Origin of the sequence: Siccirubricoccus phaeus, from assembly GCF_008360935.1 — a bacterium.
Lineage (GTDB): Bacteria > Pseudomonadota > Alphaproteobacteria > Acetobacterales > Acetobacteraceae > Siccirubricoccus > Siccirubricoccus phaeus.
Genome location: NZ_SRXO01000018.1, coordinates 1 through 110,777 on the forward strand (window position 1 = coordinate 1; position 110,777 = coordinate 110,777).

Annotated in this window: 102 protein-coding genes, 2 pseudogenes and 1 riboswitch (1 of these 105 running past the window's edge); of the genes and pseudogenes, 53 read left to right on the forward strand and 51 right to left on the reverse strand. The window is 71.4% G+C overall.

The window, feature by feature from the left end; genetic code table 11:
* Positions 1-166 (forward strand): annotated as a pseudogene (locus tag E5N76_RS30680) (IS630 family transposase); the annotation flags it as partial.
* A gap of 115 nt (positions 167-281) precedes the next feature.
* Here the strand turns inward: E5N76_RS30680 and E5N76_RS21510 are convergent.
* The 6 genes from E5N76_RS21510 to E5N76_RS30685 all read right to left on the reverse strand — a co-directional run bounded on the left by E5N76_RS21510 (position 282) and on the right by E5N76_RS30685 (position 7,546).
* Positions 282-1,781 carry a Ppx/GppA family phosphatase gene (locus E5N76_RS21510; RefSeq protein WP_235907813.1) on the reverse strand — a complete coding sequence of 500 codons (1,500 nt, stop codon included), beginning with the start codon at positions 1,779-1,781 and terminating at the stop codon, positions 282-284.
* A gap of 4 nt (positions 1,782-1,785) precedes the next feature.
* Positions 1,786-3,990 (reverse strand): RNA degradosome polyphosphate kinase, encoded by a 2,205-nt coding sequence (locus E5N76_RS21515; RefSeq protein WP_149539388.1) that lies wholly within the window; start codon positions 3,988-3,990, stop codon positions 1,786-1,788.
* 10 nt (positions 3,991-4,000) lie between these two features.
* Positions 4,001-4,729, reverse strand: a complete 729-nt coding sequence (locus E5N76_RS21520) for a P-loop NTPase family protein (RefSeq protein ID WP_149539389.1) — start codon at positions 4,727-4,729, stop codon at positions 4,001-4,003.
* Between the two features lie 316 nt (positions 4,730-5,045).
* Entirely contained in the window at positions 5,046-6,305 is a 1,260-nt protein-coding gene (locus E5N76_RS21525) for an AI-2E family transporter (RefSeq protein WP_149539390.1), read from the reverse strand.
* Positions 6,306-6,312: 7 nt separating this feature from the next.
* Positions 6,313-6,885 carry a CDP-alcohol phosphatidyltransferase family protein gene (locus tag E5N76_RS21530; RefSeq protein WP_235907814.1) on the reverse strand — a complete coding sequence of 191 codons (573 nt, stop codon included), beginning with the start codon at positions 6,883-6,885 and terminating at the stop codon, positions 6,313-6,315.
* Positions 6,875-7,546 carry a hypothetical protein gene (locus E5N76_RS30685; RefSeq protein ID WP_235907822.1) on the reverse strand — a complete coding sequence of 224 codons (672 nt, stop codon included), beginning with the start codon at positions 7,544-7,546 and terminating at the stop codon, positions 6,875-6,877. Before E5N76_RS30685 ends, E5N76_RS21530 begins: the two co-directional genes overlap by 11 nt.
* 129 nt (positions 7,547-7,675) lie before the next feature.
* Between E5N76_RS30685 and purM the strand changes: the two genes are divergently transcribed.
* The 3 genes from purM to E5N76_RS21545 all read left to right on the forward strand — a co-directional run bounded on the left by purM (position 7,676) and on the right by E5N76_RS21545 (position 9,661).
* Complete coding sequence (purM, locus tag E5N76_RS21535; protein ID WP_149539478.1) at positions 7,676-8,764, forward strand: phosphoribosylformylglycinamidine cyclo-ligase; 1,089 nt, start codon at positions 7,676-7,678, stop codon at positions 8,762-8,764.
* Positions 8,765-8,865: 101 nt separating this feature from the next.
* Complete coding sequence (gene purN / locus E5N76_RS21540; RefSeq protein ID WP_149539479.1) at positions 8,866-9,492, forward strand: phosphoribosylglycinamide formyltransferase; 627 nt, start codon at positions 8,866-8,868, stop codon at positions 9,490-9,492.
* Between the two features lie 10 nt (positions 9,493-9,502).
* A complete protein-coding gene (locus E5N76_RS21545) occupies positions 9,503-9,661 on the forward strand; it encodes a preprotein translocase subunit SecE (RefSeq protein ID WP_149539392.1) in 159 nt (52 codons plus the stop codon).
* A 220-nt stretch (positions 9,662-9,881) separates the two neighbouring features.
* Here E5N76_RS21545 and E5N76_RS21550 read toward each other — a convergent pair whose 3' ends face one another.
* From E5N76_RS21550 to E5N76_RS21585, 8 genes are all read right to left on the reverse strand, one after another.
* On the reverse strand, positions 9,882-10,562 hold the full coding sequence (locus E5N76_RS21550; protein WP_149539393.1) for a Fe2+-dependent dioxygenase: 681 nt from the start codon (positions 10,560-10,562) through the stop codon (positions 9,882-9,884).
* Positions 10,562-11,395 (reverse strand): hypothetical protein, encoded by an 834-nt coding sequence (locus tag E5N76_RS21555; RefSeq protein ID WP_149539394.1) that lies wholly within the window; start codon positions 11,393-11,395, stop codon positions 10,562-10,564. Before E5N76_RS21555 ends, E5N76_RS21550 begins: the two co-directional genes overlap by 1 nt.
* 142 nt (positions 11,396-11,537) lie before the next feature.
* Positions 11,538-12,335, reverse strand: coding sequence for a phytanoyl-CoA dioxygenase family protein (locus E5N76_RS21560; protein WP_149539395.1), 798 nt, complete (start codon positions 12,333-12,335; stop codon positions 11,538-11,540).
* Positions 12,336-12,587: 252 nt separating this feature from the next.
* Positions 12,588-14,429: a phosphoenolpyruvate--protein phosphotransferase gene (ptsP, locus tag E5N76_RS21565; protein ID WP_149539396.1), complete on the reverse strand. Its 1,842-nt coding sequence runs from the start codon at positions 14,427-14,429 to the stop codon at positions 12,588-12,590.
* The gene (locus E5N76_RS21570; protein WP_408021721.1) at positions 14,419-14,664 is read right to left on the reverse strand and encodes an HPr family phosphocarrier protein; all 246 of its coding nucleotides are present in this window, start codon (positions 14,662-14,664) and stop codon (positions 14,419-14,421) included. The genes ptsP and E5N76_RS21570 overlap by 11 nt, the downstream gene beginning before the upstream one ends.
* A gap of 128 nt (positions 14,665-14,792) precedes the next feature.
* Positions 14,793-15,230, reverse strand: a complete 438-nt coding sequence (locus E5N76_RS21575) for a PTS sugar transporter subunit IIA (protein WP_149539397.1) — start codon at positions 15,228-15,230, stop codon at positions 14,793-14,795.
* Entirely contained in the window at positions 15,227-16,183 is a 957-nt protein-coding gene (gene rapZ, locus E5N76_RS21580) for an RNase adapter RapZ (RefSeq protein ID WP_149539398.1), read from the reverse strand. The genes E5N76_RS21575 and rapZ overlap by 4 nt, the downstream gene beginning before the upstream one ends.
* Positions 16,180-16,635, reverse strand: coding sequence for an HPr kinase/phosphorylase (locus tag E5N76_RS21585; protein WP_149539399.1), 456 nt, complete (start codon positions 16,633-16,635; stop codon positions 16,180-16,182). The genes rapZ and E5N76_RS21585 overlap by 4 nt, the downstream gene beginning before the upstream one ends.
* 140 nt (positions 16,636-16,775) lie before the next feature.
* Between E5N76_RS21585 and E5N76_RS21590 the strand changes: the two genes are divergently transcribed.
* Together E5N76_RS21590 and E5N76_RS31110 are read left to right on the forward strand one after the other, a co-directional pair.
* A complete protein-coding gene (locus E5N76_RS21590) occupies positions 16,776-17,723 on the forward strand; it encodes a threonine/serine dehydratase (RefSeq protein ID WP_149539400.1) in 948 nt (315 codons plus the stop codon).
* A gap of 445 nt (positions 17,724-18,168) precedes the next feature.
* Positions 18,169-18,303: a hypothetical protein gene (locus E5N76_RS31110; RefSeq protein WP_268921318.1), complete on the forward strand. Its 135-nt coding sequence runs from the start codon at positions 18,169-18,171 to the stop codon at positions 18,301-18,303.
* Positions 18,304-18,493: 190 nt separating this feature from the next.
* On the opposite strand, the gene E5N76_RS21595 is transcribed toward E5N76_RS31110, so the two are convergent.
* Positions 18,494-19,225, reverse strand: a complete 732-nt coding sequence (locus E5N76_RS21595) for an MlaA family lipoprotein (RefSeq protein ID WP_149539401.1) — start codon at positions 19,223-19,225, stop codon at positions 18,494-18,496.
* Positions 19,226-19,301: 76 nt separating this feature from the next.
* Between E5N76_RS21595 and hpnI the strand changes: the two genes are divergently transcribed.
* A complete protein-coding gene (gene hpnI, locus E5N76_RS21600; RefSeq protein ID WP_149539402.1) occupies positions 19,302-20,429 on the forward strand; it encodes a bacteriohopanetetrol glucosamine biosynthesis glycosyltransferase HpnI in 1,128 nt (375 codons plus the stop codon).
* Complete coding sequence (gene hpnJ, locus E5N76_RS21605) at positions 20,426-21,883, forward strand: hopanoid biosynthesis associated radical SAM protein HpnJ (protein ID WP_207792064.1); 1,458 nt, start codon at positions 20,426-20,428, stop codon at positions 21,881-21,883. Before hpnI ends, hpnJ begins: the two co-directional genes overlap by 4 nt.
* A 51-nt stretch (positions 21,884-21,934) precedes the next feature.
* Here hpnJ and E5N76_RS21610 read toward each other — a convergent pair whose 3' ends face one another.
* Complete coding sequence (locus E5N76_RS21610; protein WP_149539403.1) at positions 21,935-22,345, reverse strand: PIN domain-containing protein; 411 nt, start codon at positions 22,343-22,345, stop codon at positions 21,935-21,937.
* 1 nt (position 22,346) lies between these two features.
* Entirely contained in the window at positions 22,347-22,595 is a 249-nt protein-coding gene (locus tag E5N76_RS21615; RefSeq protein WP_149539404.1) for a type II toxin-antitoxin system Phd/YefM family antitoxin, read from the reverse strand.
* A 76-nt stretch (positions 22,596-22,671) separates the two neighbouring features.
* On the opposite strand from E5N76_RS21615, the gene hpnK reads away from it, so the two are divergent.
* From hpnK to E5N76_RS21645, 6 genes are all read left to right on the forward strand, one after another.
* Positions 22,672-23,490, forward strand: coding sequence for a hopanoid biosynthesis-associated protein HpnK (hpnK, locus tag E5N76_RS21620; protein WP_187830316.1), 819 nt, complete (start codon positions 22,672-22,674; stop codon positions 23,488-23,490).
* Entirely contained in the window at positions 23,487-24,458 is a 972-nt protein-coding gene (locus E5N76_RS21625) for a lysylphosphatidylglycerol synthase domain-containing protein (protein ID WP_149539406.1), read from the forward strand. Before hpnK ends, E5N76_RS21625 begins: the two co-directional genes overlap by 4 nt.
* A 28-nt stretch (positions 24,459-24,486) precedes the next feature.
* Positions 24,487-25,473, forward strand: a complete 987-nt coding sequence (locus E5N76_RS21630; RefSeq protein WP_149539407.1) for a Bug family tripartite tricarboxylate transporter substrate binding protein — start codon at positions 24,487-24,489, stop codon at positions 25,471-25,473.
* Between the two features lie 140 nt (positions 25,474-25,613).
* A complete protein-coding gene (locus E5N76_RS21635) occupies positions 25,614-26,576 on the forward strand; it encodes a Bug family tripartite tricarboxylate transporter substrate binding protein (protein WP_187830317.1) in 963 nt (320 codons plus the stop codon).
* Between the two features lie 407 nt (positions 26,577-26,983).
* On the forward strand, positions 26,984-27,664 hold the full coding sequence (locus tag E5N76_RS31295; protein ID WP_187830318.1) for a cold-shock protein: 681 nt from the start codon (positions 26,984-26,986) through the stop codon (positions 27,662-27,664).
* 254 nt (positions 27,665-27,918) lie between these two features.
* The gene (locus E5N76_RS21645) at positions 27,919-28,368 is read left to right on the forward strand and encodes an RrF2 family transcriptional regulator (RefSeq protein WP_149539409.1); all 450 of its coding nucleotides are present in this window, start codon (positions 27,919-27,921) and stop codon (positions 28,366-28,368) included.
* Between the two features lie 139 nt (positions 28,369-28,507).
* On the opposite strand, the gene E5N76_RS21650 is transcribed toward E5N76_RS21645, so the two are convergent.
* Together E5N76_RS21650 and E5N76_RS21655 are read right to left on the reverse strand one after the other, a co-directional pair.
* Complete coding sequence (locus tag E5N76_RS21650) at positions 28,508-30,787, reverse strand: xanthine dehydrogenase family protein molybdopterin-binding subunit (protein ID WP_187830319.1); 2,280 nt, start codon at positions 30,785-30,787, stop codon at positions 28,508-28,510.
* A complete protein-coding gene (locus E5N76_RS21655; RefSeq protein ID WP_149539411.1) occupies positions 30,784-32,385 on the reverse strand; it encodes a zinc-binding metallopeptidase family protein in 1,602 nt (533 codons plus the stop codon). The genes E5N76_RS21650 and E5N76_RS21655 overlap by 4 nt, the downstream gene beginning before the upstream one ends.
* A 175-nt stretch (positions 32,386-32,560) precedes the next feature.
* Between E5N76_RS21655 and E5N76_RS21660 the strand changes: the two are divergent.
* A pseudogene (locus tag E5N76_RS21660) lies at positions 32,561-34,188 on the forward strand (inorganic phosphate transporter).
* A gap of 41 nt (positions 34,189-34,229) precedes the next feature.
* Here E5N76_RS21660 and E5N76_RS21665 read toward each other — a convergent pair.
* Both E5N76_RS21665 and E5N76_RS21670 read right to left on the reverse strand, forming a co-directional pair.
* On the reverse strand, positions 34,230-34,829 hold the full coding sequence (locus E5N76_RS21665; protein ID WP_149539412.1) for a 2-hydroxychromene-2-carboxylate isomerase: 600 nt from the start codon (positions 34,827-34,829) through the stop codon (positions 34,230-34,232).
* A 188-nt stretch (positions 34,830-35,017) separates the two neighbouring features.
* A complete protein-coding gene (locus E5N76_RS21670) occupies positions 35,018-35,941 on the reverse strand; it encodes a LysR substrate-binding domain-containing protein (RefSeq protein WP_149539413.1) in 924 nt (307 codons plus the stop codon).
* Between the two features lie 143 nt (positions 35,942-36,084).
* On the opposite strand from E5N76_RS21670, the gene E5N76_RS21675 reads away from it, so the two are divergent.
* The 5 genes from E5N76_RS21675 to E5N76_RS21695 all read left to right on the forward strand — a co-directional run bounded on the left by E5N76_RS21675 (position 36,085) and on the right by E5N76_RS21695 (position 40,512).
* A complete protein-coding gene (locus E5N76_RS21675; protein ID WP_149539414.1) occupies positions 36,085-36,504 on the forward strand; it encodes a rubrerythrin family protein in 420 nt (139 codons plus the stop codon).
* A 188-nt stretch (positions 36,505-36,692) separates the two neighbouring features.
* Entirely contained in the window at positions 36,693-38,036 is a 1,344-nt protein-coding gene (locus E5N76_RS21680) for a heterodisulfide reductase-related iron-sulfur binding cluster (protein WP_149539415.1), read from the forward strand.
* A 10-nt stretch (positions 38,037-38,046) separates the two neighbouring features.
* Complete coding sequence (locus E5N76_RS21685; protein ID WP_149539416.1) at positions 38,047-38,637, forward strand: DUF3501 family protein; 591 nt, start codon at positions 38,047-38,049, stop codon at positions 38,635-38,637.
* Positions 38,638-39,215: 578 nt separating this feature from the next.
* Positions 39,216-39,794 (forward strand): peroxiredoxin, encoded by a 579-nt coding sequence (locus E5N76_RS21690; protein ID WP_149539483.1) that lies wholly within the window; start codon positions 39,216-39,218, stop codon positions 39,792-39,794.
* 190 nt (positions 39,795-39,984) lie between these two features.
* Positions 39,985-40,512 (forward strand): carboxymuconolactone decarboxylase family protein, encoded by a 528-nt coding sequence (locus E5N76_RS21695; RefSeq protein WP_149539417.1) that lies wholly within the window; start codon positions 39,985-39,987, stop codon positions 40,510-40,512.
* Between the two features lie 202 nt (positions 40,513-40,714).
* Here the strand turns inward: E5N76_RS21695 and E5N76_RS21700 are convergent, their stop codons facing one another.
* Positions 40,715-41,944, reverse strand: coding sequence for a methyltransferase domain-containing protein (locus E5N76_RS21700; protein ID WP_149539418.1), 1,230 nt, complete (start codon positions 41,942-41,944; stop codon positions 40,715-40,717).
* 186 nt (positions 41,945-42,130) lie between these two features.
* Here E5N76_RS21700 and E5N76_RS21705 point away from each other — a divergent pair, with 186 nt between their 5' ends.
* Positions 42,131-42,391 carry a hypothetical protein gene (locus E5N76_RS21705; protein ID WP_149539419.1) on the forward strand — a complete coding sequence of 87 codons (261 nt, stop codon included), beginning with the start codon at positions 42,131-42,133 and terminating at the stop codon, positions 42,389-42,391.
* Positions 42,392-42,412: 21 nt separating this feature from the next.
* Here the strand turns inward: E5N76_RS21705 and E5N76_RS21710 are convergent, their stop codons facing one another.
* Together E5N76_RS21710 and E5N76_RS21715 are read right to left on the reverse strand one after the other, a co-directional pair.
* On the reverse strand, positions 42,413-42,940 hold the full coding sequence (locus tag E5N76_RS21710; protein WP_149539420.1) for an RNA polymerase sigma factor: 528 nt from the start codon (positions 42,938-42,940) through the stop codon (positions 42,413-42,415).
* Positions 42,941-43,285: 345 nt separating this feature from the next.
* Positions 43,286-44,953 carry a formate--tetrahydrofolate ligase gene (locus tag E5N76_RS21715; RefSeq protein WP_149539421.1) on the reverse strand — a complete coding sequence of 556 codons (1,668 nt, stop codon included), beginning with the start codon at positions 44,951-44,953 and terminating at the stop codon, positions 43,286-43,288.
* 102 nt (positions 44,954-45,055) lie between these two features.
* Here E5N76_RS21715 and E5N76_RS21720 point away from each other — a divergent pair, with 102 nt between their 5' ends.
* Both E5N76_RS21720 and E5N76_RS21725 read left to right on the forward strand, forming a co-directional pair.
* Positions 45,056-45,262, forward strand: a complete 207-nt coding sequence (locus tag E5N76_RS21720; protein WP_149539422.1) for a DUF1289 domain-containing protein — start codon at positions 45,056-45,058, stop codon at positions 45,260-45,262.
* 282 nt (positions 45,263-45,544) lie between these two features.
* Entirely contained in the window at positions 45,545-46,195 is a 651-nt protein-coding gene (locus tag E5N76_RS21725) for an OmpW/AlkL family protein (protein WP_235907815.1), read from the forward strand.
* Positions 46,196-46,545: 350 nt separating this feature from the next.
* On the opposite strand, the gene E5N76_RS21730 is transcribed toward E5N76_RS21725, so the two are convergent.
* From E5N76_RS21730 to E5N76_RS21740, 3 genes are all read right to left on the reverse strand, one after another.
* Complete coding sequence (locus E5N76_RS21730; RefSeq protein ID WP_149539424.1) at positions 46,546-47,298, reverse strand: 3-oxoacyl-ACP reductase family protein; 753 nt, start codon at positions 47,296-47,298, stop codon at positions 46,546-46,548.
* On the reverse strand, positions 47,295-48,653 hold the full coding sequence (locus E5N76_RS21735; protein WP_149539425.1) for a formimidoylglutamate deiminase: 1,359 nt from the start codon (positions 48,651-48,653) through the stop codon (positions 47,295-47,297). Before E5N76_RS21735 ends, E5N76_RS21730 begins: the two co-directional genes overlap by 4 nt.
* A gap of 248 nt (positions 48,654-48,901) precedes the next feature.
* Entirely contained in the window at positions 48,902-49,810 is a 909-nt protein-coding gene (locus tag E5N76_RS21740; protein WP_235907816.1) for a lipid kinase, read from the reverse strand.
* A gap of 32 nt (positions 49,811-49,842) precedes the next feature.
* Between E5N76_RS21740 and E5N76_RS21745 the strand changes: the two genes are divergently transcribed.
* The 4 genes from E5N76_RS21745 to hutH are packed head-to-tail and all read left to right on the forward strand — an operon-like array spanning position 49,843 to position 54,597.
* Positions 49,843-50,550, forward strand: coding sequence for a phosphatase PAP2 family protein (locus E5N76_RS21745; RefSeq protein ID WP_149539426.1), 708 nt, complete (start codon positions 49,843-49,845; stop codon positions 50,548-50,550).
* Positions 50,531-51,412, forward strand: coding sequence for an alpha/beta fold hydrolase (locus tag E5N76_RS21750; RefSeq protein WP_149539427.1), 882 nt, complete (start codon positions 50,531-50,533; stop codon positions 51,410-51,412). The genes E5N76_RS21745 and E5N76_RS21750 overlap by 20 nt, the downstream gene beginning before the upstream one ends.
* A gap of 9 nt (positions 51,413-51,421) precedes the next feature.
* The gene (hutU, locus tag E5N76_RS21755) at positions 51,422-53,089 is read left to right on the forward strand and encodes a urocanate hydratase (RefSeq protein ID WP_149539428.1); all 1,668 of its coding nucleotides are present in this window, start codon (positions 51,422-51,424) and stop codon (positions 53,087-53,089) included.
* Positions 53,086-54,597, forward strand: a complete 1,512-nt coding sequence (gene hutH, locus E5N76_RS21760) for a histidine ammonia-lyase (RefSeq protein ID WP_149539429.1) — start codon at positions 53,086-53,088, stop codon at positions 54,595-54,597. The genes hutU and hutH overlap by 4 nt, the downstream gene beginning before the upstream one ends.
* Positions 54,598-54,603: 6 nt before the next feature.
* Here hutH and E5N76_RS21765 read toward each other — a convergent pair whose 3' ends face one another.
* The gene (locus tag E5N76_RS21765) at positions 54,604-55,002 is read right to left on the reverse strand and encodes a VOC family protein (RefSeq protein WP_149539430.1); all 399 of its coding nucleotides are present in this window, start codon (positions 55,000-55,002) and stop codon (positions 54,604-54,606) included.
* A 377-nt stretch (positions 55,003-55,379) separates the two neighbouring features.
* Between E5N76_RS21765 and hutI the strand changes: the two genes are divergently transcribed.
* Positions 55,380-56,573: an imidazolonepropionase gene (hutI, locus tag E5N76_RS21770; RefSeq protein ID WP_149539431.1), complete on the forward strand. Its 1,194-nt coding sequence runs from the start codon at positions 55,380-55,382 to the stop codon at positions 56,571-56,573.
* Positions 56,566-56,973 carry a PaaI family thioesterase gene (locus E5N76_RS21775; protein ID WP_149539432.1) on the forward strand — a complete coding sequence of 136 codons (408 nt, stop codon included), beginning with the start codon at positions 56,566-56,568 and terminating at the stop codon, positions 56,971-56,973. The genes hutI and E5N76_RS21775 overlap by 8 nt, the downstream gene beginning before the upstream one ends.
* Before the next feature lie 84 nt (positions 56,974-57,057).
* Here E5N76_RS21775 and E5N76_RS21780 read toward each other — a convergent pair whose 3' ends face one another.
* The 7 genes from E5N76_RS21780 to tsaE form a co-directional block, all read right to left on the reverse strand.
* Positions 57,058-58,149, reverse strand: a complete 1,092-nt coding sequence (locus E5N76_RS21780) for a PQQ-dependent sugar dehydrogenase (RefSeq protein ID WP_149539433.1) — start codon at positions 58,147-58,149, stop codon at positions 57,058-57,060.
* Positions 58,150-58,692: 543 nt separating this feature from the next.
* A complete protein-coding gene (gene trxA / locus E5N76_RS21785; protein WP_149539434.1) occupies positions 58,693-59,022 on the reverse strand; it encodes a thioredoxin TrxA in 330 nt (109 codons plus the stop codon).
* Positions 59,023-59,421: 399 nt separating this feature from the next.
* Positions 59,422-63,096 (reverse strand): UvrD-helicase domain-containing protein, encoded by a 3,675-nt coding sequence (locus E5N76_RS21790; protein WP_149539435.1) that lies wholly within the window; start codon positions 63,094-63,096, stop codon positions 59,422-59,424.
* Between the two features lie 171 nt (positions 63,097-63,267).
* Positions 63,268-66,366, reverse strand: coding sequence for a double-strand break repair protein AddB (gene addB / locus E5N76_RS21795; RefSeq protein ID WP_149539436.1), 3,099 nt, complete (start codon positions 66,364-66,366; stop codon positions 63,268-63,270).
* A gap of 145 nt (positions 66,367-66,511) precedes the next feature.
* Complete coding sequence (locus tag E5N76_RS21800; protein WP_149539437.1) at positions 66,512-67,219, reverse strand: nucleotidyltransferase family protein; 708 nt, start codon at positions 67,217-67,219, stop codon at positions 66,512-66,514.
* Between the two features lie 662 nt (positions 67,220-67,881).
* Positions 67,882-68,865 (reverse strand): aminoglycoside phosphotransferase family protein, encoded by a 984-nt coding sequence (locus E5N76_RS21805; RefSeq protein ID WP_149539438.1) that lies wholly within the window; start codon positions 68,863-68,865, stop codon positions 67,882-67,884.
* Positions 68,862-69,350 (reverse strand): tRNA (adenosine(37)-N6)-threonylcarbamoyltransferase complex ATPase subunit type 1 TsaE, encoded by a 489-nt coding sequence (gene tsaE, locus E5N76_RS21810; protein WP_149539439.1) that lies wholly within the window; start codon positions 69,348-69,350, stop codon positions 68,862-68,864. Before tsaE ends, E5N76_RS21805 begins: the two co-directional genes overlap by 4 nt.
* A 170-nt stretch (positions 69,351-69,520) precedes the next feature.
* Here tsaE and E5N76_RS21815 point away from each other — a divergent pair, with 170 nt between their 5' ends.
* A complete protein-coding gene (locus E5N76_RS21815; protein WP_149539440.1) occupies positions 69,521-70,567 on the forward strand; it encodes an NAD(P)/FAD-dependent oxidoreductase in 1,047 nt (348 codons plus the stop codon).
* A gap of 236 nt (positions 70,568-70,803) precedes the next feature.
* Here E5N76_RS21815 and E5N76_RS21820 read toward each other — a convergent pair whose 3' ends face one another.
* Positions 70,804-71,673 carry a TauD/TfdA dioxygenase family protein gene (locus E5N76_RS21820; protein ID WP_187830320.1) on the reverse strand — a complete coding sequence of 290 codons (870 nt, stop codon included), beginning with the start codon at positions 71,671-71,673 and terminating at the stop codon, positions 70,804-70,806.
* A gap of 111 nt (positions 71,674-71,784) precedes the next feature.
* Positions 71,785-71,890: riboswitch (TPP riboswitch) on the forward strand.
* A gap of 45 nt (positions 71,891-71,935) precedes the next feature.
* Between E5N76_RS21820 and E5N76_RS21825 the strand changes: the two genes are divergently transcribed.
* Entirely contained in the window at positions 71,936-73,510 is a 1,575-nt protein-coding gene (locus E5N76_RS21825; protein WP_149539442.1) for an ABC transporter substrate-binding protein, read from the forward strand.
* Positions 73,511-73,870: 360 nt separating this feature from the next.
* Here E5N76_RS21825 and E5N76_RS21830 read toward each other — a convergent pair whose 3' ends face one another.
* Both E5N76_RS21830 and gloB read right to left on the reverse strand, forming a co-directional pair.
* Positions 73,871-74,314: a cupin domain-containing protein gene (locus E5N76_RS21830; RefSeq protein ID WP_149539443.1), complete on the reverse strand. Its 444-nt coding sequence runs from the start codon at positions 74,312-74,314 to the stop codon at positions 73,871-73,873.
* A 91-nt stretch (positions 74,315-74,405) separates the two neighbouring features.
* A complete protein-coding gene (gene gloB / locus E5N76_RS21835) occupies positions 74,406-75,134 on the reverse strand; it encodes a hydroxyacylglutathione hydrolase (RefSeq protein ID WP_149539444.1) in 729 nt (242 codons plus the stop codon).
* 231 nt (positions 75,135-75,365) lie between these two features.
* On the opposite strand from gloB, the gene E5N76_RS21840 reads away from it, so the two are divergent.
* Positions 75,366-76,079 carry a class I SAM-dependent methyltransferase gene (locus E5N76_RS21840; protein WP_149539445.1) on the forward strand — a complete coding sequence of 238 codons (714 nt, stop codon included), beginning with the start codon at positions 75,366-75,368 and terminating at the stop codon, positions 76,077-76,079.
* Between the two features lie 83 nt (positions 76,080-76,162).
* The gene (locus E5N76_RS21845) at positions 76,163-76,516 is read left to right on the forward strand and encodes a hypothetical protein (RefSeq protein WP_149539446.1); all 354 of its coding nucleotides are present in this window, start codon (positions 76,163-76,165) and stop codon (positions 76,514-76,516) included.
* A gap of 259 nt (positions 76,517-76,775) precedes the next feature.
* On the opposite strand, the gene E5N76_RS21850 is transcribed toward E5N76_RS21845, so the two are convergent.
* Together E5N76_RS21850 and E5N76_RS21855 are read right to left on the reverse strand one after the other, a co-directional pair.
* Complete coding sequence (locus E5N76_RS21850; RefSeq protein WP_149539447.1) at positions 76,776-77,609, reverse strand: NADPH-dependent oxidoreductase; 834 nt, start codon at positions 77,607-77,609, stop codon at positions 76,776-76,778.
* Positions 77,610-77,834: 225 nt separating this feature from the next.
* Positions 77,835-78,818 (reverse strand): Bug family tripartite tricarboxylate transporter substrate binding protein, encoded by a 984-nt coding sequence (locus E5N76_RS21855; protein WP_149539448.1) that lies wholly within the window; start codon positions 78,816-78,818, stop codon positions 77,835-77,837.
* Positions 78,819-79,278: 460 nt separating this feature from the next.
* Between E5N76_RS21855 and E5N76_RS21860 the strand changes: the two genes are divergently transcribed.
* The 3 genes from E5N76_RS21860 to E5N76_RS29725 are packed head-to-tail and all read left to right on the forward strand — an operon-like array spanning position 79,279 to position 80,808.
* On the forward strand, positions 79,279-80,037 hold the full coding sequence (locus tag E5N76_RS21860) for a transglycosylase (RefSeq protein ID WP_235907817.1): 759 nt from the start codon (positions 79,279-79,281) through the stop codon (positions 80,035-80,037).
* Between the two features lie 48 nt (positions 80,038-80,085).
* Complete coding sequence (locus tag E5N76_RS21865; protein ID WP_149539449.1) at positions 80,086-80,622, forward strand: response regulator; 537 nt, start codon at positions 80,086-80,088, stop codon at positions 80,620-80,622.
* Positions 80,623-80,646: 24 nt separating this feature from the next.
* Positions 80,647-80,808 carry a hypothetical protein gene (locus tag E5N76_RS29725; protein ID WP_187830322.1) on the forward strand — a complete coding sequence of 54 codons (162 nt, stop codon included), beginning with the start codon at positions 80,647-80,649 and terminating at the stop codon, positions 80,806-80,808.
* A 55-nt stretch (positions 80,809-80,863) separates the two neighbouring features.
* Here the strand turns inward: E5N76_RS29725 and E5N76_RS21870 are convergent, their stop codons facing one another.
* Together E5N76_RS21870 and E5N76_RS21875 are read right to left on the reverse strand one after the other, a co-directional pair.
* The gene (locus tag E5N76_RS21870) at positions 80,864-81,265 is read right to left on the reverse strand and encodes a YciI family protein (protein WP_149539450.1); all 402 of its coding nucleotides are present in this window, start codon (positions 81,263-81,265) and stop codon (positions 80,864-80,866) included.
* 809 nt (positions 81,266-82,074) lie between these two features.
* The gene (locus E5N76_RS21875) at positions 82,075-83,421 is read right to left on the reverse strand and encodes an LLM class flavin-dependent oxidoreductase (protein ID WP_149539451.1); all 1,347 of its coding nucleotides are present in this window, start codon (positions 83,419-83,421) and stop codon (positions 82,075-82,077) included.
* A 318-nt stretch (positions 83,422-83,739) separates the two neighbouring features.
* Here E5N76_RS21875 and E5N76_RS21880 point away from each other — a divergent pair, with 318 nt between their 5' ends.
* The 13 genes from E5N76_RS21880 to phbB all read left to right on the forward strand — a co-directional run bounded on the left by E5N76_RS21880 (position 83,740) and on the right by phbB (position 95,394).
* Positions 83,740-84,546 (forward strand): ABC transporter ATP-binding protein, encoded by an 807-nt coding sequence (locus E5N76_RS21880; RefSeq protein ID WP_149539452.1) that lies wholly within the window; start codon positions 83,740-83,742, stop codon positions 84,544-84,546.
* A complete protein-coding gene (locus tag E5N76_RS21885; protein WP_149539453.1) occupies positions 84,543-85,616 on the forward strand; it encodes an ABC transporter substrate-binding protein in 1,074 nt (357 codons plus the stop codon). Before E5N76_RS21880 ends, E5N76_RS21885 begins: the two co-directional genes overlap by 4 nt.
* On the forward strand, positions 85,616-86,413 hold the full coding sequence (locus E5N76_RS21890) for an ABC transporter permease (protein WP_149539454.1): 798 nt from the start codon (positions 85,616-85,618) through the stop codon (positions 86,411-86,413). The genes E5N76_RS21885 and E5N76_RS21890 overlap by 1 nt, the downstream gene beginning before the upstream one ends.
* Positions 86,410-87,165, forward strand: coding sequence for an ABC transporter permease (locus tag E5N76_RS21895; protein WP_149539455.1), 756 nt, complete (start codon positions 86,410-86,412; stop codon positions 87,163-87,165). The genes E5N76_RS21890 and E5N76_RS21895 overlap by 4 nt, the downstream gene beginning before the upstream one ends.
* Positions 87,166-87,189: 24 nt before the next feature.
* Entirely contained in the window at positions 87,190-88,020 is an 831-nt protein-coding gene (locus E5N76_RS21900; RefSeq protein ID WP_149539456.1) for a TauD/TfdA dioxygenase family protein, read from the forward strand.
* A 4-nt stretch (positions 88,021-88,024) separates the two neighbouring features.
* Positions 88,025-88,246: a hypothetical protein gene (locus E5N76_RS21905; protein ID WP_149539457.1), complete on the forward strand. Its 222-nt coding sequence runs from the start codon at positions 88,025-88,027 to the stop codon at positions 88,244-88,246.
* Positions 88,230-88,376, forward strand: a complete 147-nt coding sequence (locus E5N76_RS29730; RefSeq protein ID WP_187830323.1) for a hypothetical protein — start codon at positions 88,230-88,232, stop codon at positions 88,374-88,376. The genes E5N76_RS21905 and E5N76_RS29730 overlap by 17 nt, the downstream gene beginning before the upstream one ends.
* Positions 88,373-89,347 (forward strand): Bug family tripartite tricarboxylate transporter substrate binding protein, encoded by a 975-nt coding sequence (locus E5N76_RS21910; protein ID WP_149539458.1) that lies wholly within the window; start codon positions 88,373-88,375, stop codon positions 89,345-89,347. Before E5N76_RS29730 ends, E5N76_RS21910 begins: the two co-directional genes overlap by 4 nt.
* Before the next feature lie 84 nt (positions 89,348-89,431).
* Positions 89,432-90,817, forward strand: a complete 1,386-nt coding sequence (locus tag E5N76_RS21915; RefSeq protein WP_149539459.1) for an FAD/NAD(P)-binding protein — start codon at positions 89,432-89,434, stop codon at positions 90,815-90,817.
* A 146-nt stretch (positions 90,818-90,963) separates the two neighbouring features.
* Positions 90,964-91,692 (forward strand): phosphoadenylyl-sulfate reductase, encoded by a 729-nt coding sequence (locus E5N76_RS21920; RefSeq protein WP_149539460.1) that lies wholly within the window; start codon positions 90,964-90,966, stop codon positions 91,690-91,692.
* Between the two features lie 2 nt (positions 91,693-91,694).
* A complete protein-coding gene (gene cysD / locus E5N76_RS21925; RefSeq protein WP_149539461.1) occupies positions 91,695-92,489 on the forward strand; it encodes a sulfate adenylyltransferase subunit CysD in 795 nt (264 codons plus the stop codon).
* A complete protein-coding gene (gene cysC / locus E5N76_RS21930) occupies positions 92,489-94,336 on the forward strand; it encodes an adenylyl-sulfate kinase (protein ID WP_149539462.1) in 1,848 nt (615 codons plus the stop codon). Before cysD ends, cysC begins: the two co-directional genes overlap by 1 nt.
* A 332-nt stretch (positions 94,337-94,668) precedes the next feature.
* Positions 94,669-95,394, forward strand: coding sequence for an acetoacetyl-CoA reductase (gene phbB / locus E5N76_RS21935; RefSeq protein WP_149539463.1), 726 nt, complete (start codon positions 94,669-94,671; stop codon positions 95,392-95,394).
* On the opposite strand, the gene E5N76_RS21940 is transcribed toward phbB, so the two are convergent.
* The 5 genes from E5N76_RS21940 to E5N76_RS21960 form a co-directional block, all read right to left on the reverse strand.
* Positions 95,369-97,801 carry an FAD-dependent oxidoreductase gene (locus E5N76_RS21940; protein WP_149539464.1) on the reverse strand — a complete coding sequence of 811 codons (2,433 nt, stop codon included), beginning with the start codon at positions 97,799-97,801 and terminating at the stop codon, positions 95,369-95,371. The two genes, phbB and E5N76_RS21940, sit on opposite strands and share 26 nt — an antisense overlap.
* A gap of 51 nt (positions 97,802-97,852) precedes the next feature.
* On the reverse strand, positions 97,853-98,965 hold the full coding sequence (locus E5N76_RS21945; protein WP_149539465.1) for an ABC transporter permease: 1,113 nt from the start codon (positions 98,963-98,965) through the stop codon (positions 97,853-97,855).
* Positions 98,966-98,967: 2 nt separating this feature from the next.
* Positions 98,968-101,709 carry a ribosome-associated ATPase/putative transporter RbbA gene (rbbA, locus tag E5N76_RS21950; RefSeq protein ID WP_149539466.1) on the reverse strand — a complete coding sequence of 914 codons (2,742 nt, stop codon included), beginning with the start codon at positions 101,707-101,709 and terminating at the stop codon, positions 98,968-98,970.
* Positions 101,706-102,776, reverse strand: coding sequence for an HlyD family secretion protein (locus E5N76_RS21955; protein ID WP_328593068.1), 1,071 nt, complete (start codon positions 102,774-102,776; stop codon positions 101,706-101,708). Before E5N76_RS21955 ends, rbbA begins: the two co-directional genes overlap by 4 nt.
* A gap of 77 nt (positions 102,777-102,853) precedes the next feature.
* A complete protein-coding gene (locus tag E5N76_RS21960) occupies positions 102,854-103,171 on the reverse strand; it encodes a phasin family protein (RefSeq protein WP_149539467.1) in 318 nt (105 codons plus the stop codon).
* Between the two features lie 631 nt (positions 103,172-103,802).
* On the opposite strand from E5N76_RS21960, the gene E5N76_RS21965 reads away from it, so the two are divergent.
* A complete protein-coding gene (locus E5N76_RS21965; protein ID WP_149539468.1) occupies positions 103,803-105,593 on the forward strand; it encodes a PHA/PHB synthase family protein in 1,791 nt (596 codons plus the stop codon).
* An 83-nt stretch (positions 105,594-105,676) separates the two neighbouring features.
* Here E5N76_RS21965 and E5N76_RS21970 read toward each other — a convergent pair whose 3' ends face one another.
* The 3 genes from E5N76_RS21970 to E5N76_RS21980 all read right to left on the reverse strand — a co-directional run bounded on the left by E5N76_RS21970 (position 105,677) and on the right by E5N76_RS21980 (position 107,428).
* Positions 105,677-106,015 (reverse strand): VOC family protein, encoded by a 339-nt coding sequence (locus E5N76_RS21970; RefSeq protein WP_149539469.1) that lies wholly within the window; start codon positions 106,013-106,015, stop codon positions 105,677-105,679.
* Positions 106,016-106,246: 231 nt separating this feature from the next.
* Positions 106,247-106,990 carry an SDR family NAD(P)-dependent oxidoreductase gene (locus tag E5N76_RS21975; RefSeq protein ID WP_149539470.1) on the reverse strand — a complete coding sequence of 248 codons (744 nt, stop codon included), beginning with the start codon at positions 106,988-106,990 and terminating at the stop codon, positions 106,247-106,249.
* Between the two features lie 36 nt (positions 106,991-107,026).
* On the reverse strand, positions 107,027-107,428 hold the full coding sequence (locus E5N76_RS21980) for a DoxX family protein (RefSeq protein ID WP_149539471.1): 402 nt from the start codon (positions 107,426-107,428) through the stop codon (positions 107,027-107,029).
* A gap of 153 nt (positions 107,429-107,581) precedes the next feature.
* On the opposite strand from E5N76_RS21980, the gene E5N76_RS21985 reads away from it, so the two are divergent.
* Entirely contained in the window at positions 107,582-108,010 is a 429-nt protein-coding gene (locus tag E5N76_RS21985; RefSeq protein ID WP_149539472.1) for a winged helix-turn-helix transcriptional regulator, read from the forward strand.
* Between the two features lie 36 nt (positions 108,011-108,046).
* Here the strand turns inward: E5N76_RS21985 and E5N76_RS21990 are convergent, their stop codons facing one another.
* On the reverse strand, positions 108,047-108,952 hold the full coding sequence (locus E5N76_RS21990) for a LysR family transcriptional regulator (RefSeq protein WP_149539473.1): 906 nt from the start codon (positions 108,950-108,952) through the stop codon (positions 108,047-108,049).
* A 114-nt stretch (positions 108,953-109,066) separates the two neighbouring features.
* On the opposite strand from E5N76_RS21990, the gene E5N76_RS21995 reads away from it, so the two are divergent.
* Both E5N76_RS21995 and E5N76_RS22000 read left to right on the forward strand, forming a co-directional pair.
* Positions 109,067-110,416 (forward strand): amidohydrolase family protein, encoded by a 1,350-nt coding sequence (locus tag E5N76_RS21995; RefSeq protein ID WP_149539474.1) that lies wholly within the window; start codon positions 109,067-109,069, stop codon positions 110,414-110,416.
* A gap of 67 nt (positions 110,417-110,483) precedes the next feature.
* Positions 110,484-110,777, forward strand: partial view of an arabinose transporter gene (locus E5N76_RS22000; protein WP_149539475.1) — the beginning only. 906 nt of this gene lie beyond the right edge of the window; 294 of the gene's 1,200 nt are visible here — the first part of the coding sequence; its start codon is at positions 110,484-110,486; the stop codon falls past the right edge of the window.

Genomic DNA, 110,777 nt, shown 5'->3' on the forward strand with positions numbered 1-110,777 from the left:
CCTGAACCCGATCGAGCAACTCTTCGCCAAGATCAAGCACCTCATGCGCGCCGCCGAGCAGCGAACTATCGGCACCACCTGGCGCAAGGTCGGCGCCATCCTCGACCTCGTCAGCCCAACCGAATGCACCAACTATCTCGCCAACTCAGGATATGCTTCCGCCTAAACACAGCTTGCTCTAGAGCGGGATCGGGTGAGCTGCGCTCACCCGCCCCGCTCTAGCTCTTTGTTCGGTCGCGTGCTTCACGGTTTCGGTCGATTCGACCTCAACCGATCACGCTCTAAGCCTCCACCTCCACCACCGTCTCCAGCCCCAGCGTAGCGCCCAGCGCCTCCACCCGGCGCAGCACGCTCTCCCCGGCGAAGACGCCGCTGCCCTCCTTCAGCCGTAGCACCAGCCGGCTGCCGCGGCGTTCCAGCGCCGTGCCGGCCAGCAGCGCCGGCGTGCCGCCGCACAGCGTATAGGCCAGGCGCAGCGCCGCCCCCAGCGCCTCCGCCCGGCGGATCGTCGCCACGTCCAGCAGCACCCGCGTCGGGGCCAGGAAGGGGCTGTCCGGTTCCGCCTCGTAGCGCAGCGCCGCCACCAGGGCGAGGAAGGCACGGGCATGGTGATCCAGCCCCGCCCCGTGCTGCCGCAGGACCCGCAGGAAAGCCTGCTCCGCCCGGTATTCCGGGTGGTCATGGCTGCCGATGTCGGAAATCCAGCAGGCCGCCTCACGCAGCGCCCTGGCCAGCCCCTCCGGCTCGGGGAAGAGCGGATCGGTCCAGGCGATCAGCGCCGGGGGCAGCCCGGCATCGCGGCCCCAGCCCTGGGCCAGATCCTGCGCCGCGGTCAGCAGCGGGTCCGCCTCCCGCAGCTCGGCCGGCAGCAGGTTGGCATACCAGCCCTCCCGCAAGCCGTTGGCGGAGAACACCACCCGCGCCGCGCCGCTGGCGCGCAGCAGCCGGCGCATCGCGACGGCGGCGAAGGGCAGGTCGGCCAGCCGCTTCAGCGGCGCCCCCGCCATGCGTTCCAGCACCCGCCGCGACGCCGCCATGACGACGCCGGCCAGGTCCCGCGCCTCCTCCCGCCGCAGCACGTAGTGGTGGACGATGGCCAGCGGGTAGCCGGTCTGGGCGATATGCATCCGTGCCAGCGCCCGCCAGGCGCCGCCGACGAGGTAGAGGTCGCGCCCGCCGCCCTCGGCCAGCCAGGGGTGGCGGGCCAGCTCCTGCTCGGCGATCGCCCGGGCCCGGATGGTGTCGCCACCCGAACGCTCCGCCAGGCGGATGGCGCCGATGGGCAGGGAGGCGGCCTGGCGCACCTGCCCGGCATCCAGCCGCACCACCTCCAGGCTGCCGCCGCCGAGATCGCCGAGAATGCCGTCCGCCCCGGGAAAGCCCAGCAGCACGCCGGCGGCGGAAAGCCGCCCCTCCTCCTCCCCGCTCAGGATGCGGATCGGCACCTCCGGCATGCGCTGCCGCAGCGCGGCGACGAATTCCGCGCCGTTGCTGGCATCCCGCACCGCCGCCGTCGCCACCACCTCGATCGGCGCCGCCTGCATCGCCTGCGCCACCGCATGGTAGCGGCCGAGCACGGTCAGCGCCGGCCCGATCGCTTCCTCATTCAGCCTTCCGGTTGCCTGCAACCCGCGGCCGAGGCCGAGCACGGCCTTTTCGTTGAAGATCGCCTGCGGGTTCCGCCCCCGCCCCTCGAAGATGACGAGGCGCACGGAATTGGAGCCGAGATCGACGACGCCGCAGCGCGGCGGCGGGGGTTCGTGATGATAGGCAATGGCCAAGCGGTCAGTCCTGCGCGATGCGGTCGGGCCTCACCCGCCGTGCCGCGCCGCTGGCACGCGCCGCGCGGTGCAGGGCGCTGCCGCGGCCGGAGAGGGAGGGATTGGTCATGAAATAGGCATGGGCGGAAACCGGCTGCAGCCCTGGCTTCATCCGCTGCCAGCTGCCATCCGGCTGCAGCTCCCAGCTCTGCGCGGTGTCCTTCAAATTCACCACCATGATCTGGTCGAGGATCTGCGCATGCACGGTCGGGTTCTCCACCGGCACCAGGGTCTCCACGCGCCAGTCCATGTTCCGCGCCATCCAGTCGGCCGAGGAGATGAACACCCGCGCCCGCCGGCTGGGCAGGCGGTGGCCATTGCCGAAGACGCAGATGCGGGAATGTTCCAGGAAGCGGCCGACGATGGACTTCACCCGGATATTCTCGGAAAGCCCGGCGACGCCCGGCCGCAGGCAGCAGATGCCGCGCACCACCGCCTCGATCCGCACGCCGGCCTGGCTGGCGCGGTAGAGCGCGTCGATGAGCTGCTCATCCACCAGGCTGTTCATCTTCAGCCAGATGCCGGCCGGCTTCCCCTCCTGCGCGAAGCCGGTCTCCTGCTCGATCAGGCCGAGCAGGGTCGGGCGGATGGTGAGCGGGGAGAAGGCGAGGCTCCTCATCTTCGCCGGCCGCGCATAGCCGGTCATGTAGTTGAACAGGCGCGCCGCATCCGCGGTCAGCGCCGGGTCGGCGGTGAAGAAGGAAAGGTCGGTGTAGATGCGCGCGGTGACGGGATGGTAGTTGCCCGTGCCGAAATGCGCGTAGGAGCGCAGCGCCTGGCCTTCGCGCCGCACCACCAGCGAGACCTTGGCATGGGTCTTCAGCTCGACGAAGCCGAACACCACCTGCACGCCGGCGGCTTCCAGCTCGCGGGAGAGGGCGATGTTCCGCTCCTCGTCGAAGCGGGCCTTGATCTCGATGACGCCGGTGACGGATTTGCCCGCCTCCGCCGCCTCGATCAGCGCGCGGGCGATCGGGCTTTCGCGGCTGGTGCGGTAGAGGGTCTGCTTGATGGCGACCACATTCGGGTCGCGTGCCGCCTGGCGCAGGAACTGCACCACCACGTCGAAGGATTCGTAAGGGTGGTGGACGACGATGTCCTTCGCCCTGATCGCCGCGAAGCAATCGCCGCCGTAATCCAGGATGCGCTCCGGGAAGCGCGGCGTGTAGGGGGTGAAGAGGAGATCCGGCCGGTCATCGACGATGAGCTGGGTCAGCGCATCCATGCCCAGCAGCCCATCCACGACGAAGATGTTGCTGCGGTCGGCGCTCAGCTCCTCGGCGACGAAATCCACCATATCGGCGGGGGTGGCGGCGGTCACGCTCAGCCGGATGGCGCGGCCGCGGCGGCGGCGCTTCAGCGCGGTCTCGTAGGAACGGACGAGATCCTCCGCCTCTTCCTCGAATTCCACATCGGTGTCGCGGATCAGCCGGAACAGGCCCTGCTCCGCCGGGATGAAGCCGGGGAAGAGGCGGCGCAGGCTGAGGGTGATGAGATCCTCCAGCACCAGGAAGCGGATGCCGGGCTGCTCCTCATTCGGCGGCAGGCGGATGAAGCGCTCGATCTGCGGCGGCAGCGGCAGCAAGGCGCGCATGGTGCCGCCATCCTCCTCCCGCACCAGCTTCAGCGCCATGCAGAGGGCGAGGTTCTGGATGAAGGGGAAGGGATGCGCAGGGTCCACGGCGAGCGGCGTCAGCACCGGAAAGACCCGCTCGTCGAACCAGGCGGCGGCCCAGGCATGCTCCGCCTCGGTCAGCTCCTCCGGCGCGCAGACGGCGATGCCGGCTTCGCGGAGCTGCGCCGCCAGGGTCTGCCATTGCGCCTGCTGCTCGGCCAGCAGCTCTTCCGCCCGGTCGTGGATCGCAGCCAATTGCTGGGCGGGGGTGCGGCCATCCGGCGCCGGGCTGGCGATGCCGGCGCGGTCCTGGCCGATGAGGCCCGCCACGCGGACGGAATAGAATTCATCGAGGTTGGAGGCTGAGATGGCGACGAAGCGCAGCCGCTCCAGCAGCGGATGGGCGGGGTTGGCCGCTTCCTCCAGCACCCGGGTGTTGAAATCCAGCCAGGAGAGCTCGCGGTTGAGGAAGCGCTCCGGCGCCTCCGGCCCCGTGGCGGGCGCGGCGGCGCCCTGGCTCTCGACGGCGGCCGGGCGGAGGTCGAGCGGGGTCATGCCAGCAACCCTATAGCAGGCAGGGGGCAGAGGGGGAGGGCGCGGCCTCCCCCGCCATCGAAACATCATCCAACGGCGCTGGATCGAAGCCGGGCCAGTCGCGCAGGGCGGTGCGGGCGAGGGTGCGGGTGACGGCGCCGCCGGCCGCGAGCGCGGCCTCGTTCAGGGTGCGGGCGGCAGCGGCCATGGCAGCCGCTTCGCGCGGCAGGCGGAGCAGCAGCCAGCCCTGCACGGCCGGGTCCACGCGGAGCTGCAAGGCGGCGAAATGCTTGCGGAGCAGGGCGGCGAGGAGCGTGTCGGTGGGCGGCTGGACGCCGACGGCGGTGATGGCGCGGAGGCGGCTGGCGAGGTCCGGGAGTTTGACCGGCCAGCGGGCGGGGGGCGCGCGGCCGGCCAGCAGCACGGCCTGGCGGCGCTCGGCGCAGATGTTCAGCAGGTGGAACAGGGCGGCTTCGTCAAGGGCGCAATCGGCGTCGTCCAGGGTGAGGCCGGGGGCGGCGGGGATGTCGGGCAACCCGCGGATGGCGGGGCCGGGAAGGCTGGGCCAGGCGTGGCGGGCGGCGAATTCGGCAAGCATATGGGATTTGCCGGTGGCGGCCGGGCCGTAAAGGGCGAGGCGGTGCTGTGGCCAGGCTTCCGGCCGGGCCAGCCAGGCAAGGGCCTCGGCATTGCTGGCATCCTCCAGCAGCGCCCCCGGCGCGGGCGGCGGCAGGCGGAGCGGCAGGGCAAGCTGGCGCATCAGGGCCGGGGAATCCAGGACATGGGCGCAGCATAGCGGTGGGGACGGAACGCGGCAGTGGCGTGGCGGAAAGGCCGGGACGCCCTTCCTTCAGTGCCCGGCATGGCGCGCTGCATCGGCAACCTGGCGGGGTTTGGACGAAGGGCGACTTCCTGGAGCGTGATCGGTTGTGGGAGCGTGATCGGCCGAGGTTGAATCAACCGAAACCATGAATCACGCGGTCAGACAAAAAGGTGGAGCGGGGTGCGTGAGCGAAAGCGAACGCACCCCGCTCCAGGCCCGGCTCGCAACGGGCAGCCTTCGAACCAACGCCCCCTCACCCCGTCCGCGGCGGGTCCAGATACAGCGGACTCTCCAGATACCGTCGCAGCCAATACCGGGCGATCACCCCCGCCACCGCCGCCAGCGGCACCGCCAGCAGCACGCCGAGGAAGCCGAACGCCACCCCGCCGGCGAACAGCGCGAAGATCACCCACACCGCGTGCAGCTCCACCCGGTCCCCCAGCAGCCGCGGATAGATGATGTATCCCTCCACCACCTGGCCCGTGACGAAGATCGCCGCCACCAGCAGCACCCCGTTCCAGGTGCCGTACTGCGCCAGCGCCAGGGCCAGCGCGGTGATCAGCCCGGTGATGGAGCCGACATAGGGGATGAAGGAGAGGATGCCCGCCATCAGCCCCACCGTCAGCCCCAGCTCCAGCCCGATCAGCGACAGCGCCGTGGCGTAGTACACCGCCAGCAGCGCGCAGCAGAGCAACTGCCCGCGCAGCCAGGCGGAGAGCAGCCGGTCGGTATCCCGCGCCATCTGCCGCAGCGTCGCGGCGGAACGGCGCGGCAGCCAGGCGTCCAGCCGCAGCATGATCCGCGGCCAGTCCCGCAGCAGGTAGAAGGCCACCACCGGCGTCACCGTCACCAGGGTGAAGACGTTGAAGATGGCGAAGCCACCCCCCAGCAGCCGGGCGATGGAGGTGCCGAGATAGGAGATGATCGCCCCCGCCTGCCCCACCGCCAGGTCCTGCAGCCGGGAATCCACCACATCCGGCCCCAGCCGCTGGGCGAGCGCCGCCAGCGCCTCCCGCACCGCGGCGCCGACGCCCAGCACGTAGCTCGGCAGGCGCTGCAGCAGGATGGAGACCTGGGCGACCAGCACCGGGTAGAGCAGCAGCACGCAGAGCAGCGCCACCCCGACCACGGCGAGGATCATGATCAGCGCGGAAAACCCCCGCCCCACCCCCAGGCGCACCAGCCCGCTGGCCGGCGGGTCGAGGAAATAGGCGATCACCCCGGCCAGGACGAAGGGCGTCAAGATGGCCGAGAACAGCCAGATCGAGACCAGCAGGAAGACCGCGACGCCCAATGCCAGGCCGAGGCGCTGGCCGCTGGTGGCGGCGCGCGGCACCGGGCGCGGCGGCCGGTTGGCGGGGCCAGGGGGGGCGGGGCCAGCGGGGGCGGGGCCAGGGGGGTGGGGCTGGGGCTGGTCCGCCAGGGGGCGGGCCAGGGGGCGGGCCAGCGGCGCGGCCGGGCCGCCGCCCGCCCGGGCCGGCGGGGCACGCTCCGGCGGCGGCAGGCTCACCATGGCCGGGTCACCCCGCCGACGCCCCGCGGCGCAGCGCGGCGACGACGTAGCGCGTGCCGGAAGCGAGGGTGGAGCCAGCCACGATCCAGACCAGGGCGGTGAGCAGGCCGGATGCCTGCAGCCCGAAGCCTGCCAGCAGCAGGGCCAGCGCCGCCAGCCCGATCTGCAGCGCGGTATTCAGCTTGGAAATGAACAGCGGCCGGATCGCCACGGGCTGACCGAGCAGCCAGAGCACGATGACCCCGCCGACGATGATGAGGTCCCGGAACACCACCAGTATCGCCAGCCAGTCCGGCAGCACGCCGATGGCGGCCAGCGTCACATAGACCGAAACCAGCAGCGCCTTGTCCGCCACCGGGTCCAGCAGCGCGCCGAGGGCGGAGCGGGCATTGCGCACCCGCGCCAGCCAGCCGTCGATGGCGTCGGAGATGCCGGCGCCGATGAAGAGGCAGAAGGCGACGTCCAGCCGGTGCTGCAGGATCAGCCAGATGGTCGCCGGCACGGCGCAGAGCCGCGCCAGGGTGATGAGGTTGGGCAGCGTGACCAGCGCATCGCTGCCCGGGGCCGGATCATCCGCCACCGAGAAACAGGCGCCAGGCCGCGGCGCCGGTCGCCGGCGAAAGGGTGAGGCCGAGCGGGCCGAGCTCGGCGGCGGCGGCCTCCGGCGGCAGGCGCAGGCCGAGGCGCAGCCTTGCCGCATCCACCGCCACGGCCTGCAGGGTGAAGCCGGCGACCGACGGCGCCGCCCGCAGCCGGCGCTGCAGCTCCAGCCATTCGCCGAGGGAGGCGTAGCTCGCCACCGCCTCGATCCAGTTGCTGGCGGGGCCGGCCGCCGCCTGGCCGGTGCCCGGCGCCGCCCCGCCACCACCGCCCAGCACGCGCTGCACCCGGCCGGGGTTGAAATTCACCGTGATCCGGCCGGTGTAGCGGGTGGGGGCGGTCCGTTCCTGCTCGATGACGATGGAGCTGACCAGATTCTCGATCTGCCGGTCGGAGAGGTTTGGCCCGGACTGGCCCAGCTCCGCCAGATAGCGTTCCCAGGCGATTCGCCGCCCGGAGGCAAGCGCCTGCTCCCGCGCCAGCACGCCGTTCTCCGCCGTGGCCTCGGCCGGGACGCCGCGCTGGGTGGTGCCGCCGCCGGAGGCTTCCGCCGCGGGGGCGGGAGAAGGCACCACGGAGACGGGCGCCGAATCGGTCTGCGCCCGCGCCGCGCCCAGCCCCAGGCCGAGCGCCAGGACCACGGCCCCCCCGACCATCCTCCGCGCCATGCATGCCACCCCGCCACTTGCCGAGGACTTCCCGCCAAGACGGCGGCCGCTCGCTGCGCTAGAAGCTCCCGGGACAGGACCCTTAGCCGATCGGAGGCCGCCCTGACCAGTTCCCCCCCCGGTTCCTCCCCCGCCGGCCTGACCTATCGTGAAGCCGGCGTCGATATCGATGCCGGCGACGCGCTGGTCGAGGCGATCAAGCCGCTGGCCAGGGCCACCAGCCGCGCCGGCGTCCTGGGCGGCATCGGCGGCTTCGGCGCGCTGTTCGATTTGCAGGCGGCGGGGTTCAAGGACCCCGTCCTGGTCAGCTCCACCGACGGCGTCGGCACGAAATTGCGCGTGGCGATCGATGCCGGCCGCCATGCGACGGTCGGCATCGACCTGGTGGCGATGTGCGTGAACGACCTGGTGGTGCAGGGGGCGGAGCCGCTGTTCTTCCTCGACTATTTCGCCACCGGGAAATTGCGGCTGGAGCAGGCGCGGGAGGTCATCGCCGGCATCGCCGAGGGCTGCCGCCAGGCCGGCTGCGCCCTGGTGGGGGGCGAGACGGCGGAGATGCCGGGGATGTACGCCGCGGAGGATTACGACCTGGCCGGCTTCTCGGTCGGCGCGGCGGAGCGGGACGGGCTGCTGCCGCGGCCGGATGTGGGGCCGGGCGACGTGCTGCTCGGCCTGGCCAGTTCCGGGGTGCATTCCAACGGCTTCTCCCTGGTGCGGCGGGCGGTGCAGGCGGGGAATGCCGGGCTCGGTTCCCCCGCGCCCTTCGCCGCCGGCCAGACACTGGGGGAGGCGCTGCTGACCCCCACCCGCATCTATGTGCAGCCGCTGCTGGCGCTGCACCGGGCGGGGAAGCTGAAGGCGGCCGCCCACATCACCGGCGGCGGGCTGCCGGGGAATCTGCCGCGGGTGCTGCCGGCGGGGGTGGCGGCGGTGCTCCAGGCCGGCGCCTGGACGGTGCCGCCGGTCTTCGTCTGGCTGGCCCGCACCGGGAAGGTGGCCGCCGCGGAAATGCTGCGCGTCTTCAATTGCGGCATCGGCATGGTGGCGGTGGTGGCCGCCGGGGAGGCCGAGGCCGCCACCGCCCTGCTGGAAGCGGCCGGCGAAACCGTGTTCCGCATCGGCGTGCTGGAGGAAGCAGCGGGCGAGGCCCAGCTGCGGATCGAGGGGCTGACGGAGAGCTGGCCGGCGTGACGCAGCCCGACCCGGCGCCGCAAGCCGCGCCCGGCGGCAGCCCGGGGCGGGGGCCGGAACGGCGCCGCACCGCCATCCTGATCTCCGGCCGCGGCTCCAACATGCTGGCGCTGCTGGAGGCGGCCCGGGACCCTGCCTACCCGGCCGAGATCGCCCTGGTCCTCGCCAACCGCGCCGATGCCGCGGGGCTCGCCCGGGCGGCGGATTTCGGCGTGCCGACCGCGGTGGTGGAGAGCCGCCCCTTCCGCGGCGACCGCCAGGCGCATGAGGCGGCGGTGCAGCAGGTGCTGGAGGCGCATGGCGTCGGCCTGGTCTGCCTCGCCGGCTATATGCGGCTGCTGACGCCCTGGTTCGTCGGGCGCTGGGCGGGGCGGATGCTGAACATCCATCCCAGCCTGCTGCCCGCCTTCCCCGGGCTGGAGACCCATGCCCGCGCCCTGGCCGCCGGGGTGAAGCTGCATGGCTGCACCGTGCATTGGGTGACGGAGGCGATGGATGAGGGCCCCATCCTCGCCCAGGCCGCCGTGCCGGTGCTGCCGGGGGATGACGAAGCGGCGCTGGCGGCCCGGGTGCTGGCGCAGGAGCACCGGCTTTACCCGCTGGCGCTGGCGATCGCCGCCGGCGGGGCGGCCGCACCGCCCGGGGCGGGGGCGGCCCTGCTGAACCCGCTGCCAGACCCCTTGCCCCTGAAGCCGCCACTTCCTACACCGACGCCCGGGATTGCGTGAGGAACGGGCCGTGGCCGAGCAGCAGCAGCACTACGAATTCGCGGCGGTTGATTCGAAGGACATCCTGGCCGAGCGGCAGCATGCCTGGGAGGGCTTCACCCAATTCGTCGCCTGGGGCATCGGCGCCACCGTGCTGCTGCTGCTGGCGCTGCTGATCTTCGTGGCCTGAATCCCCGCGACGCGCTGGCGCGCCGTCGCGAGGACCCCGGAAGAGGTTGCAGCCCGAAGCCTCGCGCGGCCTGCCGCGGCAGGCACCGGGACCTCCGGTCGCGGTGCCCGTCCTGCCGCCCGCCGCCGCAGGGGCACGCCGCGGCGGGTCGCGGTGCGACCTCGGCGAGACGGCGCCCGCTCCGGCGCCCGCCCCACGGCGCGCCGCGGCGCAGCGGGCGTCAGGTTTCCGCCCAGCGCCGCAGCAAATTGGCATGGGTCTTCGCCAGCAGGCGGAAGGTCTCGCCATCCCCCTCCCGCGCGAAGACGGCGCGGCGGGCGCGGTCCAGGTCGAACAGCGTCTCGCGCGCCGCCGCCTCCCGCACCAGGCTCTGCGCCCAGGTCACCGCCACCAGCCTTTCCCCGGCCGTGACTGGAGCCACGCGGTGCAGGGTGGTTGCGGGGTATACCAGGGCACAGCCGGCAGGCAGCTTGTACTCTGCCTCCCCGCCCACGCCCTCGATCACCAGCTCCCCGCCTTCGTAATCGTCAGGCCCGGCCAGGAAGACCGTGACCGAGAGGTCGGTGCGGACCGGGCCGGCGGGGTCGGCGAGGCCCATCAGCGCGTCATCCATATGGGTGCCGTAGGCGCCTTCCCCGGCATAGCGGGCGAACAGCACCGGGCGCAGCCGGCGCGGCAGGGCAGCGGCGCGGAACAGCGCATGCCCCAGCAGGGCGGCGGAGACGATCCCCGCCGCCTCCTGCACCGCCGGGTCGGCAGGCGCGGCCTGCTCGTTCGCCTTCACCCCGCGGGCGGCCCAGCCGGCGCTGCGCCGCCCATCGCCGAAGCGCGCCCCGGCCAGCAGGGCGCGCAACCTTGCCAAGGTTGCGTCCTCCAGCAGCCCGGCGATCGGCAGGATCATCAGGGCAGGTCGGACAGGGCCAGCTTCAGCCGCGCCGCCTGGGCGGAAAGCGGGCCGGGGGCGATGGGCCTGGCCGGCCGGTTCATGCCCGGATAGGCCGGGGCCAGGGCCCGGACCGCCTCCCGCATCGCCTTGGCCTCCGCCCGGTGGCCGGCCGCCTCCAGCGCGGGCGCCACGGCCTTGGCCCGCGCCTCGGCGGCCAGATAGAGGCCGAGCCCGTCCAGATAGGGCTCCAGCTCCTGGCTGCGCAGGGCGTAGGCGTGCTGCAGGGCGGCGCGGTCCAGCATCTCCCCCACCACCCGGGCCCGGACGGTGAGGCTGGGGCCGGCGCCGGGGGCCTTGGCCTCGGCTTCCTTTAACGCCGCCAGCACCTGGTCCACCGCGGCGGCGACGCGGCCACGCGGGGCGCGGTCCAGGGCGAGGGTGGAGGCCTCCTGCATCTTCTCCTGGAAGGGCGGGACGCCGCGATCCTGGAAGACGCCTTCCAGCTCGGTATAGATTTCGGCGATGGGGTGGGCGAACATCTCGGCGGCGGCGGTGTTGCGCCCGGCCTCATAGGCGCGGCGGCCGGCCAGGTAATGCGCCGCGACCACATCCAGGGCGAGGATGAAGGCGACAGGATCGCTGGCAGCGCGGTCGGCATCGACGCCGGCTTCGCCGCCCTCCCCCCCTTCCCCGCCCTCGCCGCCTTCACCGCCCTGGGTGAGCGGCGGGGCAGCAGGGGCGGGCTGGGCGAGGGCGCCGGCAGGGCCGAGCAAGGCAAAGCCGCCAAGGCCGAGCCAGAGCTTGGTGCGGCGGGTGACGCGGATGGGTGTGGAGTCGTCGTCCGGCATGAGAGCACTCTTTCGGTGCGGTGGGGCGCTGGCGGCGGCTGCGCGGTGGCCCGAAGGTAGCGGATGGCGTGGGGGGTGGCGAGGCGAAGGCGGTGCATGGGATGCCATCGGCGCCCCGCCGCCCAGCCCCCTGGCCCGCGCTTCAGCCCCCAAGGGCCTCGCGGATCGCTCGCTCGACTGGCGACTCGCCGCCCTCCGGCCCGGCAGCCCATGCCTCCGTCGGCAGCAGGGGCGGCTGCGCCAGGAAGCGGGGCGCGCGGCCGCGGTGCTGCTGCGCCGCATGCACCAGGAAGGGGTGGCAGAGATAGACATCGCCGGCGCGGCCCGTCGCCAGGGCCTCGGCCCGCTGCGCCGAACCCGCGAAGCCATCCGCCGCCAGCTCCCGCAGGCTCAGCCCCGCCTCGCCCGCCGGGGCAAGCTGGCGGGCGATGTCGCGATGGGAGCCGACCCGGATCCGCGTCGGCGCATCCGCCTCCCCCACATCCGAGAACAGGAACAGCAGCAGCAGCGCCCGGCCGCGGGAGCGCAGGTTCACGCGCCATGCCATGAAATCGGGGGTCTCGGTGCCGAAGCTGGCGTCGACATGCCAGCCGGCATCGCCCGGCTCCTCCTCCGAGGGGAAGCGGATGGGGAAGCTGCCCAGCCCCGCCGGGGCCCGCCAGCGCCCGGGCCCGACGAGCTGGTCGAAGGCCGCATGCAGCACCGGCGTGTTCGCCGCCGCCCGGAAGGGCGCCTCCGCATGGTGGCCGAGGCGGATGACCGGCCGGGTCCAGCTTCGCGGGTCCTCGGGGTCGCAGCCCGTGGCGCGCCAGAGGATGGCCCGGCCAGCCTCCGCCAGCTCCCGCGGAAACGCCGCTTCGAGCCTGATGAAGCCGTCGGCGACGAAGCGCCCGATGTCACGGCCGCCGAGCGGGCCCTTCCCATATCCCTGATGTCGCATGTGATCTCGCGCGTGGCGGCTGCGGCGCTGCCCGGTGCCGGGCGGCGCGCATTGGGGTTCCAAGGCGCATCGGGCCGCCTCCCGCTCCGGAAGGCGAAGCCGCTCAGGCCAGGAAGAACACCGAGGCGATGCTGCGACTCATCATGGGCGCACGCATACCGGATGGGCGCACGCATACCGGGATGCGCCCGGCCCGCGCAATGCCGGGTTCGGGACGGCAGCGGCCCGGCCGAAACCGCCCCCGCCGCCGCCTCAATTCCGCTCCGTCACATGGCCCTGGCTCATCACCAGCTCCTGGATCCGCTCCGGGTCGGATTGCTCCATCACCCGGCGGGCGAAGCGGGCGCAGTCGGAGATGTCGAGCGCGCGGATCGCCTGCTTCACCCGCGGGATGGCGCTGGCATTCATGGACAGGCAGCGGATGCCGAGGCCCAGCAGCAGCGGCACCAGCCGCGGGTTGCCGCCCATCTCGCCACAGACGCTCACCGGCATGCGCAGGCGCAGCGCGGCTTCCGTGGCGAATTGCATCAGCCGCAGCACCGCCGGGTGCAGCGGGTCGTAGAGATGCGACACCTCGCTCTCCGCCCGGTCCACCGCCAGGGTGTACATGGCCAGGTCATTGGTGCCGATGGCGAAGAAATCCGCCTCCAGCGCAATCGCATCCGCCGCCAGCGCCGCGCCCGGCGTCTCGATCATGGCGCCAAGCTCCGGCAGCTTCTCCGGCACGCCGACACCCTTGCGCCGCAGCCGCCGCGCCACCCTTTCATAGATCTCGCGCGCCTGCCGGACCTCGGCCGGGTTGGTCACCAGCGGCAGCAGGATGCGCACCGGCCCCCGCTCCGCCACCCGCAGGATGGCGGCGAATTGCGCCTCCAGCAGCTCCGGCCGCTTCAGCAGCAGGCGCAGCCCGCGCAGCCCCAGCGCCGGATTCGGCCCGGCATGGGTGGGGGCGATGCCGGAGGCCTGCGCCTCCATATCCTTCTCCCCGCCCCAATCCAGCACCCGGATGGTCACCGGATCGCCTGCCATCGCCTCGACGATCTGGGTATAGGCGGCGAGCTGCGCCTCCTCGTCCGGCAGATCCTCGCGGTTCATGAAGAGGAATTCGGTGCGCAGCAGCCCGATCCCCTGCGCCCCGGCCTGGGCGATCAGCGGCAGCTCCGCCGGGATTTCGAGGTTGGCCTGCAGCTCCACCGGCTCGCCATCCGTCGTCACCGCCGGCAGGCGGCGGAGCTTGGCCAGCTTGGCCCGTTCCCTGGCGAAGGCGGCGAGCGATTCCTTCGCCTTCTCCAGCGCCCTCTCGCCCGGCCGCAGCACCACCAGCCCGGCGCTGCCATCCAGCACCGCCGGCTCGCCGCGCACCGCGCTCTCGGTCAGGCCGGAGGCGCCGAGGACGGAGGGGATGCCGAGCGCCCGCAGCATGATGGCGGTGTGGCCATCCGCCCCGCCCTCCTCCGTCGCCACGCCGGCGATGCGGGCCGGGTCCAGCAGCGCGGCATCGGCCGGCGTCAGCTCCTCGGCGACCAGGATGGCGCCTTCCGGCACCTCCTTCAGGCTGCGGAAGGGGGTGGCGGTCAGGTTGCGGGTCAGGCGGCGGGCGATCTCCCGCACCTCCCCGGCGCGGCGGTTCAGCCCGGCGCGATCGTCGTCCTTCTGGGCGAGGATGATGGTGGCGATCGCCTCCGCCTCATCCTGCACCGCGGTCTCGGCGGCCAGCAGCTCCGCCTCGATCCGCTTGCGGGCGCCGCGCAGCAGCCGGGAATTCCCCAGCATCATCGCATAGGCGTCGAGCAGCGGCTCCAGCTCCTCCTGCGCCTCCTCGGGCAGGACGGAGAGGCGTGACTTCAGCTTGCCGATCTGCTTGCGGGAAAGCGTAACGGCCTCGGCGAGGCGCTGCTTCTCCGCCTCCACCTCCCCGGCCCCGATGGACCGGCGCGGCGCCTCGGCGGGCACCTCGGTGGTGTCGAAGACCGGCCCGATGGCGATGCCCGAGGAGACGGGGATGCCACGGATGGCGATCTCGCGCGGCTTGCGCGCAGCGGCTTTCTTCGGCGCTTCGGCGATGGGCTTCGTCTCGGCCTTCTCACTCTTCATGGAAGCCGGCCTCGACCAGGCCGGCGACTGCCTCGAGCGCTTCCTTGGCGTCCCAGCCCTCGGCCTCGATGGTGATATGGCTGCCGGCGCCCGCCCCCAGCATCATCAGCCCCATGATGGAGCAGGCGGGCACCTTCTGCCCGTCCTTCACCACCTGCAGGCAGGCGGAGTAGCGCTCCGCCAGCGCCACCAGCTTGGCGGCGGCGCGGGCATGCAGGCCGCGGCTGTTGCGGATGACGAGGTCGCGGCGGAGAACGAGGCCGTCACCGCCGCCGCAATCGCAATTGCAATCGGCTGCGCCTCCCAGGGCGCCTTCGGCGGCGGTGGACTGCGGCACAAGCTCGGGCATGACGTCGTCGCGCATCAGCTTGCTCCTCCCTTGGGCGCGCCGTTGGGCCTGGCGGCGCCGTTGGCGATATCGCCGGCGGCGGCGATGTATTTCCGCCCCGCCGCCGCGGCATGGTCCACCGCTTCCGCCAGCGGCTCGGTGGAGCGGATCTTCGCCAGCTTCACCAGCAGCGGCAGGTTCACACCGGCGATCACCTCCACCTGCTTCCGGTCCGCCAGGGAAACGGCCAGGTTGCAGGGGGTGCCGCCCATGATGTCCGTCAGGATGACGACTCCGTCGCCCTGGTCCACCGACCTGATACTCTCGCGGATATCCTGCCTGCGGTCTTCCATGTCGTCATCCGGGCCGATGCAGACGGTTGCCACCGCCCGTTGCGGCCCCACCACATGTTCCATGGCGAGGCGCAATTCATCGGCCAGACGGCCATGGGTGACCAGAACCAATCCGATCATGGGGTTCTAGAAAGGGCCTCCCGACCCTCAGGGCTGGGGCCGTGGGACGGCAGAGGCGCGGCCGCAGCCGCCGCCATGCCGTTCACGCCGAGTTCCCGATGCGTCACATCCGCACGCCAGCCTAAGCTCCGTAGATGGTCAGCCAGGCGCTCCGCCACAAGGACCGATCGGTGGCGGCCCCCGGTGCAGCCCAGGGCGACCGTGAGGTACTTCTTGCCCTCCGCGACGTAGCGCGGCAAGAGGGGGTCGAGCAGGCCGGTCAGCCGGGCCCAGAAGCCGGGGTAGTCCGGATCCTCCTCGACATAGCGGGCGACCGGCGCGTCCCGCCCGGTCAGCGGCTTCAGCTCCGGCACGTAATGCGGGTTGCGCAGGAAGCGCAGGTCGAGGACCAGATCGGCCTCCCGCGGCAGCCCCTTGGGAAAAGCGAAGGACATCACCTGGATGGCGAGGCCGGGTGCGCCTTCCGGGCGGAAGCGCCGCTCGATCATCTGGCGGAAGGCGGGCAGCGCCATGTCGGAGGTGTCGATCACCATATCGGCCGCCTCCCGCAACGGGGCCAGCAGCGCCGCCTCCCGCGCGATGCCGTCCGCCACCCGGCTGCCGAGCGAGCCGCCCGGCGCCAGCGGGTGGCGCCTCCGGGTTTCGGTGAAGCGGCGGAGCAGCACCTGATCCTCGGCGGTGACGTAGAGCAGGGTGACGCCGATATCCTGCCTTTGCCTTAAGCGGGCCAGGGTCGCGAGGGCCTGGGCGGGGAAGAAGCCGCGGGTCCGCGTGTCGATGCCGGCGGCCAGCGGCAGGTCGCCATCCCCCACCAGCTCCTCCAGCAGCTCGAGCGGCGGGTTGTCCACCGTCTCGAAACCGAGATCCTCCAGGGCGCGGAGCGCCGAGGCGCGGCCGGCGCCGGAGAGGCCGGTGACCAGCACCACCGGCCGCGGCGGCGCCCGGCCGCTCATGCGAAGGCCCCGGCGCCGCTGCGGAGGCGGCCGCAGGCCAGCTCCAGCGCCAGGGCAAGGCGGGCGGGGGCGGCGGCGTCGAAGGCATGCATCCGGATGGCGGGCAGGGAGACGCCCTCCGCCGCCCAGGAGTCCGGCGCCGGCAGGCGCGGCACCGCCTCCCGCGGCACCAGGTGGACGGCCAGCCGCAGCACCGGGTCCGGCCGTGCCACCGGCAGCGGGCCGAGCAGGCCGAGGCCGCGCACCTCCAGCAGCCCGGCCAGCGGCGCGGGCGCGGCGGCGCGCAAGGTGCCGCCCTCCGCCCGGAGGGCCACCTGATCGTCGGCCACGAGCCGCCATCCCGCATCGATCATGCGCAGCACGAGATCGGATTTCCCGGCCCCTGAGGGACCCAAAAGCAGGACCGCATCCCCATCCCGGGCGACGGCACTGCCGTGGAGCTGTACGGGCATGGCGTGGCTTCCGGTCCGCCAGCGAACAGGCCGCGGACCATGGCAGAAATGCGGCGGGAGTCCAAGGGGACCGGAGGTTGCAGAACGCCCGGGCGGGGACACGTGTTGCCCGGCGCGCGGCTTCGTGCGAGGCGGGGGCCATGAGCGCCCCCCCTGACCGCGCCGCCGTCAGCGCCGCCGCCGCCCGCATCGCCCCCTTCACCCGCCGCACCCCGGTGCTGCGGCTGGACGCGGCGGAGCTGGGGCTGGCGGCGGGCCCGCTGACGCTGAAGCTGGAGCTGCTGCAGGTGAGCGGCAGCTTCAAGGCGCGCGGCGCCTGCAACGCCCTGCTGGCGGCGCCGGTGCCGGCGGCGGGCGTCATCGCCGCCTCGGGCGGCAATCACGGCGCGGCGGTGGCCTATGCCGCCCGGGCGCTCGGCGTGCCGGCCGAGATCTTCGTCCCGGAGATCACCGGCGCGGCCAAGCGGGCGCGGATCGAGGGCTATGGCGCGAAGCTGGTGGTGGGCGGCGCCACCTACGACGAGGCGCGCCAGGCCAGCGAGGCCAGGGCGGCCGAGACCGGCGCCCGGCTGATCCACGCCTATGACCAGCCGGAGGTGCTGGCGGGCCAGGGCAGCGTGGCGCTGGAATTCGAGGCGGAAGCGCCGGAGCTGCAGCATGCGCTGGTCGCGGTCGGCGGCGGCGGGCTGATCGGCGGCATGGCCGGCTGGTATGCCGAGGGCGGCGCGCAATTGGTCGCGGTGGAGCCGGAGGGCTGCCCTGCCCTGCACGCTGCGCTGGCGGCAGGGCGGCCGGTGCCGGCGCCGGTCGGCGGGGTGGCGGCGGACAGCCTCGGCGCGCGGCAGGTGGGGGCGCTGATGTTCCCCCTGGCGCGAGCGCATGTGGCGCAGGCGGTGCTGGTGCCGGACGACGCCATCCGCGCCGCGCAGCGGCTGCTCTGGGACCGGCTGCGGCTGGTGGCGGAACCGGGCGGGGCGACGGCGCTGGCGGCCCTGCTCTGCGGCGCTTTCCGGGCGCCGCCAGGGGCGCGGATCGGGGTGCTGCTGTGCGGCGGGAACACCGACCCGGGCAGCGTCACGGCATGTTGAAGTTCCGGCCCCGAAAGGTCCTCTCGGCGCCCCCTTCATGCCATGCGAAGGACTCAAACCGACGCCAGATGGGCGGTGGCGGCCAATGCCCGGCCGCAGTTTCGGATGAGGGATGCCGTGAGCCTACGCCGTGTCCTGCAACGCCTTCGCCATTGGCTGAATTACCGGCCCGAGCGCCGCTACATGGGCGGCGCCGCACGAAGGCCGGGCACCGCCGCGCGCCGCTAGCGCGGGGCCCTGGCCCCACGCCCCCCTCGCCGGCTGGTTCCATCTGCGGGTTGGGGACTCGGGGCGGGGTTCGGGGAGGGGATTGCCGGCACTGCCGGCAACCGCCGGCGGGGGTTCGGGGGCAGCGCCGCCGACCTTCCGGCCTGGCGCCGGCGGGCGGCGTATCGTTCCACGAGGTCTCTTCGCCGCCCCTGCGCAATTCACTAAGAATGTGTCAATGCACATCTGCGAGATTGGCGTCATCGCAACGCCAGCCCGGGACGTGCCGCCCATGTTCCAGCATTTGCTCCTCCGCCTGCATCGCTGGTTCACCTATCGGCCGGAGCGCCGCTACATGCGGGGCCCGGCCTGAGGGCCAGCGGCGCAGGCCGGCCGGTCCGTGCCGGCCGTGGCACCATGCGCTAGCTTGCCTTTCGCCTGGATGCCGCGGATCCGTCGGTGCCACCGGCATCGGGCGGCGTCGCGGCGGTGCCGCGACCCTGGCCAGGGCGCCGAAGCCCTCGCCCGACCGCTGCCGGAACCTTCCTGCCACAGGCCCCGGGTCAGCGCGCCGGCGCGTCGGGATCCTCCAGCACGGCGGGGGCCTCGGTGGTGCTGCGGCCCAGCTCGGCGTCGCGGTGCTGCCGCCACAGGCTGCGCAGCCGGGCGTAGAGGTCGAGGGAGGTCGCCTCGATCTCGTCCAGCGTCTCGATGTTCCGCTCCCGCGTATCGATGCCGCTGACCACGCCCTGGCCAAGGCTCGCCTCCACCGGGATCACCCAGGTGATCGGGTTGAGGAAGCCGTCGCTGACCACCCCCACCAGCTCCCGCGGGTTGGAGGGGCCGAGCACCGGCACCATCAGGAAGGGCCCGTCCGGCAGGCCCCAGACATAAAGGGTCTGGCCGAAATCCCGGATGATGCGGGGCGGGCCGCCGACGCTCTCCAGGTCGAACATCCCGCCCAGCCCGCCGATGGAGTTGATGACGAAGCGCAGCAGGCTCTGCGCCGCCATGTCCGGCTGCCCCTGCAGCAGGGCGTTCACCGCCACCACCGGCTCATTCATGTTCTGCAGGACGTTGTGGATGCGGGCGCGGGTCCAGTCGCCGACGCTGTTGCGGTAGAAGACCGCCACCGGCCGGAAGATGTTCCGGTCCAGCGCCATGTTCACGTCCAGCACCTGGCGGTTGGTGGCTTCCAGCGGGTCGGTCGGGTCGGTGACGGGGCCCTGGGTGGCGCAGCCGGCCAGCAGGGCAACCAGCGGGAGAGAGCGGCGAAAAGCGGAAAGACGGCGCATGCGGGAGCCCTGACAGGGGCCGGTACCCTAGCCCAGCCGAAGCCCGGCCGGCGATCCCCCCGGCGGCACCGCGCCGATGGCTGAGGCGCTGGGGTGGCTGGCGCTCGCCCTGACCCTGGCCGGGCTGGGCTGGGCGGCGATGGCGGGGCGGGCGGTCTGGCGCCTGGCGGCAGCGGCGCCGGCCCGGGCGCCGGCCCTGCCGGCCAGCGTCCTGAAGCCGCTGCATGGCGCCGATCCGGCGCTCGCCGCCAACCTGGCCGCGACGCTCGGCCAGCGCCACGCCGCCCCCTTCGAGGTGCTGGCCGGGGTGAACGACGTCGCCGATGCCGCCGCGCCGGTGGCGAAGGCGGCCTTCGCCGACGCGCCGGATGCAAGGCTGCTGGCGGGCGGGGCGGTGCTGGGGCCGAATCGGAAGGTCTCGCAGCTCATCCACCTGGCGGCGGCGGCGCGGCACGGGGTGCTGGTCATCGCCGATGCGGACATGGCCGTGCCGCCGCACTGGCTGACCGCGGTGACGGCGCCGCTGGCGGAGCCCGGGGTGGGGCTGGTCACCTGCCTCTATCGCGGCGAGCCGGCGGATGGCGCGCTGTGGTCCCGGCTCGGCGCCCTCTGGATCGACTGGCAATTCCTGCCGAACGCGGCGCTGGGCGAGGCCTTCGGCCAGGCCCAGGGCTGCTACGGCGCCACCATGGCGCTGCGGGCCGAGACCCTGGCGGCGCTGGGCGGCTTCGAGTCGCTGGTCGGGCTGCTGGCGGATGACCATGCCCTCGGGGTGGCGGTGCGGCGGCTGGGGCTGCGCGTGGTGGTGGCGCCCGTCATCCCCGGCCATGTCCAGGCGGAGCCCAGCCTGCTGGCCCTGGCCCGGCATGAATTGCGCTGGCTGCGAACGCTCAGGCTGCTGAACCTGCCAGGCTATGCCGGGATGGTGGTGACCTTCCCGCTGGTCTGGGGGGCGGTGGCGGCTTTGCTGCTGCCGGGCTGGGGCCCATGGGCCCTGGCAGCGGGGCTGGCGGGGCGGCTGGGGCTGGCCCTGGCGGTGGACCGGGCGCTGGGGCGGGGGGTGCGGCCGGGGCTTCTGGCGCTTCTGCCCCTGCGCGACGCGCTCTCCTTCGCTATATGGGGGTTCGGGCTGGCCCGCGGCACGGTGGTGTGGCAGGGCCGGCGCTATCGGATGGACCGCGATGGCGGGATGATCGAGGCATGATGCGCACCCTGTTCCTGCAGGCCCCTTCCTTCGACGGCTTCGATGGCGGCGCCGGCTCCCGCTACCAGGCGAAGCGGGAGATCAAGAGCTTCTGGTTCCCCACCTGGCTGGCCCAGCCGGCGGCGCTGGTGCCGAACAGCAAGCTGGTGGATGCGCCGCCGCACAAGCAGACCCTGGCCGATGTACTGCCCATGGCGAGGCAGCATGACCTGGTGGTGCTGCACACCTCGACGCCGAGCTTCGCCTCCGACGTGAAGGTGGCGGAGGCGCTGAAGGCGGAGAACCAGAACCTCAAGGTCGGGCTGATCGGCGCCAAGGTGGCGGTGCAGGCGGAGGAGAGCCTGCGCGATGCCAAGGTGGTGGATTTCGTTGCCCGCAACGAATTCGACTTCACCATCAAGGACGTGGCGGATGAGGTGCCCTGGGCCTCGATCAAGGGCCTGTCCTACCGCAACGCCGAGGGCGTGATCGTCCACAACGCGGATCGCCCGATCCTTGAGGACATGGACAGCCTGCCCTTCGTCAGCCCGATCTACCGGCGCGATTTGAGCTACGAGAAATACTTCATCGGCTACCTGAAGCACCCCTATGTCTCGATCTACACGGGGCGAGGCTGCAAGAGCCGCTGCACCTTCTGCCTCTGGCCGCAGACCGTGGGCGGGCACCGCTACCGCACCCGCTCGGTCGAGAACGTGATCGAGGAGATCCGCTACATCCGGAACAATTTCCCCGGCCTCAAGGAAATCTTCTTCGACGACGACACCTTCACCGACAACCTGCCCCGCGCCGAGGCGATCGCGCGGGAGATGGGCAAGCTCGGCGTCACCTGGTCCTGCAACGCCAAGGCCAACGTCCCGCGCGAGACGCTGAAGGTGCTGAAGGAGGGCGGGCTGCGCCTGCTGCTGGTGGGCTACGAAAGCGGCAACCAGCAGATCCTGCACAACATCAAGAAGGGCATGCGGATCGACGTCGCCAAGAAGTTCAGCAAGGATTGCCGCGAGCTGGGCATCGCCATCCATGGCACCTTCATCCTCGGCCTGCCCGGGGAGACGAAGGAGACCATCGAGGAGACGATCCGCTTCGCCATCGAGACCAACCCGCACACCCTGCAGGTCTCGCTGGCGGCGCCCTACCCCGGCACCTTCCTGTTCGAGCAGGCGGCGAAGGAAGGCTGGCTGGACACCGCGAACACCGAATACGTGGACGCGCATGGCGTGCAGATCGCGCCGCTGGCCTATCCGCATCTCAGCCACTCGGAGATCTTCGACAGCGTCGAGACCTTCTACCGGCGCTTCTACTTCCGCGCGCCGAAGATCGCGGCGATCTGCGGCGAGATGGTGCGCGACCGGCAGATGCTGGTGCGGCGGCTGCGCGAGGGGGTGGAGTTCTTCGGCTTCCTGCGCGAGCGGGCGAAGGCGAGCGCCCAAGGGAAAGCCGAGCAGAAGGCGGCGTAGCGCCGCTGTGTCGAGGAGGGCGGCGCGCCGCGAGGCGCGCCTCGGCCCGGCCTACCCGGCGAAGGGGTTGCGCAGCGTCACGCCGCGCCAGGTGAAGCCGTGGTGCATGTCCTCGGTCAGTAGCGTCTCGCATTCCGCCTCGGCGGCGGCGGCCAGGACGACGCAATCCCAGAAGGCGAGGCGGTGCCGGGCGGCGATCTCCATCGCCTGCATCAGCGTCGCTTCGGTCGTGGGGATTGGCGTGCTGCGCTCGGCCCAGAAGCGGACAGCGCGGCTGGCGGCCTCTGCCTGCCATCGCGCCTTGCGGACCAGGACGGCGAACAACTCCCCCAGCGCCTGCACCGGCACCAGCACCGTCTCGCCCTCCAGCGGGCGGAGGATGGCGAGGGCGGAGGCCTTTCGCTCCGGACCGTTCACCCCCTCGGCATAGACGAGGATGTTGGTGTCGAGCGCGACCCGCACCTCAATCGCGCTCGTAGAGCTCGTCCCGCGTCCAGGGGCCGATGCCGGGCTCCATGGCCGGCTGGGACTCCAGCCTTGCCATCAGCTCCCTCCAGGCCTTGCGCCGCTTCTCCGCCTCCGCCGTCGCCGGGATGATGCGGGCCACGGGCTGGCCGTGGGAGGTGATGGTGAAGCTCTTGCCCTGCTCCACCTCCCGCAGCAGGCGGGAGAAGTGGCGGTTGGCCTCGGTGGCGGGGATGGTTTCGGTCATGCGGCGAATCTAGGTAATCTCACTACCGGCCACAAGCGCATTGCGCCCGGGCGGCCGCCGGGGCAGACCCCGCCGCGTGACCCGCCGCCTCATCCTCAACGCCGACGACCTCGGCCTCTCCCCCCAGGTGAACGCCGCCATCGAGCAGGCGCACCGCGAGGGCGTGCTGACCGCCGCCAGCCTGATGGTGGGCGAGCCGGCCGCCGCCGAGGGGGTGGCGGTGGCGCGGCGCAATCCGGGGCTGGCCATCGGGCTGCACCTGACGCTGACGGATGGCACCCCCGCCCTGCCGCCGGAGCGCATCCCGGCCCTGGTCCAGGCGAATGGCCGCTTCCGCGACGACATGGCGGGGCTGGGCCTTGCCCTCGCCATCTCCCGCGCCGCGCGGGCGCAGTTGGCGGCCGAGATCGCGGCGCAGCTCGACGCCTTCGCCGCCACCGGCCTGCCCTGTGACCATCTGAACGCCCATAAGCACTACCATCTGCATCCGGTGATCGCCGCCATCGCCCTTCGCCTCGCCGCCGTGCGCGGCATCCGCGCGATCCGCATCCCCTGGGAACCGCCTGCCCTGGTCCCTGGCGCGCCGCGCTTGCTGTGGCCGATGACGCGCTGGCTGCGCCTGCTGGCGCGCCGCCATGGCCTCAGGGCGCCGGCCCGGGTGGTGGGCCTTGCCTGGTCCGGGGCCTTCACCGCGGCGCGGCTGGCCGAGGTGCTGCCCCGCCTGCCCGAAGGCGTGACGGAGATCTACCTGCATCCCGCCACCGCAGGCGGCTTCCCCGGCGCCGCGCCAGGCTACCGCTATGCGGAGGAGCTGGCGGCGCTGCTGGACCCGCGCGTACGGGCCGCCTGCGCCGGCCTGCCGCGCGGCGGCTATCGGGAGATGCTGGGCGCATGAGCCGGCTTGGCCTTCTGTTGGCGCTGGCCGGGCTGGCCGCGGCGCTGGCGCTGATCGCGCAGCAGGACCTTGCGGAAATCGGCGCGCTGCTGGCCACCGCCGGCTTCGGGCTGGTGCTGGCGGCGCTCGCCCACATCCCCTCCATGGCGCTGAACGGCCATGCCTGGCGATTGCTGCTGCCGCGGGCGCGGCGGCCCTCCGTGCTGGCGATGACGGCCAATGTCTGGATCCGCGAATCGGTGAACGGGCTGCTGCCGGTGGCTCGCATCGGCGGCGAGATCGCCTCCTACCGCCTGCTGCGCGGCGAGGGGGTGGCGGTGGCCCCCGCCGCCGCCAGCCTGATGGTGGACATGGCCATCTCCATCCTCAGCCAGCTCGCCTTCGCCCTGCTGGGGCTGGCGCTGCTGGCCTGGGCGGGGGCCGGGATCGGCTGGGGCGGCATCGCGCTCGGCGCGCTGGCGGGGGTCGCGCTCGCCGCCGGCTTCATCCTGGCGCAGCGGGCGGATGTGCTCTCCCGCCTCGCCCGGCTGCTGAACGGCATCGCCGCCGGCCGCTTCCCGGCGCTGGAGGCGCATTCCGCCCGCATCGACCGCATGACGCGCCGGCTGTGGCGGGTGCGCGGCGCCATCCTTGGCTGCTTCCTGTGGCAGCTCGCCGGCTGGGCGGCGGGGGCGCTGGAGATCTGGCTGGCGCTGTACTTCCTCGGCTTCCCCGTCAGCGCCGCGGAGGCGCTGGCGATCGAGGCGCTGATCCAGGCCGTCTCCTCCGCCGCCTTCCTCGTCCCGGGTGCGCTGGGGTTGCAGGAGGCGGGGTTCCTCGGCCTCGGCCTGCTGCTCGGCCTGCCGGCGGAGGCCTCGGCGGCCCTGGCCATCGCCCGCCGGCTGCGCGATCTGGTGGTGTTCCTGCCGGGGCTGCTCGCCTGGGTCTGGGCGGAGCGGCGGATGGCGCGGGAGGCGGTGGCGGCCTAGCCTTTCGGCGAATCCTCGGAGGAAACCCATGCCCGCACGCCGCGCCGTGCTGCTGGCCGCGCTCGCCGCTCCCCTGGCCGCCCCGCGCCTCGCCCGCGCCCAGGGGCCGGCCGCGTCCTTTCCCAGCCGCCCCTTGCGCATCATCGTCCCGGCCGTCGCCGCCGGCGGCGCCGATACCGCGACCCGCATCCTCATCCCGCGCATGGCCGCCGAGCTCGGCCAGACCATCCTGGCGGACAACCGCCCCGGCGGCTCCGGCAACCTGGCCAATGAGCTCCTCGCCCAGGCCGCGCCGGACGGGCATACGCTGCAGATGGGCACCATCGGCAACCTCGCCGTGAACCCGCTCATCCAGCGCAGCCTCGCCGTCGATCCGGTGCGGGACCTGACCCATATCGGCCTTGCCGTGCAGGTGACGAACCTGCTGGTGGCGCCGGTGGACCGGCCCTGGCGCACCGTGGCGGAGCTGGTGGCGGCGGCGAAGGCGCGGCCCGGCACCCTCGCCTATGGCTCCTCCGGCGTCGGCTCGGCCGGGCACCTGGCCGGGGCGCTGCTGGACCAGGTGGCGGGGACGGAATGCGTGCATGTGCCCTATCGCGGCGGCGGGCAGCTCATCGCGGATATCCTCTCCGGCAAGGTGGATTTCGCCTTCGCCACCGCCGCGACGACGCTGGAGCATGTGGAGACCGGCCGTTTGCGGGCGCTTGCCGTGCCTTCCGCCCAGCGCTCCGCCCTGGTGCCGGCCCTGCCGACCATGGCCGAGACGGGTTTGCCCGGCTACTCCGTGCTGAACTGGTACGCCCTGGTCGCCCCGCGCGGCCTGCCGTCTGCCGTCACCGCCCGGCTGAATGCCGCCCTCGGCGCGGCGCTCAGCGATGCCGAGGCGCAGCGCAAGCTGGCCGCCCAGGGCATCGAGCCCCTGCCGAGCAAGCCGGAGGAAGCCACCCGCTTCATGGCCGCCGAGGTGGCGAAATGGCGGGAGGTCGTGACGGCGGCCCGGATCGGCCTGGACTGAATTCCCGCTTGCCAAGGGCTCTCCGGCCTCGGGGAGCCGCCCATCGACGACGGCACCCCCATGCGGGAGGAGTTCGAGGAGGGAGAGCCCTCCTCGACCACGGCATGGGGTTTGCTGCTTCCGGTGGAAAGGAGGCCCCGATGCCGTCTCGCCGCGCCCTGCTCGCCCTGCCCTTCCTGGCCACCGCCGCCCGGGCGCAGGAGGCCTGGCCCGCCCGCTCCCTCCGGGTCATCATCCCCTTCGCCCCGGGCGGCTCCTCGGACATCGCCGCCCGCATCGTGGCGCCGCGCCTCTCCGCCCTGCTCGGCCAGTCCCTGCTCATCGAGAATCGCGGCGGCGCCGGCGGCAATGTCGCGGCGGAGGCCGCCGCGCGCGCCGCGCCGGACGGCTACACCCTGTTCCAGGGCAATATCGGCGTGCTGGCGGTGAACCCGACGCTCTATCGCAGCCCGACCTGGAACCCGGTGACGGATTTCGTCCCGATCTCCCACCTGCTCTCGGTCTTCTACGTCCTCGTCGCCCCGGCCGACCGGCCCTGGGGCAACCTGGCGGCGCTGATCGCCGCGGCGAAGGCGGCACCGGAGACGCTGAGCGCGGGGAATTCCGGCGTCGGCAGCATGGGCCACCTGGCGCAGGCGCTGTTCGACCAGTTGGCGGGGGTGAAGACGGTGCCGGTGCCCTATCGCGGCGGCGGGCCGCTGGCGAATGACGTGCTGGCGGGCAAGCTGGATTTCAGCTTCTCCACCGCGCCGACCGTGCTGCCGATGGTCGAATCCGGGCGGGTGAAGGCGTTGGCCGTCGGCACCGCCACGCGCAGCACCCTGCTGCCCCAGGTGCCGACCATGGTGGAGGCGGGGCTGCCCGGCTTCGAGGTGCCGAATTGGGATAGCTGGCTGGCGCCGCGCGGCACGCCGCCCGCCATCATCGCCCGGCTGCACACCGCCATGCGCCAGGTGCTGACCGAGAAGGAGGTGGTGGCGGAATTCGCCAGGCGCGGCATGGAAACCTTCCCCAGCAGCCCGGAGCAGCTCGGCGCCGAGATCCCCCGCCGCATCGCGCAATTCGCCCCTATCGTCCGCGCCACCGGGGCGACGCCCGATTGAATCTCCCGACGAAGCTGCCGGCGCAGCTTCGTGGCGGCCCCGGGAGTCGCTGGACGCCGGAGGCCTCGCACAGCCGGCCGCGGCGAAGCCGCGACCGGCATCGGGCGGCGTGCGTGGCGGCGGCGGCGCTGGGGCCAGGCGGTGGAACGCCCCGGCCGCCAGGGCGCATTCCGGGTTGCAAGACGGGCCATTCGCTCTCAACCTGTGCCGGCATCGCCTCCGGATTGGGCGGCTTGCCTCGATTTTCTGCCGGGCTTGCAGCAATCCTGCAGAAGGCTTCGTGATATTTGCGCAGCGCCCCTCCAAGACGCTTGCCATTTGTCGCGACCTGTTCTCCAAGAGGGGTTTGGAAGGATCGGCGTCCTCCACCCCCGGGATGCGCCGCAGGAGACCGAAGAGTTCTAGATATGGCCAAAAACGATAGCTGGCGCCCCCGCAAGTCCCGCAAGCGCGGCTTCGACGATGACGGGCCGGATTTCGGCGGCTGGGCCCCCCCGCCGCCGATGCCGGGTGGTCCCCCACCGATGCGGCAATCCTCCGTGTTCGCTTCCGGGCCGGAAGTGAAGGCGGTGGTGAAATGGTTCAACGCGGAGAAGGGCTTCGGCTTCGTCGAGCTGGGTGACGGCTCCGGCGACGCCTTCCTGCATGTCTCCGTGGTGCAGCGCGCCGGGGCCGATGCGGTCGCCCCCGGCGCCAATCTGCGGGTCCGCGTTGGCCCCGGCCAGAAGGGCCAGCAGGTGACCGAGGTGCTGGAGATCGCCGAGGGCGAGGCGCCCCCGCCGCGCTCCGGCGGCTTCGGCGGCGGCCCGCGTACCGGCGGCGGCTTCGGTGGCGGCGGCGGCGGCGGCGGCAGCCGCGGCTATGTCCCCGCCGGCCCGGCCGAGGAGGTGCGCGGCACCGTGAAGTGGTACAGCGCGGAGAAGGGCTTCGGCTTCGTCTCCCCGGAAGGCGGCGGGCGGGACGTCTTCGTCCACGCCACGGCGCTGGAGCGCAGCGGCCTGCCCCCGCTCGGCGAGGGCCAGGCGGTGGTGATGCAGGTGGTCCAGGGCAAGAAGGGCCCCGAGGCCTCCTCCCTGACCAAGGCCTGAGCCTGACCAAGGCCTGAGGCGTAGCTCCATGGCGCCGCCGCTGCGGCGCCATGGGCCCCCGGGAGGCTCTGGCCGCGGGGCCATCCGCATGGGGCTTGCGCGGCACGGCCGCGCCGGGGAGCGGGGAAGGCGGTCCGAATGGCCGCCGAAAGCCGATGATTTGCGTGATTTTCAGCAGGGTGGGGCTGGCCCGGCCCTGGCGCTTCTCCCATAATCACGCCAATGAAGCGTGATTGTTGGGGAGGACCTCCGGGATGATGCTGCGGCGGGAACGCGCCATGACCGCGGTTGCGATCATGCTGGATGTCGCCTTCCATGCCGGCCGCAGCGAGGCCGTCAGCGCCGCCGACATCGCCGAGCGGCTGGGCCAGGCGCGGCGGGGCATCGAGCCGGTGCTGCAGAACCTCTCCCGCGCCGGGCTGCTGGACAGCATCCGCGGGCCGAAGGGCGGCTACCGGCTGGGCCGGCCGCCGCGGGAGCTGCGGCTGGCCGAGATCGTCGCGACGGTGCTGGACGAGGATGGCGGCAATGCCGAAGCCCCGGCCGGGCGGCTGCAGGCCGCCGTGGTGCATCCGCTGTGGAGCGAAATGGAGGCGCTGTGCCGCGACCATCTGGCGCGGCTGACGGTGGCCGATCTCATCAAGCGCGCCGCCGCCGCCGGCGTGAAGCGGCCGACCGTGGAGCCGCTGAACTTCGTCATCTGACTCCCCGCGACAGCGCTGCGCGCCGCCGCGGGGCCCCCGGGGCCGCTCCGCATCGAAGGCCCCGCGCCGCCCGCCCCAAAGCCCCCAAAGCCATGGCGGGCAACCGGCGGCGTCCTTCCGCCCAGGGGCCGGAGGCGCCTCAGCCCGCCGCCTGCAGCGCTCGCCAGACCCTTTCCGCCGTCAACGGCATGTCCAGATGCGTCACCCCGCGCGGCCTCAGCGCGTCCAGCACCGCGTGCACCACGGTTTGCGGCGCGCCGATCGCGCCGGCCTGACCCACGCCCTTCACCCCCAGCGGGTTCGACGCCGTGGGCAGCTCCCGCAGGGTGATGTCGAGATCCGGCAGGTCCTCCGCCCGCGGCAGGGCGTAGTCCATGAAGGAGGCGGAGAGGATCTGGCCGGAGCCGGCCTCATAGGCCACCTCCTCCAGCAGCGCCTGGCCGATGCCCTGGGCGAGGCCGCCCTGGACCTGGCCGGTGGTCAGCACCGGGTCGATCAGCCTTCCGTAATCATCCACCGCGCGGTACCGCAGCAGGGCGATCTGTCCGGTTTCCGGGTCCACCTCCACCTCCGCCGCATGGGCGCCGGCGGGGAAGGTGACCAGCTCCGAGAGGTTCTTCGCCTCGGCATCCAGGCCGGGGATCATGCCCTCCGGCAGCAAGGCGGGGTCGCGGGCGGCGGTGGCCAAAGCCTCCAGCCCCATCTCCTGACCGGTGGCGGGCAGGGTAAAGCGGCCTTCGGCGAAGACCAGCGCCTCCGGCGCCGCCTGAAGAAGGTGGGCGGCCAGCGCCCGGGCCTTCTCCAGCACCTGCTCCATCGCCATCACCAGCGCGGTGCCGCCGACATGCAGGGAGCGCGCGCCGCCATGGCCATTGCCGAACGCCACCTGCGCCGTGTCGGCCTGCACCAGGCGGAAGCGCTCCGCCGGCAGGCCGAGCTGGCGGGCGGCGATGCGGGGGAAGCTGGTCTCATGCCCCTGGCCGTTGGATTGCGTACCGATGGCGAGGTCCACCATGCCGTCCGGCGCGAAGCGCACCGCCGCCCATTCATGCGGCGCGCCGCGGGAGGTCTCGAGGAAGCCGGCGATGCCGAGGCCGCGCAGCTTGCCGCGGGCTTCGCTTTCGGCGCGGCGGGCGGCGAAGCCGGCGCGGTCGGCCAGGGCTTCGAGGTCGGCGAAATTGTCGCCGAAACGGCCGCAATCCATCAGCATCCCAGTGGCGCTGCGATAGGGGAAGGCGGCGATGGCGTTGACGCGGCGGATCTCCACCGCGTCCCGCCCCAGATGCCGCGCCGCCGCCTCCACCAGCCGCTCCGTCAGGTAATTCGCTTCCGGCTTGCCGGCGCCGCGATAGGCATCGACGGGCAACGTATTGGTGAAGGCGCCGGTCACCTCCAGGAAGATGGCCGGAATGGCATAGATGCCGCCGATGGCGGTGGAGACGGAATTGGTCGGGCAGGCCGGCCCGTTCGCCGAGCAATAGGCGCCGAGATCGCCAACCATGCGCGCATGCAGGGCGAGGAAGCGGCCCTCGGCATCCAGCGCCAGCTTCGCCGTGCCGCGATAGTCGCGGGCATGGACGGAGGCGGTGAACTCCTCCGTCGCCTCCCCCACCCAGGCCACCGGCGTGCCCAGGCGCCGCGCGGCGGAGAGCAGGCAGACATATTCGGGGAAAAGGAAATTCTTGGCGCCGAAGCCGCCGCCGACATCCGGGCAATGCAGGCGGAAGGCGTCCTCCGGCAGCCTGAACACGGCATTGGCAAGCTGGCGGCGGATATTGTGCACCCCCATGCCGGAGAAGAGCAGGTCGAAGCGGCCATCCTCATAGCGGGCCACGGCGCCGCGCGGCTCCATGGGCACGGCGTGGACGCGGTTGTTGATGAGGTCGAGCTCCACCACATGGGCGGCGGCGGCGAAGCCGGCCTCCATGGCGGCGCGGTCGCCGCGCTCGAAGCGGAAGGCGATGTTGCCGGGGGCTTCCGGCCAGAGCTGGGGGGCGCCGGGGGCGAGGGCGGCGCGGCTTTCCACCACGGCGTCCAGGGTCTCGTATTCGACCAGGATCGCCTCGACGGCATCGCGCGCCTGCGCGGCGGTTTCGGCGACGACGAAGGCGACGCACTCGCCGACATGCTTCACCGCGTCCCGGGCGAGCACATGCCGGGCGGGGATGATGATGGGCGCCAGCGTCGCCACCTGGGCCGGGCAGGGCAGCGGGCCGAGCCCTTCCTCCGCCAGCTCGGCGCCGGTCAGCACCAGGCGCACGCCGGGCATGGCGCGCGCCGCTTCCGTCTCGATGGAGAGGATGCGGGCATGGGCGTGCGGGCTGCGCAGCACCGCGGCATGCAGGGCATCGCCGGGGATCAGGTCCGCCAGGTAGCGCCCCTTTCCGGTGAGGAAGCGCTGATCCTCGCGGCGGCTCACAGCTTGTCTCCGTTGCCGCCGCCCGGCAGGGGGGTGGGCACCCACCATTCCTCGCCGCGGGCGGTGGTGACGTATTCCGGCCAGCGCAGATCGACGGGCGGGACGAAATCCTGCGGCAGCAGAGGCGGCACCCAGTTTTTGCCGCCGATGCCGCCACCCGTGCGCTCCCGCCACTCCGCCTGCGCCGCGTCCAGCAGCCCCGGCGTCGTCGCCAGGTCCACCAGCGTCAGCGCCATGGTGCGGCCGGCGACGAACATGCCCGGGTCGATGGCCGCGGGCAGGCCGCCCAGCGCGTTGTAGGTCCAGCCGGGGTATTCGTAATTCGGATCCGGCGCTTTCAGCCGCGGCCGCGCCGTCAGCAGGCGGACGGTCGGGCAGTGCCAGCAGAACTCCACATAGTCATCGGCCGAGAGATGCTGCTGCCAGGACGGCAGGAAGCGGCGCAGCCCGGCCTCGAATTCCTCCGGCGGGGTCAGCTTCAGGTTGGCCGGGGCGAAGGGCTCGTCCATCGGCGAGAGGCCGAGGTTGCGCTGGATCTCCCGCGCGAAGCCGAGCGCGTCCTGGTCGTAGCTCGGCGCGCCGACGGCCTGGAGATTGGCCCAGGTCGCCTCCGTCAGCACCATGTTCGGCAGGCCGACGCGGGTCTTCGTCACCCAGCGGATGGAGGCGCGGCAATGCGTCGCCAGCGCCGCGCTGCGGGCATTGTTCTCCAGCACCTGGGTGATCTGCTGCATGATCCTGAGATCGGAGGCGCGCCAGGAATACTGGATCTGGGTGAAGCGCGGCGCGAGGTTGTCCGAGGTGGCGTCGCCGCCGGCCAGGATGCATTCGTTCAGCGTCCAGGCGCCGGCATGCGGGAACATCGCCTCCTTCGTCGTCTTCGTCGTCATGTACATCAGCATCAGCGCGTCGATCGCGCCGGGGGCGCGGGCGGCGGCGTGGGAGACGTCGCGGATCGGCAGCAGCGACCTGTCGATCCAGCTCTCGGGGGAGAGGCATTCAAAGGTGAAGACGGCGGACCAATAGGCGCCGAACTGCGTTTCCGCCGTCACTGTGTTCTGCAGGTGCGGGTGGTAGACCACGGCGGCGTCGAGGCCGTCGTAATAGCCCTTCGCCGCATGCACGGGCTTCGATCCGCACACCTTCTCCGCCGGCTCCCCGAACAGCACCAGACGGCCGGGGATGTCATGCGCCTGCATGGCGGCACGGGCGGCGAGGATGCCGGTCAGCGCCGCGGTGCCGAGGGAGGAATGCGGGTCCGTATGCCCGGCGGCATAGGGGTGCAGCCCTTCCCGCGGCTGCGGATAGGGCACCACCGCCTGGTTCTGGCCAGGGACGGCATCGTATTCGGAAAAGCTAGCCAGGGTGGGGCCCGCCTTGCCCCAGCGGGCGACGAAGGCGGTGGGCATGCCGCCGGAGCCCGCCTCCACCTCGAAGCCCTCTGCCCGCAGCAGCTCCACATAGGCGGCGGCGGATCTGTATTCGCGCCAGGCGGGCTCGGCGAAATCCCAGATGCGGCGGTTGAAGGCGGAAAGCCGCGCCTCATTGGCGCTGACCCAGTCGAGCGCGGTGGCACGGGCGGCTTCGAGGACGGACATCACGCTCTCCCTGCGGGCCGCCGATGGTACCGAAAGGATGGCCGGGCTGGGAACCACCGGCCAGCCGGCATGATGCCTCCATGATGTTGCGGTGACGGCCTGCATCAGCGGCTGCCGGCCGCGGCGCGGACAGGATAATTCCCGGCCGCCGGGGACCTCCAAAATAGGGACCGCCATGTCAGACACCGTTGCCCTGCCCGGGGCGGCCGGCGATGCCGTCCGCCGCCCCTCGCTCGACGCGCGGCCGCATCCCGCCATCGGCATCGGCTTCGTCGGCATCCTCATCGCCGGCCTGGCCTACATCCTCTACAGCCTGCAGGGGGACATCGCCGAGGCCGGCAGCCCGCCGCTGGAACTCGGCGTCTTCGCCCTGCTGGCGCTTGCCCTGCTGGTCGCGCTGGGCTTCGAATTCGTCAACGGCTTCCACGACACGGCGAATGCCGTGGCGACGGTCATCTACACCCACAGCCTGCCGGCACACGCCGCGGTGGTGTGGTCGGGGTTGTGGAATTTCCTCGGCGTGCTGACCTCGGCGGGCGGCGTCGCCTACAGCGTGCTGAACCTGCTGCCGGTCGAGCTCATCCTGCAGGTCGGCAGCTCGGCCGGCTTCGCCATGATCTTCGCGCTGCTGATCGCCGCCATCCTGTGGAATCTCGGCACCTGGGCCTTCGGCCTCCCGGCCTCCTCCTCGCATACGCTGATCGGCTCCATCATCGGCGTCGGCCTGGCCAACCAGATGCTGGCGCCGGCCGGCACCGCCACCTCCGGCGTAGACTGGGCGCAGGCGAGCGGCGTGTTCCAGGCGCTGCTGCTCAGCCCGCTGGTCGGCTTCGGCTGCGCCGCCCTGCTGCTGCTCGCGCTCAGGCTCGCGGTGCGGGTGCCGGCGCTGTACCAGGCGCCGGAAGGCGACAGCCGGCCGCCGGCCTGGATCCGCGGGCTGCTGATCCTCACCTGTACCGGCGTCTCCTTCGCCCATGGCTCGAAGACGGGCAGAAGGGCATGGGGCTGATCATGCTGATCCTGATCGGCGCGGTCCCCACCGCCTATGCGCTGAACCGCACCATGCCGGAGGCCGCGACGCCGGGCTTCATCGCGGTGACCGCGGAGGCGCGCGCGGTGTTCGATGCCCATGCCGCCGGCCAGGCGGCGCCGGCGCTGGCCGCGGCGCGGCAGAAGGTGGCCGCCGCGGTGCAGTCGCGGGAGGTGCAGGGGGCCGAGACCTTCGCCGCGCTTTCCGTCGTGGCCGGCGATATCGGCCGGCAGGTGCAGCAGCATGGCGCGCTGCGCGCCATCCCGGCGGCGGCGACGCCCAATGTCCGCAACGACATGTACCTGACCTCCGACCTGCTGCTGGTGATGCAGCGCCAGGGCAGCGTCGGGCTGGGCAGCGCGGAGGTGGCGACGCTGCGCCGCTACCGGGAGGCGCTGGAGGCCAGCACCCGCTACATCCCCGTCTGGGTGAAGGTGGGCGTCGCCATCGCCCTCGGCCTCGGCACCATGGTCGGGTGGAAGCGCATCGTGGTGACGGTGGGGGAGCGGATCGGCAAGAGCCACCTCACCTACGCCCAGGGCGCGGCGGCGGAGCTGGTGGCGGCGGCGACGATCGGCGCGGCGGATGCCTTCAAGCTGCCGGTCTCCACCACCCATGTGCTGTCCTCGGGCGTGGCCGGGACCATGATGGCCAATGGCTCCGGCCTGCAATGGGCGACGGTGCGCAACATCGCCCTGGCCTGGGTGCTGACCCTGCCGGCGGCGATGCTGCTGGCGGGCGCGCTCTACGCGCTGTTCCGCGCGCTGTTCTGAGGCGGGCGGGCGGGGCCACGCGCCCCGCCCCCCCTTGGCTCTCAGCCCTGGGCGAGCCGCCGCGCGACGAATTCCAGCCGGTCCTGGCCCCAGAAGATGTCATCGCCGATGACATAGGTCGGGGCGCCGAAGACGCCGCGGGCGAGCGCCGCCTGGGTGTCCGCCGCGCGCTTCTCCGCCCAGCGAGGCTCCTGGCCCAGGGCCAGCACCCGTTCGGCGTCCAGCCCCACCTCGGCGATCAGCCGGCCGAGGGTGGGGAGGTCGCCCGGATCCAGCTCATCCTCCCAACAGGCCTTGAGGATGCGGTGGCCGAGGCGGATGGCCTCGGCGTCGCCGATGGTCTCCCGCACCGCGATGACGCAGGTGGCGGCCGGCAGCTCTTTCGCCGGGAAATGCTTCGGCTGGATGTGGATGGGAATGCCGAGATGCTCCCGCCACCGCGCCAGCTCCTGCAGGCGGTAGGCCTGGCGCTGGGGGGAGCGCTTGGGCAGCGGGAAGCCGCCGGAGGCGGGGAAGATGGTGCCGAAATCCACCGGCCAGATGCGGAGGGAGGCGCCGTATTGCGCCGCCAGCGCCTCGATGCGGGCGGCGCCGAGATGGGTCCAGGGCGAGTTCAGCGAAGCGTAGTAGTCGATATGCATGGCGTCTCTCTCCGTGTGTCCGAGAGGGGCTTCGCCCTCCTCGGGCTCCCCCCACCGAAGGCCGAAGGGCCTTTGGCAACCGTGAGTTTGGCGCGAGGCGGTTCAACCTGCCGACTCAAGGGTTCCAAGGGCCCTTCGGCCCTTGGCGGGCGGGGGGTTTGGGGGAGGGCGGAGCCCTCTCCCCCACACTACGCCGTATGCACCGCCGCCGCGATCGTCGGCGCCAGCCCGCGGAATTCCGCCGCTCGCGGGCTGCGCCCCCGCCAGGCCAGCGCCAGGCTGCGGCCCGGCACCGCCTCGCCCTCCGCCTCCAGCGGCCGCACCTCCACCGCGGCCCCCGCCAGCACGCCGCCTTCCACCGAAAGCCTGGGCAGCAAGGTCACGCCGAGGCCGCTCGCCACCATCTGCACCAGCGTGTGCAGCGAGGTCGCGGCGAAATTCTCCTCGATCGGCGCCACGGCGCGCGGCAGGCCGCAGGCGTCCAGCGCGTGCTCCCTGAGGCAATGGCCGTCCTCCAGCAGCAGCAGCCGCTCCGCGGCCAGCGCCGTCGCCGGCACCTTGTCCTTCGCCACCAGCCGGTGGCCGGAGGGCAGCGCCGCCAGGAAGGGGTCGGCCGCGATGGGCAGCGTCTCCGCCTCGCCGCAGGCGCAGGGCAGCGCCAGCAGCAGCAGGTCCAGCCGCCCGGTCTCCAATTGCTGCACCAGCCTTTCCGTCTGGTCCTCCCGCAGCCATAGCCGCAGCCGGGGGAAGGCCTGGCGCAGCGCCGGCATCAGCCGCGGCAGCAGGAAGGGCCCGATGGTGGGGATCACGCCCAGCCGCAGCGGGCCGGAGAGCGGCTCCTTCGCCGAGGCGGCGGTTTCCGCCACCGCCTCCAGCGCCGCCAGCGCCGTCCGGGCGCGCTCCACCACCTCCAGCCCCAGCGGGGTGAAGATCGGGCGCTTGGCCGTGCCGCGTTCCAGCAGCGCAGCGTCCAACTGCCGTTCCAGCGCGATGATGCCGGCGGAAAGGGTGGATTGCGTCACCGCGCAGGCCGCCGCCGCCCGGCCGAAATGGCCATGGTCGGCAAGGGCCAGGAGGTAGCGGAGCTGCTGGGGCGAGGGCAGGGCGATCATCGAAGAAAGCGATCAAAACAGATGAAATCTTTTGTTAGCACCGCTCGTCGCCCTGTGCCATAGATCGTGGTGTGGGCGAATGCCTGCCAATGGAACGGGCCGCGCCCCCAATAATCGACGGACAGGATCCGCAGGAGGAAATCATGGCCTCGCTCAAGGGCTCCAAGACCGAAGACAACCTGAAGGCCGCGTTCGCGGGCGAATCCCAGGCCAATCGCCGCTACCTCTATTTCGCGCAGAAGGCGGATGTCGAAGGCTATAACGACGTCGCCGCGGTGTTCCGCTCGACCGCCGAGGGCGAGACGGGCCATGCGCATGGCCATCTCGAATTCCTAGAAGAGTGCGGCGACCCGGCGACCGGCCTCGCCATCGGCAAGACCACCGACAATCTGAAGGCGGCGGTGGCGGGCGAGACCCACGAATACACCGACATGTATCCCGGCATGGCGCGCAGCGCGCGCGAAGAGGGCTTCGACGAGATCGCCGACTGGTTCGAGACGCTGGCCAAGGCCGAGCGCAGCCATGCCGGCCGCTTCCAGCGCGCGCTGGACGAGCTGCGGTAGCGCCCCGGCCGCTCCCGCCCGCATAGCTCATGGGTGCCAATGGGTTGGACGTATGGCGTCCAACCAGCCCTTGGCGGGTGGGAGCTTGAGGAGGGCCGCGATGCGAGGTGCGCCTTGCGGCGATAGTGCGAGGCGCGCCTTGCGGCGGGACGCCCTCCCTCAACACCGGCGCCAATAAGGAAGGAAAAATGCGCGAAGGCAGCCTGGAAGCCCCCACTCGCCACCCGCTTGCCTGGCAGGACCCGGATTTCTACGACGAGGCCAAGCTCGATGCCGAGATGCGCCGCGTCTTCGACATCTGCCATGGCTGCCGTCGCTGCTTCAACCTCTGCGACAGCTTTCCGCGGCTGTTCGACCTGGTGGACGCCGCGCCGTCCGAGGAGCTCGACACCGTCAGGAGCGAGGATTTCAAGCAGGTCGTCGATGCCTGCACGCTCTGCGACATGTGCTTCATGACGAAGTGCCCCTATGTCCCGCCGCATAATTTCAACCTGGATTTCCCGCACCTGATGCTGCGCTACCGCGCGGTGGAGGCGAAGAAGCGGGGCATCCCGCTGGTGGACCGGGAGCTGGCGAAGACCGACCGCAACGGGAAGCTCGCTTCCCTGGCGCCGGCGGTGGCGAATTGGGTCAGCGACACGGGCAACAACCTGATCCGCCCGCTGCTGGAGAAGCACGCCGATCTGCATCGCGACGCCGCGCTGCCGAAATACGCCGGCACCAGCTTCGCCCTACACGCCCATGCCAACCGCCCGGCGGTGAATGAACGGGCCCCCGCCTTCGGCCGCCGCGCCGTGCTCTACGCCACCTGCTTCGCCAACTACAACGACCCGGAGATCGGCAAGGCCGCCCGCGCCGTGCTGGCGCAAAACGGCGTGGCGACGGAGGTGGTGCATCCGCGCTGCTGCGGCATGCCGCTGCTGGAACAGGGCGACCTCGCCGGCGTCGCGCGGGCGGCGGCGGAGGTGGCGGCGGCGCTCGATGCCTGGATCGCGCAGGGCTACGACATCATCGCCCTGGTCCCCTCCTGCGCGCTGATGCTGAAATTCGAGTGGCCGCTGATCCTGCCGAAGGACCCGGCGGTGGAGCGGCTGGCGAAATCCACCTTCGACCTCAGCGAATACCTGGTGGACATCGCGCGGAAGGAAGGGCTGGCGCCCGGCCTGGCGCCGATGGAGCAGCCGGTGACCATCCACATCGCCTGCCATTCCCGGGCGCAGAACATGGGCCAGAAGGGCGCGGAGCTGCTGCGGCTGATCCCCCGCGCGCAGGTGACGGTGGTGGAGCGCTGCTCCGGCCATGGCGGCGCCTGGGGCTTCAAGAAGGAACATTTCGAGGTGGCGCTGAAGGTCGGCCGGCCCGTCGCCCGCCAGGCGGCGAAGCAGGCGGGCGGCTACGTCACCAGCGAATGCCCGCTGGCCGGGGTGCATATCGGCCAGGGCATGGAGAAGCTGGGCGGCGAGGCGCCGAAGCCAGCCCTGGTCGCCCACCCCGTGCAATTGCTCGCCCGCGCCTATGGCCTGATGGAGTGAGGAGGGAGCCATGCCTGGCCGCCACGCCCTGACCGAAGCGGATATCCTGCCCCGCGCCGACTACGCCCCGATCCGTACCGCGCGGCGGCGGGAGATCGCGGCGCTGAAGCGGAACCGCCGTGTCGAGGTCGGCCCCTTCGTCACCTTCTACTTCGAATCCTTCGAGACCATGCGCCACCAGGTGCAGGAGATGTGCTGGATCGAGGATGGCGGCCCGGCGCAGATCCCGGACGAGCTGGCCGCCTACAACCCGCTCATCCCCCAGGGGCAGGAGCTGGTGGCGACCTTCATGATCGAGATCGACGAACCCGATCGCCGCAAGCGCCTGCTGCTCCGGCTGGGCGGCATCGAGGAGACCGCCTTCCTGAAGGTGTTCGGCGAGACCATCCAGGGGGTGCCGGAGACCGACCAGGACCGCACCACGGCGGAGGGCAAGGCGAGCAGCGTGCAGTTCGTGCATTTCCCCTTCACCGCGGAGCAGATCGCCCGCTTCTGCACGCCGGGGGCGGAGGTGGTGCTGGGCCTCAGCCACGCCAGCTACAGCCATATGGCCGTGCTGCCCGAGGCCGTCCGCGCCGAGCTCAGCCGGGACTTCGATTAGATCCCCATGAAGCCGCTACGCGGCTTCATGGGGGGCCCCGGGGTCGCTGGGGGAGCGGCGCCTCTCACAGCCTGCCGCGGCAAAGCCGCGGCAGGGCAACGGGTGGCGTGGGTTCCGGCGCGGCGCTCCGCCCCTGCGCCTCGCCTCCGTCGCATATCCCCCGGCGCCACCGGAGAGGCGCCGTCGCGTTCGGGCGCGCCTGGCGCGCTCGACGTCGCGCCGAAGCCACGCCTCCGGCGCGACGTCGAGCACACCTAAAGCCAAGGCCAGGGGATCGCTTCCGGGTCAGGGATGCCGCGCAGCGGCACCGCGCGGCAGCGCGGCCTGTCCTTGACGCGGAAACGACCCCATGGCCGCCCCCCCCGGCCGCCTGCCCTCAGCGCCCGTTATAGCGGCCACGACCGGACAGGCCGCGCCGGCCGGCCAACCCGCCCGCCTTTCATCGTCATTTTCGATTGAAACGAAAAAAACTATTCATTGGATCATCGAGGCCCCTGGGGGCATATCACGTTGCACCGCAGCAGGGTGGCCCTCGCCCTGCCGGTTCCATGGACACCAGCCCCAGGGAAGAGACACGCATGCTGACCGTTGGCGACAAGTTTCCGTCCTTCAAGCTCACCGCCGTGAAGGCCGGCCCGGAAGGCCTCGGCGGCCCGGGCAAGTCCTTCACCGAGATCACCTCCGAGTCCAACCCCGGCAAGTGGAAGATCGTCTTCTTCTGGCCGAAGGACTTCACCTTCATCTGCCCGACTGAAATCGCCGCCTTCGGCAAGCTGGCCGGCGAGTTCGCCGACCGTGACGCGGTGGTCTACGGCGTCTCCACGGACAGCGAGTTCGTCCACCTGAACTGGCGCGTCTACAACGAGGACATCAAGAACCTCGAGATCCCGATGCTCGCCGACACCAAGAAGGAACTGTCGGAGGCCCTCGGCATCCTGGCGAAGGATGAGGGCGTGGCGCTCCGCGCGACCTTCATCGTCGATCCGGACGGCACCATCCAGTGGGCCTCGGTCAACGGCCTCAATGTCGGCCGCAACCCGCAGGAAGTGATCCGCGTGCTGGACGCGCTGCAGACCGACGAGCTCTGCCCCTGCAACTGGGAGAAGGGCAAGGACGCCCTGAACCCGCAGAAGCTCTTCGAAGCCGCGGCGGCTTAACTCTGTCGCCGGCGCAGGCAGCCGCCACACCAACCCTGCTTGCGCCGGCGAAAGGGGGGCAACCAGCCCCCCTTAGACCCCCCGCTCTCCCTCGCCCGTGGCGCGGGAGAGGGGGTTGGCCGAGCCGAGGTAGCCGCCGCCTCGGTTCCGCCAACCCGCCACAATCAGAATCCCCGGAAGGATCCGCGCCATGTCGCTGGAAGCCCTGCGCAACCGCCTGCCCGAATATGCCAAGGACCAGAAGCTGAACCTCGGCAGCCTGGCCACCGAGCCGGTGCTCACCGAGCAGCAGCGCGCCGGCACCTTCGTCGCCAGCGCGCTCGCCTCCCGCAACCCGCATGTGATCCGCTCGCTCATCGACGAGTTCGGCCCGAAGCTCTCGCCCGAGGCGCTGAACGCCGCCAAGGCCGCCGCCTCCATCATGGGCATGAACAACATCTATTACCGCTTCACCCACCTGGTGCATGGCGACTACGCCCAGATGCCGGCGAAGCTGCGCATGAACGTCATGGCGAAGCCGGGCGTGGAGAAGGTGGATTTCGAGCTCTGGTCGCTCGCCGTCTCCGCCATCAATGGCTGCGGCATGTGCATGGAGAGCCATGAGAAGGTTCTGCTGCAGCATGGCGTGAGCAAGGAAGCCGTGCAGGCCGCGGTCCGCATCGCCGCCGTCGTCCACGCCGTCGCCGCCACGCTGGATGGCGAGGACGCGCTGGCATAATCCCCACGAAGTCGCTTCACGCCTTCGCGGGAGCCCCTCCATCCCCATGACGTTGCTGCGCAACGCCATGGGGGAGGCGCCTGACGATCAGCGCCTCGCACGGCCTGCCGCGGCAAAGCCGCGGCAGGACAGCAGGCGGTCCGGTTCGCTCGGGGCGCGGCAGCAACAGGCTTCCTTCCCTCCCCCGCCCTGCGGGGGAGGGTCAGGGTGGGGGTGAGGTTGGGCCTGCCGCCCCCCGCCGCAACACGAACAGCACCCCCGCCACCGGCCGCCCCTTCTCCTGTCGCAGCACCGCCTCCTGCCGCGCCAGCTCGGTGAATCCCGCCGCCGCCGCCAGCCCGGCCACATGCACCGGGTCGTGCCGGTAGCGCATGCCCTCCCCCAGCGCGAAGGGCGCGCCCGCCCCCGCCTCCACGGAAAATGCCGCCAGCCCGCCCGGCGCCAGCGCCTGCGCCATGCCCGCCAGCGCCGGCGCCAGATCGCCCAGGTAGTTCAGCACGTCCACCGCCGCCACCAGCCCATAGGCGCCGGGCCGCGAGGGCAGGAATTCCACCAGATCCGCCGCATGCAGCGCAGCGTAGAGGCCGCGCTTCCCCGCCTCCGCCAGCATGCGGGGGGAGAGGTCCAGCCCCTCCAGCCGCGCCGCGAAGGGCGCCAGCGCCGTGCCGGAAAGCCCCGTCCCGCAGCCCAGATCCAGCACCACCACGCCCCGGGGCGCCGCCACCGCCTCCACCAGCGCCGCCAGCGCCTCAGGGGTCCGGTAGGCCAGCCGCTCCGTCAGCTCCGCCTCGAAGCGCGGAGCGAATTGATCGAACAGGTCGCGCACATATTCGGCCGGCGCGCGGTCCGGCGCCGCCCCCTCCCCCAGCGCCGCCAGCAGGAAGCGTGCCTGCCCGGCCAGCGCCGCATCCCCGCCAGCCCGGGCCAGCGCCGCCCGGGCCGCCGCCAGCGCCGCCGCCGCCTCGCCCAGCTCCCGCCTTGCATGTGCCAGGGCCAGCCAGGGCGCCGCCCCGCCCGGATCCAGCCGCACCGCCTGCTCCAGCGGCGCCGCCGCCGCCCTGGCATCCCCCAGCGCGCACAGCGCCTGGCCGAGGTTGCGCAGGCTCACCGCATCCTCCGGCCGCCGCGCCAGCGCCGCCCGCAGATGCGCGACCGCCTCCGCCAGCCGCCCCGCCTCGGCCAGCGCCGCGCCGTGATTGGCCAGGAAGACCGGCGCCTCCGGCGACCGCGCCAGCGCCCGTTCGGTATGCCGCAGCGCCTGCTCCGGCGCGCCCCGCTGCCGCGCCAGCACGCCCATCAGGTTATGCGCATTGGGCTCCCCGGGATCGAGCGCCAGCACCTGGCGGTACAACGCCTCGGCCGCCGCCAGCTCGCCCCGCCCGTGCCGGGCGGCGCCCTCCCGCAACAGCTCACCCGCCTTCCGTGCCGCCATGCCGGCCACTCTGGCCGCCATATTCAGGCCAAGCAACCGCTGCATCCTGTTCACTGAACATAACATCACATTTTCGTGCTTGCGCCCTCGCAGCGAACCCCATACTCCGGGTTTCACTCCCCTCCCCCAGGTTGCCGCCCCCGTATGCCCAGCCCGCCCAAGCCCCGCGAGACCGGCCCCAGCGGCATGCCGCCCGAAGGCGGCGTGTCGGATGCCGTCTCCGCCCCGGGCAGGGCCGGCAGCGCCGGGCGCCCCGGCACCGCCGGCCCCCTTCTGCCGCCGGAGACCGCCGCCAGCATCGCCCCGCCGCAGGAGGACGCCGCTTTCGACCGCTGGCTGGGGCAGCAACTGCGCAGCCTGCATGCCCATGTGCTGGCGGAGCCGCCGCCTTCCGCCATGCTGCGCCTGCTGCAACCGGGCCACAGCCAGCCCGGGCCGAAGGGCTGAACCACAAGCGAGGGGGCGCCGCTACCGCACATTGCCCCCGGGCGTTCCCGGATCCTGCCCCAGCGCCCGCCGCAACTGGTCCCGCGCGCGGGAGAGGCGGGAGCGCAGCGTGCCCGGCGGCACGCCGAGCACCCGCGCCGCATCGGCATAATCCAGCCCCTCCACCACCACCACCCACAGCGCTTCCCGGTGCAATGGCGAGAGCAGGTTGAAGGCCGCCGCCACATCCCGCATCGCCTGGCGCTCCTCCTGCCCGCCGGAGACCGGCGCATCCGGCAGCGTTTCCGGATGCACCATCGGGCTGCGCGCCGCCCGGCGCAGCGCCGCCGCGCGCGCATGCCGCAGGATGGTGAAAAGCCATGCCCGCAAATTCGTCCCGCGCTGGAATTGCGTGCGCGCCGCGATGGCCCTGACCAGCGTTTCCTGCACCAGGTCATCCGCCAGGTCCGGCTGCCGCACCAGCACACGCGCGAAGCGACGAAGCCTTGGAATCTCCGCCGCGACTGCCGCAGCAAAGGCTTCCGCTTCGGGCGCCTCGTGCTCCACCATGCGTCTCGGCAATGCCCCCGGCCGCACGCCCCATCGCGTGCGGCGCGACACTATCCGAAAGCCGGAGGTTATGCGGCAGTGCGGGAGACACCCTTGCGTGTAACGCCGCCGTTTTCGCTGCACGCTTACGTGGGATCGGCCGCTCTTCGTCGCGCGACGGGAGAATTGGCACAGCGTAGGGCGCGCAATGCTTTCACGCAGACGTCAGGCACCACTTCATCGTTACTGACGGCACGAAATTCAACTTGCCGATGCCGGCGGCTTTGCCGCCCGAGCCTGTGTGAGTCCTGGGAAAGGCAGCGCCAAGGGCGGCGCGGCGCCAGGCCATGACCCCGCAAGGAAGGGTCAGAACAGCCCCTCGATGCGGCCTTCGGCATCCAGCCCGATGCCCTCCGCCGCCGGCCGCCGCGGCAGGCCGGGCATGGTCATGATCTCGCCGCACACCGCGACGACGAAGCCGGCGCCGGCGGAAAGCCGCACCTCCCGCACCGGCAGCACATGGCCCGAAGGCGCGCCGAGCTTCGTCGCATCGGCGCTGAAGCTGTACTGCGTCTTCGCGACGCAGACCGGCACCTCGCGAAAGCCCTGCGCCTCGAAGCGCTGCAGCCGCGCCGCGACGGCAGGCGGCATCTGCACCTCCGCCGCGTGGTAGATCTCCCGCGCGATCACATCCAGTTTCTCGATCAGCGGCAGGCGGATGTCATAGAGCGGGTGGAACCGCGCCTCGCCCGCTGCCAGCCGCCGCTGCACCGCGCGCGCCAGCTCCGCCGCGCCCGCCGCGCCATCCGCCCAATGGGTGCAGAGCACCGCCTCCGCGCCCAGCGCCGCCATCGCCGCCTGCACCGTCGCGATCTCCGCGGGCGTGTCGGTTGTAAAAGCGTTCAGCGCCACAACCACGGGCAGGCCGAATTTCCCCATATTCTCGACATGCCGCGCCAGGTTCACCATGCCGGCCTTCAGCGCCGGCACATCCTCCCGCCCGAGATCGGCCTTCGCCACGCCGCCATGCATCTTCAGCGCCCGGATGGTCGCGACGATGACGCAGGCATCCGGCGCCAGCCCCGCGCTGCGGCATTTGATGTCGAGGAATTTCTCGGCGCCGAGATCGGCGCCGAACCCCGCCTCCGTCACCACCACATCGGCGAGGGAAAGGCCGAGCCGCGTCGCGACCACGCTGTTGCAGCCATGCGCGATATTCGCGAAGGGCCCGCCATGCACCAGGGCGGGCGAGCCCTCCAGGGTCTGCACCAGATTCGGTGCCAGCGCATCGCGCAGCAGCGCCGCCATGGCGCCATCCGCCTTGATGTCGGCGGCGGTGACGCTGCGCCCGTCCCGCGTCGTCGCCAGGATCATCCGCCCCAGCCGCGCCTGCAGGTCCGGCAGATCCTTCGCGAGGCAGAACACCGCCATCACCTCGGAGGCGACGGTGATGTCGAACCCATCCTCCCGCGGCACGCCCTGGGCGGCGCCGCCGAGGCCGAGCACCATGTTCCGCAAATTGCGGTCGTTCATGTCCATCGCCCGCCGCCAGGTCACGCGGCGCGGATCGATGCCCAGCTCATTCCCCCAATAGAGGTGGTTGTCGAGCATCGCCGCGGCGAGGTTGTTGGCGCTGGTGATGGCGTGGAAATCGCCGGTGAAGTGGAGGTTGATGTCCTCCATCGGCGCCACCTGCGCCCTTCCGCCGCCCGTCGCCCCGCCCTTCACCCCGAAGCAGGGGCCGAGCGAAGGCTCGCGCAGGCAGATCATCGTCTGCGTGCCCAGCGCGTTCAGCGCATCGCCGAGGCCGATGGTGGTGGTGGTCTTGCCCTCCCCCGCCGGCGTCGGGCTGATGCCGGTCACCAGCACCAGCTTGCCGCGCTTGCCGCCGCCACGGACGGCGAAGTCGAGATCGACCTTCGCCTTGGTCTTGCCATAGGGGATCAGCGCGTCCTCGGGGATGCCGGCGCGGGCGGCGATCTCGCCGATCGGCAGCAGGGTCGCGGCGCGCGCGATCTCAAGGTCGGTGGCCATCGGACTCGGTGCCTCCCGGGCGAAAGCTTCGCGCTTATCGCCCCCGGCGCGGCCAGGCAAGCCAGGCTCGCTTCCCCGACTCGCACCTCCCATATGCAGGGAATGGCGAGCCCCTGCATCGATGTCTGCCGCTATGACGAAACCACCGGCTGGTGCCAGGGCTGCGGCATGACCCGCAAGGACAAGAAGCACTGGAAGAAGGAGAAGGAGCGCCGCCCGGCGATCCGCGCCGCGCTGCCGGAGCGGCTGGCGGCGCTGCAAGCCGCCGGCCTGCCGACCGGCGAGGCGGCGGCGAAGAAGAAGAAGTAGCTCGCCGCCTCGCCGGGCGGCACGCGCCCTCGCGGCGGAGTGGCGGCCGGAATACATCAGCGCCGCGCTCGGGAATTGGTTTCGATTGAAACTTGATCCGCATCAAGGCCGAGCCTCGCCGGCGCGCCTACACGACGATCCGGCGGCGCCGAGCGTCGCCTGGCACGGGGTCGCCCGGGGCGTGTTCGCCAGGGGGCGCGAACCCCGCGACCAAACAAGCGCCGGGGCGAGCCGCGCGAGCGATGGCGCGCCCCGGGCACGGATGCGGAAGCCATGGGCAAGATGATCAGGAGCGTTCTCGGCGGCATGGCGATCGCCGCTTCCCTCGCCGGCGCGGCGATGGCCGAGGACGGCGTGCGCGGCAAGCAGGCGGGCGATTTCGTCATCGGCCTCGGCGCCATCGGCGTGCTGCCGGCCAATAGCGGCGGCGACATCAGCAGCATCGGCGGCAAGGTGCATGCCTCGGACAGCGCCAGCCCGCAGCTCGACTTCACCTATTTCGCCACGCCGAACATCGCCTTCAACCTGATCGCCGCCACCACCCAGCACGACATCGATGCGCGAGGCTCGGCGGCAGGGCGCACCCTTTCGCTCGGCCATGTCTGGGCGCTGCCGCCCACCCTGACCATGCAGTACCACCCCTTCCCCGCCTCGCGCTTCAGCCCCTATGTCGGCGCCGGCATCAACTACACCTGGTTCTACGGCTATGGCGGCCATCGCGACGCCATCGTCAACCGCGTGCGCGTCGACTCCGCGCCGGGATTCGCCCTGGTGGCGGGGCTGGATTACGAGATCGCGCCGAACTGGCTGGCCAATATCGACGTGAAGAAGATCTTCCTCCGCCCCACCGCCAGCGTGAACAGCGGCGCGATCAATGCCCGGGTGAATCTGGACCCGCTGATCGTCGGCGCCTCCATCCGCTACCGGTTCTAGAGCGTGACCGCCTGAGGTGGACTCACCGAGAGGCGTGAATCACGCGATCAAGTCAAATGACCAGAGCGGGGTGGGTGAGCGGAGCTCAACCCGGCCCGCTCTCGCCGAAGGGCGGAACGCCCGGAAGCGGGGAGTCGCACGCTGAAGCAACACGACCATGCTCCGCGCATCTTCCCCGCGGAGCATGGTCGAAGCACAGGATCGCCGGGACGGCACGCCCCGGCCCAGGAGCGCTGGCGGCGGACATGCCGCGGCGCGTCGCTCACACGGCAAAGCAAAGGACCGGGGCGGGATGCGGGCGAAGACCCGTGCCACGCACCGGCGAGCGGCATCTCTCCGGATGGCGGCGCTCAATGCATCACGTCGCCGCCATTCGGGGAGAGCGTCGCACCGCAATAATAGTCGCCGCCCGGCCCGGCCAGCAGCAGCGCCGTGGCGGCGATCTCCTCCACCTTGCCCAGCCGCCCCATCGGCAGGGTGGCGACGATGCGCCTGCGCCACTCCACCTGGTCGCGGTTCAGGTCGGTGTCGATCGGGCCCGGGGCGATGGCGTTCACCAGCACGCCCTTCGGCGCCGCCTCATAGGCCAGGGCGCGGGTGAAGCCGATGATGCCGGCCTTCGCCGCACAATAAGGCGCGGCATTCGGCCCGCCCTTCAGCGCGAGCTGCGAGGCGATGTTGATGATCCGCCCGAAGCCGCGCGTGACCATGCCGCCATAGACCGCCTGGGCCATGAAGAACATGCCCTTAAGGTGCACGTCGATGACACGGTCGTAGCTCGCCTCGGTGAAGCTCTCGAAGGGGCCGCGGATGTTGATCCCGGCATTGTTCAGCAGGATGTCGCAGGGGCCGAGCGCCGCCTCCGCCGCCGCGGCGAAGGCGCGGGTGGCGGCGGGGCCGGCCACGTCCACCTCCTGCGCGAAGGCGCGGCGGCCGCGGGCGGTGACGGCCTGCACCAGCGTCGCGGCATTCTCCGCGTCGCCCAGATGGCAGATGGCGACATCCGCCCCCGCCTCTGCGAAGGCCAGGGCGCTGGCCCGGCCGATGCCGCGGCTGCCCCCCGTGACATAGGCGATCTTCCCGGTCAGCACCGCTTGGCTCATTCCAGCAATCTCCGCATGGCGCGGCGATACTCCCCGAACACCTGCTCCCGCGCCAGATGCCGGCCGGCTTCCACCACGCGGCGGCCGCCGGCGATGACGGTGCGGATGGGGTTGTGCTGGCCGGAGAACACCCACCCGTCCAGCAGCGCGTCGCCGTCCAGGCCGATCAGCGTCGGGTGGTCCGGGTCCAGCTCGATCAGGTCGCAGCGCAGGCCCGGCGCGATGGCGCCGACCGGGCGGCCCATGGCCGCGGCACCGCCGGCGAGCGCGGCCTCCAGCAGGAAGCGGCCGGGGTTGGGCAGCGCCTCGCTGGCGGCGATGGCGCGGGCCTGGCGCAGCAGGCGCTGGCCGGTTTCCAGCAGGCGCAACTCGTCCCGCGCGGAGATGCCGACATGGCTGTCCGTGCCGACGCCGAAGCCGCCGCCAGCGGCCAGGTACTCGGCCAGCGGGAAGAAGCCGTCGCCGAGCGAGGCCTCGGTGCTGGGGCAGAGGCCGGCGATGGCGCCGCTGCGGGCCAGGGCGGTGGCTTCCTCCGCCGTCATGTGCGTGGCATGCACCAGGCACCAGCGCGCATCCACCGGCAGGTTGGCCAGCAGCCATTGCACCGGCCGCGCGCCGGTGGCGGCAAGGCATTCCGCCACCTCCCGCGGCTGCTCGGCGATGTGGATGTGGAGGGGTCCGGGCTCCGCCGCCACGGCGCGCAGCATCTCCGGCGTCACGGCGCGCAGGCTGTGCGGCGCCATGCCGGTGGCGGAGTGCGGGTCGCCCGCGGTCGCGGCGCGGCAGGCGGCGAGGATGCGCTGCCATCCGTCCAGCTCGTTCAGGAATCGCCGCTGCCCCGGCGCCGGCGGCTGCCCGAAGATGCCGCCATGCCGGTAGAGCACCGGCAGCAGGGTGAGGCCCATGCCGGTGCGGCGCGCTGCGGCCAGGTTGCGCAGCACCATCTCCGCCGGCTCCGCATAGGGCGTGCCGTCCGGCTGGTGATGGAGGTAGTGGAATTCGGCGAGGCTCGTGAACCCCCATTCCAGCAGCTCCACCTGGAGCTGGGCGGCGATCGCCTCCGCCTCCTCCGGCCCCAGGCGGTCGAGGAAGCGGTACATCGTCTCCCGCCAGGTCCAGAAACTGTCCTGGCCGCCCGCGCCGCGGCGCTCCGTGGCGCCGGCCATGGCGCGCTGGAAGGCGTGGCTGTGCAGGTTGGGCACCCCGGGCAGCACCACGCCGGAAAGGCGGGGCAGCGCGCCGGCGGGCTGGTCCGGCGTGACCGCGGTGATGGTGCCGGCGGCATCGGCGGCGATGCGCACCTGCGCGGCCCAGCCGGTGGGGAGCAGGGCAGTGGCGGCGTGGAATTCAGGCATGGCAGGAGGATAGGGAAAGCGTCGCGGAGAAAGAATGGGGGCTTCGCCCCCAAACCCCCACCGGGGGCGCTGCCCCTGGACCCCGCCGGTGGTTGCCGGCAGTGCCGGCAACCCCCTCCCCGGACCCCGGTCCGAGTCTGCTGGTTGAACCTGCCGACTCTGACCGGGGTCCGGGGCCAGGTCCTGGCCCCGGCGGAGGTGCAGGAGGCGGAGCCTCCTGCTGGGGTTCGGGGGCAAAGCCCCCGCCCCTACGGCGCCAGCACCCGCAACACCCCCGGCCGCACCCGGAATCTCGCCGGCGTCCAGGCCGCCAGCTCCCCATCCGTGTTGATCGGCCTTCGCTTCCGCGTCCGCAGCTCCAGCGCCGTGGTGCGGAAGGCCCGCACCTCCCGCCACTGCCCCTGCGTCCCCTTCCGCAGCCAGGGCAGCAGCGCCACCAGCTCCCACCAATGCGCCAATTCCAGGCTGTACACATCCAGCACGCCGTCATCCGGCCTGGCATCCTCCGCCACCGTCATGCCGCCGCCATGGTGCTTGCCGTTGCCCACCGAGACCTGGATGGTCTTCACCTTCACCCGCACCCCGTCATGCGTCAGCCAGGCGGTGAAGGGCCGCGCCCGGCGCAGCAGGCGGAAGGCCGCGATGGCGTAGCCCAGCCGGCCGAAGCGCCTTTTCGCCTCCGCCTTCAGCTCCGCCGCCAGCTCGGCGCTGAAGCCGATGCTCGCCACGTTGAAGAAGGGGTGGCCGTTCACCTCGCCCAGGTCCAGCCATCGGACCGTCCCCGAAGCCGCCACCTGCGCCGCCTCCGCCAGGTCGAAGGGAATGCCGAGGCTCCGCGCCAGGTCGTTCGCCGTGCCGAGGGGGAGGATGCCGAAGGGCAGCCCCGCCTCCAGCAGGCCGGGGATGGCGGCGTTCAGCGTGCCGTCGCCGCCGCCGAGGATGATCCGGTCCACCTCCGGGCAGGCGGCCAGCCCGGCGCGGATCGCGCCGGCGCAGCCCAGCCCCTCGGGCGGGGCGAAGGGCGCCACTCTCAGCCCCACGGCCTCCAGCGCGGCGCGCGCGGCTTCCGCCGCCCCTTCGCCCTGCCGGGCGCGACGGTTGACGATGAGCAGCGCGGTCGGGATGGTCCCCCTCCTTTCCCTGTTGCGCCCCGGCAACCGCCGGGGCCGTGATGAGTTGCCACCGCCGCATGCAGAATCCGGTGAAGAATTGGCTGGGCCAGGCCTCGGTCCTGGCCGCGCTTGCCGTCTGCGCCGGCGGGCTGCTCGGCTTCCTCCTGCTGGCGGAATGGGCGCAGGGAGAGCCGCGCAGCTTCGACACAGCCCTGCTTCTGGCGCTGCGCCGGCCGGATGGCCAGCCCATCGGCCCCTCCTGGCTGCTGGCGACGATGCGGGATCTGACGGCGCTGGGCGGCATGGCGGTGCTGAGCCTGGCCGGGCTGCTGGCGCTCGGCGCCCTGCTGCTGCGCCGGGCCTGGCGGGCGGCCTGGCTGCTGCTGCTGGCGCTGCCCGGCGGCATGCTGCTGAACACCCTGCTGAAGCAGGGCTTCGACCGGCCGCGGCCGGAGCTGGTGGACCGGCTGACGGAGGTGCAGACGGCCAGCTTCCCTTCCGGCCATGCCATGCTCTCCGCCATCGGCTACCTGACCCTGGGGGCGCTGCTGGCCGGGGCGACGCGGCGGCGGCGGGAGCGGAGCTACATCCTCGGCGCCGCCGTCACGGTGACGCTGCTGGTCGGCGGCAGCCGGGTCTTCCTCGGCGTCCATTGGCCGAGCGACGTGCTGGCCGGCTGGTGCCTGGGCGCCGCCTGGGCCATGGGATGCTGGCTGCTGCTGCGGGGCGGGCCAGGCTATCATCCGCCGCGGGAGGGCACGGATGATGACCGAGATCCGCCATGAGACCGTCACCGCCAACGGGCTGCGTTTCCATGTCGCGCGCGCCGGGGCGGGCAGGCCGCTGCTGCTGCTGCATGGCTGGCCGGAATTCTGGCTGACCTGGGAGCCGGTGATGCAGCGCCTCGCCGGCCGTTTCGCGCTGGTGGCGCCCGATCTGCGCGGCTTCGGCGCGACGGAGAAGCCCGACCCCGGCCCCTCGGACAAGGCCGGGCCGGAGGTGCATGCGGCCGATATGCTGGCGCTGCTGGACGCGCTGGGCCTGCCGAAGGTGGGCCTCGTCGCCCATGATGTCGGTGGCCCCGTCGGCCAGGTGCTGGGCCGCCAGGCGCCGGAGCGGTTCCAGGGGCTGTTCTTCTTCGACTGCCCCTATCCGGGCGTCGGCCCCCGCTGGGCGGAGCCGGGGCACCTGACGGAGATCTGGTACCAATTCTTCCACCAGAAGGAGTTCGCCGCCGCTTTGGTGGGCTCCTCGCGGGAGGCCTGCCGATTGTATTTCGGCCATTTCCTCCGCCACTGGTCGGCCGGCAACCCGGCTGCCTTCGACGATGTGCTGGAAGCGTGGGTGGATAATTTCATGGCCCCCGGCAATCTCCAGGGCGGCTTCAATTGGTATATCAGCCAGAACGCCAGCCGCATCGCCATGATGCGCGGGGAGCTGGCGCCGCCGCCCCCCGTCACGGTGAAGACCTGCATCCGCTGGGGCGCGCTGGACCCGGTGCTGAAGGCCGAGTGGTCCGACCGGCTGCCGGAATTCTTCGCCGACCTGGATGCGGCGGTGCTGCCGGGGGTGGGGCATTTCCCCCATCGCGAGGATCCCGACCGCGCCGCGGCGGAGATCGCCGCCTTCTTCGACCGCATCTGGTAGTCTCCCCGCATGCAGGACCGATTCCGCAACGCCCCCGCGATCCGCGCCCCGCGCGGCCTCGACCGCACCGCGAAGCACTGGACAACGGAAGCGCCGCTCCGGATGCTGATGAACAACCTGGACGATGAGGTGGCCGAGAAGCCCGGCGAGTTGGTCGTCTATGGCGGCATCGGCCGGGCGGCGCGGGACTGGCAGAGCTACGAGACCATCTGTTCCGTGCTCCGCCGGCTGGAGGAGACCCAGACGCTGCTGGTGCAATCCGGCAAGCCGGTCGGCGTGTTCGAGACGCACAAGGACGCGCCGCGGGTCCTCATCGCCAACAGCAACCTCGTCCCCCGCTGGGCGAGCTGGGAGCATTTCTCCGAGCTCGATCGCAAGGGGCTAATGATGTACGGGCAGATGACGGCCGGGAGCTGGATCTATATCGGTTCCCAGGGGATCGTGCAGGGCACCTACGAGACGTTTGCGGAAGCCGGGCGCCAGCATTTCGGCGGCAACCTGGCGGGGCGCTGGATCCTGACCGGCGGACTTGGCGGCATGGGCGGGGCGCAGCCCTTGGCGGGCGTCTTCGCGGGGGCGGCGATCCTTTGCGTCGAATGCCAGCCTTCGCGGATCGAGAAGCGGCTGGAGACGAAATACCTCGACCAGCGCGCGGATGATCTGGACAGTGCCCTGGCGATCATCCGGCGCGCGACCGCCGAGAAGCAGGCCATCTCCGTCGGCCTCCTCGGCAACGCGGCGGAGGTGTTCCCGGAACTCGTCCGCCGCGGCATCACGCCTGACATCGTCACCGACCAGACCAGCGCCCACGACCCCGCCAATGGCTACCTGCCGGCCGGCTGGACCCTGGCGGAATGGGAGGCGAAGCGGGAGAGCGACCCGGCCGCCGTCGCCGCCGCCGCCAGGCGTTCGATGGTCGCGCATGTCCAGGCGATGCTGGACTTCCAGGCGCGCGGCGCCGCGGTGCTGGATTACGGCAACAACATAAGGCAGATGGCGAAGGAGGAAGGGCTGGCGAATGCCTTCGGCTTCCCCGGCTTCGTCCCCGCCTATATCCGCCCGCTCTTCTGCCGCGGCATCGGCCCCTTCCGCTGGGCGGCGCTCAGCGGCAACCCGGAGGACATCTACCGGACGGATGCGAAGGTGCGGGAGCTGATCCCGGACGACCCGCATCTGCATCGCTGGCTGGACATGGCGCGCGCCCGCATCAGCTTCCAGGGTCTGCCGGCGCGCATCTGCTGGGTCGGGCTCGGCCAGCGGGACCGGCTTGGCCTCGCCTTCAACGAGATGGTGGCGAAGGGCGAGATCGGCCCCATCGTCATCGGCCGCGACCATCTGGACAGCGGCAGCGTCGCCTCCCCGAACCGGGAGACCGAGGCGATGCGCGACGGCTCCGACGCCGTCTCCGATTGGCCCCTGCTGAATGCGCTGCTGAACACCGCCTCCGGCGCCACCTGGGTTTCGCTGCATCATGGCGGCGGCGTCGGCATGGGGTTCAGCCAGCATGCCGGCATGGTCATCGTCTGCGACGGCACGGAGGATGCAGCGCGGCGGCTGAAGCGGGTGCTGTGGAACGACCCGGCGACCGGCGTGATGCGCCACGCCGATGCGGGCTACGACATCGCGCTGGACTGCGCGCGGGAGCATGGCCTCGACCTGCCGGGGATTCTGCGATGATCGTCCCTGGCGAGGCGGGCCTCACCGCGCTGCGCGCCATCATGGAGGGCGCACCGCTGGCACTGGCGGAAGGCTGGCGCGCCACGGTCGAGGCCAGTGCCGCCGCGCTGGAAGCGCGCATGGCCACCGGCGAGGCGCTCTACGGCGTCAACACCGGCTTCGGCAAGCTGGCCGGAACGCGCATCCCGGCGGCGCAGCTTGCCCAGCTTCAGCTCAACCTGGTGCGCAGCCATGCCGCCGGCACCGGGCCGCTGCTGCCGGCGCCGGTGGTGCGGCTGATCCTGGCGCTGAAGGCGCTGTCTCTGGCCCGCGGCGCCTCCGCCGTGCGGCCGCAGGTGGTGGAGGCGCTGCTGGCGCTGCTCGCCGCCGACATCACCCCCGCCATCCCGGCCCGCGGCTCGGTCGGCGCCTCAGGCGACCTCGCACCGCTCGCCCATCTCTCCCTGGTGCTGATCGGTGAGGGCGAGGCTTTCGTCGAGGGTCAAGTGGTGCCCGGCACGGAGGCGTTGCGGCGTGCCGGTGTCGCGCCCCTGGCGCTCGGCCCCAAGGAAGGCCTGGCCCTGCTGAACGGCACCCAGGTCAGCACCGCCTTGGCCCTCGCCGCCCTCTTCGCTGCCGAGGATTTGCTGCGCACCGCGCTGCTGGCCGGCGCGATGAGCGTCGATGCCGCCCGCGGCAGCGACACGCCCTTCGACCCGCGCATCCATGCGCTGCGCAACCAGCCCGGCCAGATCCGCGCCGCCGCCACGCTGCGTGCCCTGCTCGCCGGCAGCCAGATCCGCGAGAGCCACCGCGAGGGCGACCCGCGCGTGCAGGACCCTTATTCCCTGCGCTGCCACCCCCAGGTCGCCGGCGCCTGCCTGGACCTGCTCGGCCACGCGGCCCAGGTGCTGGAGCGCGAGGCCAACGCCGTCACCGACAACCCGCTGGTGGTGGAGGGCGGCCCAGGGGGATATGACATCCTCTCCGGCGGCAATTTCCATGCGGAGCCGGTGGCCTTCGCTGCCGATGCCATCGCGCTCGCCCTGGCCGAGCTCGGCGCCATCAGCGAGCGCCGCATCGCCTTGCTGGTGGACCCCGTCCTCTCCGGCCTGCCCGCCTTCCTGGTGCGGGAGGGCGGGCTGAATTCCGGCTTCATGATCGCCCAGGTCACCGCCGCCGCGCTCACCGCCGAGAATCGCGCTTTGGCCGCGCCCCGCAGCGTGGACAGCCTGCCGACCAGCGCGAACCAGGAGGACCATGTCAGCATGGCCACCGGCGCCGCGCTGCGCCTGCACGACATGGCGGACAATCTGGCCGGCATCCTTGCCGTGGAGCTGCTCTGCGCCGCCCAGGGCTTCGAATTCCACCGCCCGTTGCAATCCAGCGAGGTGCTGGAACGCGCCCATGGGCTGGTGCGCGGCGTCGCCGCCGCCTGGGACGCGGACCGCGCCATGGCACCGGACATGGCGGCGGTGAAGGCGCTGGTGGAACGCGGCCGCTTCGCCGCGCTGGTGGAGATGGCGTAGGCCGGTTCAGGCGCAGTTGAGCTGCCAGGAGATGCCGAACCGGTCGGCGACCCAGGCGAAGAGGGTGCTGAAGCCGTAATTCCCCACCGGCATCATCTCCTTGCCGCCCTCCTTCAGCCTCTCGCTGAGCTGCCGGACCTCCGCCTCCGAGCTGCATTCGACGAAGAAGGAGAAGGAGGGGGTGAAGGTGAAGCCGTGCTTCACGAAGCTGTCGCTGCAGCGCACCGTCTGCCCGCAGATGGTGAAGCGCGCGTGCTTGATCGTGCCTTCCGGCCCTGGTTCACCTGGCCCGTAGCGCGTGATGTCCTCGATGCGTCCGCCGGGGAAGACGGAGAGGTAGAATTCGAGTGCGGCCGAGGCTTGGCCCTCGAACATCAGGAACGGCTCGATCGAGCGCGATGCCATGCTGGGTCCTCCCTGCCCTCCAGGCCGGTCGGCCGAAGGCGCTTTCAGGCGCCTTCGACACTCACGGGGCCCCCGCGAAGCTGGCTTCGCGGGGTGTGGGGCGAAGGCGATCATTCGCGAGGGCCATGGTCCGGCTTGCGTGTCAAGGACGAAGCCGCGCGTCGTGCGGACAGCACGCCTCCGGCGCGACGCGCGGTGCGCCTTCGGCGCATCCTTGACACGCGAACCGGACCATGGCCTGGGCTTGAGGTGCGCTCGACGAGGTCGAGCGCACGCAGGAGCGTGCCTCGACCGACGAAGCGCCAGCCGCAACAGCCCAGATTTGCTCTAACCTAGCCGGCAGAGGCCAAGCGGATACAAGTGCGGAGCGGAACCCGATGTTCGATCGCGTCTGGCTGAACGCCCACCTCGCCACGATGGACGACGACGCCCTCGGCCTCGTCGAGAACGGCGCCGTCGCCGCGCGCGACGGCCGCATCGCCTGGGTCGGCCCCCGCGCCGCGCTCCCAGGCCCCGCCGCCGAGACCATCGACTGCAACGGCGCCTGGATCCTCCCCGGCCTCATCGACTGCCACACCCATCTCGTCTTTGGCGGCGACCGCGCCGACGAGTTCGAGCGCCGCCTCGCGGGCGAGGATTACGCCGCCATCCTCGCCGCCGGCGGCGGCATCCTCTCCACCGTGCGCGCCACCCGCGCCGCCAGCGAGACCGCGCTCATCGCCACCGCCACGCCCCGCCTCGACGCCCTGCTGGCCGAGGGCGTCACCACCATCGAGATCAAATCCGGCTACGGGCTGGAGCGGGAGACGGAGCTCCGCCAGCTCCGCGCCGCCCGCCGCCTCGGCGCCACGCGGCCCGTCTCCGTCGTCACCACGCTGCTGGCCGCCCATGCCGTGCCGCCCGAATACAAGGGCCGCAGCGCCGACTATGCGCGCCTGGTGGCGGAGGAGATCCTTCCCGCCGCGCGCGGCCTCGCCGATGCGGTGGATGTCTTCCATGACCCCCTCGCCTTCAACGATGCGGAGACCCGCCTGGTGCTGGACGCCGCCCGGCGCCTCGGCTTCCCCGTGAAGCTGCATGGCGACCAGCATGGCGATGTCGGCAGCGCCGCCCTCGGCGCCCGGTACGGGGCGCTCTCGGTGGACCATCTGGAACATGCCAACGCCGCCGGCCTCGCCGCCATGGGCGCGGCCGGCACCACCGCCGTGCTGCTCCCCGGCGCCACCTACTTCCTGCGCGACGCCACAAGGCCCGACATCGCCGCCATGCGCCAATCCGGCGTGCGCATGGCGCTCAGCACGGATCTCAACCCCGGCTCCTCCCCGGCCCGCTCGCTGCTGCTCATGCTCAATCTCGGCTGCACCCTGTTCCGCCTGACGGTGGCCGAGGCGCTGCGCGGCGTCACGGTGAACGCCGCCGCTGCCCTCGGCCTCCCGGATCGCGGCCGCCTCGCCCCCGGGCTGCGCTGCGACCTTGCCCTGTTCCGCATCGCCCGGCCCGCCGAGCTCTGCTACTGGATCGGCGGAAACCCGTGCATCGGCCGGGTGCTGGAGGGGATCGCCCATGCCTGACCTGCAGGAGATGCAGGCCATCATCCATCGCGGCGTGCCGCTGGCCGCCGCCTGGGGGGTGGAGCTGCTCTCGGCCGAAAACGGCACCGCCCTGCTCCGCCTGCCCTTCCGGGAGGAGCTGCTGCGCCCCGGCAACACCGTCTCCGGCCCCGCCCTCATGGGCCTCGCCGATGTGGCGATGTGGGCGGCGCTGCTCTCGGTGACCGGGGGGCGGGACGAAAGCGTCACCTCCTCCATGCAGGTCACTTTCCTGCGGCCGGTCGGGGCACGCGCGGTGCTGGCGGAATCGCGGATCATCAAGCGCGGCAGGCGGACGATCTACGGGGAAATCCTGCTGCGGGCGGAAGGCAGCGAGGAGCTCTGCGCGCACATCACCACGCATTGGGTGGTGATCGTGTAGCCTGCTCCCACCGCGCGCGGGGGCGCTGCCCCCTGCACCCCCGCCGGGGGGTGGACCACCCCCCGGACCCCGGTGTGAGTTGGCTCAGTTCGGGCGCAGGCGCAGTACCCGGCCACGGGCCTCGTCGGTCAGGATGTAGAGCAGGCCATCCGGCCCCTGCAGCACCTGGCGGAAGCGGGCCATGCCGGCCAGCAGCTCCTCCTCCCCGGTCACCCGGTCGCCCTCCGTGCTCAGCCGCACCAGCACCGGCGGGTTCAGCCCGGCGACGAACAGGCTGCCACGCCAGGCCGGGAACGCCTCCCCGGTATAGAAGGCGATGCCGGAGGGGCTGATGGAGGGCGTCCAGTTCTTCACCGGGTCCGCCATGCCGGGGCGGGAGAGATCCTCGGCAATGCGGCTGCCGTCGTAATCCACGCCGCGCGTCACCACCGGCCAGCCGTAATTCGCCCCGGGCTTCAGGATGTTGATCTCATCCCCGCCGCGCGGGCCGAATTCCGCCTCCCACAACGCGCCGGTCCAGGGGTTGAAGGCCAGGCCCTGCGGGTTGCGATGCCCCAGGGTGAAGATCTCCGCCCGCCAGCCCGGCCGGCCCGAGAAGGGGTTGTCCGCCAGCGGCGCGCCGTTCCGCGCCAGGCGCAGCACCTTCCCCGCCAGATCGTCGCCCTTCTGCGCCCGGTCCCGGCTGTAGCGTTCGCCGGTCGAGAGGTACATCGCCCCGTCCTGCCCGAACACGATGCGGCAGCCGAAGTGGTTGCGGCCGGAGCTTTGCGGCGGCGTCGCATCCAGGATGGGGGTGGCGGAGTCCAGTGCCGAGGCCCCGGCATTCAGCCGGGCCCGCACCAGCCGGGTCAGCGCGCCGCCCTGCACCAGGGCGGAATGGCAGAGGTAAAGCTCCCGCGTCGTAGCGAAATCCGGCGCCGGGGCAATGTCCAGCAGCCCGCCCTGGCCCCGCGCCTCCACCGGCGGCACGCCGGCCAGAGGGGCGGACACGGCGCCCTCGCGGCCGACCAGGCGCAGCCTGCCGGGGCGTTCGGTGACCAGCAGCCGGCCATCCGGTAGGAAGGCGCCGCCCCAGGGCCGTTCCAGCCCGGTGGCGAAATCCTCCAGGCGGAAGCCGGTCTGGGCGGCGGCCGGGAGGGCGAGGAGGAGGGCGAATAGAAGGGAAAGGACGCGCATGGCGCGGAAATGGGGCGGCGAGGCCGGGCTGCCACCCCTACCCCAACCCTCCCCCGCCAGCGGGGGAGGGAGGGCGTCACCCCCTCTCCCGCCTTGCGCGGGGGCCGAGGTAGGGGCCACGCCACCCCTGCTAGAGCAGATCCCCGGAGGCGTGAATCTGCTCTACAACCCATAAGCTAGAGCGGTTTCGCGCTGCACAGTCAGCGTGAAACCGCTCTAGTGTCCCGCTTCCGAAGTCCTGCGGACTTCGTTCTCGGGCAACTAGCTCTTGTTTTCAGTGGCCTGCTTGTCCACTGCCTTCGCTGGAAATCCAGCGAACTTCGCGGGCAGAACACTAGCGGTAAGGGGGGAGAACAGCGCCCCCTCCCCCCACTCCGCGGAGGAGGGTTGGGGTCGGGGTGCAGCCATCTGGCTACCCCTGCCCCCTGCCCACACCGGACCGCCCGTTGCCCCGCCGCGGCTTTGCCGTGGCGGGCTGTGCGAGTCATCGCCCCGCAAGCGACTCCGGGGCCCCCATGGCGTTGCGCAGCAACGCCATGGGGATCAACCGATCTGCCCCGCGATCCAATCCTTCAGCGCGCCCTTCGGCATGGCGCCCACCTTGGTGTCCAGCAGCTTGCCGTCCTTGAACAGCAGCATGGTCGGGATGCCGCGCACTGCGTACTCGTTCGGCGTCATCGGATTCTCGTCGATGTTCACCTTCGCAACGGTTAGCTTGCCCTCATATTCCTTGGCGATGTCGTCCAGGATGGGGCCGACCATCCGGCAGGGGCCGCACCATTCCGCCCAGAAATCGACGAGCACGGGGCCGGACGCGCCGAGCACATCCTGCTTGAAGGTCTCGTCCGTCACGGCCTTGGTGAGTTCGCTCATGTCTTTCACGCCTCGCTGTGGGGCAGCCGCCAGCAGGCCGGGCTGCCCCAGTCCCGTCACAAAGTCGGTGTGCCGGGCGCCCGGGTCAAGGCTGGTAACAGGAGGGGGCGGTCATGCCGCCGACGCATGCGCCCCATCCGGCGACGCCCCCACCGTCCTGGAACCCGGCGCCTGGAGCAGCGCCCGGTCGGGCAGGCCCGTGCGGGACTCCACCCGACCTTAGATCGCGCCAGCGCGGGCCGCGTTCACTCGCCCTGGCGCATCCCGCGCCGCGGACTCGTCGCGTGGCAGGAATTCGCGCCGCCGGCCATGCCGCGCATGTCGCAACAGGGTCCCGGTGATGGCGGGTTCGTCCTGGCCAGGGTCCCGGCACGCCGCAGACCCTTTTGCGACAGGCTCTTACGCCGGCTCCCCGGGCGCATGCAGGTCCAGCAGCTCGTCCGGCAGGGGCATCAGCCGCGCCCCATGGGTCCAGACCAGGGTGCATTCCACAAGCCGGCCCGGGAAGGCCTGCCGCAGCACCGCCCGGTAGGCCGCCATCTGCCGCAGGTAGAGCGGCGCCACCTGCTCCGGCCGGGTCGGCGGCGGGCGGTTGGTCTTGAAGTCCAGCACCAGCACCCGCTCGGGCGCCACCACCAGCCGGTCCACCTGGCCGGCGATGAGCCGCCCGCCGACCCGCCCCGCCAGCGGCGCCTCGGCCAGGCTGCCGGGGGCGAAGGCGGCCTGCATGGCAGGCTCGGCCAGCAGGGCGAGCACCTCGGCCAGGGTCTCCGCCTGTTCCTCGGCCGAAAGCCCATGGCCGGGACGGGCGAGGAAGCGCCGCGCCGCCGCCTCCCGCGCCTCCGCCGCCTGCTCCGGCAGATGCTGCAGCAGGGCGTGCACCAGCCTGCCGCGGCGGAAGCGGCGTCCCTCCGGGTCGGCCTCGCCATGCGGGGCGGCGGGAATCTGCTCCTCCCCCGGCAGGGCGGAAGGCGCGATGGCGGCCTCCGCCGCCTCCGGCGGCGCCGGCCGGGTCGCCCAATCCGGCAGCGGCCCTGCCTCCGCCTCTGCCGCCACGGGCGTATCCGGCACCGCCGGCCGGTCCTGCCCGCAGGCGAAGCGGAAGCCCATGCCGTCGCCGAAATCCGCCGCCGCCGGCGCGCCCAGCGCGGCCATGTCGAACCGCGTTTCCTCCGCCCCGGGCAGCCGGCGGAATCCGCCCTGCACCAGCCGGTACCAGGGCTTCGGGTCCTTGCCCCAGCCGCAGAGGATCAGCCGGTCCTCCGCCCGGGTCAGCGCCACGTACAGAAGCCGATTCTCCTCCTCGGCCCGCTTGCGGTCGTCGGCGACGCGGGCGGCAAGGAAGGCCGGCGCCTGGAAGCTCTTGTTCGGCGCCCAGAGCGGCAGGGGCAGCCCGTCCTTCTCCAGCCAGCGGATCGCCTCCCCGCCCTGCCCGGCCCCGACATCGGCGAGGATGACGATCGGCGCCTGCAGCCCCTTGGCGTTGTGCACCGTCATGATGCGCACCGCCTCGCCGCTGCCCTCCGCCTCCCGCTTCACCTCGGCGCCGCCCTGCCGCAGCCAGTGGAGGAAGCCTTGCAGGCTGGGCGGGTGGCGCGCCTCATGGTCCAGCGCGGCGTTCAGCAGCTCGTCCAGCACGTCGGCGGCTTCCGGCCCGAGGCGCGCCAGGATGCGCGCCCGGGCGGGGGAGCCGTCCATCGAGGCCTCCCCCAGCGCCTCCGCCAGCAGCGCATGCGGGGTGACGAGGTCGGCGCGGTCCGCCAGCCGCGCCAGCCAATCGGCCGCCAGCGCCGCGGTATCCCCGGCCGAGGCTGCCCGGTGCGCCATCAGCGCCCCCCAGAGCGAGCCCGGGCGGCCATGCGCCAGCGCCAGCAGCGCCTCCTCCGAAAGCCCGATCAGCGGGCTCTTCAGCAGGGCGGCCAGTTGCAGATCATCCTCCGGCAGCAGCAGCACGTCGCACAGCGCCATGAGGTCCATGACCGCCAGATGCTCGACGAGCTTCACGCGGGAGACGCCGGCGACCGGCACCTGCCTGGCCTTCAGCGCCCGCACCAGCAGCGGCACCAGCGCGACATTGGCCTGGCGCCGCAGCAGCACCAGCACATCGCCGGGGCGGACGGGGCGGCCGCGGGCCGGCAGCATCTCCGTGCCCACCATGCGGGCGATGCGCTCGGCGAGGGTTTCGGCCATCAGCGCCTCGGCGCTCGCCGCCGCCTCGGGCTCTGTCGGCACCACCCAGCTCGGCGGGGCGGGGGTGTCGATCGGGCGCAGCAGCGGCCAGAGCTCCACGCTGCCGGCATGGCCGGCGCGGTCCGGCAGATGCCGCAGCACCTCGCCCGGCGGCACCACCCCGTCGCGGGCCGGCCCTTCGGCGAAGACCGCATCCACCAGCGCCAGCACCGGCGCGGTGGAGCGGAAGGAGACGTCGAGCTGCACCGGGCGGAACTCGCCGCCGCCGGCCAGCACCTTGGCCATGTAGTGGCGGCGCCAGGTGGCGAAGCCCTCGGCATCGGCGCCCTGGAAGCCGTAGATCGCCTGCTTGATGTCGCCCACGGCGAAGATGGTGCGGCGCGGCATCTCGTCCGGCCCGGGCTCCGGGGCGCCGAGGCCGGGCTGCGGGCGGCCGGGGCCGCGTTGCGGCAACGCCGCATCAGATTCACGTTGCGGCAGTGCCGCGCCAGGCCCGCCCTGCGGCAACGCCGCACCAGACTCACGTTGCGGCAGTGCTGCGCGAGGCCCGCCCTGCGGCAACACCACGCCAGACCCGCGTTGCGGCCATTCGGCGCCGAGCCCAGCGAAGAACTCCCCGGTCAGCGCCGCGGCGATGCCCCATTGCGCCGGGTTGCTGTCCTGCGCCTCGTCCAGCAGCACATGATCCAGCCCGCCATCCAGCTTGAACAGCACCCAGGCGCTGCCCGGGTCCTGCAGAATCCGCCGCACATGGTCGATGAGGTCGCCATAGCCCAGCAGCCCGGCGCTCCTCTGCCGCGCCTGGCTGCGGCGGAGGATGGGCACCGCAAGCGCCAGCAGCGCGGCGGTGGCGGCGGCCAGCCGGCAGCCGGCGCGCCGCTCCTCGAGGCGCAGTAGGCGCTCGCCCTCGGCCGTCAGCGCCGCCTGCACCTCGGCCAGCCGCGCGCCCACCTGCTTGGTGGCCATGGTGCTGGGGGCACGGGTGGTGCCCTTGTCGGTCAGGAAGATGTTGCACCACTCGGCGAAGCGGGCGGCGCGGTCCTCCGGGTGGCAATCCAGCCAGGCGGCGATGCGGCCGGCCCTGGCCTGGTCGTTCTCGTTCCGGCTGGCGCCCAGCAGGCTGGCGGCGAGGCGCAGCGGCGCCTCCTCCAGCAGGCAGCCCTCCGCCGCCAGCAGCTCGGCCTCGTCCAGGCTCTCCGGCACCTCCAGCGCGGCGGCGAGGCGGAGGCGCAGCCCCTCGGTGGAATTCACCCCGGCGAGGCAGGATTCCAGCTTCTCCCGCGCCCGGTCCTCCAGCAGGGCGCGGGAGACATCGGCGAAGGCATCGGCCGAGGCGATGCCGGCGAGCAGGGCCAATTCCCGGGCGACGCCATCGGTACCGGCCAGCACGGCCTCGCGCGCCTCGGCCAGCAAGGCGCGGGCATCCTGCTCCTCCAGCACGGAGAATTGCGGCGGCAACCCGGCTTCCAGCGGGAAGCTGCGCAGCAGGGACTGGCAGAAGGCGTGGATGGTGGAAATGCGCATGCCGCCCGGCATCTCCAGCACCTCCACCAGCAGGGAGCGGGCGCGGCGGCGCAACGCCTCCCCGGGCGGGGCACCGGTCAGGCGGCGGAGCTCGGCATCCAGGGCGGGCTCCTCGGCCACCGTCCATTCGCCGAGGCGCTTGCGGAGGCGGGCCTGCATCTCGGCGGCGGCGGCGCGAGTGAAGGTGAGGCAGAGAATGCGGCCAGGGGCCTGGGCGGGGTCCAGCAGCAGGCGGAGGACGCGGTCGATGAGGACCTTGGTCTTGCCGGAGCCGGCGGAGGCATCGACCCAGGCGGAGGCCAGGGGGTCGGAGGCCTGAAGCTGACGCTCCTGGGCGCGGTCGCGGGCGGAGAAGCTCATGCGCACGGCCCCTGAAGCGATGGGGGCTCCGCCCCCATACCCCCGGCAGGGGCTCTGCCCCTGCACCCCGCCGGGGGGTGGACCACCCCCCGGACCCCGGTGTGAGTCTTTCCGCGAGGCGATGCCGCCCCCTCCCCCGCAGGGCGGGGGAGGGAGAAACGCCCGCCCGCCTCACGCCCCCTCCTCCGCCGCCGCCCATTCGCCGAGGCGGGAGAGGTGGTCGTATTCCGTCCCCGCCGGCTGGCGCTTCGGATGCGGCCTCGCGGTGAAGGGCCGGTCGCCCAGCAGGAACTCCGCCACCAGCTCGCGCAGCCGCGCCTCCGCCTCCGCCGCCAGCGCGGCGATCTCCGTCGGCCCGGCCACCGCCAGCTTCACCTCCCCCGGCACCGGCCCGCCGGAGACGCGCCAATAGACCAGCTCCGCCGCATCCCCCGCCGGCAGGTCGCGGAAGCCGCCAGCGGCGGCCATGGCCGCCTCCAGGGTGAGCTGCGGCTTGCGGCCATCCTCCACCTCGGGCGTGGTCGGCGGCTTTCCCGTCTTGTAGTCCAGGATGCGCAGGCCCTTGGGGCCCAGGTCGATCCGGTCGGCATGCGCGGTCAGCACCACCTCCCGCGCCGCCGAGCCGAGCTTCAGCTCCCCGCGCAACTCCACCAGGCTTCGCAGCGGCGCCGCATTGGCCCTGAGCGCCGCCTCCTGCTCCACCGCGAAGGCGCCGATCCGCGCCAGCCGCGGCTTCCAGAAGGCGGCGAGGCCGGGGCGCGGCGCCGCCTCTGCCAGCGCCAGCGCGGCCGCTTCCTCCCAGATCGCGCTCGCCGCATCCGCCCCGGGCCAGGGCTGGGCGGAAAGCCGCCGGACGAAGCCGGCCAGCGCCGCGTGCACGAGGTTGCCGTAATCCAGCACCCCCGCCTCCGCATCCAGCGGGTCCAGCGGCGAGAGGCGCAGCACCCGCCGGGCGTAGAAGGCGTAGGGGTCGGCGATCAGCGTCTCCACCTCGGTCACCGAAAGCCGCGTCGGCCGCTGCGCCAAAGCGGGGCGGGGCGAGGGCCGGACGCAGGGCGTTACAAGCTCCGCCCGATCCAGCCGCGCCGCCCAGCCGAGGGCCGGGCTCGCCGCCAGCTTCAGCCCGCCTTGGCCGTCGAGGAAGGTCTCGATCCGCGTCAGCCAGCGCGCCGGCACGGTGGGTGCCCCGCCCCGCCGCGCGGCGCGGGAGAGCACCGCCCGCGGTGCCGCGCAGGCGGCCAGCAGGAAATCGGCGCAGACCCGGCCGATCCGCGCCTCCGGCTCCGGCAGGCCGAAATCCCGGCGCATCGGGCGGCTCATCCAGGGGCCGGGATCGGTCGCCAGGGGCCAGATCGTCTCGTCCAGCGCCCCCAGCACGACCAGGTCGAAATTCAGCAGCCGGGCTTCCAGCAGGCCGAGGATCTCTACGCGTGGATGCGGCCCATGGTCGCGCCCGCGGGAGCCGCGGATGGAGGGGGCCGCGGCGCCGTCCATGGTGGCGTCGAACAGGGCCGGCCAGGACGCAGGCGAAAGCGGCGGCAGCGCCGCCATGGCCGGCGCCAGGGCGGCGAGGTGGGAGGCCAGCGCCTCCCCCTCCTCCCCCGCATAGAGGCGGAGGCCGCCGGCGCGGTCCTCGCTCGCCGCCAGCGCCTCGGCGGCGGCGAGATGGGCGGCCAGCAGCTCGGCGGGGGGCCTGGCCACGCCCTCCGGCAGGGCGGTGAAGGCGCCGAGCGCCGTCTCCACCGCATCGAGCAGCGCCGTCACCTCGGCCAGCCCCGCCTCCTCCCGGTCCCGCCCGGCGAAGCCGGACGCGGCGGCGGCGCGCAGCCCGGCGAGGCCCGGCGCCGGCCGGGCGCCCCGCAGCGCCGCGCGCTCCAGCCGCCGCACCGCCCCCACCCAGCGGCCGCGCGACCAGCCGCCGGCGCAAAGCGGGTGCTTCAGCAGGGAGAGCAGCGGCACCGGCGCGAAATCGCTGGCCACCGCCTCCGCCAGCAGGCGGAGGAAGGCGCCGGCGGGGGTCTGGGCCAGGGGCTCGCCGGCGGAATCATCGGCCGTCACCCCATGCCGGGCGAGTTCCGCGGTGACGCGCCGCGCCAGGTCGCGGTCCGGCGTCACCAGCGCCGCCCTGGCCTTCGGGTCCTCCAGCGCCTCACGCAGAGTCAGGGCGATGGCGACCGCCTCGGTCTGCGCCTCCGGCGCGACGAGCTGCGTCAGCCCCTGCATCGCCGCCCGCCAGCGATCCGGCCGGCGGGATTGCCAGGCGGGCAGGCCGGCCGCCGGGCGCAGCGCCATGCCGAGCAAGGCGGGGCGTTCCGCCGGCACGCCCGGCGCGGCGTGGTCGCAGCCCGGCCAGCGCCGCACATCCTCCCGCATCGCGCCCAGCGCCCGGAGCAGCCTTTGCTGGCCGCAATAGGCATGGGTCGGCGCCTCGGCGATGGCGTCCCAGACCTGATCGGCCGAATCCTGATCCACCCCGTGCAGCACCACCGCGCCCTGCGGCAGATCCCGGGCGATCACCTTCAGCAGCGCCTCGGCGGCCGGGATGGTGCCGCCGACGCCGATGCCGGCAGCGATCACCGGATCGGGCGGCGGGTCCTGCTGCCAGGCCAGGGTCTGCACCCTGAGCGCCTGGGCGCGGCGCATGCCGATATCGAGCAAGCCCTCCGTCTCCAGCCAATGCTGCCACGCCGCCATGACGCCGCGGAGGAAGGCGAGGGTGATCTGCCAATGCGCCGCATGGGTTTCCGGCACCAGCTTCGCCAGGCGCTCCAGCCAATGCTCGTTCAGCGCCTCGGGGGCGCTTTCCGCCAGCAGGGCCAGGTCGCGCTCCTCCAGCGCGATCTCGTCGAACAGGGTGGCCAGCGCCCCGGCCAGGGACCAGGCCTGCTCCGGCGAGGTCGGCCCGCCGCGGTCGCGCGGCAGGCGCATGACGAAGCCCGCCAGCACGGCCTGGCGGCGCAACGGCTCCACCGCCGGCGGCAGGTCGAGCAAAGCGGGCAGCGCCAGCTCGTCCGCATCCTCGGTGGAAAGCCCCGCCAGCGCCCGCATGCGCGGCAGCAGCAGGGCCTGGCCGGAAAAGGCCCCGCGCGCCTCCGGCGCGACGGCGGCGCGGAGGAAAGCCACCCGCAGCGCCCGGGCGGAACGCCGAGTCGGCAGCAGGATGGTGACGCGGGAGAGGCGCTCCGGCGCCTCGCCGGGCATGGCGCGCAGCACGCCTTCCGCCAGGCAGTCGAGGAAAGGCAGGTGCGCGGGGATATCGAACAGGCGCATCGCGGCCATTCTAGAGCGCGCCGGACGGGATGTCGCCGCCTGTTGCCCTGCCCTTGCCGCGGCTGCCATGCGCGGCGCCGTCCAGGCACGACTCCGGCCCCGTGACGGCGCGCGGCGACGTCATGGGGGCGACGTCATGGGGATGTCAGAACAGCGCCTTCGCCAGCCCGGCATGCAGCGCCGCCTCGGCCCGGTCCAGATCGGCGGGTGTCGAGAGGTGGAACCAGACGCCGTCATGCACCAGGCCGTAGAGCCGCCCGGCCTCGATGGCGCGGTCGTAGAGAAGGTTGAGGCTGAAGGGACCCTCCGGCGCACCGGCCAACAGGGCGGGGGCCAGGATCTGCACGCCCGCGAAGACATAGGGCGCCAGCTCCCGCTCCTTCGGCCGCCGCAGCCGGCCGAGCGGGTCCATCAGGAAATCGCCGCGGCCGATCTCGCCCTCCACCTGGGCGGCGCGGACCAGCAGCAGCAGCGCATCCATCCGCGCCGGGTCGAAGCCGGCGGCGAGTCGGGCCAAAGCAGGGGTGGGGCCGTCCAGCCAGAAGCTGTCGCCATTCACCACGAAGAAGGGTTCGGCACCCAGCAGGGGGAGGGCGCGGGCCACGCCGCCGCCGGTCTCCAGCAACGCCTCCTCCCGCTGCAAGGTGATGGCGGGGGCGCTGCGGGTGGCGACGGCGGCGGCGACCTTCTCCGCCCGCCAATGGGCGTTGACCACGGCATGGGTGACGCCCTGCGCCTCCAGCCGGTCCAGCGCCTGGTCCAGCAGGCTGCGCCCCTGAAGCGTGAGCAGCGGCTTGGCCGTGGTCTCGGTAAGCGGCCGCATCCGCTGGCCAAGGCCGGCGGCGAGCACCATGGCATGGGTCGGGGTGGTCAGGGGGGCGCGCTCCGGAAGTCAGGGGCGAGGGAACGGGGGAGGCCGGCCCGTCCCGCCGAGGGGGGGCGGGATGGCCGGGCCGCACCCTAGAGCAGCCGCCGCCGCACGGGAACCGGGCCAGCGCCGGCGGCGGGAGCGATATCGCCGGACGGCGACGGGGCTCGATGGTCGGGGACGGGCCGGCTCGGCGCCGCACGGCATCGACCCGGTCGGAGTCGGCTTCCCTGCCCGGCACCGGGCGCACCCAGCCCAGCTCGATTCCCGACAGGGCAGGCCGGGGACGGCCCGGACCGAGCGCTCGGGGAATCGGCATCCTGCCCAGCCCCGGGCGCCCGGCCCCACCTCGCCCGAGGTCACGGGAGGCAGGCAGGCGGGCGGCCCGGCAATGGCACCGACCGGGCCGGGGTCGGCCGGCGCCGGGCGCGCCAGCCCCTCCCTACCTGGGTTCGCTGCAGGGCAGGCTGGCAGCCGACCCGGCGCCGCACGGCATCGATCGGGCCGGGTCGGCTTCCCTGCTCAGCGCGACGCGCCTGGCCCCTCCCTCCGGTTCAAGGCGCGGCAGGCCGGCGGGCGGCCCGGCCTCGCGCGATCCGTCGGGCGGCCGTCGCCTTGCCGGGCGCCGGCAACGGCGCCGATCCGCCTCAGCCCAGCTCCGGCGGCGGGTTGCGCCGCATCTCCTCCGGCACGTGACGGTCGAGGAATTCCCGCAAGGGTGCGCAAGCGGGCTGGGAGAGGGAGCGCGCCAGCAGCCCCCAGCACAGCGGCCCGTAGCGCAGATAGCCCGGCTTGCCGTCGCGCACCGCCAGCCGCACCCAGAGCGCCGCCACCCGCAGATGCCGCTGCGCCCCATGCGCCGCCATGGCGCCGAGGAATTCCCCCCGGTCCAGCCCCGGCCGCGCCGCGAAATAGCGGGCGATCGCCGCCCGCCGCACCTCCGGCGCCACCACCCGCCGGGCATCCTCCGCCAGCGAGACCAGGTCGTAGGCCGGGTGGCCCAGCGCGGCATCCTGGAAGTCCAGGATGCCGGTGCGGCGGGGCCCCTGCCGATCAGTCAGCCGCATGAGGTTGGCGGGGAAATAATCCCGGTGGACGAAGCCCCGCGCGCCGGCGAAGGGCGCCAGCATGGCGCCGAGCGCCGCGTCCAGCTCCACCCGCACCTGCTCGGGCGCGGCGCGGCCGAAGGCGGCCGGCCACCACCAGTCGAGGAAGGTGGCGGCGGTGGCGCGGGACATCGCCGCCGAATCCCAAGAAGGCAGGCCCGGGGGCGGCGCCACGCCATGCAGCGCCGCCAGCGCCTCGGCGGCTTCCTCGTAGAGCGGCAGGGGGTTGGCGCCCTGGTCCAGCAGGGAGGCATGGTTGGCCTCGCCGAAATCCTCGATCAGCAGGAAGCCGGCCTTCTCGTCCTCGGCCAGGATGGCGGGGACGGAGAGGCCGGCCGCCAGCAGGTGCCGGGCGAGCAGGGCGAAGGGGCGGACATCCTCGGGCGGCGGGGCATCCATCAGCAGGGCGGGGCGGGGGCCGCCCAGCAGGCGGGTGTAGCGGCGCAGGCTGGCATCGGCCGGCAGCGCCTCGCGCTCCGCCGCCGCATAGCCATGGGCGGCGAGGAAAGGGTCCGGGTGCCTCATGCGCCCGGGAGCCCAACCGGCAACCCGGCCAGCAGGGCGGGCAGCCGGTCCGGCCAGCCTTCCAGCCGGGCGATGCGGGCCGCCTCCGCCGCGCCGGGCGAAAGCGTGATGCGCAGCGCCTCCGCCGGGGCCAGCTCCCCCAGCCGCTCCGGCCATTCCACCAGCACGATGCCCTCCCGCGCTTCCTCCCAGCCCAGCTCCGGCACCTCGGCAGGGCCGGCGAGGCGGTAGAGGTCGAAATGATGCGCCGGGACCCCGCCGGGCAGGTCGTAGCTCTGCACCAGGGTGAAGCTAGGGGAAGGCACTTCCAGCGCCGGGTCGCCAGCGGCGGCGCGCAGGAAGGCGCGGGCGAAGGCGCTTTTCCCGGCGCCGAGCGGGCCTGCCAGCAGCAGCGCATCGCCCGGCCGCGCCGCCGGGGCCAGGCGGGCGGCCAGGGCGGCGGTGGCGGCGAGGTCCGGCAGCGTCACCGTGATCGGGGGGGCCATGGGGGCGGCGGGAATCCTCGGGCCGTGGCGGGGCGGGTGGCGAAACGATCGGTTGGACACGCAGCCATTTGCACAGCCCGCCGCGGCGGCCGCAAGCCCGGGCCGGCCCGCCCTTGGTCCGGAGCGCCGCAGGGGCTAGATGCAGGCCCCCGGATCAGGGATTGCGAGAGATGGCGGAATTGCCCGGCCTCGGCGCCTCCGGCGTGACGGTCGAGACGGATGTGGCGATCATCGGGGCCGGCCCGGTCGGGCTGTTCGCGGTGTTCGAATGCGGGATGCTGCGCATGCGCAGCGTGGTGATCGACGCGCTGGACGCGATCGGCGGGCAATGCACCGCGCTCTATCCGGAGAAGCCGATCTACGACATCCCCGCCCACCCGGCCATCGGAGGCGGCGAGCTGATCGAGAAGCTGGAAGCCCAGGCGGCACCCTTCGCCCCGCTCTACCTGCTGGGGCGGCGGGTGGAGCGGCTGCGGCAGATGGAGGGCGGCTGGGAGCTGGGGAGCTCCGCCGGCGATGTGGTGCGGTGCAAGGCCGTCATCATCGCCGCCGGCGCCGGCGCCTTCGGGCCGAACCGGCCGCCGCTGGATGGGCTGGCGGGGTACGAGGCGAGCGGCGCGGTGCGCTACCTGGTGGCGAAGCGGGAGGAATTCCGCGGCAAGCGCGTGGTCATCGCCGGCGGCGGCGACAGCGCGGTGGATTGGGCGCTGAGCCTGAAGGAGATCGCGGCGAAGGTGACGGTGGTGCATCGCCGCCCGAAATTCCGCGCCGCCCCGGAAAGCGCCGCAAGGCTGGACGAAGCGGCGGCGCGGGGCGAGCTGGAAATGGCCATCCCCTACCAGCTCCACGGGCTGGAAGGCGACGGCGCGACGCTGACCGGCGTGGCGCTGGCGACGCTGAAGGGCGACACCAGGGTGGTGCCGGCCGACTACCTGCTGCCCTTCTACGGACTTTCCATGGAGCTCGGCCCGATCGCCGAATGGGGGCTGGGGCTGGAGCGCAGCCATATCGGCGTCACGCCCGCCACCTGCGAGACGAACCTGCCCGGGGTGCATGCGGTGGGCGACATCGCGACCTATCCGGGGAAGCTGAAGCTGATCCTGCAGGGCTTCGCCGAGGCGGCGATGGCGGCGCATGCCATCCACCCGCGCGTCTTCCCGGGCGAGGCGCTGCATTTCGAGTACAGCACGAGCAAGGGGGTGCCTCATTCCCCATGAGGTTGCTGCGCAACGCCATGGGGACCCCGGGAGTCGCTGACCGCCCACCGCCTCGCACAGCCTGACGCGGCAAAGCCGCGTCAGGGCACCGGGCAGCGTCCGTTGCGGCGGGAGCTATGCATTCTCCTTCCTCCGCTCTGCGGGGCGGGGGTGCACGGCGCCGCAAGCACAGGCGCTTCGGAGCCCACCACCCCCACCCTGACCCTCCCCCCCGGCGAGGGAGGGAATGCGCCGGCCTAGGCCGCCTCCCCCGCCACCGTCGTCCGGAACATCAGCCGGGTATATTTCGTGTGGTCGAACAGGCTCGCCGTGTGCAGCGTGGCGCGGTTGTCCCAGGCGACCAGGTCCCCCGCCTGCCACTGGTGGCGGTAGATGTAGCGCTCCTGCGTCGCATGCTGCATCACCTCCTCGATCAGCGCGCGGCCCGCTTCCGGCGACATGCCCTCCACATGGCTGATGACGGCGGGGCAGATGAACAGCGTCCGCTTCCCCGTCACCGGATGGGTCTTCACCAGGGGATGCGGCACCGGCGGCCAGCGCAGCCGTGCCTCCTGCGTCATCGGCAGCCGGTCCGGCGTGTGGCGGTGGTTCCACTCGCTCAGCGTGCCGAGGTCGTGCACGCCGATCTTGCCCTCCAGCTCGGCCTTCAGCCGCTCCGGCAGCTCCGCATAGGCGGCGACGGCATCGAGGAACCAGGTCTCGCCCCCTTCCGGCGGGCAGATGGCGCCGTAGAACAGCGAGGCGAGGCTCGGCACCTCGCGGTAGCTGCTGTCGGCATGCCATTGCTCCACGCCGCGGGCGAAATTGGCGGTGATGCCCTCGCCGCGGTAATTGCCGACGCAGAAGATCTCCGCGTGCTGCGGATGCACCGCCTTCGCCGCCGCATGGTGCTCCAGCGGGCCGAGGCGGCGGCTGAACGCCACCTGCGCCGCCGGGTCATTCGCCACGCCGCGGATCAGCACCACGCCGTAGCGGTGCAGCGCCTCGCGGAAGGCGGCGAGCTCCGCCGCACCGATCTCGCCGCTGACGGTCAGGCCGGAAAGCTCGGCGCCGAAGGTGGGGCCGAGCGGGCGGGCGCGCAGCAGCGGCGCGGCGTTTGTGTCCATGATCTGTATCCCGTGCGGTGGCGTCCGCCGGGTGCTGGCGTTGCCGCCAGTATGGGCGGTGCGGCGGCGGCCGGCAAACTTGCGCGCCGCGCCGGGGCGGCTCATCCTCGCAACGGACACCTGGGGAGCTCCGTGCGGAGCTGAGAGGCGGCGAGGCCGCGACCCGTGGAACCTGATCCGGTTAGGACCGGCGAAGGGATGGTGACCGTGGTGCCGGAGCGCCGGCGCAACGGCCCCCTTCGCCCGAAGGGGAGGATGAGAGGTGCTTCACCGCCGCACGCTGCTGGCCGTCGCCAGCCTGCTGCCGCTGCCCGGCATTGCGCAATCCGTCCGCGCCCGCACCCTGCGCTTCATGCCGCAGGCGGCGCCGGCGGTGCTGGACCCCATCCTGAACCCCACCACCATCGCCACCACCCATGGCTTCTGCGTGTTCGACACGCTCTATGGCTGCGACGCGCAGCTTCGCCCGCGGCCGCAGATGGCCGCGGGGCACGAGGTTTCCGCCGATGGCCTCGCCTGGACCATAAGGCTGCGCGAGGGGCTGCGCTTCCACGACGGCGCGGCGGTGACGGCGCAGGACTGCATCGCCTCGCTGCAACGCTGGGCAGTGCGGGACGGCTTCGGCCAGGTATTGGCGCGCGCCGTGGCGGAGTGGCAGGCGCCGGAGGACCGGGTGGTCGTCATCCGCCTGCACCGCCCCTTCCCGGCGCTGCTGGACGCGCTGGCCAAGCCCGCCGCCAGCCCGGCCTTCATCATGCCGGCCCGCATCGCCACCACGCCGCCGGACCGCCCGATCGGCGTGGAGGGCATGGTGGGCAGCGGCCCCTGGCGCTTCCTGCCTGGCGAATTCGTCCAGGGCAGCCGCGCCGCCTATGCCCGTAATCCGGATTACGTCCCGCGCGACGAACCCGCCGAGGCCGCCGCCGGCGGCAAGCGCGTGCATTTCGAGCGGCTGGAGCTGGTGTGGATTCCGGATGGCGGCACGGCCGCCGCCGCGCTGCAGACCGGCGAGATCGACTGGATCGAATACCCGCTGCCGGATCTGGTGCCGGTGCTGGCGCGCGACCGCAACCTCCGCACCCAGGTCTATGACCCGAACGGCTTCCTCGGCTTCCTCCGCTTCAACCATTTGCATCCGCCCTTCAACGATGTCGCTGTGCGCCGCGCCATTCGCGACGTGCTGGTGCAGGCGGATTACATGAGCGCGGTCGCTCTGCCGGATGACTGGCGCGAATGCCACGCCGTCTTCCCCTGCGGGTTGCCAGGGGTGAAGGAGTTCCCGCCGGCGCCGCGCGGCGAGGCGGCGATGGAGCGCGCCCGCGCGGCGCTGCGTGATGCCGGCTATCGCGGCGAGCGCATCGTGCTGGTGAACCCGACGGATTTCCCCGCGGTGACGATGCAGGGCCGCGTCACCGCGGACCTGATGCGCCGGCTCGGGGCGAATATCGAGCTGGTGGAGAGCGACTGGGCGACGACCATCGCCCGCCGCGCCAACAAGGCGCCGCCCGCGCAGGGCGGGTGGAACCTGCACAACACGAATTTCCCGGCGGCGGCCATCGCCAACCCCGCGGTCAGCCCCATCATCCGCGGCCATGGCGAGGCCGCCTGGTTCGGCTGGCCCACGGATGCGGCGAGCGAGGCGGCGGTGCAGCGCTGGATCGCGGCGCCGGATCCGGCGGCGCAGGCGGCGGCGATGGCGGCGTTGCAGGAGGCCGCATGGCAAAGCGTGCCCTTCGCGCCCACCGGCCTGTTCCGCCTGCGCACGGCCTTCCGCGCGGATCTGACGGGCGTGCTGCAAGGCCCGAACCCGTTCCTGTGGAATCTCCGGCGGGGTTGAGCAGGCGCGCACGCATCGGCACGCCGCCACAGGGCTGTAGCGCCGCACACCCTCTGCCGCGGCCAGGCACCGCAACGCCTGGCATCCGCACCGCTCCTGGCCGTCAGTCCGGGCGCCCTGCGCGCTCGACTGCGTCGAGCGCTTCCCTCGCGCCAGCCACGGTGCTGCAAGCGAGTCACGGCTGCGGCTTCGCCGCACCGCGCTTCGTGCGAATAGCACGCCTTCGGCGTGACGCGCGGCTCCGGCCTTGATTCGCTTGCAGCACCGTGGCCTCGGGCAATGGTTGCCTTCGCCCGACACCCCGCGAAGCAAGCTTCGCGGGGAGCCCGCCGCCGTCGAAGGCACTGTCAGCGCCTTCGCTTACGCGAGCGGGAGGAGGTCCGGCGGCGCCATCTCGAATCCGGTGAATTCGAAGGCCGGGCTGACGGTGCAGCCCACCAGCACCCAGCCGCCAAGCGGCCGTGCTGCCTGCCAGACGCCGGCCGGCACCAGCGCGAAGGGCGCCTGGCCCGCGCCGAGGTCAGGGCCCAGCAGCCGCCGCTCCACCGCGACGCCATCCGCGGAAAGCGCCAATTCCAGCGCCGCGCCGCCATACCAGTGCCAGGCCTCCGCGGCATCCACGCGGTGCCAGTGGCTGCGCTCGCCCGCCGCCAACAGGTAGTAGATCGCCGTCCCCGCCCCGCGCCCGCCGCCCGGCGGCGTCTCCCGCCAGATCTCGCGGTAATGCCCGCCCTCCGGATGCCGCTGCAGGCCAAGCGCCGCGATCACCGCCTCCGCCGGCAGCGAAGGGTCGCGGAGGTTCACCGCGCCCTGCCGCGGCCGGTGCCGACCGGATCAGCAGCCGGATGGCCGCCACCACAGGCGGCATCCAGGAGCCGAGCGCGGACGACCGCGATCAGCGGAAATTATCCTTCGCGCTGCGAATCTCCGCCAGCCGCGCCACATCCTTCGCGCGGACAAAGGGATTCGTCGCCTTCTCCTCCGCCATCGTCGTCGGCACGGTGAATTTCCCCGCCGCGCGCTGCGCCTTCGCCTCCGCCGCCCGCGCCACCAGCGCGGCATTCTCCGGCTCCACCGTCAGAGCGAAGCGCGCATTGCTCTCGGTGTATTCATGGCCGCAGCACACCAGCGTCGCATCCGGCAGCGCCGACAGCGCGGCGAGGGAGCGGAACATCATCCCCGCATCCCCCTCGATCAACCGGCCGCAGCCCAGCGAGAACAGCGTGTCGCCGCAGAGCAGCACATGCCCTTCCGGGAAGTGGAAGGCGATATGCCCCACCGTATGGCCCGGCGTGTCGATGACGACGCCCTCCGTCGCCCCCACCACCACCTTCTCTCCTGGCGCCAGCGCCGCATCCAGCCTCGGCAGCCGGTGCGCATCCGCCTTCGCCCCCACCACCCTGGCACCGAACCGCGCCCGCACCTCCTCCACCCCGCCGACATGGTCGCCATGGTGGTGGGTCAGCAGGATCAGGTCGCAGCGCCCGCCCATCGCCTCCAGCGCGGCAATGATCGGCCCGGCCTCCCCGGGGTCGCAGATGGCGGTGGTGCCGGTGGCGGCGTCCTGCAACGCCCAGGCGTAATTGTCGGACAGGCAGGGGATGGCTTGAACCGAAACCGGCATGGGCTCTCTCCTCTAGGGCGTGATCGGTCGAGGTTGGCTCAACCCAACCGTGAATCACGCGATCAAACAAATCCCTGGAGCGGGATGGATGAGCGAAGCTCAATCCATCCCGCTCCAGGGGACGTCGCGGGCGGGCTGCCCGCCCGGACATGGTGCTGCGCCGCGGCCACGCCCCCCGGAAAATCTGGCCGGAGAGTGAAAACCAGGCACGGTCCGTCCTATATCCCCCGCATGCGCGACGAGGTCCACGGCCTGGCGAATTTCTACGCCACCCCAGCGGGCCTGGTGACCGCCAGGCTGCTGCGGGAGAAGCTGCGCGCCCTCTGGCCCGCCCTGCCGGGCCGGGCCGTGCTGGGGCTCGGCTATGCCAGCCCCTTCCTGCGGCTGTGGAAAGCCGAAGCGGCGCGCTGCATAGCCCTGGTGCCGGAACAATTCCCCCGCTGGCGCTGGCCGCGCCGCAGCGCCTCCTCCACCGCCGTCGGGGCGGAGGATGCACTGCCCTTCCCGGACCTGTCCTTCGACCGCATCCTGCTGGTGCATGGGCTGGAACATGCGGAGAATTCCCGCCGCCTGCTGCGGGAAGCCTGGCGGGTGCTGAAGGATGACGGGCGGCTGCTGGTGGTGGCGCCCAACCGCCTCGGCCTCTGGGCGCATCTGGAACGCACCCCCTTCGGCCATGGCCACCCCTATTCCACCGTGCAGCTCGATGCGCTGCTGCGCCGGCAGATGTTCCGCGTGGCGCGGCGGGAGGCGGCGCTGTTCGTCCCGCCCTTCCACAACCGGCTGCTGCTGCGTGGCGCCGGCGGGTGGGAAAGGCTCGGCAGCCGCATCTGCCCGGGCTTTGCCGGGGTGACGATGATGGAAGCGGTGAAGGATTTTTCCGAGCTGATCCCGGTCGGCGCGATGCCGGCGCGGCGGCGCGTGGTGGTGGCCGAAGCGGCCTGACCGCCCTGCCGGCGAGGCGCCGCGTAACGTCCCGGCGACAGGCGACGAAAAGCCTCCGTGGCCCATGCACACGAGAGAGAACCATGGTCAAAGCCGGCATCCTCGCCGCCGCCCTGTCGCTCGCCGCCCTGCCCGCCCTTGCCCAAGCAGTGCCGGCGGCGCTGCAGCCTGGGGGGCGCCTGCAGCTTCCCGTTGCCCGGCTCGGCAACACCGTCATCCGCCACGTGATGATCGGCGACAGCGGCACGGTGGCGGAGCTGATGTTCGACGCCGACAAGGACACCACCCGATCCGCCCGCGTGGTGCGGGTGGAGAATGTCAACGGCATGCTGGAGATCACCTATGACACCAGCATGACGCGCCCGACCGCGAGCGGCGGTATGCCGCGCCTCGTGCCCGGCGGCGGCGGCATGTACAGTGTCGATTACGGTCGCTGATCTTTCACGAAATCATGCCCGCGACGTCGCCGCGCGTCTTCGCAGGAAGACCGGAATGGCTCTTCGGCCCTCGCCTCCACAGCCTGCCGCGGCGAGGCCGAGGCAGGCTTCGGCCAGCCCGCCCCGACGCCGGTGCATCGCCGGTCGGGCCGCGCTGCTTCCGGACCGGATGGCCCGCTGCCGTTCGCGGCCGTGGCGGGCGTCCGACGCACCGCACGCCCCAGCCGCCGCGCGAAAATGCACGGCGGCCTTGCAGGCATCAGCGCAGCGGGAAGCCCAGCCTGTTCAGCGCGCTCTTCAGCAGGTCGCGCCCGCGCAGCGACTTCACCGTGCCGTTACGGCTGATGACGCGCTGCGTCCAGGTATCCGCGCTCATCTCATTGCGCTTCGAATAGGCGCCGAGCAGCTCGTCATAGGCGGCGCGATGCGCTGGCTCGTTGGCGGCGTCATAGACCTCGCGGTGCACGATGGCGCCCTGGGCGAGGCGCGGCTTGATCTCCGCCTCCTGCGCCGCATAGCCGACGCAGAGGCCGAACACGCCGACGGCGCCCGGCGGCAGGCCCAGCGTCTCCGCCACCCGCACCACGTCGTTGCGCAGCGCGCCGATATAGACGGTGCCGAGGCCGAGCGCCTCCGCCGCCACCACGGCGTTCTGCGCGGCCATCGCGGCGTCGATGGCCGCGACCAGGAAGGTCTCGAGGAAGGGCAGCCCCTCCAGCGGATGCCCCGCCGCGATGCCGAGGCGCTCATTGCGCGAGGTATCGGCGAGGAAGACGAGGAAGAGCGGGCATTGCAGGATGTGCTTCTGGCCGCCCGCCACCTCGGCCAGCACGGCGCGCTTGGCGGGATCGTCCACCACCACCACGGACCAGGTCTGCAAATTGGAGGAGGTAGCGGCGGATTGCGCCGCGGCGATCAGCGTCTCCAGCGTGCCCTCCGGCAGCGGGTCCGGCTTGTAGCCGCGGATGGAGCGGTGGCTGAGCAGATGCGCGATGATGGCGTTCCAGGGCCCGGCCGGCGGCACCGCCGCCTCACCGTAGCGCGCCACCAGGGCGGCGTGCTTGCCCGTCTCGATCTGGGTGGTTCCGTCCATGGGGAAGGTCTCCGTTTGCGTCCAGGCTAAGCGGTCCTTCCGGCTTGGCAAGCCGCAACCCACGCCGCCCACCCGGAGACCCGAGGGACTCACGAAGGCCTGGCGTACAACCCGGCGCCTCCGACGCGCGGCCCGTTGCCCTAAAGCGGCCGGCTTTGCGAGGCATCGGTCGTCCAGCGCCCCCTCCCGGGCCCCGTGACGTCGCGCAGCGACGCCACGGGGATCTCAAATCAGCCCCAGCCGCCGGCCGAGATCGCGATAGAGCGCGACCTGGGCGCGGACATAATCGCGGGTCTCCTCCGGCGCCAGCAGCCGGGGGTAGCTGCCCAGGGCGCGGGTCGCCGCCATCCAGCCGGCATCCCCGCGCAGCGCCGACAGCGCCGCCACCCAGGCCTGCTGCACCGCAGGCGCCAGGCCAGCCGGGGCATAAAGCGCACTCCAGCCGGTGATCTCCGCCAGCGCCTCGAACTCCACCTCCCGCGCATTCGGCACCTGGGGCAGCGCCACATGGCGTTCCCGCCGCAGCCCCACCACCAGCGCCCGTAGCGTCCCGGCGCGGATCGCCCTCAGCGTGTCGGAAAGGTTATTGCCGAGGAACTCCACCTCCCCCGCCGCCAGCGCCGCCACCGCCTCCCCGCCGCCGCGATAGGGCTTCGCGACCCCGGCATCCAGCGGCAGCCCGGCGGTCGCGAAGATGTGCCGCACGCCGAGGTCGAGCAAGGTCGCCGGCCCGGAGGTGGCGAAGCTGAGCCGCCCCGGCTGTTCCCGCAGCGCCGTCAGCAGCGCGGCGAAATCCGCCCAGGGCGCATCGGTGCGGACGCAGACCACGAAGGGGTTCTCATCCAGCAGGCCGAGCATGCTGAACCCGTCCCAGGCATAGGGGGTGCGGGGATCCAGCGCCGGCAGGATGGCGGCGGCGGAAACCCGCGCCAGCAGCAGGGTCTGCCCGTCCGGCGCCGCCCGGGCGACGAATTGCGTGCCCAGCGCGCCGGAGGCGCCGGGGCGGTTCTCCACCAGCATGGCGGCGGCGGGGTTGGGCAAATGGCGGGGCGCGAAGCGGGCGAGGGTGCGGGCGGCGAGATCCGCGGCGCCCCCCGCCGCGAAGGGCGCCACCAGGGTGACCGGCGCCTCCGGATAGCCGGCGGCCTGCGCGGGCAGGGCAAGGGCCAGGCTGGCGAGGGTGAGGGCGCGGCGAGGCATGCGGCGCATGGCGAAGGATCCAGCGGCGGCGATCGGCCCACTCTGGGCCGCCGGGAAGGCGCCCGCCACCCCTTTTCGGCGCCGGCCATCCTGCCTTCTTGCCGCCATAATTCCCCGCCTCGCCACCCCCTGCCGCCAGGACGAAAGCCAGGCAAACAAGAAAGACGGCTGAATACGTAAAGCAAGAGTCGCGGGACTACTTACCAGCCCTTCGACTTTGTATTCCGTTTGCGGCACGGCATGTTGGCCTATGCGTGCTGCCTTGCCGACACTCCCGGCGCTCCGCTCACCAGAGGTTGCTGTTTTTTTCAAAGCACGCTACGGGGGTGACATGACGTCCGCGAATGGCATGCCGGCGGGGTATCCCCGGCTACCCTCAGCGGCGTTCCCGCGCGTTGCGCGGGGCGCCCTCACCCCGGGGCAAGGAGCCAGGGCCGCGCCCGCGGCACGACGTTACCGGCCTGCCTGGATGGCAGCCCTGCTGGTCACGCCGCTGATCCTGCCCATGGGGACGGCCCAGGCCGGAAGCAACGTCGCAGGAGGCGGCGCGGTTGCGGGAGACCTGCGCCCGCTGGCCAGCCACGCCCCGGCGCAGCCGCCGCACCAGGTCCAGCAGATCGCCCAGGCGCAGCCGGTGCGGGCACCACGCCTGCCGGATGCGCCGCAGGAATTGCTGCCGCCGGCCGAGCCCGCCTTGGTCCGGCTCAGCCCCCAGGCCGCCTGCCTGGCCGCCGCCCGCCGCGCCGAGCAGGTACATGGCCTGCCGGAAGGGCTGCTGGTGGCCATCGCGCTTTCGGAAAGCGGGCTGCACGCCCATGCGCTGAATATCGGCGGCCGGTCCTACTTCCCGCACGACTTCGCCGCCGCCCGGGCGCTGCTGCTGGGCGCGGCGCCGAGCCGCTCCGTCATGGCCGGCTGCGTGCAGGTGAACGCCAGGGTGCATGCGCGCGGCGCCGACTGGCCGCTGGACCCCGTCCGCTCCGCCGACTGGGCCGGCGGGCTGCTGCGCCGCTGGTACACGGAGACGGGAAGCTGGGCGGAGGCGCTGCGCCGCTGGCATGGCGGCTCCCCCGCCTCCACCCGCCGCGTCATGTGCCGGGTCCGCGCCAAGCTGGAGGTCACCGCCCCCGGTTCGAACCTGCTGCCAGATGCCGGCTGCTCCCCGGTGGAAATGGCCCGCATCCGCCGTAGCGGCGCCGCCCTGCTGGAAGTGGCCGAAGCGCCCTGAACCGGCCCGGGCGCCACGCGCCCACCGCCTGACCCATTGCCGCCCGTCATGGCCCGTGCCGGCGGCACGGCTTGCCCCCGCTTGCCCTTCACTCGCAAGGCGTCACGCATTCGTCACGCCTTCCGCCCGCAACGGCAGGCCCGCTGCAGGATTTTGCTGCTGGGTAGGGATCGGGATATGCCGAAGAAGACGCCGGTGTTGTTGGTGGTGGAAGATGACGTGCTAGTGCGGCTGACGCTGGTCGATGCGCTGAGCGATGATGGGTTCGACGTTCTGGATGCGCCGGATGCGCAGGCGGCGCTGCAGCTGATCTCGAAACGGGTAGATATCGCCGCCCTGCTGACCGATATCAATCTGCCGGGCGGCGCCGATGGTTTCGCCCTGGCGCGGGCGGTGCGGCGGCTGCGGCCGGGCCTGCCGGTGGTCTATGCCTCCGGCCGGCACACCAACGCGGCAGAGGCGCAATCGGTTCGCGGCGCGCGCTTCCTGGCCAAGCCGTTTTCGCTGGCGCTGGCTTCCGAGGCGATCCGCGCCTTGCTGGCGGAGCGGCCGGCGGCGCAGGAAGCGGCGGCGGGGCGGGCCTGACAGCGCGGTGCATGAGCGGCCGCGATGGCGGAGGTCGTGCCGGATGATGAGCTGCTCGACCGGATCGCCGAGATCGTGCCGCCGGGCGTCGATGTGGCGCCGCTCGAGGGAGCGGCCTATTCGCCGCCCTCGATCACGGAGGCATCGCTGCGGCGGCGACCGGTCTCCGACCGTGCCGCCGCGTGACCCTGCGCCGGTGGCCGGGCAGGCCTCGGGGGGCGGCGCTGAAGCATGCGGCTGGCTACGGATTGCCGGGCGGTTCGGCGTCAGGCTCTCGCCGCAGATCGGCCATCTCGTATAGCGGCCGGATTTCGATCTCGCTCGGTCCCGGCATGGGGTTGGGGCAGCGCTTCACCCAGGCGACCGCCTCGTCCATGTCCTTGACCTCCCAGAGCCAGAAGCCGGCCACCAGCTCCCGGGGCTGGGCGAAGGGCCCGTCGATGACCGTGCGGTCGGGACCATCGAACGCAATACGCTTGCCGTAGGAGGAGGGCTTGAGGCCGTCGGCGGCACGCATGATGCCGGCCTTGACCAGCGCCTCATTGAACCGGCCCATGGCCTCGAGCGCCTCGAATGCCTCGGCCGTGGGGCGAAAGCCCTTCTCGCTGTCTTCGGTGGCCTTCACGAGCACCATCACGCGCATCGTCCGTCTCCTTGCTCTGGCCGGCCTGATCGGCCTGGCGGCGAACCATTTGGGTCAACTCGCTGAGGTACGATCAGGCGCCAGAGATCATGGACCGCATCCGCGAGCGCGGGGAACGGTACCATTCGTCGAGCGGTCGCGGGGCTGGCGGAAGCGCTGAACCGGGCGGCGCGCCCAGCGATCTGCAGGTGAATGGAGATTGCCTGTCAGGATGGCATGTCCGCCGCGCTTGCAGCACAAGATGTGTCGAAGGGCGGCGAGATCGGCGGATGAAGCTGAAAAAAACAAACGTCTCTGTAAGACGTCACGTCATGGCTTTCGGCTCGGAACGACCGATCCGTCGTTTCCCACTGAGGTCATCGGCCACCCCATGGGGCTGTACCTCTTTCCTCAACGCCCACAACACGTATGGCGAGTGGCGCGGCAGGCCCGCTGCTACACAGGGTGCAGAGGAAGGTGGCAGGGTGCCGGTGGCCGTGCGGTAACGCGGCGACCAGGCGAGCCCCGCGGCGTGCCCGGCGCAGGTGCGTGCCATGTTCATCGTGGCTCAGGTCTCGTCGAGGAGCACCAGACGGGCCCACTCAGCGGCCCGGACGTCCGGCACCTCGGAACAGCGGGAAGCGGGCTCCGGACGGGTCGTGTGCATCCGCGGTCTCCGCGGCCTGTCGCCAGGGCTCGGGGGAAGGGAATTCAAAACGCTCTTTCATCGTCCAACTAGTTATACCAACGCTTGTCCTCAGTGTATATTGCGGCAACGCGGCGCGAAGGCAGGCACCCGGCGCGGTATCCGCGGCGGGCGGCAGGCAAGGTCAGGAGGCCAACCTTGCCTCGCCGGCCGCGAAGTGGCTCTCCGGCCGCGGCAGGCCGTAATGCTCGCGCAGGGTGGCACCGCTGTAGTCCTCGCGGAACAGGCCGCGTCGGCGCAGGATCGGGATCACCTCCGCGGCGAAGGCGGTGAAGCCGCCGGGCAGCCAGGGCGGCATGATGTTGAAGCCATCCGCCGCACCTCCGGCGAACCAGCTCTCGATATGATCGGCGATCTGCTCCGGCGTGCCGGCCAGTACGAAATGCCCGCGGGCGCCGGCCAGGCGATGCAGCAATTGCCGCAAGGTCGGCTTCTCCCGGTCCACGATGCCGAGCACGACCTGGAAGCGGCTCGCCACGGCCCTGGCGGCATCCGGCGCAATCAGATGGCGCGGGAAGGGCGCGTCCAGTGCATGGCCGGAGAAATCCACGCCCAGCATCTGCCGTAGCTGGTTCAGCGCGTAGCCGGGCTGCACCAGCGCGTTGAACTCCGCCTGCAACCGCTTCGCCTCTGCTTCCGTCCCGCCGATGAAGGGGCTGAGGCCGGGCAGCACCTTGATATGCTCCGGCCGGCGCCCCAGCCCGGCGGCGCGCGCCTTGATGTCGGCATAGAATTCCTGGGCGCTCTCCAGCGTCTGATGCGCGGTGAAGATGGCTTCCGCCCAGCGCGCCGCAAGGCCGCGCCCGTCCTCCGAGGAGCCGGCCTGGACATAGACCGGCCGCCCCTGCGGCGTGCGCGGCGCGTTCAGCGGCCCGCGCACCTGGAAGAAGCGGCCCTTGTGGTGCAGCGCATGGATCTTCGCCGGGTCCGCATAGCGGCCGCTGGCGGGGTCCGCCACCACCGCGTCATCCTCCCAGGAATCCCAGAGGCCGGTGACCACTTCGAGGAATTCCTGCGCCTGCGCATAGCGCTCGGCATGGGAGGGATGCTCGGCCAGGCCGAAATTCTGCGCCGCCTGGTCGTTTGTGGTGGTGACGATGTTCCACCCGGCCCGGCCGCGGCTCTGATGGTCCACCGAGGCGAAGAGCCGCGCCAGGTTGTAGGGCTCGTGATAGGTGGTGGAGGCGGTGGCGATGAGCCCGATGCGGCTGGTGGCCGCGGCGATGCCCGCCAGCAGCGTGATCGGTTCCAGCCGGAAGCGCGGGGCGTATTCGATGCTCTCCGCCAGCACCGGTCCGTCGGCGAAGAAGATGGCGTCCATCTTCGCCGCCTCCGCCTGCTGCGCCAGGGATTGGAACCAGCCGATATCGGTCAGCCGGCCGATCTCCGCGCCGGGGTAGCGCCAGGCGGCCTCGTGATGGCCGTCCGGGTAGATGAAGAGGTTCAGGTTGAGCTGGCGATGGCCGGGCATCGGTGGATCTCCCCTGCGGTGGGGCCGTGGCGGGAATCCCACCCAGCCTCATGGTTATGACGTTACTAATCGTGCTTTGAATTTGACTCCTATTTCAAGACGTGAATTTACTGCCACGCCGCGCCGGCCCTTCGGCGCCGGATCGGAAAGGCCGGACATGCGCTGCGCCGCGACGGGACCGAGAGGAAGCTGTTGTCGGGGCTGCTGAGCTGACCCGCCACTCCTCACGCCCTGCCACCTCCGGTCGCGTCCCAATGCCCCATCCTCTTTCGCCATGATCGGCCCGCGCGCTGGTCGGCCCAGCCTGGACTCCGCAACATGACCCTTCAGCAGGATCGCAGCGGGTGGCTCACCGCCCGCGGCGTCGGCAAGCGCTTCGCCATCGCCGGGCGCGAGGTCCGGGCGCTCGCCGGGCTCGATCTCGACATTGCCTCGGGCGAGTTCATCGCCATCCTCGGCGCCAGCGGCTGCGGCAAATCCACCCTGCTGCGCCTCTTCGCCGGGCTGGAAACGCCGGATGAGGGCGAGGTGCGGCATGCCGGCGCGCGGATCAGCGGCCCGAGCCTTGCCCGCGGCATCGTCTTCCAGGAGCACCGCCTCTTCCCCTGGCTCACCGTCGCGCAGAATGTGGAAGCGGCGCTGCTGAACGCGCCTGGCAGCAAGCCAGCGAAGCGCCAGACGGCGACGGAGCTGATCGCGCTGGTCGGCCTCTCCGGCTTCGAGGGCGCCTATCCGCACCAGCTTTCCGGCGGCATGGCGCAGCGCGCTGCCATCGCCCGCGGCCTGGTCAACCGCCCGGACACGCTGCTGCTGGACGAGCCCTTCGGCGCGCTGGACGCGCTGACGCGGGCGCATCTGCAACGCGAGCTGCGCCGCATCTGGCAGCGCCAGCGCACCACCACCCTGCTCGTCACCCATGACGTGGATGAGGCGCTGCTGCTCGGCGAGCGGGTGGTGGTGATGACGCCCCGCCCCGGCCGCATCGCCCGCATCTTCGCCCTGCCGCCCGAACTTCCGCGCGACCATGCCGATCCGGACTTCGCCCGACTGCGCGGAAAAATCCTCGCCACCCTCGATGCTGGCCCGGCCGTCCCCGCCGCCGGCCTGACGGAGCATGCCGCATGACCTCCACCGATCGCCGCAGCGTGCTGGCGGCCGCCACCGCCTCGCTCTTCGCCCCGCATGTGCTGCGGGCGCAGCCGCGCGTGGTGCGGCTCGGCTTCGCCTCCATCGGCGCCGGCAACCGGCAATTCTCCGGCGGCTCCTTCGTCGCCGCCGCCCATGCCGAGGGCTGGCTGGAGCGCGATCTGGCGAAGGAAGGCCAGAACGTCGAGCTGCGCTGGTTCTTCTTCGCCGGCGCCGGTCCCGCGGTGAACGAGGCCCTGGCCAATGACCAGCTCGATTTCGCCCTGCAGGGCGACCTGCCGGCGGTGATCGGCCGGGCCAACGGGTTGCGCACCAAGCTGATCCTGGCCAATGGCGTGAACAATCCGATCTACCTGGCGGTGCCGCCGGACAGCGACATCAAGACCGTCGCCGATCTGCGCGGCCGCCACGTCGCCTGGCATCGCGGCACTAACCTCCACCTCGTCATCGCCAAGGTGCTGGCGGCGAACGGGCTGGCGGAACGCGATTTGCGCGCCGTGAACATGGATTTCGCCACCGCCGACGCGGCGCTGGCGGCGAAGAACATCGACGCCGCCTTCGGCACCCCGACGCTGTTCGACCTGCAGCGTCGTGGCCTCGCCAAGATCGTCTACACCACCAAGGGCGACAACCCCGCCTTCGGCCGCCATTCCCATGTGCTGGTGCAGGAGCGCTTCGAGGCGGCGAACCCCGAGCTGACCGGCCGCATCATCACCAGCTTCCTGCGCGCCGCCGACTGGTCCTCCAAGGAGGAGAACCGCGAGGCGCTGTTCCAGATCTGGGGCAAGTCCGGCTTCTCCATCGACAATTACCGCGAGGATTTCGCCGGCCTGCCGCTGGCCTACCGCAATTCGCCGCTGCTCGATGACTTCCTCCAGGGCCAGTACCGCATCCAGGCGGAACAATCCTTCGAGCACCGGCTGGTGCGGCGGCGCGTGGATACCAGCGGCTGGTTCGACACGCGCTACCAGGAAGCCGGGCTGAAGGAGCTGGGGCTGGAGCGCCGCTGGACCAGACGCGATGCGGAAGGGCGGGAGATCGCCGCCTGATGTCGCTCGCCCTCAGCCTGCCGGAAGCCGCGCCGCCGCGCAGCGTCCGCTGGCCGCGCTGGCCCGTCGCGCTGCTGCTGCCGGCGCTGCTGCTGGCGGCCTGGCAGATCGCCTCCCAGCGCGGCTGGATCGCGCCCGGCATCCTGCCGGCACCGGGCGAGGTCTGGCTGACCCTCCGCGAATTGTGGGAGAGCGGCGACCTCGCCAGCCACGCCGCCTGGAGCATGGGCCGGGTGGTCCAAGGCTTCCTTCTCGGCGCGGCCGGCGGGCTGCTGCTCGGCACCGCCATGGCGCTCTCGCCACGCTTCGAAGCCTATGTCCGGCCGAGCTTCCTCGCCATCGCCCAGGTGCCGGTGATCGGCTGGGTGCCGCTGCTGATGCTGCCGCTCGGCATTGAGGAGGTGCTGAAGCTCGTCATCCTGACCAAGGCGGCGCTGGTGCCGGTCACGCTGAACACGCGGGACGGGCTGCGCGCCGTGCCGCAGCGCTGGGTGGAGGTGGCGCTCGCCTTCCGCTACAGCCGGGCGCAGCTCCTCCGCCATGTGGTGCTGCCCGCCGCGGTGCCGCCGGTCTTCACCGGGCTGCGCTACGGGCTGACGAGCTGCTGGAAGGCGCTGGTGGCGGTGGAGCTGCTCGCCTCCTCCGAAGGCCTCGGCTATCTGCTGGTCTGGGGGCGGCAGATGTTCCAGATGGATCTGGTCATCGCCGGCATCCTCGTCATCGCGGCCATCGGCTTCGCTTTCGACGCCGTCCTGGCGCGGATCGAGGCGCGGCTGCAGCGCTGGCGGGCGGCATGAGCGCAGCCGATCGCCTGCGCGGGCTCGTCCTGCCGCTGCTGCTGCTGGCCGCCTGGCAGGGCGCCGTCACCGCCGGCTATGGCGATCCGCGCCTGCTGCCGCCGCCCGTGGAGGTGCTGCGCCGCGCCTGGCAGCTTCTGGTGGCGGAAGATCTGCCGCTGGCGCTCGCCATCAGCCTCGGCCGCTGCCTCGCCGGCTTCGCGCTGGGCGCGCTGCTCGGCCTCGGCTTCGGCCTGCTCTGCGGCCTCTCCCGCGCGGCCGACCGGCTGCTGGGGCCCGCCTTCCACGCGCTGAAGAACGTCGCGGTCTTCGCCTGGATTCCGCTCATCGCCATGTGGTTCGGCTTCGGTGAGGCCTCGCGCATCGCCTTCGTCACCCTGGCCGTCCTTACCCCGGTGGCGCTGAATGTCTGGGAGGGCGTGGCCGGCGTGCCGAAGCCGCTGCTGGAAGTGGGCGCCGCCTTCCGCTTCGGCGGGTGGCAGCGCCTCGCCCGCATCCGCCTGCCGGCCGCGCTGCCCGCCATCCTCACCGGGCTGCAGCTCGGGCTGATCCATGCCTGGCTGGCCACCGTCGGCGCCGAGTACTTCCTCGCCAAGGGCACCGGCCTCGGCGGCGTGCTGATCGAGGGCCGGGACAAATTCGACATGGCTCTGGTTCTGCTCGGCATCCTCCTGCTCGGCGGCATCGGGCTGCTGCTGAACCAGCTTCTCACCCGCCTCGCCGCGCGCCTCGCGCCCTGGCGTGCCGCCTGACAACCAGACCAAGGGAGACTCCGCATGGCCTATGAAGCGCTCACCCTCCACCGCCTCTCGCCGCATCTCGGCGCGGAGGTGCGGGACATCGACATCACCCGCCCCCTCAGCAACGCCCAGGTGGAGGAGCTGCACCAGGCGCTCGGCGAATACGGCGTGCTGTTCTTCCGCGACCAGCCCTTCGACCACGACAGCCAGAAGCGCTTCGGTCGCTATTTCGGCGAGCTGGACATCCACCCCAACACCCCCGGCCCGGACGGCCATCCGGAAATCCTGCCCATCCACGCCGACGCCAACAGCAAGCGCATCAATGGCGAGCGCTGGCATTCCGACGTCTCCTGCTTCCAGGCGCCGCCGCTGGGCTCCATCCTGCACCTCCACACCGTGCCGCCGCTCGGCGGGGACACGCTCTTCGCCAGCCTCGCCGCCGCCTATGAGGCGCTGTCGCCGCAGCTCAAGGCCTATCTGGAAGGGCTGACCGCCACCCATTCCGGGGAACGGTCCTACCGCCGCACCAACCGGCTCATCGGCGTGGACGATGCCGGCCGCGTGCACCCGAGCGCGGTGCATCCGGTGGTGATCCGTCACCCGATCAGCGGCCGCCGCGGCCTCTACGTCAATCGCGGCTTCACCGTGCGGATCAACGAGGTGCCGGAGGAGGAGAGCGACGCCATCCTGCACTACCTCTGGCAGCATGCGGAGCGGCCGGATTTCCAGATGCGGTTCCAGTGGCAGCCGAACTCGGTCGCCTTCTGGGACAACCGCGCGGTGCAGCATCTGGCCGTCTGGGACTACTACCCGAATACCCGCAGCGGCTCCCGCGTCACCATCAAGGGCCAGCGCCTGGCGGCCTGAGGCGATGCGCGCCGAGCCCCACCCCCTCCGCCCGCCGCCGCCCCCGCCCCCTGAATGGCAGGAGGAAGCGGCGCTGGAGGAGCGGGAAATCGGCGTCATCCGCCACCCCTCCCGCGTGCCGGATCATGAGCATGAGACCGATACGCGGGAGATCCACACTCCTGAAGGCATCCGCCAGTTGCACGGGCTGGCGATGGGAGGTCCGAGCCATGGCCATCACGCGTGAGAGGATCGCCGGCCGCGAGGCGCGCCACCTGCTCCGGCAGGTGCAGGAACTGGCGGGGCTTGCCGGCCGCTGCCTGCTGGCCGCACTGATGCTCGGCCTGCTGCTGCAGGCGATGGGGTTCGGCCGGTGATCGCGCGGCGTCCCCTGCTGCGCGTGGCCGGGCTCGCGCTCGCGGCGCCCGGCCTCGCCCGCGCCTCCGCCTGGCCGCAGCGGCCGGTCACGCTGGTCATCCCCTTCCCGCCCGGCGGCATCGTGGACACGGTCGGGCGGCTGATGGCGAGCCGGGCGCAGCCCCTGCTGGGCCAGCCCGTGCTGGTGGAGAACCGGCCGGGTGCCGGCTCCGCCCTGGCGAACGCTTATGTCGCCCAGGCGAAGCCGGATGGCTATACGGTCCTGGCCGGCGGCATCGGCCTCGCCATCCTGCCCAACCTCCAGCCGGACCTGCCGCCTGCCGATCCGCGCCGCGCCTTCCTGCCGGTGGCGCAGACCACCACCACCGCCTATGTCCTGCACATTCACAAAGCCCTGCCGGTGCAGTCCCTGCCGGAATTCGTCGCCTGGGCCCGCGCTCAGGGGCCGGCGCTGAACGCCGCCACCAGCGGCCAGGGCACAGGCCCGCACCTGACCTGGGAGCTGTTCCGGCGCGAGGCCGGCCTGGGCGGCGAGGTGCTGCACTACCGCGGCGGCGTCCCCGCCATCCTCGACATCCAGGCCGGCCGCGCGCATTTCATGTGGGGCACGGCGCTGGAAGCGATCCAGGCGCAGCGGGCCGGCCAGACCCGGCCCATCGCCATAACCTCCGCTGCCCGCATCCCTGCTTTGCCGGAGACGCCGACGGTGAGCGAAAGCGGCTGGCCGGGTTTCGAGGTGAATTCCTGGAGCGGCTGGTACCTGCCTGCCGGCACGCCTCAGCCCGTGGCTGCCCGGCTGGCCGAGGTGCTGCGCGAGGTACTGGCGGGGCCGGAACTGCGCGCGACGTTGACCGCCAACGGGGTGGAAGCGGCCTGGGCGCCGGCGGAAACCCTGGCGGCAACGCTGGAGGCGGAGACGCAACGCTGGGGCAGGCTGATCCGGCAGGCCGGCATCACCGCCACCGGCTGACCTGTTCCACGGCCCGATTGCGGTTGACTCTCTCAAGTTCCGCCACGGTAGGGTGGTTTTGCAACCCTACCGGCAGGAGGCGGGATGCCGCATCTGACCATCGCCGTCATCGGGGCCGGCTTCAGCGGCACGCTGATGGCCCTGCACCTGCTGCGCCGATGTTCCCCCGGCACGCAGGTGATCCTGCTGGAGCGCAACGGCCAGTTCGGCCGCGGCCAGGCCTATGCCACCGGCAACCCCAACCACCTGCTGAACGTGCCGGCGGCGCGGATGAGCGCCTTCCATGACCGGCCGGAGGATTTCCTCCACTGGCTCCAGCGCCAGCCGGATGGCGAGGCGCTGGCCGCCCAGGGCTTCGTCCCCCGCCGGCTGTTCGGCGCCTATGTCCGCGCCCTGCTGCATGAGGAGGTGATGCGCCCGGCCACCGAATGCCGGCTGGAGCTGCTGCGCGGCGACGTGCTCGGCCTGGCGAAGAGCGAGACCGGCCTCACCCTGGCGCTGGATGGCGAGCGCTGGCTGGCGGCGGACCTCGCCGTGCTCGCCATCGGCAATTTCCCGCCCGAGGCGCCGCCCGGCCTGCCGCGACGCTTCCTGGAAAGCCCGCTCTACCGCCCCGACCCCTGGGCGCCGGAGGCCTTCGCCGGGCTGCCGCCGGCGGCGCCGGTGCTGCTGATCGGCACCGGCCTGACTATGGTGGATGGCGTGGTCTCGCTGCTGGACCAGGGGCATCGCGGCCCGATCCACGCCCTCTCCCGCCGCGGCTTGCTGCCGCGCCGCCACGCCCCTGCCCCGCCCCAGCCCCGGCCGGCGACGCCGCCTTTGCCGCCCAGCCTGCTCGGCCTGGCCCGCAGCCTGCGGGCGGAAGCCCGGCGCGCCGAGGCCGAGGGCGGCGACTGGCGGCCGGTGGTGGACCGGCTGCGGCCCTTCACCCAGGATGTCTGGCAATCCCTCTCGGCCGAGGACAAGGCGCGCTTCCTCCGCCATCTGCGCCCCTGGTGGGACGTGCACCGCCACCGCATGGCCGGCAGCGTCGCGGACCGGGTGGAGGCCGCCCGCGCCTCCGGCCAGCTCCGCCTGCACACCGGCCGGATCCGCGGGGTGGAGGAGATGGAGGGCGTGGCGGAGCTGTGCTTCGCCCGCCGCGGCGACGGCGCCCTGCAAAGCCTGCGCGCCGCCCGCGTGGTGAATTGCGCGGGTCCGGGCGCCGATTACGACCGCATCGAACACCCTTTGGTCCGCGGATTGCTGCAGGCCGGGCTGGCGCGGCCGGACCCGCTCCGTCTCGGCCTGGACGTCACCGCCAATTGCGCGCTGCGGGACCGGCAGGGCGGCATTTCCCGCCGCCTCTTCGCCATCGGTCCCGTCACCAAGGGCGCCTTCTGGGAGATGACGGCGGTGCCCGACATCCGCCGGCAATGCGAGGTGGTGGCGGAGCACCTGGCCGGGATCATGAAGGCGATGAGCGCCTGAGCGCGATAATTATGTCATCATGATTCGTAGATTGATATAATTCACCTTATTAATTCGTTTTGATTGACTGGCCATGGGACGGGCGCCGGCGCAAAGTGCCATCCCGTGCTGCCGGGCCTTCCGGCGGCGTCAAGCCGGGCCACGCCATGTCCGCTGCCTGCCCCGATCTCCGCCCCGATGCGGCCGCCCTGGCGGCTGAGTTGGCGCCCTTGCCGGCGCCGCAGGCCGTCGCCCACCTCGCCGCGCGGTTCCGCGGGCGGATCGCGCTGGTTTCCTCCTTCGGCGCGGAAAGCGCGGTGCTGCTGCACATGGCCGCCGCCGCCGACCCGGCGCTGCCGGTGCTGTTCCTGGATACCGGCAAGCTGTTTCCGGAGACGCTGGCCTATCGGGATACGCTGATCCGCCGCCTCGGCCTGCGCGACGTGCGCAGCCTGCGGCCGGGCCCGGCGGCGCTGGCGGCGCGGGACCCGCTGGGCGGCCTCTGGGGCTTCGCGCCGGATGCATGCTGCGCCTTGCGCAAGGTGGCGCCGCTCGCCGCCGCCCTCGCCCCCTTCACCCTCTGGCTGAATGGCCGCAAGCGCGCCCATGGCGGCGACCGCGCCACGCTGCCGCTGGTGGAAGTGGTGGAGGGCAAGCTGAAGGCGAACCCGCTGGCCGCCTGGGACGCTGCCGCCCTCGCCGCCTACCAGGCCCGCCACGCGCTGCCGCCGCACCCGCTGGTGGCGGAAGGCTACGCCTCCATCGGCTGTCGACCCTGCACCACCCGCACCGAAGCCGGGGAATCCCCCCGGGCCGGCCGCTGGCGCGGGACCGGCAAGACCGAATGCGGCATCCACCTGCCGTCTCCGACGACGCCTCTCACCGGATCGCACTGACCATGGACGACCTCGACAGCCTGGAAGCCGAAAGCATCTTCATCCTGCGCGAAGCCTATAGCCGGCTGAAGCCCCTTGCCCTGCTCTGGTCGCTCGGCAAGGACAGCAACGTGATGATCTGGCTGGCGCGCAAGGCCTTCCTCGGCCGCATCCCCTTCCCCGTGCTGCATCTCGACACCGGGCTGGAATTCCCGGAGGTCTATGCCTTCCGCGACCGCTACGCGCGGGAATGGGGCCTCGAGCTCATCGCCGATCCCTGCCCGCCGCTGGAGACCGTGGACCCCACCCTGCCGCCCGCCTCCCGCATCGCCGCGCGCAAGACGGCGGGGCTGCGCGAGGCGATCGGCCGCTACGGCTATCAGGCGCTGATCGCCGGCATCCGCCGCGACGAGCAGGCGACGCGGGCGAAGGAGCGCGTCTTCAGCCCGCGCGGCCTGGACAATGCCTGGGATTTCCGCGACCAGCCGGCAGAGCTCTGGGACCTCTTCCACCTGGACTACCCGCCCGGCACGCATCTCCGCGTCCATCCGCTGCTCGGCTGGACCGAGCTCGACATCTGGCGCTACATCGCGCGCGAGGGCATCCCGGTCTCCGAGCTGTATTTCGCCCGCGGCGGCAAGCGCTTCCGCTCGCTCGGCGAGGTCGGCATCACCTTCCCGATCGAGAGCGAGGCGGCCGACATCCCCGCGGTGATCGCCGAATTGCGCGCGACGAAATCCGCCGAGCGCGCCGGCCGCGCCATGGACCATGAGGGCGAGGACGCCTTCGAGCGGCTGCGCGTCGGGGGCTATCTCTGATGCCGGAGCGGCGCGCCTTCCCCATCGTCGTCGTCGGCCATGTGGACCACGGCAAATCCACCCTGGTCGGCAGGCTGCTGCACGACACCGGCAGCCTGCCGGAAGGCCGCCTCGCCCAGCTCCGCGCCGTCTCGGAGCAGCGCGGGCTGGACCTGGAATTCTCCTTCCTGCTGGACAGCCTCCAGGTGGAGCGGGACCAGGGCATCACCGTGGATGCGGCGCAGATCTGGTTCCGCAGCGCCATGCGCCGCTACGTCATCATCGATGCGCCGGGCCATGCGGAATTCCTCCGCAACATGCTGACCGGCGCGGCGGCGGCGGAAGCGGCGGTGCTGGTGGTGGATGCCGCCGCCGGCCTCTCGGAGCAGACGCGCCGGCACAGCACCCTGCTCGGCCTGCTCGGGCTGCGCCAGGTGGTGGTGGCGGTGAACAAGATCGACCTCATCGGCCATGACCGGCAGCGCTTTGCCGAAGTGGCACAGGCGGTACGCGACTACCTCGGCGGCATCGGGCTGCACCCGGCCGCCATCGTCCCGCTCTCCGCCCGGCAGGGCGACAACGTCGTCGCGCGCGGCGAGGCCACGCCCTGGTATCGCGGCCCGACCCTGCTGGAGGCGCTGGACGCGCTGCAGCCGCGCCGCCCGCCGGAGGACGGCAAGCTGCGCCTGCCGGTGCAGGACGTGTACCGGCTGGGCGACCGCCGCATCCTGGTCGGGCGAATCGAGAGCGGGCGGATCGCGCTCGGCGATGCGGTGCGCTTCCTGCCCGGCGGCCAGTCCGCCCGCATCGCCGGCATCGAGGCCGGCAGCAGCGTGGCGGCCGCCGCCGCCGGGCAGAGCGTGGCGCTGAGCTTCGACCGCGAGGTCTTCGTCGAGCGCGGCGCGATGCTGGCCGGCGCCGAGGATGCGCCGGCGGAAAGCCAGGTGCTGACCGTGCGGCTGGTCTGGCTGGACCGCCAGCCTTTGCTGGCCGGCGACCGCCTGGTGCTGCGCCACGGCACCGCCGAGGCGAAGGTGACGGTCGAGGCCATCGAGGCGGTGATCGATGTCGAGACCCTGGCCGCCGCCCCGGCCCTCGCCTTGCCGCAGAACGCCGTGGGGCGGGCGCGGCTGCTGGCGGCGAAGCCGCTCGCCATCGACAGCGTGGCGGAGTGCCCGCGCACCGGCCGCGGCGTGCTGGTGCGGGACCACCGCATCGCCGGCGGCTTCGTGGTGGAGGCGCTGCCGGAGGAGGCGCGCGCCCTGACGCCGGTGGACGCGCCCGTCACCCCGGAGGAGCGCGCCAGGCGCAACGGCCATCGCGGCGGTGTGCTGTGGCTCACCGGCCTCTCCGGCGCGGGCAAGAGCACCCTGGCGATGCGCGCGCTGCGCCTGCTGACGGACCGCGGCGCCCAGGCCTATGTGCTGGATGGCGACAACATCCGCCAGGGGCTGAACCGCGACCTCGGCTTCTCCGAGGCCGACCGCAGCGAGAATGTCCGCCGCACCGCGGAGGTGGCGCGGCTGCTGGCCGATGCCGGGATGATCGTGCTGGTCGCCCTCATCTCCCCGCTCGCCGCCCAGCGCGCCGCCGCCCGGGCCCTGCTGGGCGAGCGCTTCCAGGAGGTGCATGTCGCGGCGCCGCTGGAGATCTGCGAGGCGCGCGACCCGAAGGGCCTCTACCGCCGCGCACGGGAGGATAGGCTGCGCGACTTCACCGGCATCTCCGCCGCCTACGAGCCGCCGGAGGCGCCGGAGTTGCGGCTGGACACCGGCATGCTGACGCCGGAGGCGGCAACGACAGCGCTGGTGGCGCATGCTGAGGCGGCTTTCGGCTTAAGCCGCGAGACAATCACACCGCGTGGCTGATGATCCGCCGAGAGGCGGTAGCTGCGATGCAGACCGGGCGTCCGGCTGATCCCCCCAGCTTGCCTCAGCCGCCTTACGCCGCTGGGCGAAGCGAAGCAGCGCAGCTTCGAGAATGCGGCTTCGCGTATCCTGCTTCGAGCCCTGAACAACCAGCTTCTGAGACAGCCTTCATCCTGCTGAGGGGGATGGCAAACCGATTTCAGACTCGATCGAATTGGCTTCCACGCATATCAACAACGGTTGACCTGAATCATTGATTCCCCGCTCACCATCCCCTTTCCTGAGGCCCGAGCCGAAGACGTCTTCGGCCTGCTGTCGGAGGAGTCAGGAAGATGTCCAGAGTGGCCGTCGTCACCGGGGGAACGCGCGGCATCGGCGCCGCGATCTCGAGAGCTCTCCAAGCGGAAGGCCACAAGGTCGCGGCAAACTATGCCGGCGACGAGAAGACCGCCGCGGCCTTTCACCGCGAGACCGGCATCGCCGTCTTCAGGTGGGACGTCTCCAATTTCGAAGCCTGCGCTGCCGGTGTGCGCAGAGTTGTGGAGGAACTCGGTCCCATCGACATCCTCGTCAACAATGCGGGCATCACGCGCGATGTCATGCTGCACAAGATGGCGCTCGAGCAATGGCGCGCCGTCATCGACACCAACCTGAACTCCCTGTTCAACATGACCCGCCCGGTCATCGAGGGCATGCGCGCGCGGGGCTTCGGCCGCATCATCAACATCTCCTCCATCAACGGGCAGAAGGGCCAGATCGGGCAGACGAACTACGCCGCCTCCAAGGCGGGGGATCTCGGCTTCACGAAGGCCCTGGCGCTGGAAAACGCCCGGAAGGGGATCACCGTCAATGCCGTCTGCCCCGGCTACACCGAGACGGACATGGTGCGCGTCGTGCCCAAGGAGGTGCTGGAGACGTCGGTCCTGTCGCAGATCCCCGTCGGCCGGCTCGGCCAGCCAGAGGAGATCGCGCGCTGCGTGGTCTTCCTTGCCTCGGAGCAAGCCGGCTTCCTCACCGGATCGACGCTGACGGTCAATGGTGGCCAGTACCTGACCTGACGCGCCGGGCGCGCCGCTTCGTGCCCTCGCTCCCGGATGCCGCCGGCTGCGGCTCCGGGCCCGAGAGGCCGTCGCTGTCGCTGAACTTCGGCAGGGACCGGTTCCTGGGAACGGCATGCCGGCCCGAGACGGGGCCGGCGTTGAGCCGCTGGTTGCTCCCGGCGGCGAGGGTCCGTTTGGCCAGGGCATATCCATCCGCCTGGTTGGACCGGACGGAGAGGTCGGAGAAATCGTAGTCGCGCGAAGCAGGCTCTCCCGGCCGTCCAAGGCGGACGAAACGCGTGATGCGCGTCGGCGCCTCGTCGCCCATCAGCTCGAGATAGAGCGGTCGTTGCCGGATCTTTGCCTGGATGGCGGGATCGACGAAGCCGAGGATGCTGCTGACGAGCCCACGATAGGCGCCCACCAATTCGCGCAGGCGGAGATCGCTGCGCACGCGTTCAGAATACACGATCTCGTCGCGACGGGCCAGCACCTCCATCATGTTCGTCGGAAGCGGCCGCTGCCCCGCGAAGAGGTCCACGATGAAGACCTGCTTCCCGTCCGGCCCGCAGCGATCCGTCACGATATCGAGCGGCGAGTTGCTGATGATCCCGCCATCCCAATAGGATTTGCCGTCGACCTCCGTCCAGGGGAAGCCGGGCGGCAGGCTTCCGCTTGCCAGGATATGATCCGGGGTCAGGTCATCGACATAGCTGTCGAAGATCTCGAGCTCGGCGGTGGCGAGGTTGACGGCGGCGACCAGGAGCCGGACGGGGCTGGTCCGGAGCGACGGGAAGTCCACGTATCTGGAGAGCAGCGCCCGCATCGGGCCGATGTCGTAGAAGCTGGTCCAGCTCGCCGGCGGCGTCAGCGGCGCGGAGAAGGAGGGCAGCCATCGGGGACGAAAGAAATTCGGCACGCCGAACATGAGGATGCCGAGGGAGGCTGCGGCCCTCGCTGCCTCCTCGCAGGCCATGGCCGGGGTCTGCACCGAGATGTCCGACCAGAAGGATTCCAGCGCCTCCGTGGCGTGGCGCGGATGGGCGGCGATGATCGCGCCGTTCAGCGCGCCGATCGAGATGCCGGCGACGATGTCGGGGAAGATCCTCTCCTCCTCCAGCGCCTTCACCACGCCGCATTCGAAGGCCCCCAGCGCGCCGCCGCCCTGCAGGACGAGGACGGTCTGGGTCGGCAGACGGTCGAGCGGGAAGGCGGGGTCGTGGAGCCGGCCCTTCACCTCGCGCAGATTGACCCGGTAGCGGATCAGCCCCTTGGCGCCGCTGGTCTCCTCGACGGGCCGGCCGACCGTGAACAGCGCACGGGGCAGGTCGCCCTTCAGGTAGAAGAGGGCGAAGGACTTCTCCTCCAGGGAGCCGCGGCCGATCCGCTCCTCGGCCTCCTCCGGCGCGCCCAGCATGCTGAAGCTGACATCCCCGATGTCGCAGAAGAAGTAGGAGACGTCGTCATAGCGCCGCCGCTGGCCGAGCATGTTCCGGGCGGCGAGGCGCCCCTGCTTCTCGGCATTGTCCCAATGCTCGATGTGGCGGCGGCGGGCGAAGACGGGATCGTAGAAGCTGGTGACGTCGCCCGCCGCGAAGACGTTCGGCGCGCTCGTCCGCAGCAGTTCGTCGACCACGACGAGGCCACGGTCGAGCATGATGCCGCTTTGCGCAAGGAAGGCCGTATCGGGCTCGACACCGATGCTGACGACGAGCAGGTCGCAGGGCAGCCGGCGCCCGGATGACAGCTCCGCCTCCTGGATGCGGTCCTCGCCGCGGATCGCCGTGATGGTCTCGCCCAGCAGGATGCGGGCGCCGCGGTCCTCGGCGTGGCGCCGGAAATAGGCCGAGACCTCCGGCGCCTCGACATGCGGCAGCACGCGGCCTTCGCATTCGACGACCGTAACCTCCAGACCGAGCTCGAGCAGCGACATGGCGATTTCCAGCCCGAGGAAGCTGCCGCCCAGCACGATGGCCCGCCTTGCGCCCGCCGCGATCCTGGCCCGGATCGCCTCGCAATCGGCCCTGCGGCGAAGATAGTGCACCCCTGCGATGCCCTCTCCTGGGACCAGCAGGCGCTTCGGCCTGGAGCCGGTCGCGATCAGGAGCCGCCCGTAGCGGATCGCCGCGCCTGCCGCGGTCGTGACGATCTGCTGCGCCGGATCGACCGCGATGGCGCTGGCGTTCAGCGCAAGCTCGATCGCCTGGTCCTGGTAGAAACTCTCGGGCCGCAGCAGGATCCGCTGTTCATCGGCGGTTCCGAGCAGGAGCTGCTTCGAGAGGGATGGGCGATGATAGGGCGCCGCCTGATCGGCGGACAGGATCAGGACGGAACCCGCCGCGCCTTCCAGCCTGAGGGTGGCCGCCGCGGCCGCACCGGCACCGCCGCCACCGAGGATCAGGTGGTCAACCTCTCGCATCGTCATGCCAGATCTCCGGCGCGGGTCCGCCAATGCGGCTTGCGGCTTCGGCGCCGGTCATCTCAGGAACAGCCGGAACCGGTGGAGCGAGAACAGAAACAGCCCGGCCCCGATCCCGATGAGGGCCGCGAATTGCGGCCAGACCACGCTGAACCCGGCGCCACGGAACAGAATGGCCTGCGCCAGGATGACGAAATGCGTGTTGGGCGCCGCCAGCATGATGGCCTGGATGATCCCGGGCATGCTCTCCCGCGGCGTGACGCCGCCGGACAGCACCTGCAGCGGCAGCAGGACGAGGATCAGCAGCAGGCCGAATTGCGGCATCGAGCCGGCGACGGTCGCCAGGAAGATGCCCATGCAGGTCGTGGCGAAGAGCTGCAGCGCGGTGCCGAGCAGGAAGAGCGTGACCGAGCCCTCGATCGGCACCGCCAGCAGGCCCTGCACCACCACGAGGATCGAGAAGGCCGAAGCCGCCAGCACCACGAGGCCCATGGACCAGACCTTGCTCAGCATGATCTCGACCGGCGTGACGGGCATGACGAGGAGGTGGTCGATCGTGCCGTGCTCCCGCTCGCGGATGAGCGCCGCGCCGGTGAGAACGATCGACAGCATGGTGATCGAGGATACGACGTTGTTGATGGCTCCGAACCAGCTCTTGTTCAGCTCCTGGTTGAAGCGCGCGCGCAGCGTCAGGTCCACGGGAAGCGCGGCGCCCGAACGGTATCGGCTGAGGAATTCGTTTACCTCGGCCGTGACGATGGACTGGATGTGGCCGGCCCCGGTGAAGGCCTGCGTCATGCGCGTGGCGTCGACGTTGAGCTGGATCGCCGGCGCGCGCCCGGCCAGCAGGTCGCGCTGGAAGTTCGGCGGGATGTCCAGGGCGAAGGTGTCCATGCCGGAATCCATCCGGCCATCCATCTCGGCGATGGAGATGAGGCGGGGGATGACGAAATAGGGCGGGTAGAAGGCGAGGGCGATGCGCCCCGAGACCGGCGAGCGGTCCTCGTCCACGATGGCGATGGCGGCGCGACTCAGCGTCTCGGGCATGGCGCGCGAGGCGGTGTAGATCGAGAGGGTGAAGGAATAGACGATCAGGATCAGCAGCATCGGATCGCGGGCGAGGCCGCGCAGCTCCTTGATGCCAAGCTGCAGGACATTCCCCAGCCGCATGGTCAGCGCGCCTGCTTGCGCAGCAGGGCCGCTGCCAAGCCCAGCAGCACGGGAATGGCGACCAGGAGCGGAATGAAGGCCTCCCCGAGATCGGCGAAGCCGAGCGCCTTGGAGAAGGTGCCGCGCGCGACGGTGATGAAATGCGTCGTCGGATAGAGGCGGCCGATCAGCGCGCCTGCGCCCTCCAGCGAGGAGACGGGGTCCGTCATGCCGGAATACTGCACGGCCGGGATGAGGGTGATGAGCGAGGTGCCGAAGATGGCTGCGATCTGGCTGCGCATGAAGCTGGAGATCAGCAGGCCCATGCCCGTCGCGCAGATGACGTAGAGCAGCGCCGCCGTGCTCAGGGCGAGGAAGCTGCCGGTGATCGGCACGCCGAAGACGAAAACCGCGAAGGCGGCCAGCATCAGGAAGTTCAGCATGGCGAGCAGGACGTAGGGGATCTGCTTGCCGAGCAGGAACTCCAGCCGCGTCACGGGCGTGGTGTAGAAATTGGTGATCGAACCCAGCTCCTTCTCGCGGACCACGCTGAGGACGGCGAGCATGGCCGGGATCATCATCAGCAGCAGCGGGATCACTGCCGGCACCATGGCGACCAGGCTCTGGATGTCGGGGTTGTAGCGGTAGCGGACCTCGATCTGGAATGTGCCGATCGTGGCGGCGTCGCCGTGGAGCTCTCGGGCTCTCTGCGTGAGCCAGGCGGCGTGCATGCCCTGCACATAGCCGCGCACCGTCTCGGCGCGCGAGGGCATGGCTCCGTCGATCCAGGCGCCGACCTCGACATTGCGGCCGCGCGCGACTTCGCGGCCGAAGCCGGGTGGAATCTCGATGGCGAGGCTGAGCTCGCCGTTGCGCATGCGGCGGTCGAGGTCGGCGTAGTCCGTGATGGGCGGCTTCTGGGTGAAGTAGCGCGAACCAGAGATCTGCAGGGTGTAGTCGCGGCTCACCGTGGTGTCGTCGCGGTCGAGCACGGCGAAGGACAGGTTCTCGACATCCATGTTGATGCCGTAGCCGATGACGAACATCAGCAGCACGCTGCCGAGCATGGCCAGCGCGGCACGGATGGGATCGCGCCGGAGCTCCAGCGCCTCGCGCCGCGCATAGGCGAGCATCCGGCGCGGGCTGAAGACACGGGCGATGCCGGTATTCGCCGGCGCCTCCTTCCTGGCCGGGGCCGGCGTCGCGAGGGGTGCCTCCTCCTTTTGCCCTGCCGCTGCCTCCAGATAGGCGATGAAGGCCTCCTCGAGCGTAGGGACAGACCGGCTCCGGACGATCGCCGCCGGCGTGTCGCTGACCAGGACCTTGCCCGCATGCATGAGGGAGATGCGGTCGCAGAGCTCCGCCTCATTCATGAAATGCGTGGAGACGAAGATCGTCACCCCGTCCTGGCGAGAAAGCTCGGAGAGGATGCGCCAGAAGGCGTCGCGCGCCAGCGGGTCCACGCCCGAGGTCGGCTCGTCGAGGATCAGCAGCTCCGGCGCGTGGATCATCGCCACGGCGAGCGACAGGCGCTGGCGCAGGCCGAGCGGCAGGGAGTCCGGCAGGTTGTCCATCACGCCGGCGAGATCGAAGCGGCGCACCATTTCCTCGATCCGCGCCGGAATGCGGTCGGCGGGCATGCGGAAGAGCCGGGCATGGAGGTCGAGATTCTGCCGGACCGTCAGCTCGGAATAGAGCGAGAAGGCCTGGGACATGTAGCCCACGCGCCGGCGCACCTCCATGTCGGCGGGATCGACCTCACGGCCGAAGAGCCGGGCCGTGCCCTCGCTCGCGGCGAGCAGGCCGGTCAGCATCTTCATCGTCGTGGTCTTGCCGCAGCCATTGGAGCCGAGGAAGCCGAAGATCTCGCCGCGGCCGATGCGGAAGCTCACATCATCCACCGCCGTGAAGTCGCCGAAGCGCATGGAGAGGTGCTCGGCCTCGATCGCGGCCTCCGCCTCGCTTGCCGCGGGCCGGGGCGGGATGACCAGCGCTTCGTGGCCGCGGCGCCGCTCCTCCGGCAGCAGGGCGGTGAAGGCGGCATCCAGCGTCTCGGCGCCGGTCCGCACCAGCAGCTCGGCGGGCGTGTCGGTCGCGAGCACGCGGCCGGAATCCATCGCCACCAGCCAGTCGAAGCGCGCCGCCTCCTCCATATAGGCGGTAGCGACGATCACGCTCATGCCGGCGCGGCTGCCGCGGATGCGGTCGATCAGCTCCCAGAATTGCCGGCGCGACAGCGGGTCGACGCCCGTGGTCGGCTCGTCGAGGATCAGCAGGTCCGGGTCGTGGATCAGCGCGCAGCAGAGGCCGAGCTTCTGCTTCATGCCGCCGGAAAGCTTGCCGGCCGGACGATCGGCGAACGCCGCCAGGCCGGTGCTGCGCAGGAGCTCCGCGATGCGGCGCTCGCGCTCCTCCCGGCCCTGGCCGAAGAGGCGGCCGAAGAAATCCACATTCTCGAAGACCGAGAGCGTCGGGTAGAGGTTCTTCCCCAGCCCCTGCGGCATGTAGGCGATCCGCGGGCAGGTCCGCGCGCGGTGGCCCGCATCGGCCATGTCGCCGCCCAGCACCTCGATCCGGCCGGACCGGATCGCCTGGGCGCCGGAGATCAGGGCCAGCAGGCTCGACTTGCCCACGCCGTCCGGGCCGATCAGCCCGACCATGCGGCCGGCAGGGATGTCGAGGGTCACGCCGTCGAGCGCGCGGGCCTTGCCGTAGGATAGCCCCACCTCCCGCAGCCGCGCGACGGTGGGCGGCTCCCCGCTCACTGCACCAGCGTCCCGGTCAGGGTGGAAGGCCAGGCCGCGTCGGGCACGAGGCGGACATAGGCGACGCCCGGGATGCCGGCCTTCACCTGGGTGATGTAGCGGCGCAGCAGCTCCGGCGCGATGCGCGCCTTGACCCGGAACATGAGCTTCTCCCGCTCCTGCGCGGTCTCGACGCTGCGCGGCGTGAACTGGGCGACGTCGGCGACGAAGGAGATGGAGGCGGGGATGACGTATTGCGGCGCGGCGTCCAGGACGAGGCGTGCTTCCGCCCCGTAGCGGAGCCGCCCCGCCTGCTCGGCGGGCAGGAAGAAGTTCATGTAGACGTCGCCGAGGTCAACGAGGTTCAGCACCCGGCCGCCGGCGGCGAGCACCTCGCCCGGCTGCGCCACGCGGTACTGCACGCGGCCGTCGCGCGGCGCCTTCAGGTCGCTGTCCGCGATGTCCACCTCGATGCGCTCGATGGTGGCCCGCGCCGCGTCCACGGCGGAGTGCGCATCGACCACCTGCGACCGTGCCGCATTGATCGCCGCCTCCGAGGCGGCGAGCTGCGCCCGCGCCGCACCGAGCGCGGCCTCCGCCCCCAGGGCCCGCGCCCGGTCGTCGTCCAGGAGCTGGAGGGGTGCGTTGTTGGTCCGGGCGAGCTGCTCGGTGCGCGCCCGCCGCGCGCTGGCGGCGTCGCGCTCAGCCTCGCGTTGCTCGACGACCGCAGCCGCGGCCGTGCGCTCCGCCTGGCGCTGGGACACCAGGTTTTCCGCGGTGCTGATCGCGATCTGCGCCCGCTGCAATTGGGCCTCCGCCTCCCGGCGCTGCGCCACAAGCGGGCTTATGTCCATCCGCGCGAGCAACTGCCCGGCTTCGACGAAATCGCCGTCATTCACGTAGATCGCGCGGATGCGGCCTGGGATCTTCGTCGAGACGTCGATCTCGATCGCCTCGATGCGCCCATTCCCGCTGGCGATGCCGGGTGGCAGACCGGCCGGCGAGAGCTCCCGCCAGGCAACATAGCCACCGCCGGCCGCGGCGCCCACCACCGCGAGCATGACGATGCGCCTGAGCAGAGGAGTCACTCTTCGGAAAACCTTTCGAAGCTGCTGGCTGAGGACTGCACCCGGACGATCTTGCGCCCTGACCGATCAGGCTGGATTCAGGGCGAGGTGGGGGCAAACGTCGATTGCAATGACCGGAAGGCGCGCCGCGTTTCCTCGGAGCAGGCCGTCGAGGCGGATCGCAGGAAGTCCATCTGGCAGGAGAGCGCCTCGGCAGGTCCCCTGCATTCTGCGAGCCGCTTCGCGAAGTCCGCCTGGGCCTGGAGGGTCCGGGCCAGCGCGCCGAAGCTCTCGCGGTAGAAATTCGCATAGAGTGCCGCAGGCGCCTCCGAGAAGGACTTCAGCCATTCTATGCCGCCGATCGGGCCGAAACTGGGCAGCGCGGCCGCTGCAGCCTCGCTCTTCTTCTCCGCCATCGCTGGATCTCCTCTATGGGTTCGGCTGCCTCGTTGGCACGGGCTTCTACTAACCTCGGGGATGAGGCCGGCATTGATTTATGTCAACGTCCGTTGACGACGCCAGGCGTCAGGACTCATTGGTACGGGCATCGAGCCCGCGCCGAGAATGCTCATGCGCCGCAAACTGCGCAGCGGATGCTGCCCATGCATGGGCGTCCTCTTTCGGCGACGGGAGTCGCCCTGGCGGAAGAAAGTGGCATGACAATAGCGCCTGCTGTCGATCCGGAGGGATTCATGCCCTCGACTGCCGCGGTCCGGCTTTGCACGAAATTCTTCCCTGCCATACCGAACTCTCCCTCGGCGCGGTGTCTGCCAGGCAACCGCCTCTTGTCCCGCAATGCGCTGATCCATGTCAACGACAGTTGATTTCCTCGGGTTCAGGATTCGGCCATGACGAGACAGGCGACACGGATAGGCATCCTCAGCGGCCGTGAAGCGGCCCGGCGGGCGCCGGCCGCGACCCGTCTCCCTGTCGCGCCGACAGCCGGACAGCCGGTCCGCATCCTTCGCATGACGATCGGCTGGGACCCAGATCCAGGCCGGGCGGCGCGATGGCTATGCGCCGGCAGGGCAGCAGGAAGGTAACCCCATGGACTCAATCCCAACCCCATTGCACGGCATCACGCCCGGCACCCGACCCGATGTCGGGGGTGTGAGCAGCGAGGCCTTTCGCGCCATCGACCGCATGCGCGAAGCGCTCACGGCGCGCGCGACGGGCGGCGCCTCCCCCGCCTCGCTCGCGCTGGCGCTGTTCGACTGGTCCATCCATCTCGCCTCCGCCCCCGGCAAGCGGATGGAGTTGGCCGACAAGGCGGCGCGGAAGGCCGTCCGGCTGCTCACCTGGCTCGCCTCCAGCGCTGCGCGGCAGGACGCACCGCCCTGCATCGAGCCCCTGCCTGGCGACAATCGCTTCCGCGCAGAGGCCTGGCGCAGGCAGCCCTTCGCCTTCCTGGCACAGGCCTTCCTGCTGAACCAGCAATGGTGGCACAACGTCACCCACGAGGTCCCGGGCATGACGCCGCACCATGAGGACGTCGTTTCCTTCGCGGCGCGGCAGTGGCTGGACGTCTTCTCGCCATCGAACATCGCCTTCGCCAACCCAGAGGTCATCGAGAGGACCTTCCAGTCCGGCGGGGCGAATTTCCTGCAGGGCTTCCAGAACTGGTTCGAGGATGCCGCGCGCCTGGCCACCGGCCAGCCCCCCGTCGGCGCGGAAGCCTTCCTGCCGGGCCGCGACGTGGCCGTGACGCCAGGCAAGATCGTGTTCCGGAACCATCTCATCGAGCTGATCCAGTATGCTCCCACGACCGGGTCGGTGCTGGCCGAGCCGGTGCTGATCGTGCCGGCCTGGATCATGAAGTACTACATCCTCGACCTGTCGCCGCAGAACTCGCTGGTCCGGTACCTGGTCTCCAGGGGCCACACCGTCTTCTGCATCTCCTGGCGCAATCCCACGGCGCAGGACCGCGACCTCACGATGGATGACTATCGCCGGATGGGCGTGATGGCCGCGCTGGATGCTGTCCAGGCCATTCTGCCGGGCCGGAAGATCCACGCGACTGGCTACTGCCTGGGCGGCACGCTGCTCGCCATCGCGGCGGCGGCGATGGCACGCGCCGACGACGACCGGCTTGCCTCGTTGACCCTTTTCGCGGCGCAGACGGATTTCACGGAGCCCGGCGAGCTCGCGCTGTTCATCGACCACAGCCAGATGCACTTCCTCGACAGCATGATGTGGAACCGGGGCTATCTCTCGGCCGAGCAGATGGCCGGCGCCTTCCAGCTCCTGCGAACCAACGACCTCATCTGGTCCCGGCTCGTGCATGACTACCTGATGGGCGAGCGCACGCCGATGATCGACCTGATGGCCTGGAACGCGGATTCCACGCGCATGCCCTATCGGATGCACGCGGAGTACCTCCAGCGCCTATACCTGGACAACGAGCTCGCGGCCGGCCGCTTCATCGTGGATGGCCGGCCCGCGGCGCTGCAGAACATCCGCGTGCCGCTCTTCGTGGTGGGCACCGAACGCGACCACGTCGCGCCCTGGCGGTCGGTCTACAAGATCCACCTCCTCGCCGATACCGAGGTCACCTTCGTGCTGACGAGCGGCGGCCACAATGCCGGCATCGTCAGCGAGCCGGGCCGGGCCGGGAGGCGCTTCCGCGTTGCCATGAGGCGGATGGAAGACAAGTGCCTCGATGCCGAGGAGTGGGCCATGATGGCAGAGCGGAAGGAAGGCTCCTGGTGGGAGGAATGGGTCCCCTGGCTGACAGCCCGCTCCTCGCCCGAGCCTGTGCTGCCACCGCCGATGGGCGCTGCCGATAAGGGCTACGCGCCGGATGGCGATGCGCCAGGAACCTACGTCTTCCAGCGCTGAGGAAGCGATGGGCCGGGGGCTTCCCCGCAACCGGCCCTTCGCGGAACCGCAGCTCGGCGACGAGCCGGCGATCGATCACACGATTATTCCTGAACCAGGTCGAACTTGTTTCCGTCCGGATCGGCCAGGGTCGTGTAGCGGATCTGCGGAAGTTCGAACTTCTGCACCACGGTGGCTCCCAGCCCTGCCAGACGCTTGGTCTCGCCATCGAGATCTGGTGTCCTGAGATCGACATGGACCCGGTTGCGCTGCGTCGGGACGTCCTCGACCTTCTGAAACTGGAATGGCGGGACAGCGGGAGAAGCCGCGAGCTGGACGATCTGGCCGTAGTCGTTGCCCACTGCGATCCTGAGGGCTTCCGACCACCAGGCCGCCAGCTTTTGCGGGTTGGTGGTGTCGATGGTGACAGCGTGTATCTTCATGTTCGATCTCCTTGTTTGAAGAGCTATGGGGTTGCGCACGGCAGCTCGGGTTTGACCGATGATCACGCGGCGCGGCATGACCAGCACGATGATGCCAAGGCCCGAAGAGGTCGCGCCGCTGCGCCGCCTTAGAGCGGTTTCACCTCGCCTGCGCTCGTCGAACCCGCTCCAGCCCTTTGTCTGAGCGCATTTTTCGAGTCGTCCGGCGATTCCGCCGGACTTGAAAATGCTCTAGCGGGCGCTGTCGATGATCGAGCCGCCGTCGGGCGTGAGCGTGTAGCCAGTCAGGAACTGCGCATCCTTGCTCGCCAGGAAGAGCACGACGGGTGCAATGTCCTCCTCGGGCGAGCCATAGCGACCGAGCGGATTGGTCGGCGGGGGGACATTCGCCTCAGGCCCCCAGGTCTCCGCGACCGGCAGCACGTTGTTGACCGTGATCTTGTCTACCGCCCACTCGCGCGCCGCCGTTCGCGTGAGCGCGCGCACAGCTTCCTTGGCCATGTTGTAAGGTCCCATGCCGGCCATGCCGATCACCCCGGCCATCGAGCCGAAGTTGATGACGCGGCCCTGCCCGCTCGCCTTAAGGTGCGGATAGGCCGTCTGCATAAAGCGCAGATAGGCAATCGGCCCCATCTCGAAATTGCGCTGAAGCTGACGCGTCGGAAGATCGAGGATCGACGCGTAGGCGACAGTCGCATCGAAGGCATTGTTGACGAGGATGTCGAGACCGCCGAAGGCGGCGACCACCTTATCGACGGCCGCCTTGGTCTGATCGGCATCGCCGGCATCGGCCGGAACCGCCAGAGCGGCGCCGCCGGTCGCCTCGATCTCGGTCACCACCGCCGCGACGCTGGCTGCGGTGCGCGAGAGGACGGCGACCTTGGCGCCTTCGGCGGCGAACAACTTGGCCGTGGCACGGCCGATGCCGCGAGTGGCGCCGGTAACCAGCGCGATTCTTCCGGCAAGTCTTCCCATCCTCATCTCCATTGGGTTCGGGGGACAGAGTCACCGTCAGCGCGCGAGCGCCTGATGGTCAGGCGCGTAAGGCGCCGGCGCGTCGCGGGCGGCGTTCTGGGTAGTGAAGGACGCTGCCAGCAGCACGAGGCCAACCAGTGCCGGCACCGCGCCTTTGGGCTTGCGCACCCCGAGGTGGGCCGACCCGGACAGAGCCAAGTGAAAGAAGATCCCGGCATAGGCCAGATCGCTCAGCGGTACGCTGACACGCGAGAGGATTGTGACCGGTCCAAGCACCTTCACGACGATCATGAGAGGCACGAGGTAAGGAGCCGGATAGTTAAGCTCGGCCAGCGTCTGACGAACCCAGGTCCCCTTGGCCAGGTACAGAACCGCAGAGCTGAGATATAGCAACGACAGTAGTATCGTGCTGATCAAATAAGTGAGCATCACCGCCATGCACTTCCTTATCGCTACTCATCGCACGACTTCTTATTTTGTGACTTCCAAAGTGGCGGCTCGGGTGCGTTTCTGCGTGCTCCGCCGCCGTGCATGTTGAAAATGTCTTCCAGCATGGATATCTGCAAGTAGGATGAATTACTTTCACTTAGTATGGAAAAACTGACCATGGCCGGCGAGAGCAACATGCATGAGGAGATGCGGCGCGCCTTCGCCATGCTCTCCGGGAAATGGAAGCTGGAGATCATGTGGCTGCTCCATCAACGAACCCATCGGTTCGGCGAGCTTCGCAAGCAGATCCCCGGCATCACACAACACATGCTCACCGCCCAGCTTCGGGAACTGGAGGCGGATGGTCTCGTATCGAGGACGGTGTTCGCCGAGGTGCCACCCCGCGTCGAGTACCAGATGACCGGCAAGGCGCGCGGGCTGGGTCCGACGATGCAGGCGCTGACCGCCTGGTGGGAAGAATATGGAAGGACCGTGCCTCCCAAGCCGAACTCGCGGGGACGCAAAGCCCGCAATGCGTCCTTGGAAGATGGAAGACCCCGCATCGCGGCGCGCGGCAATCGCGCATCATAGCGTACAAATCGAATGGATAGTTTGGGAGGCTTGCCGCTAGAGTTCCATCGTGATGTCAACGCAAAAGTCGACGAACGCGCGTACCTTTGCGGGTGGATGTTTGCGTGAAGGATGAAATGCAAAGAGCGGAAATCGCTCGCCGTGCCAGTCCGGAAACAGATCGATCAATTCACCCGATTCCAATAGCCGACCAACACCCCAGCCAATAACCTGCGCGACACCTGTCCCGGCGATGCACTCGGCAAGCATTGACTTCGGGTCAGTGAAGGTCAGTGGGCCCTTGGTTGCAACGTCGAGCGTCTCACGGTCGCGGATAAACTCCCACTCAAAAGACCGTCCAGTGTAGGGGTCGAGAAACTGCAGGCAGCGATGTCGGACGAGATCGGACGGATGTGCCGGCCTGCCAAACCGCTCAAGATAGCGCGGCGCAGCCACTGTCAGAATCGGCGCTTCGATCAGCTTTCGGGCCACCAAACTCGCAAGGCGTGGTTGACCGAAACGAATGGCAAGGTCGACGCCATCCGCCACCAGGTCACCGACGTGTTCGCTGGTGACGAACTCGATCGAGAGTTCCGGATAACGCTCGGTGAAGGAGCCCAAACGCCCAGCGAGCACCAGCGGAAGGAAGAACGGATCGATATCGACTTTCAGGCGGCCGCGAACGGCAGATGCGGCGCCTGATGCGATCGCCGCAGCGTCTTCGATGGCTTCGAGGTGCGGCTTCACCTCCTCATAGAAGCGTCTTCCCTCGTCAGTGAGGGTGACGGAACGTGTCGTCCGATCGAGGAGCCGCACGCCGAGCCTGGCTTCAAGGCGGCTGATCGCGCGGCTGACACCCGAATCCGTAATCCCAATCAGCTCGGCTGCTTTGACGAAGCTGCCGCCCTCTACGACCGCTGCCAGCACGCTCACGCCGGACAAGATCCTTCCGTCAAACGGCATGACTTTCGTTCCTGACATCTAGTCAGGAATTATCTGACACAAGATCACATATTTCAAGTCTGCCTCGGGGCGATAACAGTCGTGCAAATCGCCAGCGCGGAAGAGGAATCGATTATGAGCACGCAAAAGAACAGCCGCACAGTTTTCAGAGGCGGCACCGTCATCACAATGGATCCGCAGGTTCCTAACCTTGCGATCGGCGATGTGCTGATCGAGAGCGGCCGGATCGTAGCAGTCGGCACCGAGCTCTCGGCAGGCGATGCGGAGACGATCGATGCGAGCGGCAGCATCCTCATGCCTGGCCTTGTTGATGCCCACCATCACATGTGGCTCGGGGTGATGCGCCGGCTGATGCCCGACGTGGACGATCTCTTCGCCTATATCGACGTCGTCGCCGAGAAGCTGGGTGCCCACTACCGCCCCAACGACATGTATCTGAGCACGAAGCTGACGGCGCTCGCCTCACTCGATGCCGGTATCACCACGATCATCGACGCCTGTCACGCGTCGCGTAGTCCCGAGCACACCGATGCGGCGCTTGACGCGTTGGACGACAGCGGCATCCGCGCGCTGCATCTGGTCGGCGCCGCGATGGACAAGAAGGCGTCCGCTACACATCTGCCCGCTGACCTCAAGCGTCTCGCCGACAATTGGAATGCCGGCGGCGGGCTGGTCCGCGTTGGTCTGTTCGGGCAGCTCAATCTCGACTGGTGGAGGGTCGCGCGCGGACTCGACATGCGCATTCTGACCGAGTTCATCGGTGATCTCGCCAAGCTCGGTCCTGAATTCGCGGAGCCCGGCGTGCTCGGGCCGCACAACATCTTCAATCACTGCACTCGCATCCCGCAGGAGACGTGGAAGCTGTTTGCCGATTCGGGCGTGAACGTCACCGTCAATCCGCGCTCGGATGCGCTGTTCGGCTTCGACGATGAGAGCTTTGCCTATCAACAGGCTATCGATCACGGGCTGTCGCCGGCGCTGGGCATCGATCTCGATACGGCCTTTGGCAGCGACTTGTTCGGCGAGATGCATGCGCTGTTCGGCCAGCAGCGCTCGGCGATGCGCTATCGACGCTTCCGGGGCGAGGTCAATGTCCCGGCACCGATCTCGGCGGATGCAGTGCTCAAGGCCGCCACAGTCAACGGAGCCCGCGCTGCCGGGCTCGAAAGCGAGATCGGTACGCTGTCGCCAGGCAAGCAGGCCGACATCATCATGATTCGCACAGGTGATATCGCTGTCTTCCCCGTCACCAACGCTATCGGCACCGTCGTGCAGGCCGTCGAACGCTCGAATGTCGACACGGTGATGGTAGCTGGCGAGATCCGCAAGCGCGGCGGAAAGCTGGTCGGCGTCAACGTCGCCAAGCTGCATACACAGGTGAACGCCTCACTCGATCATCTGCTCGACGTGAGCGGCTACCGGACGGACCTTTTCGGGACGACGGCAGGCAAGGCTTCGGTCTGACACGAAGGCGCCGCCACGCCCGGCCGGCCCGTCTTCCATTTTTCAATTCACCTCCATAGAGGCTGTCATGTCAGCACTGACCCTCAATCGCGCGCGCTCATCAGGCGCCGCGCCTGATTATCTCTTCCGTCCAGCGCCGGGCATAATTGCGGCGCTATTCTGCGGCTATCTTTGCGTTGGCCTACCGCTGCCGGTCATCCCACTGTTCATCCATGACAAGCTTGGATTCAACAATCTCGTTGTTGGGCTGGTCATTGGCGTCCAGTTCCTGGCAACGGTGCTCACTCGCGGCTATGCCGGGCGCCTGACCGACCAGCATGGCGGCAAGCGGTCGGCCCTTCAGGGGGCGGCGGTCTGCACG

Excerpts from the sequence above, each read along its gene's own strand:
- E5N76_RS21895 (WP_149539455.1), top strand. The coding sequence starts at position 86,410 with ATGAGCGCAGCCGATCGCCTGCGCGGGCTCGTCCTGCCGCTGCTGCTG.
- E5N76_RS21700 (WP_149539418.1), bottom strand. The coding sequence starts at position 41,944 with ATGGCGGCACGGAAGGCGGGTGAGCTGTTGCGGGAGGGCGCCGCCCGG.
- E5N76_RS21730 (WP_149539424.1), bottom strand. The coding sequence starts at position 47,298 with ATGAGCCAAGCGGTGCTGACCGGGAAGATCGCCTATGTCACGGGGGGC.
- E5N76_RS21525 (WP_149539390.1), bottom strand. The coding sequence starts at position 6,305 with ATGGTGAGCCTGCCGCCGCCGGAGCGTGCCCCGCCGGCCCGGGCGGGC.
- E5N76_RS21995 (WP_149539474.1), top strand. The coding sequence starts at position 109,067 with ATGAGCACGCAAAAGAACAGCCGCACAGTTTTCAGAGGCGGCACCGTC.
- E5N76_RS21980 (WP_149539471.1), bottom strand. The coding sequence starts at position 107,428 with ATGGCGGTGATGCTCACTTATTTGATCAGCACGATACTACTGTCGTTG.
- E5N76_RS21555 (WP_149539394.1), bottom strand. The coding sequence starts at position 11,395 with ATGCCGGACGACGACTCCACACCCATCCGCGTCACCCGCCGCACCAAG.
- gloB (WP_149539444.1), bottom strand. The coding sequence starts at position 75,134 with ATGCCGGTTTCGGTTCAAGCCATCCCCTGCCTGTCCGACAATTACGCC.
- E5N76_RS21575 (WP_149539397.1), bottom strand. The coding sequence starts at position 15,230 with ATGATCGGATTGGTTCTGGTCACCCATGGCCGTCTGGCCGATGAATTG.
- E5N76_RS21850 (WP_149539447.1), bottom strand. The coding sequence starts at position 77,609 with ATGGACGGAACCACCCAGATCGAGACGGGCAAGCACGCCGCCCTGGTG.
- E5N76_RS21905 (WP_149539457.1), top strand. The coding sequence starts at position 88,025 with ATGCGCGCCGAGCCCCACCCCCTCCGCCCGCCGCCGCCCCCGCCCCCT.
- hutU (WP_149539428.1), top strand. The coding sequence starts at position 51,422 with ATGCAGGACCGATTCCGCAACGCCCCCGCGATCCGCGCCCCGCGCGGC.
- E5N76_RS21975 (WP_149539470.1), bottom strand. The coding sequence starts at position 106,990 with ATGGGAAGACTTGCCGGAAGAATCGCGCTGGTTACCGGCGCCACTCGC.
- rapZ (WP_149539398.1), bottom strand. The coding sequence starts at position 16,183 with ATGAGCGGCCGGGCGCCGCCGCGGCCGGTGGTGCTGGTCACCGGCCTC.
- hutI (WP_149539431.1), top strand. The coding sequence starts at position 55,380 with ATGTTCGATCGCGTCTGGCTGAACGCCCACCTCGCCACGATGGACGAC.
- E5N76_RS21560 (WP_149539395.1), bottom strand. The coding sequence starts at position 12,335 with ATGCGACATCAGGGATATGGGAAGGGCCCGCTCGGCGGCCGTGACATC.
- E5N76_RS21840 (WP_149539445.1), top strand. The coding sequence starts at position 75,366 with ATGCGCGACGAGGTCCACGGCCTGGCGAATTTCTACGCCACCCCAGCG.
- E5N76_RS21520 (WP_149539389.1), bottom strand. The coding sequence starts at position 4,729 with ATGCGCCAGCTTGCCCTGCCGCTCCGCCTGCCGCCGCCCGCGCCGGGG.
- E5N76_RS31295 (WP_187830318.1), top strand. The coding sequence starts at position 26,984 with ATGGCCAAAAACGATAGCTGGCGCCCCCGCAAGTCCCGCAAGCGCGGC.
- E5N76_RS21820 (WP_187830320.1), bottom strand. The coding sequence starts at position 71,673 with ATGGACACAAACGCCGCGCCGCTGCTGCGCGCCCGCCCGCTCGGCCCC.
- cysC (WP_149539462.1), top strand. The coding sequence starts at position 92,489 with ATGCCGGAGCGGCGCGCCTTCCCCATCGTCGTCGTCGGCCATGTGGAC.
- E5N76_RS21675 (WP_149539414.1), top strand. The coding sequence starts at position 36,085 with ATGGCCTCGCTCAAGGGCTCCAAGACCGAAGACAACCTGAAGGCCGCG.
- E5N76_RS21625 (WP_149539406.1), top strand. The coding sequence starts at position 23,487 with ATGAGCCGGCTTGGCCTTCTGTTGGCGCTGGCCGGGCTGGCCGCGGCG.
- E5N76_RS21635 (WP_187830317.1), top strand. The coding sequence starts at position 25,614 with ATGCCGTCTCGCCGCGCCCTGCTCGCCCTGCCCTTCCTGGCCACCGCC.
- E5N76_RS21780 (WP_149539433.1), bottom strand. The coding sequence starts at position 58,149 with ATGCGCGTCCTTTCCCTTCTATTCGCCCTCCTCCTCGCCCTCCCGGCC.
- E5N76_RS21900 (WP_149539456.1), top strand. The coding sequence starts at position 87,190 with ATGGCCTATGAAGCGCTCACCCTCCACCGCCTCTCGCCGCATCTCGGC.
- E5N76_RS21865 (WP_149539449.1), top strand. The coding sequence starts at position 80,086 with ATGGCCCGTGCCGGCGGCACGGCTTGCCCCCGCTTGCCCTTCACTCGC.
- E5N76_RS21890 (WP_149539454.1), top strand. The coding sequence starts at position 85,616 with ATGTCGCTCGCCCTCAGCCTGCCGGAAGCCGCGCCGCCGCGCAGCGTC.
- E5N76_RS21550 (WP_149539393.1), bottom strand. The coding sequence starts at position 10,562 with ATGATCCTGCCGATCGCCGGGCTGCTGGAGGACGCAACCTTGGCAAGG.
- E5N76_RS21845 (WP_149539446.1), top strand. The coding sequence starts at position 76,163 with ATGGTCAAAGCCGGCATCCTCGCCGCCGCCCTGTCGCTCGCCGCCCTG.
- E5N76_RS21615 (WP_149539404.1), bottom strand. The coding sequence starts at position 22,595 with ATGACCGAAACCATCCCCGCCACCGAGGCCAACCGCCACTTCTCCCGC.
- E5N76_RS21940 (WP_149539464.1), bottom strand. The coding sequence starts at position 97,801 with ATGACGATGCGAGAGGTTGACCACCTGATCCTCGGTGGCGGCGGTGCC.
- phbB (WP_149539463.1), top strand. The coding sequence starts at position 94,669 with ATGTCCAGAGTGGCCGTCGTCACCGGGGGAACGCGCGGCATCGGCGCC.
- purN (WP_149539479.1), top strand. The coding sequence starts at position 8,866 with ATGCTGGCGCTGCTGGAGGCGGCCCGGGACCCTGCCTACCCGGCCGAG.
- E5N76_RS21590 (WP_149539400.1), top strand. The coding sequence starts at position 16,776 with ATGAGCGCCCCCCCTGACCGCGCCGCCGTCAGCGCCGCCGCCGCCCGC.
- E5N76_RS21775 (WP_149539432.1), top strand. The coding sequence starts at position 56,566 with ATGCCTGACCTGCAGGAGATGCAGGCCATCATCCATCGCGGCGTGCCG.
- E5N76_RS21645 (WP_149539409.1), top strand. The coding sequence starts at position 27,919 with ATGATGCTGCGGCGGGAACGCGCCATGACCGCGGTTGCGATCATGCTG.
- E5N76_RS21705 (WP_149539419.1), top strand. The coding sequence starts at position 42,131 with ATGCCGCCCGAAGGCGGCGTGTCGGATGCCGTCTCCGCCCCGGGCAGG.
- E5N76_RS21805 (WP_149539438.1), bottom strand. The coding sequence starts at position 68,865 with ATGAGGCACCCGGACCCTTTCCTCGCCGCCCATGGCTATGCGGCGGCG.
- cysD (WP_149539461.1), top strand. The coding sequence starts at position 91,695 with ATGGACGACCTCGACAGCCTGGAAGCCGAAAGCATCTTCATCCTGCGC.
- E5N76_RS21680 (WP_149539415.1), top strand. The coding sequence starts at position 36,693 with ATGCGCGAAGGCAGCCTGGAAGCCCCCACTCGCCACCCGCTTGCCTGG.
- E5N76_RS21750 (WP_149539427.1), top strand. The coding sequence starts at position 50,531 with ATGACCGAGATCCGCCATGAGACCGTCACCGCCAACGGGCTGCGTTTC.
- hpnJ (WP_207792064.1), top strand. The coding sequence starts at position 20,426 with ATGATGCGCACCCTGTTCCTGCAGGCCCCTTCCTTCGACGGCTTCGAT.
- E5N76_RS21920 (WP_149539460.1), top strand. The coding sequence starts at position 90,964 with ATGTCCGCTGCCTGCCCCGATCTCCGCCCCGATGCGGCCGCCCTGGCG.
- hutH (WP_149539429.1), top strand. The coding sequence starts at position 53,086 with ATGATCGTCCCTGGCGAGGCGGGCCTCACCGCGCTGCGCGCCATCATG.
- E5N76_RS21915 (WP_149539459.1), top strand. The coding sequence starts at position 89,432 with ATGCCGCATCTGACCATCGCCGTCATCGGGGCCGGCTTCAGCGGCACG.
- E5N76_RS21765 (WP_149539430.1), bottom strand. The coding sequence starts at position 55,002 with ATGGCATCGCGCTCGATCGAGCCGTTCCTGATGTTCGAGGGCCAAGCC.
- E5N76_RS21585 (WP_149539399.1), bottom strand. The coding sequence starts at position 16,635 with ATGCCCGTACAGCTCCACGGCAGTGCCGTCGCCCGGGATGGGGATGCG.
- E5N76_RS21945 (WP_149539465.1), bottom strand. The coding sequence starts at position 98,965 with ATGCGGCTGGGGAATGTCCTGCAGCTTGGCATCAAGGAGCTGCGCGGC.
- E5N76_RS21815 (WP_149539440.1), top strand. The coding sequence starts at position 69,521 with ATGGCGGAATTGCCCGGCCTCGGCGCCTCCGGCGTGACGGTCGAGACG.
- E5N76_RS21595 (WP_149539401.1), bottom strand. The coding sequence starts at position 19,225 with ATGCGCCGTCTTTCCGCTTTTCGCCGCTCTCTCCCGCTGGTTGCCCTG.
- E5N76_RS21720 (WP_149539422.1), top strand. The coding sequence starts at position 45,056 with ATGGCGAGCCCCTGCATCGATGTCTGCCGCTATGACGAAACCACCGGC.
- E5N76_RS21685 (WP_149539416.1), top strand. The coding sequence starts at position 38,047 with ATGCCTGGCCGCCACGCCCTGACCGAAGCGGATATCCTGCCCCGCGCC.
- E5N76_RS29725 (WP_187830322.1), top strand. The coding sequence starts at position 80,647 with ATGGCGGAGGTCGTGCCGGATGATGAGCTGCTCGACCGGATCGCCGAG.
- E5N76_RS21965 (WP_149539468.1), top strand. The coding sequence starts at position 103,803 with ATGGACTCAATCCCAACCCCATTGCACGGCATCACGCCCGGCACCCGA.
- E5N76_RS21880 (WP_149539452.1), top strand. The coding sequence starts at position 83,740 with ATGACCCTTCAGCAGGATCGCAGCGGGTGGCTCACCGCCCGCGGCGTC.
- E5N76_RS21515 (WP_149539388.1), bottom strand. The coding sequence starts at position 3,990 with ATGACCCCGCTCGACCTCCGCCCGGCCGCCGTCGAGAGCCAGGGCGCC.
- E5N76_RS21710 (WP_149539420.1), bottom strand. The coding sequence starts at position 42,940 with ATGGTGGAGCACGAGGCGCCCGAAGCGGAAGCCTTTGCTGCGGCAGTC.
- E5N76_RS21970 (WP_149539469.1), bottom strand. The coding sequence starts at position 106,015 with ATGAAGATACACGCTGTCACCATCGACACCACCAACCCGCAAAAGCTG.
- E5N76_RS21670 (WP_149539413.1), bottom strand. The coding sequence starts at position 35,941 with ATGATCGCCCTGCCCTCGCCCCAGCAGCTCCGCTACCTCCTGGCCCTT.
- E5N76_RS31110 (WP_268921318.1), top strand. The coding sequence starts at position 18,169 with ATGCACATCTGCGAGATTGGCGTCATCGCAACGCCAGCCCGGGACGTG.
- E5N76_RS21855 (WP_149539448.1), bottom strand. The coding sequence starts at position 78,818 with ATGCGCCGCATGCCTCGCCGCGCCCTCACCCTCGCCAGCCTGGCCCTT.
- E5N76_RS21960 (WP_149539467.1), bottom strand. The coding sequence starts at position 103,171 with ATGGCGGAGAAGAAGAGCGAGGCTGCAGCGGCCGCGCTGCCCAGTTTC.
- E5N76_RS21715 (WP_149539421.1), bottom strand. The coding sequence starts at position 44,953 with ATGGCCACCGACCTTGAGATCGCGCGCGCCGCGACCCTGCTGCCGATC.
- E5N76_RS21690 (WP_149539483.1), top strand. The coding sequence starts at position 39,216 with ATGCTGACCGTTGGCGACAAGTTTCCGTCCTTCAAGCTCACCGCCGTG.
- E5N76_RS21870 (WP_149539450.1), bottom strand. The coding sequence starts at position 81,265 with ATGCGCGTGATGGTGCTCGTGAAGGCCACCGAAGACAGCGAGAAGGGC.
- E5N76_RS21985 (WP_149539472.1), top strand. The coding sequence starts at position 107,582 with ATGGAAAAACTGACCATGGCCGGCGAGAGCAACATGCATGAGGAGATG.
- E5N76_RS21630 (WP_149539407.1), top strand. The coding sequence starts at position 24,487 with ATGCCCGCACGCCGCGCCGTGCTGCTGGCCGCGCTCGCCGCTCCCCTG.
- E5N76_RS21790 (WP_149539435.1), bottom strand. The coding sequence starts at position 63,096 with ATGAGCTTCTCCGCCCGCGACCGCGCCCAGGAGCGTCAGCTTCAGGCC.
- E5N76_RS21875 (WP_149539451.1), bottom strand. The coding sequence starts at position 83,421 with ATGCCCGGCCATCGCCAGCTCAACCTGAACCTCTTCATCTACCCGGAC.
- E5N76_RS21695 (WP_149539417.1), top strand. The coding sequence starts at position 39,985 with ATGTCGCTGGAAGCCCTGCGCAACCGCCTGCCCGAATATGCCAAGGAC.
- E5N76_RS21735 (WP_149539425.1), bottom strand. The coding sequence starts at position 48,653 with ATGCCTGAATTCCACGCCGCCACTGCCCTGCTCCCCACCGGCTGGGCC.
- E5N76_RS21725 (WP_235907815.1), top strand. The coding sequence starts at position 45,545 with ATGATCAGGAGCGTTCTCGGCGGCATGGCGATCGCCGCTTCCCTCGCC.
- ptsP (WP_149539396.1), bottom strand. The coding sequence starts at position 14,429 with ATGAAGAGTGAGAAGGCCGAGACGAAGCCCATCGCCGAAGCGCCGAAG.
- E5N76_RS21885 (WP_149539453.1), top strand. The coding sequence starts at position 84,543 with ATGACCTCCACCGATCGCCGCAGCGTGCTGGCGGCCGCCACCGCCTCG.
- E5N76_RS21860 (WP_235907817.1), top strand. The coding sequence starts at position 79,279 with ATGGCAGCCCTGCTGGTCACGCCGCTGATCCTGCCCATGGGGACGGCC.
- addB (WP_149539436.1), bottom strand. The coding sequence starts at position 66,366 with ATGCGCCTGTTCGATATCCCCGCGCACCTGCCTTTCCTCGACTGCCTG.
- hpnI (WP_149539402.1), top strand. The coding sequence starts at position 19,302 with ATGGCTGAGGCGCTGGGGTGGCTGGCGCTCGCCCTGACCCTGGCCGGG.
- E5N76_RS21745 (WP_149539426.1), top strand. The coding sequence starts at position 49,843 with ATGCAGAATCCGGTGAAGAATTGGCTGGGCCAGGCCTCGGTCCTGGCC.
- E5N76_RS21665 (WP_149539412.1), bottom strand. The coding sequence starts at position 34,829 with ATGCATATCGACTACTACGCTTCGCTGAACTCGCCCTGGACCCATCTC.
- tsaE (WP_149539439.1), bottom strand. The coding sequence starts at position 69,350 with ATGGCCCCCCCGATCACGGTGACGCTGCCGGACCTCGCCGCCACCGCC.
- E5N76_RS21800 (WP_149539437.1), bottom strand. The coding sequence starts at position 67,219 with ATGGTGCTCGCCGCCGGCCTTGGCCAGCGGATGCGGCCGCTTACCGAG.
- E5N76_RS21990 (WP_149539473.1), bottom strand. The coding sequence starts at position 108,952 with ATGCCGTTTGACGGAAGGATCTTGTCCGGCGTGAGCGTGCTGGCAGCG.
- trxA (WP_149539434.1), bottom strand. The coding sequence starts at position 59,022 with ATGAGCGAACTCACCAAGGCCGTGACGGACGAGACCTTCAAGCAGGAT.
- E5N76_RS29730 (WP_187830323.1), top strand. The coding sequence starts at position 88,230 with ATGGCCATCACGCGTGAGAGGATCGCCGGCCGCGAGGCGCGCCACCTG.
- E5N76_RS21655 (WP_149539411.1), bottom strand. The coding sequence starts at position 32,385 with ATGTCCGTCCTCGAAGCCGCCCGTGCCACCGCGCTCGACTGGGTCAGC.